Consider the following 115,343-nt stretch of genomic DNA (forward strand, 5'->3'; position numbering starts at 1 on the left):
CCATCATTTTAAATGAGTAAGATCCCTCAGAGACGATGAGGTTGATAGGTTCGAGGTGGAAGCGTGGTGACACGTGTAGCTGACGAATACTAATCGATCGAGGACTTAACTAAAATGATATGAGTTTTATGAATCAAAGAGAAAAGTCGTTCGTTGAATAACTTGATGTCCCCATTGCTTATCTAGTTTTGAAGGTATATATATCTTCATTTCTTTAGGTCTAGTGACAATAGCGGAGAGGTCACACCTGTTCCCATGCCGAACACAGTAGTTAAGCTCTCCAGCGCCCATGGTAGTTGGGGCTTTGCCCCTGCAAGAGTAGGACGTTGCTAGGCACTAAAAAAACCTTAATGAGTATAAACTCATTAAGGTTTTTTGTATTGTTTTTTTTTTCTATGCTAACTAACAAGCCTTTAATAGAAGTACAAAGATACACTCATTCCCCTCACTTTTGGTATCCTAAAGTTGTCGAGACAAAAGGCAAGGGAAAGAGTGCAAAACAGCTTATCATAGAAATGTTAGGGATTAAAGGCAAGCACATAGGTATTCCAGTAACGACAAGTTATATAAAAGTTTGAAAATAGTCTTTTTTTATTAGGACATCGATTCCCATGCAGCATTCATACCAGCAACTCTACCAGTAATCATGGCTGAGGTAATGTTATATCCGCCTGTATAACCATGAATATCTATTATTTCACCACTAAAGTACAATCCATGCATAAACTTGGACTGCATGGTATTCGGAATGATTTCTTTTGTTGCGACCCCACCACCGGTTACAAAAGCTTTTTCAATTGGCTGACTACCAAAAACTTCAAATTGAAAATGTTTAAAATCAGCAATCAAACCCCTAATCTTTTCCCGGGAAATATTTGCCGTCTTTTCTTCCTTATCTATCATGTTTTTTTCTAATAGGAAGTCCAAATATCTTTCAGGAACTATACCTTTAAAAATATTCTTTACATTTTTTTTGGGGTTATTATCCATAATCTCTATATACTCACTATATAAAGATTGTTCTTTTTTCTGAGGTAAAGCATCAATTGCCATTGTTACTTTTTTATTTCCTTTCATCATTTCCTTCACTACAAATTGGGAGCATCGTAATACAGCAGGCCCAGATACTCCAAAGTGAGTAAAAAGCATATCCATCTGATGAGTAATAATTGGTTTCTCCTTACTATTTAACACAGTTAAGCCAATGTCTCGTAATGCTAAACCTTGTAATTTCTTTTCCTTAATAAAAGATTCGTCAGATAGAAGAGGAACTTCTGTTGGGTAGAGTTCAGTTATGCTATGTCCTGCTTTTTTTGCCCATGCATATCCGTCTCCAGTACTGCCCGTGTAAGGTACTGCTTTACCACCAACAGCAAGTACCACTGCCTTCGTCTTAATTTTTTCATCCGATCGAAGAATAATTACATGTTCCTTGTCTTCAAAATTAATTGTTTTAACTGGACAATCTGTCCTAATTGTTACATTTAGTTCCTTAAGACGGTTAATAAGAGCGTTAACCACACTTTTGGCTGAATTACTAACTGGAAACATTCTACCGTGGTCTTCTTCTTTGAGCTGTACTCCTAGTGCTTCGAAAAAATCAATGATATCGTAATTATCAAATATAGAGAATGCACTATATAAAAAACGGCCATTTCCAGGTATATGTTTAATTACCTCTTCTTTTGGTAGCCTGTTAGTAACATTACAGCGGCCACCACCAGATATAGCTAATTTTGTTCCGAGTTTGTTTCCTTTATCTATAAGGATGGTTTTAGCGCCATTCTCAGCTGCGGCGATAGCAGCCATTAACCCAGAAGGACCTCCACCAATCACTGTGACTTGATAAGTCAAATAGTTCATTCCTTTCTTAAAATACATCTATAGACGATTAATTTATTTTTTCCTAATAAACAAGCTATATCCAATATCATCTTATCAAACAAGTCACCAATTTAATATAAAGAGCTTCTGATTATTTAAATATGATCTTGAAATAGTCAGATATAGGGTAGATGAACAACAAAATATGATAGAAGCTCTTAGTTTGTGATAAAATGAATTCATTCGACTAATAAATTAAATGCAGGTGAAAATATGGCAACATCAACAATACTTCGGGGAACACTGCTATTAACAGCAGCAACTTTTTTATCCAAATTTTTAGGTATGATCTATGTAATACCTTTTAATGCACTGGTGGGGGATGTAGGGGGAACACTATATGGATTCGCTTATGGGCCTTATAATATTCTAATTAGCCTGTCCACAATAGGAGTTCCATTAGCAGTTTCTAAATTTGTTTCTAAATACAATTCTCTTGGTGACTATGAAACCGGGAGAAGGATGTTTAAAGCTGGCACGACATTAATGGCCGTTACAGGTGTAATTGCATTTCTATTGCTTTTCTTTGGCGCTGAATTGTTAGCTAAGGTGTATTTGCCTAAGGATACAGATGGAATAGCTGTTTCAGATGTTGCTACTGTTATACGCATGGTAAGTTTTGCACTTATTCTTATTCCAGGAATGAGTATCGTGCGTGGTTTTTTTCAAGGGTATCAATCAATGGGACCTACTGCCGTATCTCAAGTTATCGAGCAGATAGTAAGGATCATCTTTTTACTCGTTTCAGCTCATGTTGTTGTGAATGTCTTAAATGGGACAATTACAACTGCTGTAGGGTTTGCTACATTTTCTGCATTTATTGGCGCCATTGCTTCTTGTATTGTTCTCTTTATGTACTGGAAACGAAGAAAGCCGTATCTAGACAAACAAGTTCGCTTACAAAATAAAAGTTATGAAATACCAACTAGTGATTTATTTAAAGAATTGTTTCGCTATGCTGGACCATTTGTCCTTGTTGGGATTGCAACTCCTCTCTATCAACAAATAGATGCGTTAACTTTTGCAAGGGCTATGACAGCAATTGGCCAAACTGAAATTATCTCGACTGCTTTTTCCAATATTAATCTTTATGGTCACAAGTTAGTTATCATTCCTGTTACATTAGCTACTGGATTATCATTAGCCATTATACCAGCGTTAACTAAATCATTTGTTCAAAAAGATAAAACACTGATGTTTAACCAGATTAATCAATCGCTTCAAATTGTTATGTTATTAATTGTCCCAGCTGTTGTGGGAATGGCGATTCTTTCTTTTGAATCATGGGGTACGTTCTATGGCGTTAAAGAACAAACTATTATACTTAATGGAACTCTCCTAAGATGGTATGCGCCTGTAGCATTGTTTTTTGGACTATTCACAGTGACTTCAGCTATATTGCAAGGAATCAATCAACAGAGGTTCGCAGTGATCAGCTTGACTGCTGGATTACTAGTGAAAGGAATTTTGAATATACCTTTTATTCATCTATTCGGAGCAAAAGGGGCTATTATAGCTACAATGCTATCGGTATTTACGGCAGTTATCCTTAATTTATTTAAGATTAAAAAATCCATAGAATTTGATTTCAATCAATTAATAAAACGAACGATGTTAATTACTATATTTACGATTATCATGGGAGTTTTAGTCTGGCTTACCAAAACAGTCCTAAGTTTTTATATCACTTACGAAGATGGGCGACTACTTGCCGCATTGATCCTAGTTGTTTGCGTCTTAGTTGGTGGAGGAACCTATTTATGGTTAAGCTACCAGTCTACTCTGTTAGAAAGAATACTTGGTAATCGTGTCAGGATCATTGATAAATTTTTAAATAAACTAACATTTAGGAGGAAATAAATGAGAATAGATAAGCTGCTCTCTAATATGGGATATGGTAGCCGGAAAGAAGTTAAAAGTTTACTTAAAAAAGGGTCTGTACTTAAGAATGATGAGGCCATTAAAAATAGTCAATCACACGTTGATCCTAATGAAGATATCATAAAAGTCTATGGAGAGATTGTTGAATATAAAGAATTTATTTATTTGATGATGAATAAGCCTCCTGGTTACATTTCAGCAACCGAGGATGCAAGAGAATCAACAGTCATAGACTTATTAGAACCAGAGGATATCATCTTTGAACCATTCCCGGTCGGAAGGTTAGATAAAGATACTGAGGGCTTATTGTTGCTAACAAATGATGGTAAACTGGCTCACCAGCTTTTATCACCTAAAAAAAAGGTTGGAAAAACTTATTATGCTAAAATAGATGGACGGGTTACTGAAGATGATATTATAACATTTAATCAAGGAGTAGCCCTCGATGATGGTTATGTAACGAAACCTGCTGATTTAAAGATATTAACTAGAGGTGAAATATCAGAAATTGAAGTGACAATTATCGAAGGTAAATTCCATCAAGTGAAAAGAATGTTTCAAGCAGTTGAAAAAGAAGTAATCTATTTAAAACGTTTATCAATGGGGAATTTAACTCTTGATCCAGAATTACAGTTAGGGGAGTATCGTGAACTCTCAGATCAGGAATATAGGTCACTTAAAGAAAAATAAATAAAATAGAACAAAAAAAGGCTGACAATTGGGGAGTCAGCCCTTTCTTTCTATCATTGCATTTATGAAATTTTGACTTTCTTTTTAGTGATTCTCCATCTCCCCCGATTTGGACTCACTACAAGACCATTATGTTCAAGGACATTTAAATCCCGTTGAACCGTGCGATCAGTAATACCAAATTCTTCAGCTAGTTCCGTCGTTGAGACTGTACCGTTTTCTCTAATATAAAGATATACAGCCTTTACTCGAGTAAGCATACGGGTTGTTGATTGATTCAAAAAACCACTCCTTAATGTTCAGTTCATTAGACATGTGGTGGATGTGAATCTAGAAGTTAACTCAATTTTACACCCTTTCACTTTAAAATGCCAGATTTTGATCTAATTTACCAGACAATTCTTTAAATTCTAACAAGGAGGAGAAATATGTTTTTAATTAAAAGACTAATGTTAAAGGTAACAAAGATACCAAACAGTTTACTTTTTTTTACTAGTGTTTTATTAATAATCATTTCGTCCATATTAGTCGTCGAAGTTGAAAAAGAAACATTCCCATCTTACTTCGATGGTTTTTGGTGGGTAATGACTACCGTTACTACAGTTGGTTATGGAGATTATTTCCCTATTTCTGTTGGCGGAAGGCTTATTGCATTATTCCTATACATATTCGGTATTGGTCTTATTGGTGTCGTTATTGGAAAAATAATAGATGGATTAGCTAGTTTTCGTAAAAAAAGACTGGAAGGTGATATTGTGTTTGAAGAAAATAATCATTATATTATAATTGGATGGTCGCAAAAGGCCAAATTCGCTATAAAAGAAATGGTAGATACAAATCCAAAGATAGACATCGTGATCATTGACGACCTTGAAAAAGCACCGATGTTAGATAATAACATTCATTATATTAAAGGAAATGCGTCTGAACAGGAGACTCTTTTAAAAGCTAACATAAAAGGAGCTAAGGCAGTTCTAGTTTTTTCAGATGATCAAATTAATAATGATCAGCTGTCGGATGGGAAAACTCTTTTAATTGCATCTGCTATAGAATCCATTGCTCCAAATGTCCATACGATAGTTGAAGTAATGGAGGAACATCACATTAAGAATTTTGAATATATGAAAGTGGATGAGTTCATTATTTCTAATGAAACAATTTCATCGTTATTCGTGAGATCCGCCTTCAGAAAAGGTATATCTAATGTTTATAACCAGTTACTAAGAAGGTCACATGGTGATGACTTGTATTACATCAAAAGATCTGCGAGTTGGTTAACGTATCGGGATGCATTTAATGAATTAATTGAAGAGGGAGCCACGTTGATTTCGGATAGAGATAATCTTAGTATAAACCGAATGCTTGATGAAAAATTACCCGAAAATGCTGAATTATATGCTATTTGTGATAAAGAGACATATCAAAGGTTAAATAACAAATGGTAATTCATAAACTGCGTTTTCAGGTGCAAGTTATCAGTATCTGATATCTAGGAGGTTAGTTTATGACGCAATCTGCTCATTACTTCGTTGCTGTTCCTGTAAACGATTTTATACAACAATGGTTGGAAGATTGGCAAATACAGTTAAATAAGGATAGCAATGTATCTTATAAGAATTGGACACACCCTAATGATTTACATATTACATTAAAGTTCTTAGGTCCGGTACCTGAGGATAAAGTGGAAAATCTAACTGTCAAGTTGGATCAAATTTCAATTAAATCTTTCAATCTTACCATTGGACAGTTAGAAACGTTTGGAAATCCAAATAAACCAAGAGTTTTGTTTGCAGGAGTAAAGAAAACTCAACCATTGCAACATTTGTTTGAAAAGGTTGAAGAGACGTGTGCACAGTTAGGATTCCAAAAAGAATCTAGAGGTTATCGGCCACATGTAACGCTTGCAAAGAAATGGAGCGGAGGCGTTTTGTCAGATACTACTCTAATGGATATCCAATCTACTTTTGTGGAAACAAAGGAATTTTATGTTAATCACTTTGTTGTTTATCGTATCAACCCTAATAAATCACCTAAGTATGAAGTGATAAAAGTTCTAGAGCTAACCTAAATGAGGTGGGAAAGTGGCACAACTAATCAAAATTCAAGACTACATTTCCCGTTATCAAAGGGAAATTTTTCATTACCCAGGACAATTTATTCGATTGAAAAAAGACAATTGGAATAAACTTCTGAATTCTTGGGAGTTGGAAATCGAAGAGCAAGATAGTTTGTCATCTTCAGAGGAGGAAGAAAGTAATTTTTCAATGTGGAAAAGTTTCTTTAAAAAAAGAGAGAAAATTGAAGAAGATGACAATGAATGGGATAACAACGAAATTCCTACGAACAAAACAGCCTTAATACAGTATTTTCTGGATTCGCTAATTCCATTCCAACTTAATTGGGCCTCGACAACCGTTAGTGAAATGTCTTTTCTGGATAAGGAATTTCATAGTGATTATACGTTAAAATATTTTTTACAACGGTTCCCAGATACCTATTTACTTCTTTATAACCCGATTTTCAATCTTAAAAACACAACCTTAGAAACTGATCTAATTTTAATTAGTCCACTTGGCATTGAGATTATTCGATTAGTAGAATATCAATCTAGTATTACTATTGTTGCTGGTGATGATCGTACATGGTTTCTAGAAGAAAATAATATCCGGAGCCGGATAATTAGTCCAATGATATCCTTAAAGCGCACGGAGAAGGTTGTTAAGAGTATTTTAAGCAAGTATGAGATAAACTTTCCGATAAAAAAGACAATTTTATCTAGAAACAATTTGATAGAGTACAATACGGAACCTTTCAATACTCAATATATAGGTAGCGATCAACATGAGAAATGGTTAACTGATAAGAGAAATTTTGTATCTCCATTAAAGCATCTACAATTAAAAGTATGTGACTGTTTATTAAAGCATTGCTATACAACATCGGTTAGACGCCCTGAATGGGATGAAGATAAAGATGTCTATCAGTTCTAAACTAAACTAGTAGAAAATAGGAGCAAAGATATGTATATTTTTATTGTGAATCCGATAGCGGGGAAGGGTCAGGGATTAAAGATACTTAACAAGTTGAAAAAGAATATTCTTTTCAAACAGATACCATCACGTTGCTTTATAACTGACTATCCAGGTCATGCTGAACTTTTGGCAAGACAAGCGGTCAAGATGTATCCAACACAAATTAAATCCCTTATTGTCATTGGTGGGGATGGCACGTTTTATGAGGTCTTAAATGGAACTAGTAGTCATAGATCGGTTCCTTTATCCTTTATTCCTGCTGGATCTGGTAATGACTTTGCTAGGGGATATAGGATTAAAGGTAATCCATCTAAAATACTAAAAAGAATTATTGAAGGTAATTCTACCTTGTGTTGGCCTGGTAGTTTTACTATAAACGAGAGACAGTCACAGCCACCAAAATTGTTCGCCAATAGTATTGGGTTTGGTTTTGATGCACAAATTGTAAAGACAGCTAACCAGTCAAAATATAAGGGCTGGCTAAACAAATGGAATTTAGGAACTTTAACATATGTGATTGCATTAATAGACGTATTAAGGAAGTTTAAACCAAAAACAATTGAGCTCGTAATAGATGGTCAGAAGAGAAAACTAGAAAATGTATGGATGGTTACCATATCTAATCACTCCTATTATGGTGGTGGAATGAAAATTATCCCAAATACAAAAATTCAGCCAAGAGTCTTTCCTATGCTTATCATAAAAAATATTTCCCATTGGAAGGTTTTGGCTTTGTTTGTGACAGTTTTTTGGGGAGGACATATTAGGTTTAAAGAGGTATCAATCGAATATATTTCTTCCCTGCAAATTTCTTCGGATTCCCTGATAGATTACCAGGTTGATGGACAATATGGAACTTGTTATTCATGTAAAATCATGAAACAAAGTACCACTAGGGAAATAAATGGAACTATGTCCGAAAATAATCTTCTTGAAATTACCTCCTAGTTTGGGTTAATCTTTTATAAGGGTAACTCCTAGAATTGCTTTTAAAGCGTAATTAAATAACAAATCTTGGTCGCAATAAATACAGAAGATCGATATCAACTTTAGTAGATTTGAGGAATTAAAGGTGAATAGCTTTAAACATATATTTGGAAAAGATTGGACAATAATACCTGCGGGCGGATCAACCGGAGAGGCGTACTTTGCTAAAAACAATGAAAAGAGCCTCTTTTTGAAACGAAACTCCTCCCCCTTTCTAGCAGTTTTATCTGCTGAGGGAATTGTTCCTAAATTAGTGTGGACAAAACGAATGGAAAATGGCGATGTTATTACGGCACAGGAGTGGTTAGAAGGCCGTGAACTTACACCTGAGGAAATGCAACATCCTAAAGTTGCCAAATTACTGAGTAAAATTCATCATTCGACAGAATTACTGGACATGTTGATGAGAATAGAAAAAACGCCGATGGAACCTAAAGACATCCTTTTAGATTTAAGAAAAGATATTAAACAAAACCTAGAACTTGATTCCCAAATAGACATCCATCGTGCTTTAAAGTATTTAGAAGAAATGTTACCTCATATCAAATCTAACACACAAGTTGTATGTCATTGTGATATGAATCATAACAACTGGCTTCTTTCAGGTGATGGACAATTATATTTAATTGATTGGGACAATGCAAGAGTTGGTGACCCAGCAATGGATATCGGAACAATTCTTCAATGGTATATCCCCGAAGCTGATTGGGACTATTGGTTAGAAAGCTATGGAATAGAAAAAGATCTTCATTTAATCGACCGTATGTATTGGTATTTAATGACAGAAGCGATATCCTACATTATTTGGCACAGCAAAAGGTCAGAAGACAAGGAGGCCGCTCAACGATTGAAAGAATTAAAGCGGCTAGTCCAAAAGGTTACTGTGTGCTAGTATTTTCAATGATACTTACCCAATTTTTAAGGTTTTCTTGATTAGTTGTAATATGTTCATCGAGGTTTTGGACTAATTCCCCTTGTCTACCATAATTATAAATTTCTGGTAATAACTGCAATAGTTCCTGATTATCAATTGTTTCCTTAACCATCATTGACTGTACGATTCGTTTAATTTGTTGACATTCTGCCACACTTCCGCAGCAATCTTCTGATTGTTCACCTAAAATATCCTGTAAAAGTACCATTTGATCATAAATATTTAATGACATAGAGCACCCACCTTTATTAGTATATTTCTCAAAAAATAATAAAACTATACAAAAAAGACTGCGTTAAAATTAACGCAGTCTTTTTTGTAATTATGTTTAGATTTCATGTTGAGATCTTATTTTTAGTCAATTTGTGGTGCATATTTTACTCTTTTTTGTTTTACTTCAGGATCAACTAATTGGTTTAATATTTCAACTGGGTATATAAACAATGCATATCCCACAAACATAAATGAGAATAAGGCCAGAACACCAAGATCTAGAATACTTTTTAATAAATTCAAATTATTCAACTCCGATATAGTAGTTAGTTTGTGCCACGAGATTAATCTTAAATCTGAAAGCGCAACCAATCAAAATGCCCTTAGGATTAATAATAAGTAATGTAACAGTCTGTTATATTGTAGTAGTCATATAACTTTGATATCTATACTAATAATTCAATATATTGCCTTATGCTCCTAATAACGTTGAAATTGCTCAAAGACTTTTAAAAAATGCTGTTAAATTAAGGATTTTGTTTAATAAGTTTGTAATTTTTTATGCAAAAACCATAGATTGCGTTGTAACTGTCGTGTTGATCTTTGTTTCGGGCAGTGGCTTTCCGTGGGCAACGCTTCAACTTCCCACGGAAGCAAACCAATACCTTGAAGGGACAACACTATTTCTGGGGGCGATGTATTACTGTCAGAGCCTTTCTCGTACTTATGGAAAGCAAAACAGTCTTAAGAGCCCATATGATGCGCCTGCGTCTTCTATAAATGCTTCGTAGTTCTTTTCTCGGTGCTGAACTGGTACTCATTTTTTTTTTTCATTTAATAGCACCAAGCTATATGAAAAGATCCTTAATTTAAAGATAGAGCTTGCACAGATGTTTATAATCATGATATCGTTTTAAACGATATATCATAGTGAAGGAGATTAAGTTTATGCGTGCAAGAAATAAGCCTTGGGCTGATGACTTTCTTAAGGAGAATAACCATATAGTTGAACTAACACCCTTTGACCATAAAGATAAATGGAAGACTGTTTTTAACGATAACAATCCAATACACCTAGAAATTGGAACTGGAAAAGGACAATTTATTACCGGAATGGCAAAACAACATAAAGATGTAAATTTTATCGGAATCGAAATTGCTAAAAGTATTATTGTCAGTGCTGTACAAAAGGTGTCAGATTCTGAACAAGGGAATATTCGACTAATAAACGAAGATGCCAAGGATCTACGAGAGTTTTTTGGAGAGAATGAAGTAGAAAAGATATATTTGAATTTTTCAGATCCATGGCCTAAAAGTCGTCACGAGAAGAGGCGTTTAAGTTACAATACTTTTCTTGAACAATATCGTGATATATTAACAGAGAATGGGGAAATTATTTTAAAAACAGATAACAAGAGTTTATTTGAATATTCTCTAGTAAGTTTTTCGAAATTTGGTATGGAATTAGATGAAGTACTATTAAATTTACATGAAGAAAATGATCCATTAAATGTAATGACTGAATATGAGGAAAAATTCTCGGAAAAGGGACAAGCGATTTATCGATGCAAAGCTTCATTTAAAAAACAGAAAAAAGACTAAAGTCACAGTAGTGGCTTTAGTCTTTTTTCATACCTGTGTTCTCAAGCAGACTGAGCTGCATCTAGTACAGTACCAGTTTCTGCATCTACAAAGAATTCATATTGCTGATTATCACCATCGATATTTCTTGTTACCCCACCACGATATACAGTATAAGTTAGACCATTTTTAACCATTTCTTCAGGTTTCATGTAGATCCATGAACCACTAATAGGTCCTTGTTTTTTAAAGGTTTCTTTTGCTGCCTTTAATGCTTTTTCGGGGGAAACTGCACGAGAATCAACTAGTGTTTCTTTAATTATTAAACCCGCAACAGCACCTAAACCAGCTGCAATGATTATTTTTTTCCAATTCATATTGTCACCTCTAGTTAATATTTTAGTATTAGTATACCTGAATTTAGGAAAAATAGAAAACCTAGTCCTTTACTAAAAAGTGGAAAGGATTATTTGAATCAGATACAATAAGTAAAGGTTACAAATGATGGAGGTAATACATATGAAAAAGGAAACATTAGAACTATTTCGTAATTTAACAGAATTACAAGGTGCTCCTGGAAATGAACATTTTGTTCGTAATTTTATGAAACAAGAACTTGAAAAATACTCGGATGAAATTATCCAGGATCGTCTTGGTGGCGTTTTTGGGGTTAAACATGGCCAAGGGCCTAAAGTAATGGTTGCCGGCCACATGGATGAAGTTGGTTTTATGGTGACTCAAATAACGAAGAACGGAATGATTCGATTTCAGCCATTAGGTGGCTGGTGGTCACAAGTGTTGTTAGCACAGCGAGTGCAAATTATGACTGATAATGGACCAATTGTTGGTGTGATTGGGTCTATCCCCCCCCATAATTTAACACCTGAGCAAAGAAAGAAACCAATGGAACAAAAAAATATGCTTATTGATATTGGTGCAGATGATGAAGGTGATGCTAAAAATATTGGCATTAAACCAGGACAACAGATTTTGCCAATAACTCCTTTTACACAAATGGCCAATGATAAGAAAATTCTTGCTAAGGCATGGGATAACAGATATGGGTGTGGATTGTCTATTGAGTTATTAAAAGAGTTGCAGGGTGAAAAGTTACCAAATCAATTGTTTTCTGGTGCAACAGTCCAAGAAGAAGTAGGATTAAGAGGAGCACAAGTTGCAGCAAATATGATCAACCCAGATATTTTTTATGCATTAGACGCTTCTCCAGCTAATGATATGTCAGGTGATGACAAGGAATTTGGCCAATTAGGAAAAGGTGCACTATTACGTATCTTTGACCGCTCTATGATTACTCATCGTGGTATTAGAGACTTTATTCTCGATACAGCAGAATCAAACAACATACCATACCAATATTTCATTTCACAGGGAGGTACAGACGCAGGAAGAGTTCATATAGCTAATGAAGGGGTTCCATCCGCAGTGGTTGGTATTTGTTCTCGATACATCCATACACATGCTTCTATTATTCATGTTGACGATTATGCTGCTGCTAAAGAATTATTAGTTAAATTAGTGAAAACAACAGATAATAATGCCGTTGAACAAATTAAGAAGAATGGCTAACAGTATTTAAAAAAATCCAATAGGACTGACTTATAAGGGTATTTAAACCTTGAAAGTTAGTCCTTATTGGCTTAATAATAAAAGGAACATCCCTTTAAATTTTTTGAGCAAAGGATGACAGAAATGAAAGTGTTTATTGGTTCAAAAAACCCAACAAAAATAAAGGCAGTTACCAATGTATTTCCTAACTTTGAAGTAAGTGAAGTTGATGTGTCTTCAAAAGTATCATTACAACCCTTTTCCGATGAAGAAACATTGGAAGGGGCGGTTAATCGTGCAAAAGAATGTGCTTCATTTGCTAAAGGGGCTATAGGTATTGGATTAGAAGGTGGAGTAATGGAACTAGAAACAGGGATGTTCCTCTGTAACTGGGGGGCCCTTGTCGATGAAAATGGAGAACTTTTTGTCGCAAGTGGTGCCAGAATTCCGTTGCCAACTGAAGTAACAGAACGGTTGGAAAAGGGAGTTGAACTGGGAGAAGTGATGGAAGAGTATACCATGATGAAGGACGTAAGAAAAAAAGAGGGAGCTGTTGGAATTTTCACCAATCAGCTAGTTAGTAGGGAAGAAATGTTTACTCATGTGTTAAAACTCTTAAAGGGTCAATATGAATTCAATATAAAAAATCCCAGGATTAGTGGGTCGGTACAAACAAATACAGAAGGTAGTTAAAAGAGGCGTTAAGTTTTATCCTTAACACCTCTTAAAGGGATGTGATTACAGGCCAGTTAAACGAAGCAATAGTCAATTACTTCTAGTGCCTGATCAATAGTTTCAACGGTAACATTTGCCTTATTTGATAATTCTTTTAATGGGTGAATTAGGGATTTGGGTCTTACTATAATAGTCGGTTTGCTGAGACTAATAGCAGTTGATGCGTCCATCGCTGTATTCCATTGTTTGTATTTTTCACCAAAAAGAGCAATGACAACATCTGATTTTTGCATTAACACCGAGGTTCTAAAATTATTAATGTCTGAAGCTGCATCATCCTTATATAAATTATCCGGTTGAGCGCCCATTATCTTTTCACCAATATTATCAGAAAGTTCATGGTTTTCTTGTGGACCGACGAAAAGTATAGGTAATTCTTTTTGATTTGCCTTATTTTTTAAGTGATCGCGCCAGTCGTCATGAATTTGTCCTGCTAAATATACAGTTAATTCCATATAGATTATTCCTCCTAAATAGGTTTTTAGAATAGCGGTAAATTTTGCTATGTATTTAAGTATATCTATTCCATATATTACTTTCAAAGAATTGAAATACAAATGAAACAAAAGTGAAACAAATCATTTCTTGTCAAATCCTCGATTAATAGTATTATAGAAGTAGGGGAAAAGAACTAGGTTTACAGGAGGATTTATTTATGAACAGATTTAAAGTTAGTCTTTTCGTAATCTCAGTAATACTACTATTTACTAGTTTAGCTGGATGTAGTCTGAAATCAGAAGAACAAGTTTTAGAGGAAACTCAAGAAGTGGCAATAAATACTTTTCAACAAGAAAGTGTTGATACAAATACTGAACTAGAAAATTTTTCTTTATACTTGCCCGGTGGTTTTGAAATTACTGAGGAAACTATGAGTAATTTAATTTTACAAAGGGACGATCAAACTTATATCTTGTTTTACAATGCGTTAGAAGATACAACAAGTGAACTGAATTATAAAGCAGCAGAAAGTATAGACGAGTCAACCTTGTTAGAATCATTTGAGGATGAAAATAGGTTTGGTTACATTAAGGTTTTATCAACAGAAGAGGACTCCTATGAACTTCAAATAGGCGTTGGTGGTGTTAAAATAACTACCCGTACATCGAAAGATCAATTGGTAGAAGACACCGAAGAAATGATGAAAATGGCAAACTCAATCGCTTATACTAAACAAGATTAATATAAAAACACGAATTCCAAACTAGGAATTCGTGTTTTTATAATGTATTTTTTTATTCCTTAAGAAATGTTTTTCCGATAGGTAGGATCTGATTTATTCAATTCAGCTTCATTATTAGTGAGCTCATCTTTAACCAATTCTCTATCTTGTGAATTTTCCGCATTAGTCAGTTCTTTTGTGTTGTTAGATGATTCACTAAGAATAAATTGACCTACCTCTGCGGAAAGCTCTTGAGAAATATCTTGTAATTTGATAGCCGCTTCACCCACATGCTCAATTGATTGGGCCTGTGCCTCACTTGATGCAGATACTTCTTCAGCTGTAGCGACAGCTTCTTCTGATATAATATTAATCTCATTTAACTTGTCTTTTAAATTGTTATTAGCTCCGCTAACGTCTTGAATTGATGCTACTACTTTCTTAATTTTGGAGTCCATATCATATATATGATTAGAAATTCGGTTGAAAGCATCTTTAGTTCTAGAAACATTATCTTTCTGGGTTTGTTGAAAATTATCAAACTGACTAGCATCTTCGGTCAACCGGTTCATTTGGTTTTTTATTTTATTTACTAACTGATAAATATCTTGTGCTTCATTCTTGGAACGCTCCGCTAATTTGCGTACTTCATCGGCAACAACTGCAAATCCTTTCCCGCTTTCCCCAGCTCTAGCAGATTCAATAGCAGCATTTAACGCAAGTAGATTAGTACTATCAGCGATTTCTTCAATAGCAGTAACAATGGTAGAAATCTGTTGTGATTGCTTTGCAGTTTCTTGTACCTGTTTTGTTAGATGACTAGCAAGTTCAATGAATGAAGAGGAAGTGCTCTCTAGTGTATTCATTGTATCTAAGCCGTAATTACCTTCCTCTTCCGCTTGTTTAAGTGATAAAGAGATGTCATCTACAGCTGAATTACTCTCTTGAATTGCAACTGATACTTCTTCAATTAAGTGTGTACTTTCTTCTATTTGAGCAGCCTGTTGTTGTGATCCTGCTGCTACATGGTTAATAGAGTCATTTACCTCTTCCGCCTGTGCAGTTGATTGCTCTGATACAGCAGCTAAATTGGAGGAAGAATCACTCAAAACCTTAGAAGCATTTTGAACCTTTAGCATAGAAATTTCCATTTTTGTAGCCATATTATTAAATGTTCTCGCTAGCTCAGCCATTTCATCCTTTGTCCTAATTGGAACACGATGAGATAGATCCCCATCACCAATTTGTTGGGCCCCATGCTTTAGTGTTAAAATTGAGTTTCCAATTGAGCGAATTAGAATAGAACCGGTGATTAACATAGTTAATAGAACTATTACTCCAGTAATAGTGAATACGAGTATCATCCTTTGTTTCGCTTGTTGTTGGGATAAACTAATTTGTTGGTTCATTGATGCGGCACTTTCTTGCACATTAATAACTTTTGTAGCTACTTCAGCAGCGACATTTTCAAATGAACTTTTAATTGAGTCTGCTTGAGTTAGCGTATTAGAAACGGAATGAACAGCTTGTTGATACCTTAATAAGCTACTACTCACAAGACTTCTATCTTGATCAGCAATGTTTGAATCATTCATAAGAGTAGAAAAATTTCTAACAGCCATATCAAATTCAGAATTCTCTTCCTCAGGATTAGCTAAATAATTTTTTTCTTCTAGTTTTATTTGAAGGACTGCATTAATTAATTCAAGGTTTTCAGTCGATTCAATCGTGTTGTACAAAACCTGATAAGATTCATTAATGTTCTTTTGTAGACCCTCTTCATCGGAAAAGCCAACTAAACGATACATATTCACCATTGGCTCTAACTGTTCTATGTAAGTATTGGCGCTTTCTGAGATATCGGAGAAATTACTCGCAATCTGTGGAAAATCGGAATATGTTGTTGTATATTCCTTAGCTAACTCTTGTAAGCTGGTGATAGATTTCCTCATTTCTTCTGAATGAGCCTCCGAAGGTTCATGAAAGAATTGTTGCTCCTTTTGATTTGTAACAGCTAATTCGTTGTTAATTAGTTCACTATGTAGCAAAGCACCTTGAAGTTTAGTAGTCTCAGCTGTCCATTCCGATTGCTGGTAAAAAAAATAAAACGTGAATGCACTTAATACAGAAATGCTTACAATTGATAGTATAAGTACGTACCGAAGTCGATTGCGAATTGAATGCACATAATCCCCCCAAAATATTTATCTATTTTATAAAATTATATTATAATTATAGAGATTATATAATTGGATTACAATTCCAATTCGAGACTTTGTCGAAAAAAGTCAGGTAGATACAATTGAGATAGACAATTTAATTGTGTATGATTAACTTTTAAGATATTAAAAAGGAGAATTATAATGAAACAATTCCTAAACAAAAAAGGGGTATCACTATCACCTAAAGAATACTTTATAACGGCCCTTAGTTATATGGCACTTGGACTTTTTTCTTCCCTTATCATTGGTCTAATCATCCAAACGTTGGGCCAACAATTACCTAAACTGTTCGGATCACTTGGACTATTTGATATGCTTAGAGAAATGGGCGCATTTGCTATGGACCCTAAAATTGTCGGAGGAGCTATTGGTGTAGCTATTGCTTATGGATTAAAGGCCCCGCCTTTAGTTATTTTTTCAGCTTTGTTTGCCGGAGCTTATGGATATGACTTAGGTGGACCTGCAGGAAGTTATGTTGCTGCATTATTTGCAACGGAGTTTGGAAAACTAATCTACAAAGAAACAAGGGTTGATATTCTTTTAACTCCATTTCTAACCATAGTTGTTGGCTTTACCGCGGGAAAGATCATCGGGGCACCAATTAATACTTTTATGACTGGATTCGGTAATGTGATTAATTGGTCAACCGAACAACAACCGTTCATAATGGGGATTATCGTAGCTGTTTTAATGGGTTGGGCGTTAACGGCCCCTATATCCAGTGCGGCTATTGCAATTATGCTATCATTAGATGGAATTGCAGCCGGAGCGGCTACCGTTGGTTGCGCAGCTCAGATGGTTGGTTTTGCCGTTTCGAGCTATCGAGACAATGGAATGGGTGGTGCACTTGCTCAAGGTATAGGAACATCTATGCTTCAAGTAGCAAATATTATAAAAAAGCCAATTATAATTCTGCCACCAACAATTGCTGGAATTATCATGGCACCATTTGCCAGTGTCTTATTTGAGATGACGAATAACTCCCTGGGTGCGGGAATGGGTACGGCTGGATTTGTTGGTCAGATAATGACATTAGAATCAATGGGCTTTAGTCTAAGTAACTTTTGGATTATCTTATTTTTACATATCGTGGGAACGGCAATAATTAGTTTAGCTGTATCAGAGTGGTTCCGTAAAAAAGGCTGGATTAAGTTAGGCGACATGAAAATTAATTATGAGTAATAAAAGAGGTGGAACTATGAAAGAGTTGCAATCAAAAGAAGAATTAGACGGTTATATGAAAGGTAAGACAATCTTAATGTTTTCAGCTGACTGGTGCCCAGATTGCCGAGTTATTGAGCCAGTACTCCCGGAGATTGAACAAAAATATAATCAATTCACCTTTGTATATGTAGACCGTGATCAATTTATCGATATTTGTCAGGCTAATGATGTATTCGGAATACCAAGTTTCTTAGCATTTGAAAATGGTGTGGAGATTGGCCGTTTTGTTAGTAAAGATCGTAAAACGAAGGAAGAGATTGAGTTGTTTATTGATGAATTATCCTAATTTGAATTGATTTATTTTTAATCCATCGGAATAGCTGAATGGCTCAAATAGTTAATTTCCAAAAGTATCTGGAGTAAATCCTTCAGTACCTAGAATAATAGTAATCTTCTGTATGAAATTGCAAATGAGTTGTTTCATTCAGGAGGCATTGCTAAAATAATAATTAGTTATTTTCTTCCCTTAAGGAGGAATGTTTTTATGAAAATGACAAGTATAAAAATGAAAAACATATTAGATGAGAGGTTGAAAAACCCAGACTGGCACACTTCGTTTAATCGGGATAAAGACATCTTTCGGGTCGAGTGGAAAGATACAAGACAAGGAATTTCAATTACAATTCCAAATGTTATTGCCAAATATGAGCAAAAGGGAGAAGAGGCTTTAGAGGATTTGGAATACCATATAAAAGAGGCCTTGAAAATAATGAACGAAACTCACGAGTTAACTGGCGAGGAGAAAAGTATTTACCCAGTCATCCGTTCTACTTCCTTTCCCACTAAAACAAAAAAAGGGTTAAAACTAGTATATTCTGAACACACGGCAGAAACCCGAATTTATTACGCATTGGATTTAGGGAAAACTTATAAATTAATTGACGAAGAAATGCTAAAAAAAGAATCATGGACAATGGAGAGAATCCGGGAAATTTCAATATTTAACGTTCGCTCTCTACCTTCAAACTTAAAGCAGGATAGAGTAGCAGACAATGACTTTTATTTTATGTCAAGCCAGGATGGCTATGATGCAAGTCGTATTCTAAATGAATCCTTACTTGAGGAAATGAAAGCAAACAGTAAAGGGGATCTAGCTGTTGCTGTGCCACACCAGGATGTATTAATTATTGCTGATATTCAAAATGATATGGGCTATGATATATTAGCGCAAATGATGATGAAATTCTTCGCAGAAGGTAGAGTACCTATCACTTCATTACCGTTTATATACGAGAATAAAAAATTAGAACCTATTTTTATATTAGCAAAAAATAAGCCGACAAATCAAAGTGAACCTCGAAGGGAAGAATAAAAAATGGATGTTTTTTATAATGCGAAAGGAATTGGCGATGTATTGATTTTTCCTTTGAAGCAGGGAGAAAGGTACCAAACCGATTATGAAAGATTTGGGGATATAGTTAAAATAATTGATTCCAATGACAAACAAGTACTTGGTTATAATGTTTTTAATGCTTCTAAATACTTTCAATTAGAAGAAACGGGAAAAATTTTACTTACAGAAAACTTATTAAATAAATTAAAAGAAGTTTTCACCGTAAATGATTTAAATGATACTCTAGATATAGATATCACACCAAAATTTGTAGTAGGTTATGTAACTGAGAAGAGCCAACACGAAAACGCAGATAAGCTTAGTGTTTGTAAGGTTGATATTGGTAATCAAACATTGCAAATTGTTTGTGGTGCACCAAACATAGATGCAAATCAAAAAGTAGTTGTTGCGAAAGTCGGGGCTATAATGCCTAGCGGAATGGAGATTAAGCCTACTGAGTTAAGAGGGGTAGAATCCATTGGAATGATATGTTCACAAAAGGAACTTGGAATGCCAAACGCTCCTAAAGAAAAAGGAATATATATACTAGATAATAGCTATCAAACTGGACAAGCATTTGATTTTTAAAAGTTAGTAAACCTTTGTCATGTAAATCATCGGCAAAGGTTCTTTTATTTTATTTACCTTTCCCAAGAATTCTTAAAACCTGTTAAACTAAAAGTAGGATTGAAATCGATAGAAAGTGTGGAAGATTATGTGGAAACTTTTTAAACACAAATTAAAACGAATGTTTGATTCAGAGACTTTAATGGATGAAGTACAGCCTAAAAATAAGATGAATAGTAGGAATACGAACAGTGTGCATACGAAAATGTCGTATCAGTATCCTAAAGAAAAACCTTTTAATTTTCCGGTAATTCCAGATAGTCCGAAGACTGAATCGGATTACTCTCATAATTCGTCTGATCAACTAGAAAAGAAAAGATATGTAGAAGATGTACAAGTGAATTATCGTGATTCTAAAGAGGAAAAATCTTGTAGGAAATTCGAGCCAAGTGATGTACCATCACCAATTTTTGGTTTTAACCAAAGAACTAAATCAATTAATGAGGTAGAAGAAATTCCCGCCTATCTCCGAAAAAAAGACACCCTAGTTAATGAACATGAAGATATGCTAATTCCTGTTAAAGAAAAAAGTACGGTTGATTCATATAATGCTCATCAAGATAATTTATATCCTAACAATGATGAGAAAATAGAAGTTGAAAAAGATTCTTCCAACCTAAAAGAAGTGTCAAGTGGTACTAGCCAAGTTGAGCAAAAGAATGAAACATACTTTAGTAAATCAGAAACCACAAGTTTGAATGAAGAAATAATCAATCGTGATAGTACACACAATAAAGAAATCAAAAAAAGGGAAATAGAACCTAAACAAGATGTTAATCGTGGTAAAAAAACAGCTCCTTTTAATGTGATAATGACTCCAAGAGATAAAAAATCACGTTTAGTTAAACAAGCCGACGCCCAAAAAACACAAATAAATAATTCTGAAAAACAACCTCCAATGTATTTATTGAATGATCAATTAAAGAGGACACATGAAGATCAAACATGGGTGAAACAACAAACGGAATTATTGGAGACAACACTAAAGCATTTTCATGTTCGAGCGAAGGTAGTTAATGCTATGAGTGGACCAGCGGTTACACGTTTTGAAATACAGCCTGATCCTGGTGTAAAAGTTAGCAAAATAAAAAACCTGAGCGATGATATTAAATTAAATATGTCTGCTAGAGATATAAGAATGGAGGCACCTATCCCCGGCAAAAATACAATTGGTATTGAAATTCCGAATCCTGTTTCTCAAGCTGTTGGATTACATGAAATATTTGAAACTAGAATATTCCAAGATGATTCTTCGCCATTATTAGTTGCTCTTGGATTAGATATAGCAGGCAAAGCAAAAGTTACTGATTTAAAAAAGATGCCCCATGGCTTAATAGCCGGTGCTACGGGTTCAGGGAAAAGTGTTTGTATTAATACAATATTGATTAGTTTACTGTATAAAGCTAGCCACGAAGATGTACGGTTCTTGCTTATCGACCCAAAAATGGTTGAATTGGCACCTTATAACGACCTCCCACATTTGGTGTCACCAGTTATTACTGACGTAAAGGCTGCAACCTCCGCATTAAAGTGGGCTGTTGCTGAAATGGAAGAACGTTATGAAAAATTTGTAAAAGAAGGTGCTCGTGACATTGAGCGCTACAATCAGAAAATGTTAACTCAAAATAGGAACAAAGAGAAGTTACCATATCTTGTCATTGTTATTGATGAGCTAGCAGACCTAATGATGGCTGCCCCGCAGGATGTGGAAGATGCCATATGCAGAATAGCTCAAAAGGCAAGAGCATGTGGAATCCATTTATTGTTAGCAACTCAGCGTCCTTCAGTGGATGTCATTACCGGATTAATTAAGGCAAATATTCCAACTAGGATTGCTTTTAGTGTTTCTTCTCAAGTAGATTCTAGAACAATACTCGATTCTAATGGAGCTGAAAAGTTACTAGGTAAAGGAGATATGTTGTTTCTAGAAAATGGGGTTGGTCAATCTGTTAGAATTCAAGGTGCATTTGTTTCTGATGAAGAGATAGAGAGAGTTACCAATTTTGTGAAGAAAACAGCACCCCCTCAATATCTATTTGAACAAGACCAATTGCTTCAAATACTAGCTACTGATGAAGATGAAGGTGATGAAATCTACTTAGAGGCGGTTGACTTCGTTGTCCAACAAAAGGGCGCTAGTGCTTCTTTGCTTCAGAGGAGGTTTAAGATAGGGTATAATAGGGCTGCGAGATTAATCGATCATATGGAAGCCAACGGAATTATATCCGAGCAAAAAGGTAGTAAACCCCGTGATATACTTATAACTACGGTGGAACTCGATCAGTTGCTTTATGGCACTAGTGATAATGTAGACAACAACGGTAAGAATACTTATTATAGTTGAATGCTAATTTATAATTATAAACCAAAACACATGATCTTTTACCATCTTTTACTGGTGTACTGGTGTAAAATTACTTGTCGAAATGAGCCTATTCTTATATGATAGACAATAGTTATTAGATGACGGAAATAGAATCTTACTACCAATGCTGAGTAAATTGTAATGGATAAAAAGATAGGAGTTATTGTAATGAAAGAAATCACACGTAAATTGAATGGGGAAATTGAACGATTAACCAATAAGACATTTAAATTTGACGAACGGATTAAAGAAGGTTGGTTTTCAGCCGTTTATTTTCTTAAAACAAAGGAGATAGCTGAAAGGCTTGTTCCTGACAACCAAATTACTATGCAGTTTTTTCAGAAAAATAGTGCAGTTTTATGTGGAACTGATGAAGCTATTGCTTTATTACATGCTTTTGCAAAACACCCAGAACAATTAGAGATACATTCTCTTACAGATGGTGATAAGATTAAACCGTATGAAACGGTGTTGACTGTTACAGGGCCTTACCAATACTTTGGCTATTTGGAGGGTATTATAGATGGTATTTTGGCTAGGAGAACTTCTGTAGCAACAAATGTATATAATGTGGTGAAAGCCGCAAGAACTTCTGGAAAACAGAAGCCGATTATATTTATGGGAGATAGAGATGACCATTATACCCAGCAAGCTGGAGATGGATATGCTGCATTTATCGGTGGTTCTACTGCCCAAGCCACACATGCAATGAACGAATGGTGGGGCAAGCAGGGAATGGGAACGATGCCGCATGCAATGATTCAAATGTTCGAGGGGGATGTTGTAGCTGCTGCAAATGCCTACAAAGAGGTGTACCCCAATGATGAATTAATGGTATTAGTCGATTATAATAATGATGTTATTGTAGACTCGTTGAGAGTTGCTCGTGAATTTGGTGATCAGTTAAGAGGTGTCCGGTTGGATACTTCTAAAAATATGGTAGATAAGTATTTCTTAAGGAATCAGGATATAATGGGAACTTTTGATCCTAGAGGAGTCAATCCTGAACTAGTATTTGCATTAAGAAGTGCACTAGATCAAGAGGGTTTTCATCATGTTAAGATTATTGCAAGCGGTGGATTTACTGAGAGTCGTATCCGTGAATTCGAAAAATTAAATGTCCCCGTTGATATGTATGGAGTTGGCAGGAACCTTTTGAACATTCATATTGGATTTACAGGTGATAATGTAATGTTAAACGGGGTTCATCAGGCGAAGGATGGAAGACAATTCCGCCCAAATCCCCGCTTGAAAAAAGTTGAGTATGTAACATAAGATAACATTACCCTAATTAATTCACTAGATAGCAAAAAAATAGCTTGGATTTATACACCTAGGGGATTTGATTTGCTATAATAATTAAATAGTTAACCGAGTGAAATATAAATTAGAGTAAATCACTCATTTTTTTGGAGGTTCTTGTTTATGACAACTTACCATTTTATTGGTATTAAGGGGACTGGGATGAGTGCATTAGCACAAATTCTTAATGATTCTGGAGAGAAAGTGCAAGGTTCTGATGTAGAAAAGATGTTTTTTACTCAAGATGCACTTGAGGAAAAAAAGATTCCAATCTTCCCTTTTTCAAAGAAAAACATCGAAGACGGTTTAACAATTATTGCTGGTAATGCTTTTAGTGATGATCATGAAGAAATTATCGAAGCTAAACGTCAGGGGTTGCCATTTTACCGCTACCATGAGTTTTTGGGTGAATGGTTAAAACAATATACTAGTATAGCAATAACTGGTGCACATGGAAAAACATCAACGACCGGATTACTCGCCCATGTTTTAAATCAAACGTACTCGATCTCCTATTTAATTGGTGACGGTACTGGAATGGGACACGTAGATAGTAAATATTTTGTATTCGAAGCGTGTGAATACAGGAGACATTTCCTTGAATACGAACCAGATTATGCGATTATGACGAATATTGATTTTGATCACCCAGATTATTTTTCAAATATTGATGATGTTTTTCAATCATTTCAAGAAATGTCAGAACGTGTAAAAAAAGGAATCGTTGCATGTGGGGATGATGAATACCTCCAACGGATCCAAGCAAAAGTTCCAGTTGTGTACTATGGATTCTCTGATAGCAATGACTTTCAGGCTCAAAATATGCACGAAGGTGAAACAGGAACCACCTTTGATGTATTCGTAAGAAACACCTATTATGCTACATTTACTATTCCAACTTATGGTAACCACAGTGTGCTAAATGCGTTAGCTGTAATCGCTATCTGTCATTATGAAGGAATGAAAACAGAGGATATTAAAAAAATTCATTCATTTAAAGGCGTTAAGCGAAGATTTACCGAAAAAGTGGTAGGAAATCAAATACTAATTGATGATTATGCCCATCATCCAAAAGAAATTGAAGCAACAATAGATTCTGCTCGGAAAAAGTATCCAGATAAATCAATAACAGCTATTTTCCAGCCTCACACTTATTCACGGACAAAAACATTTCTCCGAGAATTTGCAGAAAGTCTAAAATTAGCTGATCATGTCTATTTATGTGATATTTTTGGCTCTGCTCGAGAATCTGATGGCAAATTAACCATTCATGATTTAAAAGCATTAGTTGATAATTGTAAAATAATTGACATTAATCATACTGAAATTCTGAGTCAATATGATGATAGTATTCTTATTTTTATGGGTGCTGGTGATATTCAAAAATTTCAACAGGCTTATGAAGCAAAACTAAGCAAATTCTAAGAAATACTTAATTAAATTTTTTAAATAAAAGGATTATAACTATCGGATATAGAAATATACTAAAGAGGGAAGGTTAAATAAAACCTTTCCTCTTTTCATACAATTTAATGTAATGAAATGTGACATACTAAATTCACCACCTATTAGAACAAGTCGTAACACTTGCTTAAATTAAACTAACTGTATAAAGTTTATTGGTATAGATGTATTTAATTTAAAAAATATATATGTTTAAAAGAGTTATATTGTGGGTAACTACTTAGTAAGATAAAAATTTTACTTGGTTTACATAAGGAAGGGGCATTAATTGATAGCTGTCTGTTAATGTAGTAACAAATGCGGTATCTATAATAACTAATTATATCAAGCAAAGGAGTTGGTTTAGTAAATGGAGAATTTACTCTATGTATCAGCATTAATTGCAGCCCTTGCATTTGCCGTGCTTGTAATATATTTAGCACTAGTGTTGAAAGCCACACAACGAACTTTGACAAATGTGGCTGATACGTTAGAAGGACTAGAAAAGCAAATGGAAGGTATTACCTTAGAAACCACTGCACTGCTAAACAAAACAAATAAACTAGCAGAAGATATTAATGATAAGTCCCAAAGACTAAATACTGTAGTAGATGGTGTGAAGGGTATTGGGGACACAATTAGCGATTTCAATAATTCTATTCGTTCCCTATCTTCTAGTGTGTTAACAGTGTCTGAAGAGAGAGATGATCGAACTGCTCAAGCAATGAAGTGGGGAACTTTCTTTATAGATATCTGGAAAAAAAGAAAAGATTAGCATCGGATTTAAGAAATATATTTTATTGGGAGGAAAAAATTATGAGTAATCAAGAAGAGCAAAACCAGAACATTAACAGTAAGGATTTTTTAATTGGTTCATTAATTGGAGGAATTGTAGGAGCATCTGTTGCACTATTGTTCGCTCCCAAATCAGGTAAAGATTTAAGAAATGATATTAATCAGGGTGCAGGATATGTAAAAGAACGTGCATCTGATTGGAAAGATGTTGCTTATGAGAAAGGTACTGATTGGAAGGATTATGCAAAGGACACTTCTTCTCAAATTTCTCAAAATGTAAGTGATAAGTCTCAGGAGTTGAGTGAGAAAGTAAAACAGACATCTGACAACATTCAGCAAAAGGTAAAAAACATAACTAAGACAGAACAAGATCCTGAAAAAGCAGCTGAGGAAGTTGCACAAGCAATTGAAGATGCTGCAGATGAGTTAGAAAAGAAAGAGGACAACAAGTAATATAAAGTCATAAAGAAGAATCAAAAAGTTACTTGAGCAGAAATGTTCAAGTAACTTTTTTGTTCAGTTCTGATATTATCCATTGAAATAACTGGTAACATTAATCCCAGATGATTTCTAGGAAGTCATTGGCAGAAAGTTCTTCATTAAAATTAGCAGGCTTGTCATTTTTTAAAATTTTAACAGTACCTTTTACTTGAGATAAGTCAATGGAGACATGACGAAAAATATCCTGAAAAATAAAAGGAGTATTGTCTTGTTTTTTAATTTTTATGGCATCTCCACAAGATAAAATATCATTCGCCTGTAAATCGTAATCTTTTTTGGTCACCTTTACTTTTCTTTTTTTAAGTGTAACTGGTTGGCCATTGAAATGTACCTTCATGTACTCGTAGTAATCCACATTGATATGGGATAATACGGAGACAACCGTTGGATTTTCAGATTTAGTAAACATAATTTCGTCTTTTTCTTTAATTGTAGCATCTAAGCCTGTTTTTTTATCATTTAGTAAAATTATTGAATCGAATTCGGATATGATTCTTTTGGTACCATCAATTTCAAGAAAAAAAGGGTAAATTTGATTCTCAATGTCACTTTTTCCAATAAAAGTTAAAAACTCTTTTATTGTTCTAGTTTTGGTTAAATAAATACTATCATGATCCTGAACAATATAATTGTCGTTAACCATTTGATTGTTCACAATGATGTCCGGTTTGATATTGTAGATTTTTCCGTTAAAAGTTACAGAAAAGTGTGGTAACTCCCCGATTAATTCGTTAATGTTAACCACTGGCTCCGATCCATTTTCTCCCTTTATTACGGTCAATATATCTCCGTGCTCTATTGGTGCATCGACTAAAATAGATTCATTATTTAACCATAGATTAGGAGAGTCCCCGTAACTACCTGGCAGAGTGATTTCTCTTCCATTTAAGGTTATGATATAGGCTCCACCTGGACGACCATATAGCTTGTCTAAGTTAATGCCAGCTGCAAGTAAACAATCCCCCACAGTTAACTGTTTCATGTCAAATAACCGCACAGCACGGTCATTAACACTAACACTAATATAATTTACAGGATTTTCTTTAGATGCAATGGCAATCCCAATTGGAGTAACAAAATCAGGGCCTGTTGGAGTTGAATTTGTTTGTATTAGAGATTGGATGGCATCTATTCCTCTAATAGCTACTCGATTATTAGGTAAATTCAATTTCTTGGCTAACCGATTAGTAATGTCAGGTGTTAAGCTACCGCCCCCGACGAGCATCACTGCTTTAGGTGCTTGGCCGTTTAATTCAATAATTTCATCGGTTATGTTCTCTACTAAACCATCTATTTGAACTGAGATTGCTTCAACTAAGTCATTGTACTTTATAGTTTGTTCAAATCCTAAGATATCGGTAATTGTTGAGCTATGATTTGTGGTAATATCTCTCTTTAACAATTCTGCCTGAGGAAAATCTAGCAAATAATGGTCACTTATTGCTTCAGTTATCTCATCACCTGCAATGGGAACCATTCCATAAGCACTTATTGCTCCTTCATTGGTTAAAGCAATATCGCTAGTACCAGCACCTATATCTATTAAAGCAACATTTAATCGTCTCATTGAAGGTGGTATTAAAACATTAATTGCAGCAATAGGTTCTAATGTTAATGCTTCCATTTCTAATTCAGCTCGTACTAAAGCGGAAATCAATGATTCGACAACTACCTTTGGTAGAAATGTAGCTATAATTTCAATTTTGGCATTTTCACCTTGCTGATCTATTAATGACCCGATGATTTGATCATCAAGTTGATACTGAAGGACTGAATAACCGACACAGTAATAATGAGAACTAGAAGCCCCTACTTCTTCAATGGCTAAATCGTATTGTGCTTTCTGTACAGCACTTAATTCTAAATATAAAATATCTTCTTTATCAATAAGTGGTTGTTCACTGATATTTTTTGTTATACTGGTTCGTTTTGTTTTTAAAGCTCTACCTGCTGCAGCCACACATACCTTAGTGAGCTTACCTTGTCTTTTTTCCAATGTCTCCTTTACTTCTATTATTATGTTAGCGACCGATACGACATCGTGAATTTGACCATCCAACATTGAACGCTCATCATGTTCTTTGATGCAATAGTCAATTAACTCAAACTTTTGTTGTTTTTTTTCCATGATTAGTCCTACAACTGTTCTAGTCCCTATATCAAGTGCAAAAATACGTTCTGACATGATTTTATGTCCCTTCATATTGAAATAAAAATAATGAATATACTAAATATTATAAACATAATGGTGACAGGAGTTAAATTTTTAGCTATAATTACACCTAATTATTAAAAATATCATATTATCGAATATCATTAAATAGAAATAGGGGGATTAATAATGAGTAACGAACAATTAGATCAATTACGAGTTAAACTCGATGATGTAAATTTAGAAATTTTGGACTTGATTAACAATCGTGCAGAACTTGTACAGCAGATTGGGCAAGTTAAGGAAAAACAAGGTGCAAATAGATTTGATCCTGTCCGCGAACGTGATATGTTAAATTTAATTTCTAAACATAATAGCGGACCGTTTGAAAATTCAACAATTATTCACCTTTTTAAAGAAATATTTAAAGCAGGTTTAGAACTACAGGAAGATGATCATAGTAAAGCTTTGCTAGTTTCACGTAAAAAGAAACCTGAAGATACAGTTATTGAAATAAATGGTGAAAAGTTCGGCGATGGAAACCAACACTTTATAATGGGACCTTGTGCTGTTGAGAGTTATGAGCAAGTATCTCAAGTTGCGGCAGCAATAAAAAGACACGGATTAAAATTACTACGAGGTGGAGCGTTTAAACCAAGAACTTCTCCATACGACTTCCAAGGTTTAGGATTTGAAGGATTAAAGATACTAAAAAGGGTAGCAGATGAGTATGATTTAGCTGTTGTGAGTGAGATTGTAAACCCTGCGGATATTGAAAAAGCAGTTGAATATGTTGATGTGATCCAAATTGGTGCACGAAATATGCAAAACTTTGAACTATTAAAAGCTGCTGGTGAAGTAAATAAGCCAGTTTTACTTAAGAGAGGTATGTCAGCAACAATAGCAGAATTTATTAATGCAGCAGAGTATATTATTTCAAAAGGGAATGGCAATATCATTTTATGTGAACGTGGAATTAGAACTTATGAAAAAGCTACGCGAAATACATTAGATATTACTGCTGTTCCAATTTTAAAGCAGGAAACGCATTTACCGGTGATGGTCGATGTTACCCACTCTACAGGTAGAAGGGATCTTTTACTCCCTGCAGCAAAAGCAGCATTAGCTATCGGTGCTGATGGAGTAATGGCTGAAGTTCATCCAGACCCGGCAGTCGCGTTATCCGATTCTGCACAACAAATGGATATTGATACATTTGATACATTCATGAAGGAATTACTCAAGAAGTAAATAAGTATTACTTTTATTAGCCCTCGCCTACTAAATATAGGCGGGGGCTAAGCTATTAAGTATAGATAATACACCTTCAACTTTATATTAAAAATCTCCAAGTTCAGTATTTATTAACTGATTTACCTCAATTACTAATATTTCCCTCAGTATTTGGTATAATGAAAGGTAAAATGAATGTTGATATGGTTGAAATGGTATATAATGAAAATTGTCGAACCATTGCAGAAAAAAAATTTGTATCGTATGATAATTGAAAAGTAGATTAAAGAGAATAGAATTTAGGAGGTAGGATTGTTATGAATATAACAATATATGATGTAGCTAGAGAAGCAAATGTGTCTATGGCTACTGTTTCTCGGGTAGTCAACGGAAATCCAAATGTGAAACCAGCTACAAGAAAAAAAGTGTTAAATACAATTGAACGTTTGGGGTATCGACCAAATGCAGTAGCAAGAGGTTTAGCAAGTAAGAAGACCACTACTGTTGGGGTTATTATCCCTGATATATCAAGTATTTTCTTCTCTGAATTGGCAAGGGGAATTGATGATATAGCAACAATGTATAAGTACAATATTATATTAAGTAATTCAGATCAAAATAAAGATAAAGAGTTTCAACTCATTAATACAATGTTAGAAAAACAAGTTGATGGAATTGTCTTCATGGGTGGGAAAATCACCGATGAACATGTGCATCAATTAAAAAGTTCACCGGTACCAGTTGCCTTGGCGGCAACAGTTGATCCAACTAAATCAATCCCTTCCGTAAACATTGATTATGAAGCAGCAGCTTATGAGGCAACGAAACTACTTACAGACAATGGAACAAAACATCCTGCATTCATTTCAGGTCATGAAGATACAGAAATAAATAATCAAAAATATCGAGGTTATTTACGTGCTCTACAAGAAAATCAACAAGAATTACAGGATCAATTAATTGTAAAAGGTGATTATACTTACGACTCCGGGATTGAGGCTGTTGAACAATTGTTAGCACTTGATAACAGACCAACTGCTATTTTTGTTGCTTCAGATGAAATGGCCTTAGGGGTTATTCACGGAATCCAAGATAGTGGATTAAGCGTGCCTAACGATATAGAGGTATTCGGGTTCGATAACACAAGACTAGCAACTATGGTTCGTCCTACATTATCAACAATTGTGCAACCCATGTATGATATAGGCGCGGTTGCTATGAGGCTATTGACTAAATATATGAATAAGGAAGAGGTTGAAAATCAAAACGTTATTTTACCTCACCGAATTATTGAAAGAAACTCAACAAAATAAAGAATATGCCGATACTAAATATAGAGACAAACTTATTTTTTATAACAAATCATTGGTCCATCATTCTTTTTGACTAGGTTTGTTCATTGTTAGGGAGAGAGAGTATGAAAAAAAGAGACATATTGACTCCAATTGGTATTACACTAGGTTTTGTCATGCTTATGTTTGGTATTCTTTCGAGTGGTGGAAGCGGAGGTTTTCTTTCCTTTTTACAGATTTCCTCAATATTGATTGTTATTGGGGGACTTTTTGCAGCATTACTTATTAACTTTAATTTGGATCAAATTAAATTAACGCGTCACGTTATAATGGAAGCATTTAATAAGAATGAACAAAATCTATATGAGTTGATAGAATTATTTGTACGACTTTCTGAAAGGGCACGGAGAGAAGGTTTATTAGCACTAGAGAACGAACTAGATAGTGTGACGGATCCTTTTATTAATAAGGGAGTCTTACTAGCAATTGATGGAATTGAACCGGAAGTAATTAATGACATTATGAGTGCGGAAATTACGGCTATGGAGGAAAGACATCAAAAAGGTAGAGCAATACTAGAAAAAGCCGGAGAATACGCCCCAGCTTGGGGAATGATTGGTACTCTAATTGGTTTAGTTTTAATGTTAAACAATTTAACAGATCCGACGACATTAGGCCCCAATATGGCTGTTGCATTGCTGACTACTTTTTACGGAACAGTACTAGCAAATCTAGTATTTATTCCAATGGCAGGGAAACTTGAAATTAAGACAAATGAAGAAGTATTTTTAAAGCAGATTGTAATTGAAGGCGTTATTGGTGTTCAATCAGGGCAAAATCCAAGAATATTAAAAGAGAAATTGAGTGCCTTTTTATCAAAAGAGATGAAGCAACGAGATTTGGAAGAGCAAGATGGGGAGTACACGGAGGAGACAATCAATGAAGCTTAGAAGGAAGAAGCCGATTGATAAAGGTTCTCCGAAATGGATGGTTACATACGCTGATATGGTAACTTTAATTCTAGTATTTTTTATATTACTTTTTTCCATGTCGCAAATTGATTTAGTGAAATTTCAGGCAGTTTCTGAGTCATTTCGAAACCGTATGATTTTCGATTCTTATCCATCACCTCTCCCAATGGAAAACCCTACGGAGCATACTGAAGTTCAAAAGAAAAAAGAAGGTTCGATTGAACATAAAAATGCACCGGAGGAAGTTAGTCAAAAAGAAGATAACCAAACAGATAGTCAACAACAAGATTCCTTGGACAATTTGTTACAAGAGGTAGAGGCTTTTTTGGACGAAAACCAATTAAATAATGTTATAAGCGCCAACCGTACAGACGAGGGCGTGGTCTTAATTTTACAAGAAAAAGTGTTATTTGAGTCCGCCGAGGTCGAAATCCTTGATATTGGAAAACCTTTCTTAGATAAAATTGGAACTTTATTAACTAATGTTCCAAATCAGGTAAGAGTAGAGGGACACACGGATAATCGTCCAATTTCTAGTTACCGATTTCCTTCAAACTGGGAGTTATCGAGTGCCAGAGCAAGCAGTGTAATCCGACATGTGATTGAAAATAGTAATATTGATCCTACTCGTTTTATTGCTGCAGGATATGGGGACACACGTCCTTTAGTTGAAAACAATTCATCTGAAAACTGGAGTAAAAACAGAAGAGTAGAATTTGTGATTTTAGAATTAGATAATAACAATTAAAAAGCTCCCTTAAAATTCATGAGGGAGCTTTTTACTGTTTTTTATTTGCAGACATATTGTAACATGCATTAAGCTAACATTTTGATTAGCCTATTTACTGAATTTCATTTTATTCCTTGTAAACTGAAGAGCCTTTTCTAACATTTTACTATTCTTTTCGGAAATTTCGGCTTTTCTAGGTATAGATTTGTAAATTCCTTCATGATCATGCCAAGAATCAGGCAATTTAACTGGTGCTTCTGTTTGCCATTTTGAAATCCATTCCATTGGCAAATTACCAGTAAAGATACTATTCGTTGTCATTACGTTCCAAATTTGCGCCCATGCTCTTGGAACGACACGCCAAATGTCATAACCTCCACCACCTAGTGCAATCCATTTTCCATTGCAGTATTTGTGAGCTAATTCATGAGCTAATAGTGGTATATACTCAAAAGTCTTCATAGTTGAAGATAAATGTGTTAACGGATCGAGACAATGAGCATCTGCACCATTTTGTGTCACAATTACATCCGGTTTGAAATACTCCATAACTTCTCTAAAAGAAGATTCATAGACATCTATGAAAGATTCATCTTCTGTGAAGGCATCGATAGGTAAATTAAATGAATAGCCATATCCAGATTTTAAACCACGCTCATTTGTATTCCCCGTTCCAGGGAACAAATACCTCCCGGTTTCGTGTATAGACAGTGTGCACACCTCAGAATCATCGTAGAAGGCCCATTGCACTCCATCACCATGATGTGCATCGGTGTCTACATATAATACTCTTAAATTATATTTTTCCCGGATGTATTTAATGGCAATAGCTCCGTCATTGTAAATACAAAAACCAGAAGCTTTTCGTTCGAACCCATGATGGAGGCCACCTCCTAAATTAAGAGCGTGCTTTGATTTACCCTCTAGCACTGAGTCTACTGCAGTAAGGGTTGCTCCAACAAGCAGTGAGGCTGCATCATGCATATTAGGAAATATTGGTGTGTCTTCTGTTCCCAGGCCATATTTTAGTTCATCATCATCGGTTAATTCATCAACACTTGCTCTTTTAACAGCATCGATGTAACTTGGATCATGAAATAGCATTAGCTCCTCATCAGTTGCTTTACGTGGCATTAAGATTTGTGATTGATTTAGTGTATTCTCCATTTCTAATAAATCTTTAGTCATAGCTACTCGAATTTGATTAAAGGGGTGATCAGCACTAAACCTATATTTTTCGAAGTCTTTGGAATAAACAAATGCTGAATGACAATTGGTAGTCATAGTTCACTCTCCGAAGTATTAGGCCATAACACTTCAAAATTCTCTGCTTTTAAGTCATTAATTATTGGGAGCGGATTCATTGTTTGGACTCTGAAAACTAGTACCTTGAAGTGCGAATCAGTCTTATATGGGTATATTAGGACCGATGTAATTTGAACTTTTCTTTTTCCGAAAATAGCAGTGACCTCTGGTAAAATACCAATTTTGTTAGGAACCTTAATTTCAATTTGGGAACTTTGAACATGAGTTCCTGTCAATTGTATTAATGTGTAAAGCATATCTTTTTCGGTAACGATTCCTACTAATCTATCATTTTGTACGACTGGTACACAAGCAAATTCTTCTTCGTAAAAAATAGCTGCAATTTCTTCTACAAAATCCAGCGGATGAACCGTAACTACAGGATGGGTCATAATACTTTTAATGGGATTCTTTAACTCTTCTGAGTCTACTTGTTTAGAAAAGATGGAAGGACTTGCATCTCTAACATCGCGATCAGAGACAATCCCAATAACTCGATTATCCTCATCAACAATCGGTAAGTGTCTAATATGATTGTCAGTCAATAGCTTTAATGCTTCTGATATAGGAGCTTCAGGTGAGAGTGTAATTACGCTGGTTTTCATTATCTCTTTTACTAACATTCTAAAACCCCTTTCTGGAACGAAATTTTTCGCGATCTAAAAAGCGCAAACGGTCAAATGTATCAATTGATGACTTAGGTACATTCTCGCCAATTCTAACCATTAGGCAATTCGCAGGGTGCGAGATTATTTCTGGGTCATCCGTTGGGGCAGGGGTTAATCCACCTGCACTCATCATTTTCTCCATTATCTTTCGGTAGTTCCACACACTTAACTGTGTTTCCTTAAGGTCCCAATGCCAATAATACTCTGTTGATATAATGATGTAGTTCTCCATCATCTTATCCATCATTGATAATCTGATTAATTCAGAACCAAGTTTATACCCTCGGAATGTAGGTGCAATTTCTATAGCACCTAGCTCTAATAGATCTTCCATATTGAAATGAGACCATCTTTCCAGAGGATCTGGAAATAGATAAGTTACATAACCAATTATTGTATCATCTGTCCGGGCAATCAATATTCGTCCTTCTTCTAGATCCGCAATTTGTTTAACTGCTTCAAACTGTTTATTTGAAGGACGAAAACTCCCGAGCTTTTCATGAAACCCATACTTCTTTAGTTCCGTTGAAGATAGAGGTCCTTCAATGATAATTGAACTTGAATCAGTTTGAATCTCCATGGAATGATAGGTTTTTATATGTTGCATTTCCAACACCCCCAATTTAACCGACGTTTGTTGGTTCCATTATACAAGAATAGGAATGATGTTGTAAGCGATAATATAAGAAAATCCATATTAATTAAGCTTATATGAACGAAAATTTAATAACCTCTACCAGTTGATAGGTAGAGGTTATTTATTATTTAAGCTATAGACTTAAGACTACTCTTAATTATTACTTCCATTTCCGCCATTTCCACCATTATCTCCGGAATCATTATCACCAGGATTTTCTGACTCTTCAGGTTCTTCTGGCTCTTCTGGCTCATCAGGTTTTGGTTTCTTAGGTTCTTTAGGTTCTTCTGGCTCTTTAGGTTCTTCAGGTTCCTCAGGTTCAGGCTCGCTGAAATCACCGACTACTACCGTCTGAGAAGCTGCTGATTCTTGGCCAAAATAGTCTACTGCTACAATACGATACACTGCTTTACTCTCAGGTATATTAAAGTCTAATTCAGTAGTATTACCAATAAGGTTAAAGTTTGCATCAGGTTCGCTAGCTCTAAATATTCGATACCCCACAACATCTTTGCTAGCTGAACTGTTCCATCTAAGTGCATTACCCGATTTAGTTAATGAACTTGGTACTGCAGGATCTCGACCATCATTAGCGACTTCCTCCGTACTTGGTATCTCGATATCGGCCCACACCCCACTAGCATTCCAAGGTATAAGGTCTGTGACATCACGTAACTTATCGTACTCCATTTCTTTCAACCATTCAGGATTAAAGGCTACTCCGTCTCCTTCGGTGAATTCTTCTGGGGTGTTTTCACCCGCAACGACAGCTTCGCCATCCAACATTACGTAACGTCCTTTTATTAAACTATCATCACGTTTATTAGGAACGAATTTTGCGTTAAATAAATCTGACTGAACTAATCCAAGCTCTGAACACAAACTTGAAGGTAATAGACCAGACGTTACACAATAGGAACGTGATACAATCCCTCCTGGACGCTCAAAACGTTCACTAGGGGCCATCAATTCCGGATCAATTTCTGTAGCAGCATTAACTAGTTGCGCCCAGAATGAGACATTCCTAGTGCTGTATCCATCAATTAATTGCATATTATGGTCATATCCCATCCAACTTCCGACTGTCACATTTGGATTTGTTGCGACGAACCATGTGTCATAGAAATCATTGGATGTACCTGTTTTTCCTGCCCAATCAATATTTGGATTGGTAAGACTTCCTTTTACGCCAGCTGCTGTACCTCTACTTAAAACATCACGCATCATATCAATCATTAAATAGTTTGTTTGGGGAGAAAACACCTCAACAGGATCCTTGCTTTCATGCTGGTAAATAACTTCACCATCAACAGTTTCTATTTTTTCTATCATATAAGCGTCTGAAAACTTCCCATCATTACCAAAGGTTGAATAGGCATTGGTGTTTTCTTCAACTGTCACTCCATTGCGTACACTTCCAAGAGCAGTTGACAAATTAACATGGTCATTATGATTTGCGTTCTTTACTAACCTATCAAAGCCCATTTTTTCAAGGTATTGTGCTGCTGGATCACTTCCTATAATTTTCGCATAGGTCTTTACAGCCGTAACGTTATGTGATTTATACAGAGCTTCTCTTGCAGAAACTAGCCCATAGTAGCGTCCTGTATAATTACCAGGAGTGTATCCGCCTGCAAAGGTTGTTTCTACGTCAGCAACAATAGACCCCGGTTGAACAGCTCCACTTTCCATTGCTGGTGCATACACTAGTAATGGCTTCATTGTACTACCATTTGGCCTAGGTGCATTAGTGGCATGGTTTAATTGCTCAGTTTCAAAACCTCTTCCACCAACAAAACTTATAATTTTCCCAGAAGTGTTATCAATTAGCATGCTACCTACTTGAACAGGTTCAACTAACTGTTCCATTTCACCAGTTTCGGGATTCTCTACCATTACGACTTCATTTGTAGTTTTGTCCCTAACTACTTTATCTGGACCGTAATTATTATAGTTCGCAGTGATTTCTTTCCATTTATCAAAAATCTCTTTGTTTATGGTTGAATGTACTTTATATCCATTTCTACCTAGTTGCCTTTCTGCAAGGATAGAATATTCTTCTTGCAGTGCTTCGTTATTCTCAAGATCTTCGTCTGAGTATCCATCTTCTTTCGCTAATATATCGGCAAGTACTTCCGTAGCTCTTTTCTTAATTTCATTTGTTAGGTATGGATATTCATCTAATGATGAAGGTATAGGCTCCGCGAAGTCTGCCACGATGTCATAATTAATTGCTTGGTCATACTGTTCTTGTGTAATATGTTCAGCACTCAACATCCGGCTTAATACCGATTTCATTCGGCTGAGACCCGGTTCAAGACCTTCTTCATCTTTTGGAGTCCCCCCGTTTAGAAACGGTGTGTAGTACGAAGGACTTTGTGGAAGTCCAGCAATAAAAGCTGCTTGGGCTAAATTAATGTCTTTTGCATCAACTCCAAATATACCTTGAGCAGCTGTTTGAATACCTGCTATGTTTTGTCCATTTGCATTTCTACCAAAGGGAACAATATTTAAATAAGCTTCTAGTATTTCGTCTTTTTCGAAGAATCGTTCTACTCTCATTGCTAACAATATTTCTTTTGCCTTACGCTCAAAGGATACTTCATTTGTTAGTATTTGGTTTTTAATTAGTTGTTGGGTTAGAGTACTTCCCCCCGTTTTTATGTCTGAGTTGGATGCTTCCTGGTACACTGCACGTAATATTGCTTTTGGAACCACGCCATTATGTGTTTCAAAATATTCATCCTCTGTTGCAATAATTGCGTCTTTAACGAATTCGGAAACTTCATCAAGTTGAACTTCCTCGCGATATAAATCTGACCCAACATCACCCAAATAAATGTTATCGGCAAAATATAATTCTGAAGTTTCTTCATAGTTGTAAATATCTTCCTCCAGGCTTTCCTTGTCCCGGACTTGTTCGTCTTTTACAAGTGAGGCAAAATAACCTGCACCAACTCCACCACCGAAAAATAAACCGACTACTCCTATAATTATAAAAAATAGAATAATATTCCAAAGTACATCATACGTAATTCTATAGCTTTTTTGGAATATTCCTTTTTGCCACCATGTTTTAACTTTAGTGAAATATCTATGAATAAATTCTTTAAACTTCATAATCAGACCTCCTAAATATCAATCTATATTATAGCATAAACGTCAAATAAGTAGGGGATTGTTTAATACTTGTTGCAATAACTTAAAATATGTGATATTAATGTAACACAATAATAAACTAATAAGCGTTGAAAGATTGAAGTAATAAAGTAATTCCCTAATTCAGAGAGCTGGCGGTTGGTGCAAGTCAGAATACAATTACTTTATGAATTACGTTCTGGAGCTTCTTCTGTTAATTCAGAAGACGGTGGACCTCACCGTTATTTTCTTTAGTGGCAAAATTTTTATTTTTGCAACAAGGGTGGTACCGCGATTAACCTCGCCCCTTTTTTTAGGGGGGAGTTTTTTTGTTTTGAATTAAAGGTTAATGAAAAATTAGGAGTGAAGACAATGGATATTTTAGGAGATTTAAGACAACGTGGGTTAATTCAACAAATTACTGATGATGAAGGGCTTAATGAACATTTACAGAGTAAGGTCGTGACATTATATTGTGGGTTTGATCCTACAGCGGATAGTTTGCATATCGGGCATTTAGTACCAGCTCTTATGCTAAAAAGATTCCAAAAAGCTGGACATCGTCCGATTGCTTTAATAGGTGGTGGGACTGGTCTAATTGGGGATCCGAGTGGCCGTTCAACAGAACGTTCACTTAATGAACTGGAAGTTGTCCAGGGCTATAGTGAAAAGATAAAGGATCAGCTTGCGAATTTGTTGGATTTTGATAAGGGGGAAAATGCAGCTGTTGCTAGAAATAATTATGAGTGGTTATCAGCAACAACAATTATTGAATTCCTACGTGATACAGGGAAACACTTCAGCATCAATTATATGTTAGCCAAGGATTCTGTGGAATCTCGTTTAGAGAATGGAATCTCCTTTACAGAGTTTAGTTACATGATCCTTCAATCTTTAGATTTTCTGAAACTATATGAAAAAGAAAATTGTACATTACAAATTGGTGGTAGTGACCAGTGGGGTAATATCACTGCTGGAATGGAACTGATTCGACGTACAAAAAGCGGAAAAGAAGAAGAGGCAAAGGCATACGGACTTACAGTTCCATTAATAACAAAAGCTGATGGAACCAAATTTGGAAAAACGGCTGGTGGGGCAGTATGGTTAGATGGGAAAAAGACAACACCTTATGAGTTTTACCAGTTTTGGATCAACACAGATGATCGGGACGTCATTAAATTCATTAAGTATTTCACTTTTATAGACCATAGTGAAATTGCAGAACTTGCAGTTGAAATGGAAACAGCACCTGAACAACGAATTGCTCACAGACGACTAGCAGAAGAGATGACTGAGCTAGTACACAGTAAGGAAGCATTAGCTCAAGCTCAAAAAATTACAGAAGCTCTCTTTAGTGGGGAAATTCAAAATTTAAACGGGGAGGAAATTGAACAAGGCTTTAAAGATGTACCCTCTATTACATTTGCTAGAGAAGAAAAGGGCCTGATTGATATCCTTGTTGAAGCCAATATTTCTCCATCAAAGCGTCAAGCAAGAGAAGACGTTCAGAATGGCGCTGTCTATATTAATGGTAATCGACAACAAGATCTAACTTATAAGATAAGTAGCCAAGATCGAATTGATGATGCGTTCACAATTATTCGAAGGGGTAAGAAAAAGTACTTTCTTATTCGATTCAATTAAATTTACTTTGAAATATAGAAATTTTAATAATACAAAAAAAATCACCGATTCTTCTAATGAAGATTCGGTGATTTTTAGATATAATTTTGCTAATTAACGAGAGTAGAACTCAACGATAAGTGGTTCGTTAATCTCAGCAGGTAACTCAGAACGCTCTGGTAAGCGAGTATAAGTACCTTCTAATTTTTCTTCGTCGAAAGTTAGATACTCAGGTACAAAGTTGTTTGCTTCGATAGCTTCTTTAATGATGTCTAGGTTTTGAGATTTTTCACGTAAACCAATTACTTGACCTGGCTTAAGACGGTATGATGGAATGTCTACACGACCACCATCAACAGTAACGTGGCCATGACCAACAAGCTGACGAGCAGCTCTACGAGTACGTGCTAATCCAAGACGATAAACAAGGTTATCTAAACGAGACTCAAGAAGAATCATGAAGTTTTCACCATGAATACCTTTAATTTTTCCTGCTTGGTCAAACATGTTACGGAATTGACGTTCGTTAACTCCATACATGAAGCGAAGCTTTTGTTTTTCTTGTAATTGTAAACCATATTCTGAAAGTTTTCTACGTTGATTTGGACCATGTTGTCCGGGTGCGTAAGGACGTTTTTCTAACTCCTTACCAGTACCAGTTAATGAAATGCCAAGACGACGAGACTTTTTCCATACAGGACCTGTATAGCGAGCCATTGTACATCTTCTCCTTCTTATATTAGATTTGCATAAAAAAAGACAGAGTGTCCCTTGATCGCTAGACATTTTATTTTCATGTACCATCGCTCCAGCAGCAGAGAGTTACACGATACACCTCACCAGGAGGAATAAAATGAACTAGTCGGAGGTTTCCACATAGGCTACCTTTTATTTTACACAAAGAATATTATATGATTTTTAAGCGTATATGTCAACAGCATGTGCTTATTTTACTTTATGAGAAGAAAGTACTACTTTAGTTACAGGAATATAAAACAATTATAGGAATATAAAACTATTTCGTTTATAATAGTCTTATATAATATTTATTTATGATAGGTGAGATACTTATGGAAATAAAAGAGTCGTTGCAGGTGGACTTAAGAAACTTCTTCGCTGAAAAGTTTATGTATAGTACAGATGGATTCAGTGGGGATCTAATTACTGAAGTGTCCAAACATATAAAGAAATTGTTGCAGGCGAAGTGTGTAGCTTTGTATTTACATGATTACTGTAATGACAATTTTGAGTTGGCTACTAGTCTTACCTATGAACAAAAGGTATTAAAACAAAACTTATTAATAGATAGTAATAATAAAATTATTTATAAATCTACTACTAATTTCACTATACTTAAGGGTTGCAATGTGTTTAAACAACCTTCAAATTTTTCTTCATTTTTATTTCCACTAAATTTTGGTGATAGTCCGATAGGTTATTTATTTTTAGCCGTTGAACAAGACAAATTGTCAAATCAGTCGTATAAAAAGTTAGAAGGTATGATAGATGAAACATATAAGCTATTAAACGGATTAGGTAATTACTCGAAAACAATGGAAAAAGCAAATAAGTATGAACTTTTATATCGTGTAACAACCAAATTCCATTCTTCAATTAATACAAATGATGTTTTAACTGAAGTAATTCATACATTATCGGATGTATATCCACATTTTGAATACAGGTTGTATTTATCTCAAGATTATAAGAATGATACTGATTTACCTATAAAAGAACTAATTTATAATGATGAATTTGCCAATAAATCTAGTGTACAAGCCTTCCAAACTGGAAACGTAAAAATGGAAAAGGACGAAACAGGATTAAAAACAAGATTATTTGCACCATTGAAGGGAAAACAAGGGATTTATGGTGTATTACAAATTATATCTCCGGTCGATCGTTTGTTTCCGGATAGTGACGTTGAATTTATTACTTTGCTTGCTAACACAGCAGGAAATGCTTTAGAAAATGCCCATTTATATCAGCAATCGAGACAGTTAATTTCCGACTTGCAATTAATAAATGAAACCTCACATACACTGAATTCAAATTTAAGACTTTCAGAGACAACTGCCTTTATGAATAAGCAAATTACGACTTTTTTTGGTGCTAACGAAATTGGATTTATTCTATTTAAAGAAGATGATTATGATTTACTGGATGGAAGTACAAAGTTCTTTCTTTTAGATGAATCTAGTTTATTTTTAGAAACTATCATTCCTACATTAAGAAGTGAAAAGGAATCTTTGTTTATTGGTAACTTTTCAACCAAACATCCAGATGTGAAGATGCCTTATCATTCTGTTATGGCAATACCAATGATACAATCTGATCAAGTAAAGGGTGCAATTGTTGTATTACATACAGAGCCGTATTTTTATTCATTTGAAACGTTCAAATTAGTTCAATCTTTGGTACATCATTCTACTTTGGCTTTTGTTAATTCGTTGCTACGTGAACAACTAGAACAACTAGTAATAACAGATTATTTAACAAAACTATATTCTAGAAAATACTTAGATGAACGACTTCAGGAGCATTTGCTATTTGATAAGCAGGGTGCATTTTTGTTAATAGATATAGACGATTTCAAAACGATTAATGATACTTTTGGCCATGATACTGGGGATGAGTTGCTTATCAAAGTTGCTAATATTATTGAAAACAGACTTGGAGCAAATGACTTTGCTGCTAGATGGGGTGGAGAAGAACTAGCTGTTTATTTGCCAGAATCAATGTTGGACGAAGCAATGGAAGTAGCTCAGGAATTGGTTGATCGAGTTAGGCAGAATACAAATCCGATAATAACCATTTCCGTAGGTGTTTCTTACTGGAATAGTAATCAACCAAACGAAATGCACCGACTTTTTGATCGAGCTGATGAAGCTCTATATGAGGCAAAAGCAAAAGGGAAGAATTGTGTGGTTAGGGAAAAAGTGAAACCGTTGTACTAGTACATCGGTTTCACTTTTTTGGTGAGATTTTATTTTACTAACAAGTTTGTCTAGGCCAAATTTCCCCGAAGTCAAACTTTTATTATATATTTTGTTCAATAATTTTAGCGAATTTTTCTAAATACTCTTGATCTTGTTCGTCAAACCGGTTAGTAATTGGACTATCGATATCCAGCACTCCGAATATCTTTCCATCTTTATATAGAGGTACTACAATTTCTGATCGGCTAGCGGCATCGCAGGCAATATGACCTGGGAATTGGTGGACATCTGCAATTCGCTGTGTCTTTCCTTCTTCTACAGCTTTCCCGCAAACACCTTTACCACTGGCAATTCTAACACACGCAGGTAATCCCTGGAATGGACCGAGTACTAACTCGTTTTCCTTCCACAAATAAAAGCCAACCCAGTTAACCTCAGATAAAAACTGGTTTAATAATGCAGAAGCATTTGATAGATTAGCTAACTGATCTTTTTCATCTTCTAGTAGTGCCTGTAATTGCTTTAATAAAAGGCTATAGTCTTTTTCTTTAGAGCCTTCATAGTTTTGTACTTGAAACATATGTCCTTCCTCCTTTAAAATTAAAAAACTGAATATCGAGCTCTTTCGACAAAAGCGATGCGGTATTTGACGAGAGAAAAATGCAGGAATCCGTACATCAATGTCGTAAAAAATACTGTAAGGAGCTGAACCTGATGAAAAATAACGAAACAAAGCAAAAAGTAATGGATGCGTCATGTAAGCTGTTTTATGCAAAGGGATATCATGGTACATCCGTTCGAGATATTGCCAAGAAAGCATCGGTGAATGTTTCATTAATAAATTACTATTTCAAAAGCAAGCAAGGACTTTTAGAAACAGTTGTTGTCACTTATTATGAAGAATACCTTAAACAGCTCGATTTTGTCTTCGATGAAACTGAAAATGATGGCGCAATTGATAGATTGAAAAAGATGATTGAAACTATTATACATTATAAGCAAAACCAACATCAATTTACATGTTTTATTCAGAGGGAATTAACACTTGATTCTATTTTTGTCAGAGAAATGATGGTTACTTATTTAGCTAAGGAAAATTATATTGTGAGCAAACTGTTCAGTGATGCCCTAAAAGGCACTCCACATACTAATATGGATCAGGAGTTTTTATTACTACAATTAAAAGGATTGTTAATTACACCATATATGGCTCCAAAGGAATGGAGAAGTCATATTGTTTGGGACCAATCCCAAGACTTGTTTGTAAAAAAATATACTAATTCCATTCATAAATGGATTGACTACTTGACACAACAAAAGAGTAATTAATCGTATTCACCAGAGATTAGCTCCCTTGGTTTGTCATTTTCTACTGATGCTCCGCCCTTCCTCTATTCCTGCCCAAATCTTACTATATCTGTTAAAATTCAAGGTTATTACTATTAAAAATGTCGGATTATTAATTTATTTGAAAAAATTTAGCAAAAAATAGGCTGAACATGGTATCATAATAGTATTACTTAATTAGGATTAGATTAAGGTTGTACATACATAGCAGGCAACGGATAGGGGGATTATTTTGGCGTATGTCATTGGGAGTGTTCTCGTTGTAATAGCATTAATTATTTTAGGTTTAATTTTAAGAAAACGAGTCTACGATGAGGTTGATCGTCTTGAAGGCTGGAAAATGGATATAATGAACAGAAACGTTACTTCAGAACTGGCTCGCGTTAAAAAATTGAACCTATCTGGAGAAACACAAGAGAAGTTTGAATCATGGAAAGATCGTTGGGATGTTATTTTAACTAGAGAGTTACCAGATATTGAAGAGTATTTACTAGATGCAGAAGAAGCTTCAGATAGGTTTCGCATATCAGGTGCGAAGAAGAACCTACATACAGTTAATCAAACCCTATTGTCTATTGAAGAAAATATCGAAAAAATGTTTCAGGAACTTGATGAGTTAATCGAATCAGAACAAAGCAGCCGAGAAGAAGTTGACAATCTTCAACCAAAAATTTCGGGATTAAGAAAAAAACTAATACAAAATCGTCACCAATATGGTAAGGCTGAAATCCGCTTTGAAGTTGAACTGGATGAATTGGAACAAGAAGTTACTAATTTTTTTGCATTAACAGATTCTGGTAACTATTTAGAAGCAGAGCAACTTGTCGAAGATATGAAAAAAAACCTTGTTTTTTTAGAAGAGCAAGTAGAAGAATTTCCGACTGTATATAAAAAATGCAAGCAGGAATTACCAGCCCAAATTGACGATCTTCTGTTTGGTATAAAAGATATGAAAGAAGAAGGTTATCGAATAGAGCACCTAGGTTTTGAAAAGGAAATTCATAAATTCCAAGAAAGTTTAGTTAAGAGTGTCGTGCAATTAGAGAAGGGTAGTATCGGTGATGCTTACGAAATTATTTTACCGATTGAAGAAAGAATAGCTGAGATGTATCAATTGTTAGAAAAAGAAGCTGTCTCAAAATCGTTTGTAGATAAACAATTACCTAGTTTTCATAAGTTATTGACAGAAGTTGATAAAGATTTGACTGATACTAATGAAGAAGTTATACAATTACAAGAAGCATATTACTTTGAAGATAGTGACATGAAAACACATATGAGTCTTCAAAAGCATATCAATCAACTCAAAAAAGAACACGAGGAAATCGAAGTACATGTGGTAGAGGAAAAGCTATCTCATGACAAGCTTCGTGATTTGTTGGAAAATAGTTACAAGCAGTTAGTAGAATTAGAAGAATCTCATAATAAATTCAAGGAACGAATTCATACACTTAGGAAAGACGAGATTGAAGCTAAAGAAGAGGTACTGAAAATTCGTCGTGACCTTTTTGAAACAAATCGTAAACTACAAAAAAGCAATATTCCTGGTGTACCAAGTTATATATGGAATCTTATGGAAGAGGCTACATTAAAAAGTGATTTAGTTATAAAAAACCTTGAAAAACATCCGCTTGATATGGGAGAAGTACAGCATTTGTTATCTGAGGCAAAAAAATCAATCCAATCAATGGTAGATCAAACAGAATTATTATTAGATCACGCTAGATTAGTGGAAGTAGTAATCCAGTATGCTAACAGATATAGAAGCCAATACGCTATATTGGCCGCCAGACTATATGAGGCGGAAGAATTATTTAGGAAATTCGAATATGAAAGTGCTTTAGAAGAAGCAGCCAGAGCATTGGAAGAAGTGGAACCAGGCGCACTTAAAAGACTAGAAGAATTAAGTAAGGTACCTAGTTAGTGTTTAAAATGTCTAAATGGTTGCTAGTTTTGTTAAGTGTCGTTGCTATTGTGACTTGGATATCTGTTATTTGGATCTTTATAGGAATCCAAAATACTTCAACTGTCGAAAAACATTTTGTGGCGGAGAGGTCAATGACAGATAAAGTATCAGTTGAGTTCCCCAAAGAGATTAATCATGAGCAATTCCAAGAGGAAATTATATCTGATATTGACGCAGATTTCACTTTAGATCTAAAAAGTGGTACAAATGGTGAAATATCAATCGATGAAATTTTAGCAGCATTAGGTATAGAACCTTAGTAATATGTTAAGTCCCTTGTTATCACTAACAAGGGACTTACTTATTTATTTTCAATACAATAAATTTATGGTAAGATATTTGAACGCTAAATAATAGTAAGGAGATTATCAATGATTTATTTAGACAACAGTGCTACGACTAAACCACTCCCGGAAGTTTTGGAAAGTTTTAGGCAAGTATCTGAAAAATACTATGGTAATCCTTCTTCGATTCATCGTTTTGGTGCAGATGCTGAACGCCTATTATTAAAGGCAAAGCAGCAAGCCGCTCAGTTAATGGATGTTAAGGCAGAGGAGCTTGTTTTTACTTCTGGTGGTACTGAGGGTAATAACCTTGCCGTTAAAGGTATAGCGTTCGCTCACCAGAACCGCGGAAGGCACATTATTACATCACAAATTGAACATCCTTCCGTTATTGAAGCTTGTAAGTCATTGGAAAAACTAGGGTTTCAGGTGACATATCTACCCGTTAATTCTGATGGGGTTGTAGAAATTAATGATGTTAAAGAAGCTATTAATGATCAAACAATTTTGATTAGCATTATGCATGTAAACAATGAAATAGGTTCAGTTCAGCCTATATTGGAAATTGGAGCCATTGCAAAACTATATCCTAAATTGTTTTTTCATGTTGACGATGTACAAGGGTTTGGAAAAGTTAAGCTTCCGTTAATTAACAGTGGTATCGATCTCTGTACCATTTCAGGTCATAAAATTCACGGTTTAAAAGGCACCGGATTGTTGTATATTAAAAGAAACACAACAATCTTCCCTTTATTTCATGGCGGAGCACAGGAAGGTGATTTTCGATCTGGCACAGAAAATGTGGCAGGTGCAGTATCACTTGTCAAAGCTATGCGTCTTATTATTGAAAAGCAAAGAACTCAACTAGATGACATGAAAACAACGACCCAGTTATTACGGAATTGTTTAGAACAAATAGAAGGAGTCGTAGTCAATACACCTAGACAACACTCTCCAAATATAATTAATATTTCAGTTCCGGGTTACAAACCTGAGGTCGTCATTCACGCTCTAAGTGAAAAGGACATATATATTTCAACGAAATCAGCTTGCTCATCCAAAAAGCCAGATGAAAGTGCAGTACTATCTGCATGTGGATTTAACAAAAAAATTAGTGAATCTGCACTACGAATTAGTTTAGACTATGACAATACAGAGGATGAAGTTTTTACTTTTTGTCATTCATTAAGTGAAGTGTTACAACAATTGAGTGAAGTAATGGGGTAGGTATTATGCAGTACGATCATATTTTAGTTCGCTATGGCGAGATAGGTTTAAAAGGAAAGAATAGAAAAATATTTCTTAACAGGTTACACGAGAATGTTCTTGATAAACTAAAAGAATTTTCTACAATAAGTATCAAGACAACAAGAGATCGAATGTATATTTTGTTGAATGGCGAAAATCCAGATCCAATCATAGCTATCTGTCAGACAATTTTTGGTATTCATAGTTTAAGTTTGGCAATTAAGGTTGATAATGATGAAACCAAAATCAAGGAAGCCACTTTATATGCATTAAAGGAAGCAACAGATGCAAAAACATTTAAGATAACTGCAAAAAGAATTAATAAAGAATTTCCAATTCATTCGCAAGATATGAATCAAATTCTCGGTGGGTATTTACTTTCGAACACTGATGGGTTTACTGTTGATGTTCATAATCCTGATATAGAAATAAATGTGGAAACACGTAAGGAAGCTACTTATATCACTTCATTGAAAATCCCGTGTGCTGGCGGATTACCGGTAGGAACAGCAGGAAAAACTCTTTTGCTATTATCTGGTGGAATTGACAGTCCTGTAGCTGGATATTTAACAATGAAACGTGGAGTTCAATTAGAAGTAATTCACTTTCATTCTCCACCATATACGAGTGATAGGGCTAAACAAAAAGTTATTGATTTAGCACACCAGTTAACGAGCTACGGTGGGAAAATTAAGGTTCATGTAGTCCCATTCACGAAATTGCAACAAAAAATATATCAGGACATTCCCCATGGTTATTCCATGACAGTAATGCGGAGAATGATGATGAAGATAAGTGAAGCTGTCGCATTTAAAGAAGGGATTTTGTCATTAACTACTGGAGAGAGCCTTGGACAAGTAGCTAGTCAAACGATGGAAAGCATGAATGCCATCAATCAGGTAACGAACTATCCAATATTGCGTCCATTGATAACAATGGATAAAGAAGAAATTATCCAGATTTCGAAAAAAATAAATACGTATGACATTTCAATAAGACCCTTTGAGGATTGTTGTACCATTTTTGTGCCAAGTTCACCTAAAACAAAACCAAAAAAGGATAAAGTTATTTATTTTGAAAGTTCCCTTAATTTTAATGAAGATTTAGAAGAAACAATTAATGGAATTGAAGTAATTGAAATTTCACATTCAACTAGCCATGAAGATGAATTTTCTGACCTCCTGTAAGTGGTTTTTTTTGAAACAACTTCCATTGTTTCTCATGCATGTTTACCTTCCACTGTGAGCAAAATAGAAATGTAGCAAACAGGAGGTGAAGATATCATGGCGAATAACAATAGCAATAACAGTAACCAACTTTTAGTACCTGGTGTAGACCAAGCGATTAACCAAATGAAAGTTGAAATTGCTCAAGAGTTTGGTGTTAACCTTGGAGCTGATACTACTTCTCGCGCTAACGGTTCTGTTGGTGGAGAAATCACTAAGCGTTTAGTTTCAATGGCTCAACAACAAATGAGTGGTGGCCAACAACAATAAATATAATGGCATATATAAAGGGTAGTGTTATTGCACTACCCTTTTCTTTTCGTCTTGAATTTGGTATCTTATTGTAAATATAGTAGGAAATTGTATTTTTAAAAGAAAGGAACTTAGTGATGGGAATTTTATGGTATGGAGGAAAGATTTACACAATGAAATCAGAGGAAGACCAAGTAGAAGCAGTTTTTACAAATAAAGGATTTATTGTCGATACTGGGACCTTTGATGAATTAAATAATAAGTATCGAAATGACATAAATCAAATTACAGATTTACAAGGAAATGTTATGTATCCAGGTTTTGTTGATAGTCATTTACATATTATCGGACATGGGGAAAAACTTATCCGTTTAGATTTATCAATGATGACCTCTCCAGAGCAGGTTCTTGAATCTTTAAAAGAACGTGCGAAGCATTTAAGTGGGGATGAATGGTTGATTGGTGAAGGTTGGAATGAAAATCAATGGGAAGACCCTCGAATTATACATAAAAGTGAGCTAGATGAAATATGCCCTAATAATCCAATGATGCTTACACGGGTTTGTAGACATGCTGTATTAGCTAATTCTAAAGCAATTAATAGTGCGAATATTGATCGACATACTGAGGATCCACAAGGTGGGAAAATAGTCCGTGATGACAACGGGGTAGCAATAGGTTATTTTCTTGACACTGCTCAAGAACTTATAAAAGAGGGAATTCCTGATGTTTCCGAACAATACTTAACGAGTGTAGTTAAAGCCTCAGTGGACGACTTACTTAGTAAGGGCTTAGTAGGAGGTCATAGTGAGGATTTAAATTATTATGGCGGTTTCAAAAAAACACTAAATGCATTTACAAATGCGATAGATGGTGAGGATAGAAAATTTAGAACCAACTTATTAGTACATCATGAGGTACTTGATGATATGGAGAATGAGGGACTGAGCTATAATGAAGGGACAGACTTTATCCAACTAGGGGCTGTGAAAATCTTTTCTGATGGTGCGTTAGGAGGAAGAACTGCCTGGTTATCAGAGCCATATGAAGATGACCAAGACAACTATGGAATCGCGATTCATAATATAGAAAACCTAGAAGAATTAGTTAAGAAAGTTCGAGAAAAAGGCATGCCGATTGCTGTGCATGCAATTGGTGACCAAGCGGCATTGACTGTTGCTAAGTTGATTCAAAGATATCCACTACAAAATGGACGTCGGGACCGAATCATCCATGCACAAATCGTTAATGAAGAACTTATCGAATTGTTAAAAACGATTGATGTCGTGTTGGATATACAGCCAACCTTTGTAGCTTCGGATTTTCCTTGGATTATTGAACGAATTGGGAGCAGAAGAGTTCGTTATGCGTATGCATGGAAGACATTGATAGAAAACGGAATACCGTGTGCTGGTGGTTCAGATGCACCGATTGAAGAAGTAAATCCTCTCCTTGGTATCGAGGCTGCGGTATTACGGAGATCTAATATTGATGGTGGTTACTATAATGAGACAGAACAACTAACTGTGTATGAAGCGGTATCTTTATATACAAAAGGAAGTGCTTACGTGATTTCTCATGAAAATGATCGAGGACAAATAGCTCCTGGTTTTACTGCGGATTTTACAGTATTCAATCAAGATTTATTTACTATTGCTCCTGAAAAAATTACAACTTCAAAGGTTGAAATGACAATAATTAATGAACAGATTGTTTATCAAAAACAATAAAAAGTCAACATCGTGGCAGGTTTGCTGTGATGTTGACTTTTTGGTTTGTTACTTCGTATAGAGATCTAAAATCGATTTATATCTAAGGTTGATTTTTATAAAAATGTACGTTTTACTCGGTCCCAATAGGAATTGTTTTTAAGTTTGACGGTCTTAACAATCTTATCACTCAAAGTTATAGTAAGATCTTTTATGTTTCTAATGGAATACGCCTCGTTATCTAGTCCGACAATTGGATAGTCGTTTCCATCTTGAAGAACTTCGAGTTTAAGCTTGCGTTCTTTGTCTAAAACAAAAGAAGAACCTAATGTTCTGTATCTATTGTTATTTATAGATGCGATTTCAGATATCTGAAAACAAGGGATTTTAGGATCAATGACCGCTCCATGTGTAGATTTATTATACCCGGTACTGCCTGTTGGTGTTGCTACAATTAACCCATCTCCACGGAACCTCTCAAAGTGATTATCATCTATAAATACATCAATCACTATAGTTTTGATTATAGTTGACCTAATACTCGCTTCATTTAAGCATTGAAAGGTTGCTTCTCCATTTATATTTACATCGATTATAGGGAAGCGCCTAACTTCCAACTCTTCACTCATGATTGCATTTACCATTTCATCATAATTATCTAAGCTAAAGTCACAGTATAGTCCAGCCTCATTTGATCTGGAAATTCCCATATACAAGCAATCTTGTCGAAACCCGGTTTTACGAACGACTTGAAGGAAATTTCCATCTCCACCAACACTTATAATGATATTAGCTTCTTTTGGGTCTTCTACAAGGTTAAACCTATTTTTTTTGGCCAGCTCAAACAATGGTTTTAGTTGGCTTTCTAGTTCATCTTCTTGTGGATAGTAAAAAAATAAATTTCTGCGATTATCCATTCTATACTCCTCCTAATCAGTTAACTCATTACACTTTTATGTTACCATCATTTAACTAAGAATCCTAATAAGATTACATTTGAATTGGAAAGGTTTATTTTACTAATTTTTTGAAAATAATGAATGTATTGGAGGTGTAATCATGGTATGGGTTTATTTATTATTGGGATTGTTCCTATTAGTTATATTAAGTCTTTTTATCCGTATCTATACAACCATTTCGTATATTCATAAAGGTGAGATTGATGTTATAAAACTTGAAATGAAAATGTTAGGTGTAAAATTCCTTAATAGGGAATTTTCAGTGTTTGAAGATGAAACGAATTTTACCGAAAAGCAGGAAAGCCTTTCGACTAGAAAAGAAAAAGACTCACATACTAATGAAAAGATTACTCCAAATGAATTGCTGAATAAGTTGAGAATTATAAAGTCAGCTATCCAACATATTTTGGATTTTAAACCAAAAGCGTTAAAATTTATAGCTAAAATATCAGTCCATCAACTTGACTGGGATACAAAGGTTGGAACAGGTGACGCAAGTAATACTGGATTACTAACTGGAGGTATTTGGGCAGTAAAAGGTGGAATCGTAGGATTGATGGTTAATCATATGCGTTTTATAACAAAACCTAACGTACTAGTGACGCCGTATTTTCAGCATAGGCTAGTACATACCGAGGTAGAATGTATCTTATCGGTTAGATTAGGACAAACTATTTACGCAATCATTCAAATGATAAAGCATTTTCAGGGAGATTTACATAGCTGGACGAGTAAGGCAGCTCAATCTTAGAAGGAGGATATAAAAATGAGTGAACAACAACATCCTATAGAAGGTTTAATGACTTCTGCAATGGAAAATTTAAAAGCAATGGTCGATGTTAATACAATAATTGGGGATCCAATAGAGTCTCCGGATGGTAGTGTTATTATAACTGTTTCTAAAGTTGGCTTTGGATTTGCTGCAGGTGGAAGTGATTTTTACAATAAACAATCAGGAAGTAAGGACGGTCAATCAGAGACTTTACCCTTTGGAGGCGGAAGTGGTGGAGGAGTCTCCATCACCCCAATTGCATTTCTTATAGTTAACAGTAAGGGTGTGCAAATGATTCATTTGGATGAAAACACTCACTTATATGAAAAGATGATTGATTTGGCACCACAGGCTATTGAAAAGATACAATCAATACTTAAAAATAGTAAGCAAGAAGGTAAGAATCAAGAAACTAAAGATAAAGATAAGGACGACAAGTCTTAAGAAGTATCATTAGACATTAGATTAGACTGCCTTCATAATAAAGGAAGGCAGTCTTTCTGATTCTGATCGGATGTACAGATCCATTTTTAAATTTAATAGGAGGATGATAAAATGGCAGAGGTAACATTTAAGGGTACTCCAATGACATTAGTAGGTAAAGAAGTAAAAATTGGTGATACAGCACCGGATTTTACTGTGCTAGATAATAGCCTGCAACAAGTAAAACTTAATGACTTCAAAGGAAAAGTGAAAATTATTAGTATTGTTCCGTCCGTTGACACTGGTGTTTGCTCTGAGCAAACCAAACGTTTTAGTGAAGAGGCTGAAAAACTGCCAGATGTAAAAGTGTTTACTATAAGTATGGATCTACCATTTGCACAAAAAAGATGGAAAAGCGAAAATGGGATTGACCAAATTGATATATTCTCAGATCACCGAGATGCAAATTTTGGAACGAATTATGGCGTGTTAATGCAAGAATTACGGTTACTTGCTAGGTCAGTATTCATAATAGATGAGGAAGGAACTGTGAGGTACACAGAATATGTTAGTGAAGGTACCAATCACCCTAACTATGAAAAGGCGATAGAAGCGGTTCAAAAAATTACTAGTTAAATCAGTCTTAATTAAGTTGATTTTTTCAATTAACAATCAGTGAATGATGAGATAATTTATTATCTAATTTCTAGAAGAAAACCCGGCAATGGAATGCTATGGCCGGGTTTTGATTTGATTAAATTAAAGTATTAGAATGTATGTATTTTTTTTATAGGCTGTTTTCTAAAGAATCTTCATCTTCTTGAACACACGCTATCGAAGCCACGAAACTATACTAGATTTCGGTTTTTATCCATCTTCCTTTCATTATTGTTACATATAGAATGGTGATTGGAGCGGAGGGCAGTCGACTCCAGCGGGAAAAGCGACGGCTGAAAATCCCGCAGGACTTGAATTAACTTCCTGAATCAACACCGCACGCAGAAAAAGTGCTTTCCTTTTTCAAGGAAGTGGTTTTCTTCCGAGGAAGTTGAAGCGTTGCCCGCGGAAAGCGACTGCCCGGAGCGCAAATCAATAAGTAGTTACGCTGCATTTTATATCAACTGCGAATAGTAAGAACAACAAAACTTACAAAAAAAGCCTTTTTATAATACATATAAAACTTAAGTTGCGAAGGCGTGAATGGAGGAACAATCTTGGAACAAACTAAAGTAGAAAATACGTTTCAATGGATAGATAATATTTCTGAATTAATTCAAAAACAGATGAACCTTACGTACATCGACAGTCTTGTAATGGCTTTGGATTTTTTATTTACCAAAGAAACTAATGATGAAATGAACGATCTTTTGAAACAAAAGTTAGAAAAAGAAATAAAAAAGATAGATCTCAACACTATTGAAAAAGAAGAGTTAAGAAAGTCACTTCAACTTGCAATTTTAAAAGGAATGAAAGGGTTCACTCAACAACAGCATTTGATTACTCCTGATACAGTCGCTATTTTTATTGGCTATTTAGTTCGGAAACTGATTGGTATGAAGGAACAGATAAGAATATTTGATCCAGCTTCTGGGGCGGGTAATCTATTAACAGCTGTTACAAATCAATTAGAACAAGAGGTAAAGAGCTACGGTAGTGAGGTAGATTCAACATTAATCCAATTAGCGTTGTTAAGTGCTAATCTTCAAAAAACTGAGATAGAATATTTTCATCAAGATAGCTTACGTCCATTTTTATTGGAGCCGGTTGATTTAGTGATTTCAGATTTACCTGTTGGCTATTATCCAGATGATGTACAAGCTGGTAGCTTCGAATTGAGGGCGGATGAAGGACATTCTTTTTCGCACCATCTTTTCATAGAACAAAGCCTTAATTATGTGAAAAAAGGTGGATATCTTATATTTGTAATTCCAAACTTCCTATTTGATAGTGATCAAGCAGATAAACTAAACACTTTTATTCATAAACATGCACATATTGTGGGAATGTTACAATTGCCATTTAGTATTTTTAAATCCGAAACCAATGCGAAGAGTATCTTAATTCTGCAAAAGAAAGGTCCAGAAACTAAGGCACCAAAACAAACCTTATTAGCTGAATTACCTTCGTTCAAAAATGCAAAAGCAATGAACAACATGGTTGAGCAAGTGAATCAATGGTTTAGAAATGAAGGTTTTGAATAGTTAAAAAATTACAATTTTGTGTCGCAAACGCTGTCATTTAAGGCTTTGTATTGCAAACATATTGAACCGATTGTTAAAATGGAGTGGGAACAAATCAAACCTATATACGAAAGGGTTGAATAATTTTGAGCAATATTTTGGCAATTAATGCTGGTAGTTCTTCATTAAAGTTTCAATTGATAGAAATGCCGGAAGAGATAGTTTTAGCAAAAGGAATAGTTGAACGTATAGGATTAAACGATTCTATTTTTACTTTTGAGGTTAACGATGATAAAGATAAAATTGTAAAAGATATCGATGACCACGAAGAAGCAGTAAAAATGTTACTCAATAAACTTACATCATCAGGAGTAATAAAGTCCTTAAATGAAATTGATGGTGTCGGTCATCGAGTTGTTCATGGTGGAGAACGTTTTAGCGACTCTGTACGTATCACTGAAGAAGTAATAAAAGAAATTGAAGATGTATCTGAGTTGGCCCCTCTTCATAACCCTGCTAATTTAACAGGTATTCGGGCTTTCAAAGAAATTTTACCTGAGGTACCTTCAGTAGCAGTATTCGATACAGCATTTCACCAAACCATGCCAGAACAATCATACTTATACAGTCTACCCTACGAGTACTATGAGAAATATGGAATAAGAAAATATGGCTTCCATGGCACATCACACAAGTATGTTTCAGAGAGAGCATCAGAACTTTTAGGAATTCCAGGAGATCAATTAAGACTGTTGTCATGCCATTTAGGTAATGGTGCAAGTATAGCAGCAATCGAGAATGGTAAATCAATTGATACCTCTATGGGGTTTACACCACTTGCTGGTGTTACAATGGGAACAAGATCAGGTAATATTGATCCAGCCCTAATTCCTTATATTATGGATAAGACCGGTAAAACAGCCGGTGAAGTGATGAATGTTTTGAATAAGGAAAGTGGAATGTTAGCTCTTTCGGGTTTTTCAAGTGATTTAAGAGATATTGAAGAGAAAGCTAGTAGCGGAGATCACCGTGCCGAACTTGCTTTAGAAGTTTTTGCTGAAAAAATCCATAAATACATCGGTTCTTATGCAGCAAAGATGCACGGAGTAGATGCTATTATTTTTACAGCTGGTGTTGGCGAAAACAGTGTTACAATACGTGAAAGAATTTTAGAAGGGCTTGAATTTATGGGGGTTTATTGGGATAAGGCACTCAATCAAATTCGTGGAAAAGAGACGTTTATAAATTTTCCACATTCACCTGTCAAGGTTATTGTTATCCCAACAAATGAAGAAGTAATGATTGCTAGGGATACAGTAAGATTAAGCCAAACTGAATATAGTAAATAATAAGAGTAGTTTGGCTTATCCTATTAAGTCAGGCTACTTTTTACTTTATCTTTAATAACCGAAAGAACAAAAAAGTGGGCCGTATTCTTACGCCCCACTATATAAATTTAATTTTTCATTTAGGGTTTATTACTTCGACTCTCCGCCACGAACTACTAAAACGTCACAACTAGCATGGCGAGTAATGTTTTCAGAGACACTACCTATTAGAAATCTTTCAACAGCATTTAAGCCAGTAGCACCACAAATGATTAAATCTGCATCATAGTTTTTCGCTACCTCTTTTGGTATTTTGATTTTAGGAGAACCATATTCAATATTAATTTCTACATCATTTATCCCTGCATTTTTTGCTTTACTTTTGTAGTCTTCTAACAATGCATTTGCATAGACTTCTGATCGGTCTGCTAATGTACGATCATAAGCATCAACAGTAGCAAAGGATTTTGTATCTAATACGTGGGACAAGATCATTTTTGCATCGTTTCTTTTTGCGATATCTACGGCTTTTTCAAAGGCGCGTTCTGAGGACTTTGAACCATCAACGGCAACGACAATCCGTTTATATTCAAACGTCATATAAAACATCTCCCTTCTTACTAATACTTCAATTATATCATGTATTAAATCATCTCGACAAAATTTGGTAATAATTTTTAGATGAATTTTTAGTGAAGTAAAACATACTAAAAGTGTGGAGGTGAAGATTTGGAACAGATAAACTATTTAGATCCAAGTACCAAAACCAAAGGTGAAGAACTTGTTAGTCAGCAATTGTTGGAAAGCTATCAAAGTGGAGTAATTGACCATGACCAAAAGGTAATCAGTCAAAGGGACAAAGAAATGGACTAGAGCATGCTAAAGACTAGGAATTCTTTGTGGATTCCTAGTCCTTCAATATATTCACAGATACCGCTCAGGTTATTTTTTTGATACAATAATGGTGTGTTGATAGAGATAAGGGAGGTCAAAATAGTGAATATTGGAGTTCCAAGAGAGATAAAAAACAATGAAAATCGTGTTGCAATGACACCTTCAGGGGTAACTACACTGACAAATGCTGGTCATCAGGTATACGTGGAAACGATGGCAGGAATTGGTTCTAGTTTTACCGACGATCAATATAGGGAAGCAGGAGCAATTATTGTTCCTGGAGCCAATGAAGCATGGGAACAAGAAATGGTTATGAAGGTAAAAGAGCCATTACAACAAGAGTATGAGTATTTTTATGAGGGATTAATATTATTTACATATTTACACCTAGCACCAGAACCAGAATTAACAAAAGCTTTAATAGATAAAAAGGTTATTGGTATTGCTTACGAAACGGTTCAACTTGAAAATGGATCCTTACCATTACTAACGCCAATGAGTGAAGTAGCGGGGAGGATGGCATCACAAATGGGAGCACAGTTTTTGGAGAAACCTAAGGGTGGAAAAGGAATTTTGCTTGCAGGAATCCCAGGCGTTAAAAGAGGTAAGGTAACAATTATTGGTGGCGGAGTAGTAGGTACTAATGCAGCAAAAATAGCAATCGGTCTTGGTGCGGATGTCACAATAATTGATTTAAATCCAGAGAGACTAAGGCAGTTGGACGACATATTTGGTTCATCAATAAATACACTGATCTCAAATCCTTTAAATATCTCTGAATCATTACAAGAGTCAGATTTAGTTATAGGAGCAGTTCTTATACCTGGAGCTAAAGCGCCAAAATTGGTAACCGATGAGATGGTCAAAACAATGCCAGAAGGTTCTGTAATTGTTGATGTAGCAATTGATCAGGGTGGAATTTTTGAAACTATTGATCGAATAACTACCCATGATAATCCTACATATGAAAAGTATGGGGTACTTCATTATGCAGTTGCTAATATGCCAGGGGCTGTGCCGAGAACATCAACTATCGGACTGACTAATGTCACTGTCCCTTATGCATTAAGTATAGCTAACAAAGGGTATAAAAACGCTTGTTTAGTGAATGGAGCTTTGAGAAAAGGAATAAATACTCTTAATGGATATGTAACTTATCAAGCCGTTGCAGATGCTCATAAACTGGACTATGCAGATGTAAATACACTATTATAGTTTGAGATTAAGTGAGGGTGAGATTATAATCACCTTCTTTTTTTGTTTTTCCTCCTTTCTAAGATAAACACAAGTATGTAAAATTTAGTAAATTGATATGATTAGAGACATTAAAAAGATGCGAAAGATAATGTTCACAATTTCACAAAATATACACACATTATATATTTAAATGTATAATTCTTGTGGTATTATAGTTTGTGAAGAGGGTAACAAAATAATTTAATGTGAATAAAATCACAAAAATTAGGGGGAAATATTATGAAATTTAAAGTTTTGTTAACAGCGGGTTTATCTATTGGTTTATTAGTAGCTTGTGGATCTGAAGAAACTGATACCACAACAACAAATGATCCAGACGTAGTGACCACAGCATCAATAGTGAATGAAGCAGATGCATTTGTAGATGCAGTAAGTGAAGATGGAACATGGATAATCGCAACGCTTGGGGACATTACTGTTGAGGAGGATGTTGTTGTAGCAGGCCAATTCCACGACAAAGATGACCCAGAAGCAGACATCTATCGCAAGATTGCCCCTTATACACAAGATGACGATCATAATATTACAGAATCATTTACGATAACTGTTCCTAAGCTAACAGTACAAAGTGAAAATTTACGAATTCAAGGTGGTACATTGGCAGGAGATGTTTACGTAGAAGCTAATGGATTTAATCTTCATGAATCAGCAACAATTGAAGGTAATATCTACTATGCAAGTGCAGATGTAGAGGCAACAGCTGTAATTGATGGTGAAGTAACTGGTTCTGTGGAAGTTGCTGGAGCTGATGTCGTTACAGGCGCAACACAAGTTGTAGTGGAAGACGAGCAAACTTTATTAGATGGAATAGGTGAAGCAGGAGCTTGGATTATCATTTTCCATGAAGATATGGCAGTTGATCAGGAATTAGTTTTAGAAGGCGAATTTACTAGTAAAGATGAACCGGCTCGCAAACTTGCGTTATATGCACAAGATGAAGACCGTAATATCACGGATTCATATACTTTAACGGCACCTTCATTAACAATTAAAAGTGAAAATGCAAGAATTCAAGGTGGTACATTTGTAGGAGATGTGTATGTAGAAGCAAATGGCTTTACCCTTCCTGATGGGACAGTAGAAGGTAATGTTTACTTTGCAAACGCAGACTATGAATCATCTGCTGATTTATCTGGAGGAACAGTAACTGGAACTGTTGAAGTACAATAAGAGATAGAAGTATTTAAAAAAGTTAATCGGCCTACCGGTTAACTTTTTTTTATAGGGATGAAAGTTTACTATAATTAATAACTAAGCAATTGTTGAACAAATTAAACTAAATTAGGGTTTTAATTGTTCGGTTGAGGCTGGTATGCCAAAGTTATTTCAGAAAAATTGAGTGATTGCTTAAAACCTCACTTATATTGGGTATTGGGGAAACAAAAACAAACTTTACTGTTTTATTTTTTTTTGTGATAAAATTAAAAAAGTGAAACATTTTATATATTGATTCGTATTGATAATATAAGGATTTTTAGAGGAAGGGGTACAAGTGTTGGACTATTCTCCAAATTTTTTTCCAAGAGTGATGAGAAACCAAAAGTTAAGGAAAGAACCCCATTATCAATTGAAGTTGGTGATATTGTTGTTTACGATTTAACTGATTATGAAGTTGTAGGGAAAATCACTTATCGACAGGACTCTTATGTATGGTATGGCTATCAGATGCTAGAAGGCAACAACACAATTTGGTTATCGGCTGAAATGGATGATGAATTAGAATTAGGTATATACAAAACAATAAACCTTCCAGTAACATACCCACTTCCAAAAGAGTTGACCTATCAGGGTGAAACGTATTATCTTGATGAAGAGGGTGAAGCAAGAGTAGTAGGCGAGGGAAGAAGCACGAATATAGACGGAAGACTAATGAAATATGCTGAGTACTGTGACGATGATGAAAAACAATTCATAAGTTTAGAAGACTGGGGCAGTGAATTGGAAGTAAGTCTAGGCTTTCCAATTGAAAAATATGAATTAAAGGTAATTGCAGGATCTATATAAATAAGGAGGAAATAAAATGTTTAAATTTTTTAGTCGTGTAAAAACAGTAGTAAGTTCAGAGATGAATTCTATGTTAGATAAAGCTGAAGATCCAGTAAAAATGTTAGATCAATTTATGAGAGAAATGGAGTCAGATATACGAGAAGTTGAAAGTGCCGTTGCTAAACAAATTGCTAATGAAAAAATGCTACATCGGAAATATAGTGATTCACAGGCCTTAGTAGAAAAACGACAAGGTCAAGCAGAAAAAGCGATTGAAGCTGGAAATGACGACTTAGCTCGTCGTGCTCTAGAAGACAAAAGTGATTTGCAGCAACAAGCAGATTCTTTAAATCAATCGTGGGAAAGAGCGAAAAAAGATGCTGATACATTAAGAGAAAAACTGGATGAGATGAAGAAAGAATACCAAGATATGAAGTTGAAAAAAGATTCAATGAAAGCACGGGCTGAATCTGCCAAAACAAGAACAAAAATGAACCGTACCATGTCTTCTATCGGTAGCGATGATTCTAAACGTGGATTTGAAAGAATGGAAGAAAAGGTAATGCAGTTTGAAGCAGAAGCTGACACTAGTGAAGACCTTTCGGCTGGAAATCGTTCACTAGATGATGAGTTTGAAGATTTAGAAAAAAATGGTGTTGACGATCAACTAGCAGAATTAAAAAAGAAAATGGGCAAAGAATAGTCCAATTAGGCTAGAGAATTTAAATAGAATATATTTTAATAAATAAGACGGTAGCTTAGGTTATATTTATTGGTAAACCCTTGTATCCTATTGGTTACAAGGGTTTACCTGGTTTAATAAAAAAGAAAGGGGGATATCTACGTTCATGAATAGAATTATATATGGGTTGTCTTTAGTAATGTTGATGATTGTATTGGCTGCTTGTGGCTTGTCAGGATTACAAGGGTTTTCAGATTCGCAAGCACCTAGTGTCTCGGTGGACGATGTACCAGAAGAACCACCAAAAGAAGAGATAGAAAACAGTATAGAAGCTACTGATGCTGGAGATATAGAAACTATTATTTCAAATAATTTTCATCTACTTGATGTCGTTTCTACTGACGATGGTAATGCTAATGTCTATGCGACTAACCGATTTGCAGTTAGTGAGTTAGCTGATTTAGTTTCCAACACGCTTGAACCTGAAGAAAAAAGCGAGTTAAAGGATAATCAACAAATATTAATTTACCCCGATCACTTTGCAACATTTAAGCTAAGTGAAGAAAATGATGAAACAGTTCTAATAGAGATTGCAAGTGACCAATTTGTTCGTAATCATTATTCACCTAATTATTTAAATACTTTTTTTGGATTTATGCTGTTAAATAGTATGTTAGATAGGAACGACTGGAGTGATAGGCGTCTGGGCCAGTGTAGAAATAACAACTGCTATGGTGGTTATACAACTACTAGGTCAACACAAAGAGGAATGTCTACTGTCCGCGGTGGAGGTCCAAGTTCTGGAAAATAACAAAGGAGGTTTTTGACATGGAACCATTTATTTTTACTTTCATTTACTTTATAATTGCGATCTTTATAGTATTCATTGGATTAATAGTCTTTGAAAACATGACAAAAAAATACAAGGATTGGGAAGAAATTGGTAATGGAAATCAAGCTGTTGCATTATCAATTGCGGGTAAAATTATAGGGATATGTATCATTTTATCTTTTGCAGTTTACAATAGTATTACTGTTTGGGAGACGTTGATTTGGGGAGGATATGGTGTAATTCTTCAATTGATTGCCTACTTAATTTTTGAAGGATTAACTAGAAAATATTCTATTGAAACTAAACTTAAAGAAAATAATATAGCTGTAGGTACTGTAACAATGGCCGTATCAATAGGGTTAGCATTTGTAATTGGAGCATCGATTACATAAATAATAATGATTAGGGGTCTGACTTTCTTTTTTCTAGGTCAGACCTTCTTTTTTTCATATCGGAGTGATTACCTTGGATCAATCATCTGTAAGACAAAGTCATTTTATTTACTGGGCATCTGGTATTGTTTCAATTTGTGGAATTATTTTTGAGGTTTTGTTTGGGGCTCTTGGTTCCTACATATTAGGAGATGGAGTAAAACAGTACACTCTTACCATATCCCTATTTTTAACGGGTATGGGGGTTGGGGCAAGTCTTAGTGAAAGAGTATTAAAAAAATTAGTAATCGCTTTTATATATATTGAGTTTTTAGTTGCATTAATTGGTGGTTTCTCTAGCTTTACTATGTTTGGGATTACTGCTTTTGCGCCTCAGGGAACCGAAGCAATCTTTTTGTATTTGATTACGTTTATTGTTGGTGCTTTAACGGGTGTCGAACTACCTATTCTTATTCGTAAGGCTAATGAAATAGGGGTATCACTCAACCGAAGTACAGCGAGAGTTCTATTTTCTGATTATGCCGGAGGGTTAATTGGTGGTTTATTGTTTATTTTTCTTCTTAGGCCACAGTTAGGAATGGTTAAAACAGCATTCTTTGTCGGTCTAATTAACTTAAGTGTTGCGCTTATTGTCCTTTGGCTATTTAGAAAGGAAATAAAAAGAGTAACGCTACATTTTATTGTTGGATCAGTGATAGCTATCCTACTGTTTTTAGGACTATTATTTGGACAAGCAATGGCTTTTACATTTGAACAAAAGTTATATCAGGATCCAATTATTCATATGGAGGAAAGTGAGTACCAAAAAATAATTTTAACAAATAGTCAAGATGACATAAGGTTATACCTTAATGGGGCACTTCAATTGAGTTCTATTGATGAATACCGTTATCACGAAATACTTGTGCACCCAGCTATGTCATTCACAGAAAACCATAGAAACATATTAATACTTGGTGGTGGGGATGGGATCGCAGCTAAAGAGATACTAAAATACCCAGGTGTTAAAAATATTACCTTAGTTGACCTTGATCCGGCAGTAGTAGAGCTAGCAAGTCAAAATAAATTTCTGTTAGAGTTAAACGAGGGAGCTTTAGATAATGAGGCTCTTGAAGTAATTAATGAAGATGCATTTGAGTTTTTAGAAACCACTGAGGAGTGGTTCGATGTAATTATTGTTGATTTACCAGATCCAAACGACGAAAGTCTTAACAAACTATATACTAGAGAATTTTATTCTTTAGCTAGAAACCATTTGTTGCCTGGTGGTGCGATGATGGTACAAGCAACAAGCCCTGTATTTGCTAGAGAAGTTTATTGGACTATTTCTACTACGATTGAATCAACAGGATTAAATGTAGAAAACTTCCACGTAGACATACCTAGTTTTGGTAACTGGGGATTCGTAATGGCAAGTAGAGATGCTATAAATGTTGACGATATCACTATTAATGTACCCACCCGTTTTCTTGCTAATGACATGCTGCAATCATTATCAGTGTTCGGTAAAGACGAGGATAACACAATATTAAAAGCAAACGGAGAAATAATGGAATTAAAACCAAATACTTTGATTGATCCTCACCTTATTCAAATTTATGAACGCGCGTGGGAAAATTATTAAAGGTTTCTCTTTTAAAAAATTAGTTAATGGGGTATAGAGTAATTATAGTTATCCAAATACTTATTATAAAATAAAGAAAGGAGAAAGATTTAATGAAAGTATCTTTTCACGGTCAGTCTGTTGTTCAAATTCAAACAGAAACACATACTATTTTCATTGATCCCTTCATAACCGGAAACGGAACTTGTGATCTTGATGCTAGTAAGGTGAAAGCAGATGTTATTTTACTTACTCATGGTCATAACGACCACGTGGGGGACACTATTGATATAGCGAAAAGGAACAATTCTTTAGTTGTAGCTCCAAATGAACTTGCTAATTATTTGGAGTCTAGAGGGCTAAATACTCACCCAATGCATATTGGTGGGGCACATCAATTTGATTTTGGTAGAGTGAAATTAACACAGGCATTTCATGGTTCTGCTTTTGTTGATGAGAACGGACAAAGTATCTATACAGGGATGCCAGCAGGGATTTTACTTACTACAGAGAATAAAACAATCTATCATGCAGGCGATACTGCCTTATTCTCCGATCTCAAACTTATTGGAGAAATGAATGATATCGACTTAGCTTTCCTCCCAATAGGAGACAACTTTACTATGGGTCCTGAAGACGCACTAATCGCAGCGGAATGGATTAATGCAAAACAAGTTGTTCCAATGCATTATAATACGTTTCCGTTAATAGAACAGGATGGCGATGCATTTGCAAGCAAAGTTAAACCAGGGAAGGGAATAGCTCTGAAACCCGGAGAAGCAATAGAATTATAGTATTATCAGAGATCAATAAGGTGAATACCTTTATTGATCTCTTTTTTTTCCTATTCGATAGTTTGAAGCTATTGATGAAAAATACGACATAACTGTTTCTTTTCCACCTTTATAAGATTAGTGCTTAATCACCGTTGTTGAAAAACACTCGCTTTCCATGGGGAACGCCTCAGCTTCCTCGCGAGCAAATGTTTTCGATGGGGCGAGTAATCGCAGGCCCAAAATGCGCTCACTGTGGGATCTTCGGGCTGTTCCTTTCCCGTAGGAGTCTCGCATTTTTCCACAGCTAAAGTAGCTTTCTGTTCACGTGAGATACAACACCATGAAACGTTTATTACATGAAATATAACTACTCTCTCGAAGAAAAGATTGTATTTTTGAGGAGTCTTTGATTATCTGCACTAGTATAATGTTGTGTTTAATAACTTCAATATCACAACAGCTGTTTACTCTTATATTATGGTTGATTGGAGCGCTGGGCAGTCGACTCCTCGAAAATGCAACCCAATTTTCTTCGTGAGATGCAATGCTGCCGAAGCCTTCCTTGTCCTGCGGGAAAAGCGACGGCTGAAAATCCCGCAGGAAGTGGTATTCTTCCGAGAAAGTTGAAGCGTTGCCCGCGGAAAGCGACTGCCCGGAGTGCAAATCAACATAGTAGCCGATTAAGCAAAAGTGAAAAAAATTTAACAAAAAGTTACGTGGGGTCTATAGATTTTGTGTCAAAAACAACAATCTCATATAATTTTTTTGTTATAGACTGCAAGTTGGTACTAGTCGTATTTCTTTTTTAGTTATAGATCTTTAAATGAACATGTTAAAAATAATGCTGCATAAAATAGAATATATATAAAACAGGAGGGGAATTGATTATGAAACAGTATGCTTTATTAAGATTATTAATAGCTTGTTTTTTTCTTTATATCGCTTGGCCATCTATTCATGGAGAAGTGGTACAAATGGCCTCTGTTTTTTGGGCTGGATGGCTTGCGTTTTTCTTACTAGTAGTTGGCTCTAACTTAGCAACTTTGTTCAAAATGACTAAGCCACCTGTGATGGAACAAGAACGAGGAAGGCAACATCTATATGAGAAAAATTGATAGATACTCTTTTCATCTGTATAATAACAATAAGAAATAATTTACTAGTACAGATGGAAAGATTGGTGAAATTGATTGGCTACTAAACATGAACAAATCTTAAAATTTATCGAATCATTAAAAGTTGGAAATAAAATATCTGTAAGACAAATTGCCAAAGAATTGAATGTTAGTGAAGGAACAGCTTATCGGGCTATAAAAGAGGCAGAGAACCAGGGACTGGTTAGTACAATAGAACGTGTGGGGACGATTCGCATTGAACGTAAAAAGAAGGAAAACTTTGAACATCTCACCTTTGCTGAAATTGTCAGCATTGTTGATGGACAAGTACTTGGCGGTCGGGATGGTCTTTACAAAACTCTTAATAAATTTGTGATTGGTGCAATGAAACTTGATGCAATGATGAGATATACAGAAAAAGATTCTTTGCTTATCATCGGAAATCGCGTGAAAGCACATGAACTTGCTTTACAAGAAGGTGCTGCAGTTTTAATAACTGGTGGTTTTGATACAGATGAACATGTAAAAAAACTTGCCGATGAGAAGCAGCTACCTATTATGTCAACAAGTTACGATACGTTCACTGTTGCTGCCATGATTAACAGAGCGATATATGATCAGCTAATAAAAAAAGAAATCGTGCTTGTAGGGGATATTTATACGCCTTTTACAGATACCCATTGTTTAACTACTAAAGACAAGCTAGAGAGATGGTATGATCTTAATGAACACACAACACATAGTAGATATCCAGTTGTGGATGAAAATAATCGTGTAACTGGAATGGTTACCTCTAAAGATGTTATTGGTCGAGACAAAATGCTAACAATTGATAAAGTTATGACTAAAAACCCGATGACAGTACTCAAAGAAACTTCGCTAGCTTATGCGGCACATATTATGGTTTGGGAAGGTATTGAAATAATGCCTGTAGTAAATTCCAATCACAAATTGGAAGGGTTAATTTCTAGACAAGATGTCTTAAAAGCACTTCAACATATTCAACGACAACCACAAGTAGGAGAAACGATTGACGATATTGTCACTAGTCGTTTAGAAGCTGTTTCTAACGATACAAATGATACAGTCTATCGCTCGGATATAACCCCTCAAATGACCAACCAGTTGGGGACTTTATCGTATGGTGTGCTAGTTTCTTTTGTTACAGAAGCAAGTAGCCGCTTATTAAGGAAAATTAAAAAAGGCGATTTAGTTGTAGAGAATCTGTCCGTATATTTTATTAAACCGGTTCAATTGGAAAGCACCTTAGAGGTAAGGCCACGATTATTAGAGGTGGGAAGAAAATCAGCTAAAGTTGATGTTGAGGTATTTCATGAAAAAGCAATTGTAGCAAAGGCTGTTATGATGGCGCAGTTGATAGATCGTTAATTTTAAAAAAGAAACCCCTGTCAATTAATAGACAGAGGAATTGTAGAAGTACGCAGGGGTTTTATTCTTTGTTAGAACTTTTGTTTAATTCTTTTTTATAATGGCTATATCTTTTCATACCACTATAGAACTGAATAGTACCTAAAATTAAGAAAACAATAGTAACATAAAGTGCTATACTTGTTTCATAGTATAAATATTGATTTATTCCGAAGATAGCAATAAAAATCCCAAGTGAAATCCGAGCTTTTGAATTGATAAACAATTGAACAAGTGGATCACTTGTCCTTAAGATAGCCACTTTAAAGTACACGTATAAAACTAAAGAGATAAGAATAATAATTGGAAAAATGATCATACAAATCTACTCCTTACTGTTATGACACTTTCTCTATTGTAGCTTGTTTTACATATTTTTTCTATAAAAAAAGAAGTTCGTTTTATCAAATCATTTTACATATATAATATAATGATTTAATTTACTAGTATATTGTTTCGGTCTTCATGTTAGACCTCTAGTTATACTAGGATAATAAAAGGGGGATTTGGATGAATTATCAACTGGAAATCATTTCAAAAATAAAAGATTATGACAAAATCATTATTCATCGTCATGTAAGACCGGATCCAGATGCATATGGTTCTCAAGTTGGTTTAGCAATGATAATTAAACAATCTTTTCCATCTAAACAAGTTTTCGTAGTTGGTGATGAAGATCCTTCATTGTCTTACTTGGCTGAAATGGATCAAATAGATGATAATCAATATGATAATGCGTTAGTTATCGTCTGTGATACAGCAAACCAGGAACGTATATCAGATAAAAGATATGAAAAAGGTAGTGAAATAATCAAAATCGACCACCATCCCAATGTGGATGTCTATGGTGACCTGTCTTGGGTTGATATAACGTCAAGCTCCACTAGTGAAATGATTTATGATTTATTTTTACAGGGAAAAGAAAATGGACTTCAATGTAATAAAGCAGCTGCAAGTTTACTGTATGGTGGGATTGTGGGAGATACTGGAAGATTCTTATTTCCAAGTACTACTGAAAAAACCTTCCGAATCGTTTCTGATTTGGTTACATATGGGTTCGATCGAACAAAATTATATGATAATATGTACGAAATAAAACAGAATGTTGCAAGGTTTAAAGGGTATATATTAAATAATTTTGAGGTATCAGAGTCAGGTGTTAGTTCCATAAAAATAACAAAAAATATATTAGATGAATATAACATGACTTCCGTTGAGACAAGCCAACTAGTAGGAGTATTAGGTGATGTCGAAGGTGTTCGCTCATGGGTGTTTTTTGTTGAAGAAGATGATTTAATTCGTATCAGACTTCGGTCGAAGGGTCCAGTAATTAATGATATCGCAGCCAAATATAACGGAGGTGGACATCCATTGGCTGCCGGGGCGACAATATACAATTGGAACGATATGAATGCTGTTATCAATGATCTAGAAAATGCATGTTCAAAGTGGAAGTAGATACACATAAAAAAGGACTATACCAAGATTAAATTTTTCATGGTAAGTCCTTTTATCTGCTAACCTGATATATTTGTCTGTTCATCCGGAATAAACCAACAACCACTTTCAGTTTGATCACATATAACAGGGATGTTTTTTTTGGATATCTCTTCTTTCATAAGACGGATTACTTCATCACTTTCTGCAAAAGCGGTATGACCTTCTGAAAGTCTATTCATCTTTTCTTCTACGATAAGTCGCCGACTCATAATATACATCAAATCACTCCTTTTAAAGAGTTTCCCTTACATTTATAGTATATGTCATATTAGAGCTTTTAGCCTTATATTCCTATAAGTTTCATAAAAAGTTCATAATATTTAGTTAACTCGAGAAAACTAACTCGACTGATATTGTAAGTGTAGAGGTGACAAACAATTGCTTAACTTTTGCATTGTAAATGAAACCATCTACCTTGTATCTCTTATTTTCAATCGTAGAAGTCAATAGTTGATAGTTTTCGGCTAAACTATTAATATCTTTACCAACAACATCTTTAATTTCATTTCTCATTAATTCCTGCAATTGATGAACGATAAGACTATCTAATTTTAGTTCTCTTTCATTGTCTATGTTAATTTCAATTGTATTTACAGTAACCTTTTGTTTTGATTGCTCATCTAATTCTTGCTTACTTTCTTCTAAAATATTATAGCTATCTTCAAGCTTACTTAATTGAGACCGCAAATTTAAGTTTTCCTCAACCCATCGTTCGTAGAGTTGACCATACATATAAATAAAAACTATGAATGCTACAATCGCTCCTATAAATGTACCGGCAAAAAAACGTTGCCAGCTTTCTTTTTTATAGTAGGGTGGAATATGCATTATTCAATATCCTCCTGAGTCAACCACTCTATTATCATAAGGGAAGTCTGAACTCCTCCCATAGCAGTGATTATTAAAAGTACTTGCTTCACGATATCAATTGTTGAGCCCTCAAATATACCTTTTTCAAAATTAGTAATAGCATCAAACGTCCCACCTATAGCTGCTACAACTGCCCAAATCCTCAAGCTTCTTGCCAGTCTACTCATTAATGTTAAAGGAGGTTCCCCAGTTGCAAAGGCACCAATACTACCTATTAGAGAACCACCCATAATTACACCAAGTGCGATAAAGTAACACTGTATCATTGAGGAGAAAAATCTTTCTTCCATTGCTGTCCATCTCCCTTTTTCATTTACACAGTTATTGTTGAACCTTTTTCTTTTATAAAACTTTTCTTCCTTTTAAAAATTTTATGAAAAAGATGGACGAGATATGTTATTCATTTCATACAGGGGTTTATTCGGCTATAATAGAAGGGAATAAAAAGGCGGGAATTTCAATGGAATTTACACACTTACAAATTAGAAGCGGATATAGCTTAATGAAAAGCTCAGTTATGATTAATAAATTAGTAAAGCGAGCAAAAGAGTTAAACTTTAAATCTCTAGCATTGACTGATGAACATGTCATGCACGGTGCTATATCGTTTTATCAAACATGCCAGAAGTTTGGTATAAAGCCGATACTAGGAATGACGGTTCTCTTAAATGATGATAATAATCAAGAAGAAAGCTGTGTTCTACTTGCAGAAAATGGTGTGGGATATCAGAATTTATTAAAATTAAGTACTCATATCCAACTTCAAGAGCAAGAATTAGTTAGTAAGGTTGATTTAAAGGAATATCTATCAGGTCTAGTCATGATCTTACCATTATCTCAATCTCCTTTATTAAAGCTGCTTAATGATGATCGAGAAAAAGCATTTGACCATATTTCAAGCTGGAAAAGCCTAGTATCAGATAATAATTTTTATTTAGGTGTTGAGAGCAGCCAGCAATTTGAAGCTGATTTTCTTGGATTTCTTAAGGACGTTTGTAAGGAGCGGAATATAAGAGCTGCTGTAGTTGGAGATGTAAGGTATATAAATAAGAATGGTCAAGTAGCCTATGAATGTCTGCAAGCAATGCGTGAAGGAAATAAGTGGGCTGATAACAAAAAAATGGTAATTAAAAATCAGCATCTTAGTTCCCAACAGGAAATTGAAGATTTATTCAATGGCACTTGGCCGGAGTTATTAATTGAAACGGAAAAAATATCTAAACGATGCAATGTGGAATTGGATTTAAATAGGCGAATGATACCTTCTTATCCGGTCCCTACGAATGAGTCCACTTTTAGCTATCTTGAAAGTTTATGTTTTAAAAGACTTGACTCTAAATTCGCTCAAGGAAGACAAGAAGCGGAAACACGATTAACGTATGAATTAGAAATTATTAAAAAAATGGATTTTAGCGATTATTTTTTAATTGTTTGGGACTTTATTCAGTACTCTAAGGAACAAGGTATAATGGTTGGTCCTGGACGAGGATCTGCAGCAGGCTCGGTTGTTGCTTATTTATTAGGAATAACCAATGTTGATCCCATTGAATATGGATTACTATTTGAGCGTTTCTTGAATCCAGAACGGGTAACCATGCCTGATATTGACATCGATTTTTCAGATCACCGCAGAGATGAAGTTATTCAGTATGTGAAAAATAAATATGGTGCAGAGCATGTTGCCCAAATAGTTACATTTGGTACGTTTGCGGCAAGGTCTTTGCTCAGAGAATTAATTAAAACGCTAGAAATCGATCAGCAAGATGCAGAATTCATCTTAAAAGAGATACCAACACAAACTTCTAAATCTATTTCGGATAGTGTGAAGGCTTCGACGGAATTGACAGACTATGTCCGCCAATCATCAGAATTACAAACATTGTTCAGAATTGCTATTCATTTAGAAGGGTTACCTAGACATGTCTCTACACATGCAGCTGGAGTAATTATTAGCCAAAAACCTTTAGTTGAACACGTGCCATTAATTTCTTCTGGAAATGATATTTATCTTACACAGTTTGCCATGAAAGAGTTAGAAGCTGTTGGTCTGTTAAAAATGGATTTCCTAGGATTACGTAATCTAACGTTACTAGAAAGAATCGTACAATCAATAAAACTAAATAAAAATAAAACGATTGTTTTAGAAAAGATTCCATTAGATGATTACAAAACATTCTCTTTGTTACAAAAAGGTATGACGAATGGCGTTTTTCAACTAGAATCACAAGGGATGCAACAGGTTCTGACAAATTTAAAACCAACCCATTTTGAAGATGTTGTGGCAGTTAATGCCCTATATAGACCAGGTCCAATGGAATATATTCCAGTTTACATTAATCGAAAACATGGTCACGAACCTGTTTCCTATCCACATCAAGACTTAATACCAATTCTTGAACAAACGTACGGGGTGCTCGTTTATCAGGAACAAATCATGCAAATAGCTAATAAAGTGGCTGGTTACACGTTAGGGCAAGCTGATATCTTGCGTCGTGCTGTTAGTAAGAAACAATCAGAATTAATGCTACAGCAACAGGATGAGTTTATTAAAGGGTGCACCAAAAATGGTTATAGTAAAGAAGTAGCAGATGAAATTTTTAATTGGATTGTTCGATTTTCAAATTATGGATTTAACCGTAGCCACGCGGTTGCGTACAGTATGATTTCTTACCAATTAGCCTATTTGAAAACACACTATCCACCTCATTTTTTAGCTGAAGTGCTGACATCTGTTGCTGGCCAACATGAGAAAATAAGATTATACATAAGAGAAGCTAAAGAATTTAAAATAGAAGTACTGCAGCCATCCATAAATAAAAGCTTCAGTAATTATATCGTTGATAGTGGCAATATTCGGATTGGGCTAATGACAATTAAAGGAGTAGGACATCAGGTTGTAAGAGAAATCATTCGTGTTCGCAAGGATGGGTATTTTAAACATCTTTTTGATTTTTGTTTACGTGTACCTTTAAATATTGTAAATCGTCAAGTAATTGAGTCATTAGTATTAGCAGGGGCATTTGACGAGACAAATACTAATAGAGCAAGTTTGCTTGCAACAATTGATCAAGCGATTGAGCAGGGAGAATTGTTTCGAGAGTTTGAGGATCAACCATCCTTTTTTCAAGGTGATATTGAACTAGATGCTTCATTTGTTGACACCGAGCCTTTTTCTAAAATGAAACAATTATCATATGAGAAAGAACTGTTGGGTATCTATGTATCAAGTCATCCCCTAGCTGAATTCAGAGATAAATTAAGATCAAATGGTATCTTGAACTTAACAGAGTTAAAAGCCAATCCAGGTAAAAATAACATGAAATCTAGTGCAGTTATTCAGGAAATTAAGTCAATTCGAACAAAGCGTGGCGATCCAATGGCGTTTATTACTTTGGGTGATGAGCGCGATGATATGGAGGCTGTTTTATTTCCGGAAGTATATAGAAATGTTCATCGATGGCTTGAAGAAGAGGTGCTTGTTTCTGTCAAAGGAAAAGTTGAAAATAGGAATGGCCGTACCCAACTATTGATCTCCGATATTGAGCAATTTAAAGAAGAAAAGTTAGAAAGGATTGTTTCACAACAGTTGTTTGTAAAAGTTATGGATGATAACCACCAATTGGTCTTAGATAAAATAAAGGCAATAGCAAATAAATTTCCTGGGGATATGCCAGTAATTATTTACCAAGAGCACAAAAAAACCACCTACCAATTGTCAAGCTCCTATTACATTAAATATAATCAAGCAAGCTTAAAAGAATTTTATAAAGAGTTTGGTCAAAAAAATGTAGCACTGAAAAACATTCGCTAAAAATTAGTTTAATTACAACGTTTGGCCTGTATAGATACAAATAGATATCGTTTTGACGGTTTTTGTTAACTTTGTATTAGGAGGCAATAGAATTAATATTTCGCGTAGTCAATTGTGAAAAACGACTAATATTCTCACTTTACACTTAACTTTCATTTGTTATAATGTAATAGTTGAGTGGTCAGACCAATTTTTAGCGGAATATTTTTCATTTCTTCATGAAAAGGGCCGAGTACAACGTGACCTATTTGCGAGATGGAGCATTACACATGCATCGAATTAACCAAGGGGAAATTGACTACTCAGTCAAAAGTATCTGTTCGCAATGCACGAGACCTAAGAAAACTAGCCTTATAGCTAAGGTCTAGTTGACTGCTACGCATAAAGGGAGGTCTTTAGACCGTCAAATGAACACTAAGTCAAAAGCGTACGAAGAAGTACTAGGCGAAATCAGGAAATTTATTAGCAAAAATGAATTGTCATCAGGAGATAAGCTTCCTTCTGAACGGGAGCTTGCTGACCAATTGAATGCTAGTAGATCTTCAGTTCGGGAAGCATTAAGGGCACTAGAACTGTTAGGATTAATAGAAACTAGGAGAGGTGAGGGTACTTTTTTAAAAGTGTATCGTCCCTATCACACAGTAGGGTTACTCTCAGCATTTATTTTACAAGATCCCAATGTAAAAAAAGACATTATACTCACAAAGAATATAATAGAAAAAGAAGCGACGAAAATTGCTTCCTCTCAATTGAAGCAGGAAGACATGCAAAAATTACTTTCAATTTTAGAAAATAATGAACTTGACGAGAAACAAAGGCATTACAATTTTTTTATGGTTATATTTCAACATACTGAAAATAACCTAATGCAGAGAATATGGCAACTGATGGAAGACTTTTCATACACCATGGAAGAAATAGGTTATAATAAACAATTTTATATAGATTTAATAGAAATTCTTAATACCAACCAACAAGAATCCATTGAGTATTTATTCGAAAAGTTATCCAGGTAGAATCCGAAATCCTTAGAATTAGGTTTGAAGTTGGAATTATCAGTATGTACGCATTTGTTATAAAGGAGGAAACACCCCTTGCTTAAAGACTTATTTAATAAAAAAATAAAAATAAAGTATGCACCAATTCCGAGGGAACAAGCAAAACAGGATGTTCCCGAAGGATTAATGCAAAAGTGTACTGGCTGTCGAAAAATTTTTTATCGTAAAGAAATGCGGAAAAACTTAGACGTTTGTCCAAATTGCAATTATCACCATCCCATGACCGCATTCAATCGAATCGATAGCTTAATTGATGAAGGAAGTTTCGAGGAATGGGATAAAAATATCATTTCCAATAACCCATTGCAATTTCCAGATTATGAGGAAAAGTTAGAGATAGACCGTAAAAAAACAGGTTTAAATGAGGCTATTGTTACAGGTAAGGGAACAATAGAAGGGTTTGAAGTAGTGATTGCAGTAATGGATTCACATTTCCGAATGGGGAGTATGGGCTCCGTTGTTGGAGAAAAAGTTGCTAGGGCATTAGAAAAGGCCAAAGAACAATCACTACCTTTTATTATTTTTACTGCCTCAGGCGGAGCTAGGATGCAAGAAGGTGTCCTAAGTCTAATGCAGATGAGCAAAACTTCCGTAGCTATTCAGCGTTTCCATAAATCAGGCGGACTTTTTATTTCGGTCATGACAAACCCCACAACTGGTGGTGTATCTGCTAGTTTTGCTTCTTTAGGTGATTATAACTTTGCAGAACCAGGGGCCCTAATTGGGTTTGCGGGCAGAAGAATAATTGAACAAACAATTAGAGAAAAATTACCAGACGATTTTCAAACTGCTGAATTCCAATTAGAGCACGGGCAACTGGATAAAGTTATACCTAGGAATGAGATGAAAAAAACAATGGTTACATTGCTTGATATCCATCAATCAGGGGGTATAAAAGGATGAAACAAGTATTAGAGTTTGAAAAGCCCGTGATTGAATTAAGAGAGAAGATAACGGAGTTAAAAGAATTAACAAAAGATAGTGAAATTGATTTATCGAAAGAGATATCGACCTTAGAGAATAGATTAGAAAAACTAGAAATTGATATATATGGTAATTTGAAACCCTGGGATCGGGTACAAGTAGCTAGGCATTCTGGACGGCCAACTACACTAGATTATATAGAATATTTGTTCACTGACTTTTTAGAGTTTCATGGAGATCGTTTTTTCGGTGATGATGAGGCAATTGTTGCAGGTGTGGGTAAATATAAAGGTTCTCCTGTAACAGTTATTGGACATCAACGAGGTAAGAACACAAAAGAAAATATTCGAAGGAATTTTGGTAGTCCACATCCAGAAGGATATAGGAAAGCGCTACGTCACATGAAACAAGCTGAGAAATTTAACAGACCAATTATTTGTTTTATTGATACAAAAGGTGCTTACCCGGGTAAAGCTGCTGAGGAAAGAGGACAAAGTGAAGCAATTGCAAGAAATCTAATGGAAATGGCAGGCTTGACAGTTCCTATTATTTGCATAGTAATTGGTGAAGGTGGTAGTGGAGGTGCACTTGCTTTAAGTGTTGGAGATCATATCCATATGCTTGAAAATTCTACCTATTCGGTTATATCTCCTGAAGGAGCTGCCGCTCTATTATGGAAAGATTCTGGCCAAGCTCAAAAAGCAGCAGAATCTCTTAAAATTACCTCCTTTGACTTAAAAGAGTTAGGAGTAATTGATGAAATTATACCTGAGCCAAGAGGTGGAGCGCACAGAGATGTCCATTCCCAAGCGGAATCTATCGATATAGTAATAAAAAAATCTCTTGATAAACTAATACCATTTAATACAGAGGAATTACTTGATAAAAGATGGGAAAAGTATAAACAAATTGGTGATATTAATGAGCTAACGGAATTTTAATTTTTTTCAAGTGATTTGATTTAGTCTACCCTTGCCAATTTTATAATGGGCAAGGGTAGACTGTGTGAAAAGCAATTGAACCAAAATTGTAATATTTAGGGATGAGATTCTTATTTCTTTCATGTATAATCTTATTTGTGCTAATCCTGTTTATTTTTGTCTTAAACTGGGGAAAAAATAATAAGTAAAGTAAACTATTGAGATAGAGGTGAATTATTAAATGAAAAAAATCGGAGTATTAACGAGTGGTGGCGATTCTCCTGGGATGAACGCGGCCGTTAGAGCCGTCGTAAGAAAAGCGATTTTTCACGAAATGGAAGTCTACGGCGTTTATAATGGTTATCAAGGACTTATGGAGGGCAATATAAAAAGAATGGAACTTGGATCAGTAGGTGACATCATCCAACGTGGTGGAACCATTCTTTATTCAGCCCGTTCTGAGGAATTTAAGACCGAAGAGGGACAACAAAAAGCTATTGAGCAATTAAATAAATTTGGGATTGAAGGACTAATAGTAATCGGTGGGGATGGATCTTTCCGTGGTGCAGAAAAATTAACCCAAAAAGGTTACCCTTGTATAGGAGTTCCGGGAACGATTGATAATGACATTCCAGGTACAGACTTTACAATTGGATTTGATACAGCACTAAATACTGTAATTGATGCAATTGATAAAATAAGAGATACTGCCACATCACATGAACGTACATATGTTGTAGAAGTTATGGGCCGAAATGCTGGTGATCTAGCTTTATGGGCAGGTCTCGCAGACGGTGCTGAAACAATATTAATCCCGGAACAGCCGGATGATTTTGATTCTGTGGTAAGGAAATTAAAAAGAGGTCATGATCGGGGTAAGAAACATAGTATTATTATTCTTGCTGAAGGTGTAGGAAATGGATTTGCTTACGGAAAACGTATCGAAGAAGCAACCGACATGGAAACTAGGGTAACTATTCTTGGACATATTCAACGAGGTGGTTCGCCAACTGGGTTTGACCGGGTCTTAGCTAGCAGACTAGGTGCTAAAGCAGTAGATCTTTTATTAGATGGTAAGGCAGGTAGAGTAGTTGGAATTCAAAATAATAAGTTAGTTGATCACGATATTGTACAAATATTAACTCAACCACATAAAATTGATTTGGATATGTATAAGCTATCCAATGAGTTATCTATTTAATTTTAAAGATTTTTAGTTGTTGTTTTAGATTTTAAGGAGGAAACTGAAATGAGAAGGACAAAAATTGTATGTACTATAGGACCAGCATCAGAATCAGTCGAAAAACTTGTTCAATTAATTGAGGCTGGCATGAACGTAGCTAGGTTAAATTTCTCCCATGGAGATTTTGAGGAGCATGGCAATAGAATCATAAACATTAGGGAAGCAGCAAAGCGAACAGGAAAAACTGTTGCAATTTTGTTAGATACTAAAGGACCAGAAATTAGAACTGGTATTTTAAAAGGCGGGCAGGCTCAGCTTACCAAGGGTGATACTCTTTATGTTTCTATGGATGAGATTGAAGGTTCAGCTGAACGTATCTCTGTTACGTATCCACAATTAATAGATGATGTCCATGTAGGTTCTAAGCTATTGTTAGATGATGGTTTAATTGAGTTAGAAGTATTAGAAATACTTAAAGATAAAAATGAATTAAAAACAAAGGCATTAAATTCTGGCCTTCTTAAAAATAAAAAAGGTGTAAATGTTCCTAATGTTAGTGTGAATTTACCTGGAATTACAGATAAAGATGCTCAAGACATTAAGTTCGGTATTGAACAAGGAGTAGATTTTATTGCTGCTTCATTTGTTCGTCGTTCATCTGATGTTTTAGATATTAGAGGATTACTTGAAGAACATAATGCAACACATATTCATGTCATTCCAAAAATAGAAAACCGTGAAGGTGTCGACAACTTAGATAGTATTTTACAAGTAAGTGACGGTTTAATGGTTGCAAGGGGGGACCTTGGTGTAGAAATTCCTCCTGAGGACGTACCTCTTGTACAGAAAGATATGATTCGCAAATGTAATACAGCAGGTAAGCCAGTTATAACCGCTACCCAGATGTTGGATTCAATGCAACGCAATCCTCGTCCTACGCGTGCTGAGGCTTCTGACGTAGCAAATGCTATCTTCGATGGTTCAGATGCTATAATGCTTTCTGGGGAAACGGCTGCAGGTGATTATCCAGTAGAAGCTGTTCAAACAATGAGTAATATTGCAACTAAAGCTGAAACAGCACTTGATCATAAAGCGATCCTAGATTTACGTTCAAAATCGAGTGATGTAACAATTACTGATGTGATTAGCCAATCTGTTAATCATTCAGCTATGAACCTTGATGTTAATGCTATATTGACACCAACTGTAAGTGGATTTACAGCTAGAATGATATCTAAATATCGTCCAAAAGCACCAATTGTTGCAGTAACGTTTGACGAAAGAGTAAGTCGTAAGTTATCTCTTGTTTGGGGTGTTGAAACAATTATCGGACAATTGGCACACACTACAGATGATGTGTTAGATGTTGCTATCGAAAGAGGATTATCTACTAACTATTTTAAACGTGGTGATCGGGTTATAATTACCGCTGGTGTACCAGTTGGTGAAAGCGGAACGACTAATCTGATGAAGGTTCATGTCATTGGTGATGTTTTAGCTAAAGGCCAAGGTGTAGGCAAAGGTAGTGCATATGGAAAAACTGTGATTGCTAGAAATGCTGAAGAAGCATTAAGTAAGATGCAGCAAGATGACATTCTGATTACTTATGGAACTGACAAGGATATGATGCCGGCAATTGAAAAGGCTAGCGGTATAATTACCGAAGAAGCTGGACTTACTTCACATGCAGCAGTAGTTGGGCTAAGCCTTGGTATTCCTGTTATTATTGGGGTTGAAAATGCAGTAGATTTTATTGAAGATGGTAAAGATATAACAATGGATGCAAGTAAAGGCGACATCTATGCTGGCCATGCTAGTGTATTGTAAATTAAATATAGTTCGGATATAACTATTAATGAGAAGGGTTATTCCCTTCTCATTTTATTCTTAAGAGTGTGTTTATAGTGGTAAAGGGAGTGAGAGAAGATGTTTCGTTGGATTTTTTTGTTTGTGTTAATTGTACCTGCTTTAGAGATTGGTGTTTTGGTGTGGGCAGGCGGGCAAATTGGGCCATGGTGGGTCGTCTTTTTAATTATATTAACCGGGGCTTTAGGTGCTTGGCTTGCTAAATTCCAAGGACTGGAGACAATTAATAAGGCGAGAGAATCTATTTCTTATGGTCTTCCACCACATGAAGAAATTTTTGATGGTATCTGTATTCTAATAGGTGCTGCAGTATTACTGACTCCGGGTTTTATTACTGATGCAATAGGTTTCTTACTTCTATTACCACAAACAAGAAAACCAATTAAAATCTGGATGCAAAAAATGTTAAGACGAATGATGGACAACGGATCGGTTACAATTTTCAGAAGATAAAAAAGAACTGACTAATCAGTTCTTTTTTTTATATTAAGGCTTTTTTCTAAAAAATTGTTTTGACACAATTTCTAAAGATTGCGTCGTAACTAATATGTTGATTTGCCCTCCGCTTCAATCACCATCATATAAGTGGGTTATTAACAGTACTAGCGCTGTAAATACGCTAAGACTCATAAAAAAGTACAGACCTCCACGAATGAAATTTTCAAATAAGTAAGTAGTGAAATTTATGAAATTAACGTTTCTTGGGTAACATCTTACTTGAACAGAAAACTACTTTAAGCTTCGGAAAAATGCGACACTCCTATGGGAAAGGAACAGTCTGAAGACCCCGCAACGAGCGGTTTTTCTCGTGAGGAGGCTGAAGCGTTCCCCATGGAAAGGGAGTGTTTTACCGAAGCGATGGGTGATCAATCTTCCTATAAAGGATGGGGTACATTCATGACAAAGTTACGTCGCATTTATCATCAAGTGCGAAGATTAAAATACTATAGAAGCTACGAAAATAGTCTATTTTAATGTGTTATCACCTTTAATATAATTCCATACCTGATTAACAATCCCAGTTTGATACAGTGTATTAATCACAACTAAGCTAACGGGACCAGCAATAAGTCCGATGAATCCCCACAATTGAAATCCCGCAAAGAGTGCAATAAGTGTCGCAAGAGGGTTTAGTCCTATATTAGATGATAAAATTTTCGGTTCCATTATTTGTCTTTGAACAACAATAGTTACATATAAAAGTGATAAGCCTATTGTTAGAAAATAGTTGCCACTGAAGAACACATAAAGTATCCATGGAATAAAAACAAGTCCCGTTCCGAGATAGGGAAGTAAATCAATTAACCCAGTAATAATGGCAATTGTAATTGCGTAGTCGACCCTTAAAATAATAAGACCAACTAAAACAATAAGAGCAGTAATCATAATTAATGTTAATTGAGCTTTAACAAAACCAAATAAAGCCTGCTTAAGACCTGTTACGACATTACCACCCGACTCTGTTAGGTGATTTGGTAAGGAATTATTAATTAATGTTTTTAGCTTGTACCAATCCTTCGTAATAAAAAAAGTTCCTAACAGCGAGAATATTAATACCGAAATGTAATTTGGTAGTTTTCCTAATGTAGATGGTATTTGCTGGAGAACTTGTTGAATTATGTTAGCTCCGGTTGTTGCTATTTCTTCACCAATTCTCTGTATATTATTTAAAATGGTAGTCTGTTGAGAAGGATCTAAAGTACTTATCAAAGAAGCAAACCTTTGATAAATAGGGATAATCTCATTTGTAATAAAGCTTTGAAAAAATATAACTAAGATTTTAAAATGTGTTGGAATATGTTCTGCCAAGTATGTAGTTCCTTTAATTAATTCTATAACCAAAAAAGTAATCGTACCGGTTATTACCACTAAAAGAAACATGATGGCTGCGAAGACAGCTAGCTGTCGTGGAACGTTGGCTCTTGTCTCTAATATATCCACAAGAGGGCGTATCATAAAAGCTAGAATAAGTGCAATAATAAATGGATAAGTGTACTTAGCTACAAAAAATGCTATGAAAAGAAAACTAATTATCACGATGATAACAATTAAAAATCGTATTAAACGATATACATTTGTTAAAGACATGGAACACATCCTTTCTTAGGTTTAGATTTTTATTTACACGCTTATTTGTGGTACTATTAAATTGGTTTCAAGACTTGATTGTAGTTCTTGGAGGATTAAGTATGATTAACCAGTCAACGATATTTTTACTTATCTTATTTATATTGGGTTATATTGGAAAAAATCAGTCAATTATGATAGCGGTTTATGTTTTATTTGGTATGCAACTGTTCAAATTGGATGAAAGATTTTTCCCTGTATTTCAAGATAGAGGAATAAGTTGGGGTGTAACAATCATTACTATTGCAGTACTAGTTCCAATAGCCACAGGTGAAATAGGCTTTAAAGAGTTATTGGATAGTGTGAAATCTTACTATGCATGGATAGCATTAGGCGCAGGTGCTTTTGTCGCTATTATCGCAAAAAACGGCTTGGATTTGCTTGCAAATGATCCACATTTAACCGCTGCGTTAGTCATGGGAACTATACTTGCTGTAGTGTTTTTTCAAGGAGTTGCCGTTGGCCCCTTAATTGGTGCAGGAATTGCTTATATGGTGATGAAAGCAGTAGATTTTTTTGTTTTATGAATAAGTGCTATACATAATTTATATGAGAAACTATTAACTTTTATTAAAACTCTCTGAAATTTAATCGGTTTCATTTCACAAATAATTCTTAATTGTTTATAATTATCAGTGGGGATGATCAGAAGTATAGAAATTCGAATTTTATCTCACCTATGCTTTTGACCTTTATAAATAAAATCGTTTGCTCATAGTTGTTTAAATTGTTCCCTAGCAGACGACAATACTAACTATTTAAACATGAAGCAAAACGGGTATAAGAGAAAAGGAGAAGGATATAATGTCAACTACCAAAGGACTAGAAGGGGTAATTGCAACAGAATCATCAATTAGCTCAATTGTCGATGACCAATTAACTTATGTTGGGTATAGAATTGACGATCTTGCAGAAAATTCTAGCTTTGAGGAAGTAGTATTTCTTTTATTAAATAAAAGACTCCCAAAGCAAGATGAATTGAAGCAATTTGAAAATGAGTTAACTTCTAATATGGAAATCCCTGATGCATTAATTGAACATTTTAAATCCTATGATCTTAGTTCTGTACATCCAATGGCAGCACTTAGAACAGCAGTTTCATTATTAGGGTTGTATGACTCAGAGGCAGATGTTATGGAACCAAATGCAAATTTCCAAAAGGCTATTCGTTTACAAGCAAAAATTTCTACGATAGTAACAGCGTTTGCCCGTATCCGTGATGGGAAGGATCCCGTGTCTCCTAAAAAGGATCTTAGCTATGCAGCTAACTTTTTATATATGCTTAATGGAGAAGAACCAAAGGACTTAGAGGTAGAGGCTATTAATAAAGCTTTAATTCTACATGCTGATCATGAATTAAATGCGTCCACATTCACTGCAAGGGTTTGTGTTGCAACCCTATCAGATGTGTATTCAGGTATTACAGCCGCTATCGGTGCCTTAAAGGGCCCATTACATGGTGGTGCAAATGAGCGAGTAATGAAGATGTTGACTGAGATAGACGAGGTTGACAATGCAATTCCTTATATCAAGGAAAAAATGGCTAATAAGGAAAAAATTATGGGGATGGGCCACCGTGTTTATCGTACAGGTGATCCTCGTGCAAAACATTTGAAGAAAATGTCTAAAGAGTTGACTGAGTTAACTGGGCAAGCGAAATGGTACGAAATGTCAGTTAAAATAGAAGAATACATTAAAGAAGAAAAAGGATTACCAGCGAATGTGGATTTTTATTCTGCATCTGTTTACCACAGCCTGGGTATTAAACATGACTTATTTACACCTATTTTTGCAATAAGCCGATTCTCGGGTTGGTTAGCTCATATTTTAGAGCAATATGATAATAATCGATTGATACGCCCACGCGCTGAATATGTAGGTCCGAAGATTCAATCATATACACCAATTGAAAAAAGATAATATAGATTTTACTTATCAGTACCAGAGCCGGTGAAAAAACCGGCTTATGATTTGATAAGCAATCTAATGAACAATAATTTTTGAACTGTAAAAGTTCAATTACTATAATGATACTAACTAATAGGAACATAGAATGAATAGGAGGATTTATAAATATGGTACAAGCTGAAAAAATTACTGTTAATAAAGGGGTAATTAATGTCCCCAATCGTCCAATAATACCGTTCATCGAAGGTGATGGTACGGGACCAGATATCTGGGCATCTGCTAAACGTGTAATCGAGGCTGCTGTCGACAAAGCATACAACGGAGAAAAGTCAATTGAATGGAAAGAAGTTTATGCTGGTCAAAAAGCTTTTGATCGTTCAGGAGAGTGGCTCCCTGCAGAAACTTTGGATGCAATTCGTGAATACAAAGTGGCAATTAAAGGTCCTTTAACTACTCCAATAGGTGGGGGAATAAGATCATTAAACGTAGCGTTACGTCAAGAATTAGATCTATTTACTTGTTTACGTCCAGTACGTTACTTTGCAGGGGTTCCATCACCTGTGAAACGTCCAGAGGATACTGATATGGTAATCTTCCGTGAGAATACTGAAGATATTTATGCGGGAATAGAATGGCAACAAGGATCACCAGAGGTTAAGAAAGTAATAGACTTTCTTCAAAATGAGATGGGAGTAAAAAACATTCGTTTTCCTGAAACGTCTGGTATTGGTGTAAAACCCGTTTCTGAAGAGGGTACAAAACGTCTTGTTCGATCAGCTATTGAATATGCGATCAACGAAGGACGCAAAAGTGTAACACTCGTGCATAAAGGCAACATAATGAAATTTACAGAAGGTTCTTTTAAAGCTTGGGGTTATGAGTTAGCTGAAGAAGAGTATGGGGATAAGGTCTTTACTTGGGCAGAGTACGATAAAATCGTAGATGAAAAAGGTAGAGATGCTGCGGATAAAGCACAAGAGGCTGCTGAAAAAGCTGGAAAAATTATAGTGAAAGATTCTATTGCAGATATCTTCTTGCAACAAATTCTTACACGTCCTCGTGAGTTTGATGTTGTAGCTACAATGAATTTAAATGGAGACTACATTTCTGATGCACTAGCTGCACAGGTTGGTGGAATTGGAATTGCGCCAGGAGCTAACATCAATTATGAAACGGGACACGCTATTTTTGAAGCTACACATGGAACAGCACCAAAATATGCTGGACTTGATAAAGTAAATCCTTCATCAGTTATCTTATCTGGTGTCTTAATGTTAGAACACTTAGAGTGGAGAGAAGCTGCTGATTTAATTACTAAATCAATGGATAAAACAATTGGATCAAAAGTTGTAACTTACGACTTTGCTCGTATGATGGATGGGGCTACAGAAGTAAAAACATCAGAATTTGGAGACGAACTTATTAAAAATATGAATTAAGGGGTTGAAGAATTTTTATGGCTATAAACCGAAAAAAGGTTTCAGTTATTGGAGGGGGATTTACTGGTGCTACAACAGCGCTAATGGTTGCTCAAAAAGAACTTGCTGATATAGTATTAGTAGATATTCCTGATATGGAAGGTCCGACAAAGGGTAAGACATTAGATATGCTTGAAGCGAGCCCTGTTCAAGGATTTGATGCCAACATAGTAGGCACTTCAAATTATGAAGATACTAAAGGTTCTGATCTTGTGATTATTACCGCTGGTATTGCTCGTAAACCTGGCATGAGTCGTGATGATTTAGTTAACACTAATGCTAAAATTATGAAAAGTGTTACAAAGGAAATAGTGAAATATTCACCAGAGACTATTATCCTCGTGTTAACAAACCCTGTTGATGCAATGACTTATACAGTTTTTAAAGAATCAGGCTTCCCTAAAAATCGGGTTATTGGGCAATCGGGTGTGTTAGATTCAGCAAGATTCCGTACTTTTGTTGCTCAAGAACTCAACCTTTCAGTAAAGGATATAACTGGCTTTGTTCTCGGTGGTCATGGAGATGACATGGTTCCATTAATTCGTTATTCATTCGCAGGTGGTATTCCGCTAGAGAAACTAATTTCTAAGGATCGTTTAGATGCAATTGTAGAACGTACAAGAAAGGGTGGAGGAGAAATTGTTGGTCTACTAGGGAATGGTAGTGCCTACTATGCTCCAGCAGCATCTTTAACTGTTATGGCAGAAGCAATTCTAAAAGATCAACGTAGAGTTCTTCCAAGCATAACTTACCTTGAGGGTGAATATGGCTATTCTGATATTTACTTAGGAGTTCCAACTGTAATTGGTGGAAACGGGTTGGAAGAAATCATTGAGTTAGACTTAACAGAAGATGAAAAAGCAGCTCTTGATCAATCAGCTGAATCGGTTAAAAAAGTGTTAGAAGTGTTGCAATAGTGAGTAGAAATTAATTCTTGAATGAATGTAACTAAACCCTTGTCATGGCCAATATTGACAAGGGTTTTTTTACTAAATAATTATATAGTTAGGGGTGTAGAAGATGTTTGCAAAAAAACGTAAACTTGGTAAGCAAATAAATCAATTAAAGGTTGGGGATTATTATGAATCCTCTCAAACAATAGAGGATAAAGACCTGTTATTATATTTAGGTTTAACCAATGACTCTAATCCGCTATATATTCAGCATGATTATGCATCTCAGACTCCATACAAGCGTCCCCTAGTCCCTTCAGTCATGTTATTCGGTATGGTGTCAGCAATAGTTTCTATGCATCTTCCAGGCCCTGGAAGCCATATAGTTCAACATGAAATGAAATTTCCACGTCCAGTTTATCACTATACTGAAGTAAATTTTTCTATTGAAGTAAGTTCAATCGATCATGAAAATCATCATGTCTATATATCTATAATTGGCCTGAATGGTGATAAAGAGGAAGTGATTAGTGGGTCTTTAGTTGTATCTCCCCCTTATGAACCTGAATCGATAACTGCAAATACATTAAACAACTTTTAAGTCCCCAGTAGGAAAAGTTAAATACAATGTTAAGGAAATTTTACAATTGATAGTCTCCACTAGTATTCACATAAACTATTTTTCACTGTATGATTAAAAGAGAACACATTACGAGGTGGGGTTGTATGAAGCAAAAAGTTTTGATTGTTGACGACGAAGAATCGATTGTTACTTTATTAAAATATAATGTAGAACGAGCTGGTTATGATACAGATGTTGCCTACAATGGCTTAGATGCGCTAATCAAGGCCACTGAGGAGTCTTTTGATTTAATAATTCTTGATCTTATGTTGCCTGAATTGGATGGAACGGAGGTTTGCAAAAGATTAAGACAAAAACAAATAGAGACTCCGATTTTAATGTTGTCGGCAAAAGATGATGAGTTTGACAAGGTGCTAGGATTAGAACTAGGAGCCGATGATTATTTAACGAAGCCTTTTAGCCCAAAGGAAGTTCTGGCAAGAATTAAAGCTATTTTGCGGCGTTCAACAGTAAAAGTGCAAAACGATGATAAACCTTATATTAAAATAGCTGAACTACTAATTTATCCAGAGCAATATGAAGCTAGTATAAAGGGTGAAGTCTTAACTTTTACTAGAAAAGAATTTGAACTATTAATGTATTTAGCTAAACATAAAGGAAAGGTTCTTTCCAGAGACCAACTACTTAGTGCTGTATGGAACTACGACTTTGTGGGTGATACACGGATTGTTGATGTACATGTTAGTCACCTAAGAGAAAAAATCGAACCTGATACAAAGAACCCTATTTACATTAAAACTATACGAGGACTTGGTTATAAGATGGAGGAACCGTCTTAATGGATTCTTCAAATTCAAGGTTATTTATAACATATAGTATTGTTGTTATTATTGTTATGATTTTGATGGGAACTGTTATCATACCACTTTTATCCGGTAATGAAAGAATAATTGCGATTCTTACACTTGTTGGAGGCTTAATTATCTTTTTCGTGTTAATTTACAATATATTCGAGAAATATATTAAGCCTGTTCGCTCGGCTGCACGAGTAGCTGAACAGTTAGTAAAAGGAAACTATAAAGCTAGAACATATGTAAGTCACTATGGAGAAGCAGGCAAATTAAGTAACACAGTAAATGCGTTAGCTAGAAGTTTGCAAGAAATGACGATTCAAGAAAGAATGCAAGGAAATCAATTAAGAACTGTCATCGATAATATGGAAAGTGGTCTCATGTTAATTGACGAAAGAGGTTATGTACACCTAGTTAATAGAAAGTTCGAAGCAATGTTTGGGAAAAATGCGAATCAATATATTGGCTATCTGTACTATGATGTTCTAGACCAAGAAAACATACATAAAGCAGTTCAAGAAGCTTTTTTATATGAAGAAAAAATTAAAAATTCATTCACTATCTCTTTGGAAGTCGAAAAGCGCTATGTGGAAATTGTAGGGGCTCCGATTTTTAATGACACAAAGAATTTGAAAGGTGCTGTTCTAGTTTTTCATGATATAACCGAGTTAAAGCGATCAGAACAAACAAGAAAAGACTTCGTAGCCAATGTATCTCACGAGTTGAAAACGCCTATGACCTCAATAAGAGGATTTGCTGAAACATTACTAGATGGTGCGATGGAAGAAGAGGAATTAAGGGAACAATTTTTAACAATTATTTTAAATGAGAGTCAGCGATTACAAACACTTGTTCATGATTTACTTGAGCTATCTAAACTTGAACATGACGAATTAAAATTAAATCGTAAATTGATAAACATTTCTTCATTGTTAGATGATATCCTTCCTATAGTAAGCCATCAAGCACAACAAAAAAATATAACTTTTAATACAACTGTTAAGAATACCATTGAAATTGTTGCTGATCCGGAGCGATTAAAGCAAGTATTTATAAATTTAATCAATAACGCCATTAACTATACCCCTAATAATGGAAATATCTCCTTGAGTATTGAAACAATTGACATGTTTGTTAGAATTATAGTTAGTGATAATGGAATCGGAATCTCTGAAGAATCAAGAGACAGGATTTTTGAGCGTTTTTATCGCGTTGATAAAGCAAGAAGTAGGAATACTGGGGGAACTGGGTTAGGTCTAGCCATTGTAAAACATATTGTTGAGGCCCATCAAGGTAGTATAAAAGTCGAGAGTAAGATAGATAAGGGCACAACATTTTGTATTTTGTTACCTAAACAATGAGATTAGGAAATGAAACGAAAACCACCTTTATTGTTTTCGTTTTTTTTTGTTTTTAAAATGTGAAACAAAAACTTATTCAGTTCGTATGTATTATTATGTAGTAGAAAAGGGGAAAGAATATGACGTTAAAACAAATATACAGTTGGATAGCAATTGTATTCGGAGTAGCTGTTTTAGGTGTTGTTGGATTCACAAGCTGGTTTACTGTTGATGAATCGGAGCAAGCTGTAATTGTAACATTTGGTCATCCGGAAGAAGGAATAACTGAACCAGGCTTACATTTTAAATTACCTTGGCCAATTCAAGAGGTTGAGACATTATCAAAAGAAACATTTAGTTTAGATTTTGGTTTTGGTCAAGATGGTAGTGATACCAATGAAACAGTTAGAATGATTACTGGAGATGAAAATATTGTCCAGGCAGATTTAGTTGTGCAATGGAAGATAACACAGCCTGCTAAATATTTATATAATTCAGAAGATCCTGAGCAAATATTATTTAATGCAACATCTGCTTCCCTTAGAGGGATTATTGGGTCAACAGTAATAGACGAAGCTTTAACATCAGGGAAAGCTGAAATTGAAAACGAAGTAAGAGAGTTATTAGTCACTTTAATGGATGATTATGATATAGGAATTTCAATTTCTGACGTTAAGCTACAAGAAGTAGACTTGCCAAATGAGGAAGTTCGTCAAGCATTTACTAAAGTTACAGATGCAAGAGAAACTATGAATACAAAAATAAATGAAGCTAGAAAATATGAAAACCAAGCGGTAGAAGAAGCTCTCGGTGAGAAAGATGCAATAATTTCAAGAGCAGAAGGAGCTAAAATTGCACTAATAGAGCGAGCAAGAGGTGACATTGCCGAATTTAACGCCCTCTATAATGCATACACTAATAATCCTAACATTACTAGACAACGACTTATCATTGAAACACTAGAGCAAGTGTTGCCAGATGCAAAAGTCTTTGTAATGAATGATGATGGAAATACATTAAAGTATTTACCGTTAACATCAAGTGGAAATCAAGAAACACCTAAACCTTCGGCTGCACCTGGTAGCAATAGCGAAACAACTGATGAGGAGGCCGAAACAAATGACAGATGATAATGTATTTGAGATGAAAAAGAAAACTCCTGATGATATAAAAAAGTATATAAAAATCGGGATTTCAATTCTTGTTTTAATAGTAATAATAGGCTTATTTATAAGCAGCATGTTTGTTGTCAAAGAAGGAGAATATAAAGTTGTTCGTCAGTTTGGAGAAGTTATTCGGTATGAAAGTGATCCTGGTTTAAAATTTAGAGTGCCAATTTTGCATACGATAACTACACTTCCAAACAAAAAAATGGTATATGATGTAACTGAGAAAGAAATTAATACATTAGACAAAAAGCGAATGATTATTGATAATTATGCTGTTTGGGAAATTAATAACCCAGAGCTTATGATTGCGAACGCAAGAACTGTACTAAATGCAGAAGCTCGTATGGGAGAGTTTATTTTCTCTGTTATAAGATCAGAGCTAGGAACAATGAATTACGATGAAATTATTAATGATGAAGGTTCAACTCGAGGTGGCTTGAATCAACGTGTTGCGGACAGGGTGAACACTTTGCTAGCAAGAGATGAGTATGGAATTGAAGTAGATGATGTTCGAATCAAGCGAACAGATCTACCTGCTGAAAATGAGGCGTCTGTTTTTAATCGTATGATTTCAGAGCGTGAGTCAAAAGCGCAAGAATATCTATCCCAAGGGGAAGCGGAGAAAAACAGAATAATCGCACAAACCGATCGTGATGTAACAGAAATGTTATCCATTGCTGATGCCGAAGCTGCAGAAATACGTGCCCAAGGTCAAGAAGAAGCGGCAGGAATGTACAATGAATCTTTCCAAAGAGACGAAGAGTTTTATCAATTGTATCGTACTTTGGAATCATATAAGGTGACTATTGACGGGGAGACAACTATTATACTCCCACAAGATTCACCATATACTGAATTACTTTTGGGTAATATAGAGTAAAAAGCGGATAAAAAAGGCTCCATTTCAGGAATAGTTGAAATGGAGCCTTTTTATCTTTTTTCTTCTACTTCATAATCATGGTAAAATAGATTATGTATAGAAACCAGGATTTTGTAAAGGAGAGCGAAAATGAAAAACAAATTGATACTAATTGATGGTAATAGTATAGCTTATCGTGCTTTCTTTGCTTTACCGTTATTAAGCAATGATAAAGGAGTATACACGAATGCGATATATGGTTTTACAACCATGCTTTTACGAATAATAGAAGACGAAAAACCTACGCACTTGTTAGTAGCTTTTGATGCAGGTAAAACTACATTTCGACATAAGACTTATAAGGAATATAAGGGTGGAAGACAAAAAACACCTTCTGAATTGTCTGAGCAGTTTCCACTTCTAAGGGAAATGCTAGATGCATTTCAAATTAGTCATTATCAGCTCGATCAATTTGAAGCGGATGACATTATTGGTACTCTTGCAAGAAAAGGTGAGAATGAGGATTTAGAAGTAAATGTGATTTCAGGAGATAAAGATTTATTACAATTAATTTCGGATAAAGTAACAGTTAGCATGACCAAAAAAGGACTTAGTGAGGTTGATAAATACACACCTTCCTTTTTAGATGAAAAATTGGAGATTAGACCTGATCAAATTATCGACATGAAAGCACTAATGGGAGACAGTTCGGATAATATCCCAGGTGTTCCTGGTGTTGGAGAAAAAACAGCAATAAAATTATTAAAGCAATATGAGAATTTAGAAAATCTTTACGATAATGTGGAAGAAATTAGCGCAAAAAAGTTAAAGGAAAAATTAGTGAATCATAAAGAAGACGCATTTATGAGTAAAGAATTAGTTACAATTAATTGTGATTCTCCAATAGAAATTAGTTTAAGTGACCTCACTTATCAAGGATATCAGGCTCAAAAGGTTAGTGAAATTTTTAAAGAATTGGGATTTCAATCATTATTAAATAGAATAGATGGGGAATATACAGATGATTCGTCTGTGCCTATTGATTTACCAGAAATTGATGTCACAATTGTTAACGATATAACTAAGGAATTATTTACGGGTGTAGAGGCTTTTGAAGTGGAGATGTTAGATGAAAATTATCATTTATCGTCTATAGAAGGGTTTGGACTGGTTAACAAACAAGGAAAATACTTTATCCCAGTGAATGTTGCAATTGAGTCTGATGCTTTCAAAGAATGGGCTGAAAATACTAATAATAAGAAGTGGGTATTTGATGCTAAAAAAGTTATAGTTTCTTTATTACACAAGGGTATACATATTAAGGGAATCGAATTCGACTTATTATTAGCTTCTCATTTAATTGATCCTTCAGAAAATAATCATGATATCCCAGCAATAAGTCACAGGTTAGGACAGAAGGGGGTCTTTTTTGATGAGGAGGTTTATGGTAAGGGAGCTAAGAGGAAGGTTCCGGAACTAGATAAGCTTGTTGAACATGTTGGAAGAAAAACCAACATGATTTACCAACTGAAAGAGACTGCAGAAGAAAAATTGAAGGAAAATGAACAATCAGAACTGTTAAAAGAATTAGAGTTGCCGTTAGCCTTAATATTAGGCGAAATGGAATTCACGGGAGTTTATGTAGACCAAAAAAGGTTAGAAAAAATGGGTGAAGATTTACAAGAACGCTTAAAAACAATTGAGAAAGAAGTACATGAATTAGCAGGAGAAACGTTTAACTTAAATTCTCCAAAACAATTAGGACCCATACTTTTCGAAAAATTAAGTTTACCAGTGATAAAGAAAACTAAGACTGGTTATTCAACATCAGCAGATATATTGGAACAACTTCAAGGAAAACATGAAATAATACCCAAGCTGTTAATGTATAGACAACTAGGAAAACTTCAATCAACATACATTGAAGGATTGTTAAGAGTAGTACATGAAGATACTAATAAAATTCATACTCGGTTCAACCAAGCCCTAACCCAAACTGGTCGATTGAGCTCAACCGAACCAAATCTACAAAATATCCCGATTCGTTTAGAAGAGGGTAAAAAGATAAGACAAGCTTTTACGCCTTCAAAAGAAGGATGGTTTATATTTGCTGCAGATTACTCACAAATTGAACTAAGAGTTCTTGCTCATATTGCAGGCGATGAGAAGTTAATAGAAGCCTTTAATGACGATATGGATATTCATACACGAACTGCTATGGAAGTTTTTCACGTTGAAGCAGGTGAGATAACTGACAACATGAGAAGACAGGCAAAAGCAGTTAACTTTGGTATTGTGTATGGAATAAGCGATTATGGCTTATCACAAAGCTTAGGCATTACTAGAAAAGAAGCTCAAAAGTTTATTGATCGCTATTTAGACTCCTATCCTGGGGTAAGAACCTATATGGAGGAAATTGTTCAGGATGCAAAGCAAAAGGGATACGTAACGACAATTATGAAACGTCGAAGATATTTGCCTGAAATCACAAGTAGGAATTTTAACCGAAGAAGTTTTGCAGAACGTACAGCCATGAACACACCGATTCAAGGTAGTGCAGCCGATATTATAAAATTAGCAATGATTAATTTAAGTATTAAGTTGAAAGAGGAAAATTTACAAGCACGTATGTTAATGCAGGTTCATGATGAACTTATCTTGGAAGCGCCTGAAGAAGAAATTGACTTGCTAAAAGATATTGTTTCTTCTGTGATGGAGAATGCTATTGAATTGAATGTACCATTAAAAGTTGATTATGCTTTTGGAAAGACATGGTACGACGCTAAGTAATATAAGGAGTAGAAAACTATGCCAGAATTACCTGAAGTAGAGACAGTAAGGAAAACATTAAAACAATTAGTACTAAATAAAACAATTAATGATATTTCAATATTTTGGCCTAAAATTATTAAGCAACCCGATGACGTTGAAGAATTTAAGCATCTAGTAATTGGACAGACAATTATGGATATTGAAAGAAAAGGTAAGTTTTTGTTATTTCAACTGAATGAGTATGTTCTAGTATCCCATTTACGGATGGAAGGTAAATATGGTGTTTTTAATCATCAAGAGCCTGTTTCAAAACATACTCATGTAATTTTCCATTTTAGAGAGGGAGATGAGTTAAGATACAATGATGTGCGTAAATTTGGCACGATGCATTTGTTTCGTAAAGGAGAAGAGCTTGTCTCAAAACCCTTAAATCAACTCGGACCGGATCCTTTTGAAGAAAAGTTCATACTTAATGATTTTTTTGATAAAATTCACAAAAGTGAACGGGCGATAAAAAATATTTTGTTAGATCAGAGTGTTGTCGCTGGTTTAGGGAACATATATGTTGATGAGACATTGTACAGGGCTCGTATTCATCCATTAAGAAAAGGAAGTCAGCTATCTAAGACGGAGGTTGAATCGCTTCAACACTTTTCCATTGAAACTTTAGCAGAAGCTGTTAAGCAAGGTGGGACAACCATTCGGTCTTATGTTAATAGTCAGGGTCAAATAGGAATGTTTCAACAGCAACTTTTTGCATATGGGCAAGAGAATAAGCCATGTAAGAATTGTGGTACCATGATATCAAAAATTAAAGTTGGAGGAAGAGGCACGCATTTTTGTGCTTCTTGCCAAAAAGAATAAAAGCACAAGGGAATAGCCCCATCCATATACTACAATACAGTAAAAAGTAATGGAAAAGGGGCTATTTAACATGGCTGAGATTACAACTTTTATGCTTCTAGCCTTTGCTGTTAGTCTAGATAGCTTTATGGTTGCTTTTACCTATGGACTTAGAAAGATGGTCTTACCACTTCGTTCGATATTAGTGATAACCATAATAACCGGTATTATTTTTTATCTATCCATGTTAATAGGCGAAATGATTGCCTCCTTTTTATCAGTATCAATTGCTGAATCAATTGGTGGTTGGGTGCTTATATTTATAGGGATTTGGGTTATCTATCAATTTTTCAGAACAGATAAATCGAGCAATGAGGGTGATCCAACACTTTTTAAGTTCGAAATAAAATCTCTAGGGATTGTTATTCAGATTCTAAAAAAACCAATGGTTGCTGATATAGATAACTCTGGTAAAATAACAGGTATTGAAGCATTTTTACTTGGGTTAGCACTCTCGTTAGATTCATTCGGAGCGGGTATAGGTGCAGCTATGTTGGGTTTTTCACCCCTAGTTGCAGCAGTAGGTATTGGAGCAACCACTGGACTTTTCTTAGCTATAGGATTGAAAAGTGGCTATTTATTTTCTTATTGGCATTGGCTACAACGATTAACTTTTGTTCCAGGTATTATACTAATTCTAATAGGTATCTTTAAAATGACATAAGGATGTTTGCTGAACATGACTATAACAATCGGATTGACAGGTAGTATTGCTAGCGGTAAAAGTACAATAGCTAAAATGATTATTGAAGAGGGAATACCTGTAATTGATGCAGATATTATTGCAAGGCAAGTAGTTGAACCGGGCGCGAAGGCTTATCATGAGATAATTGAAGCCTTTGGTCAGGAAATTTTGAATGCAGAAAAAGAAATAGATCGAAAAAAACTTGGCAACATTGTTTTTTCCGACAAATCGAAATTGAAGGAATTAAATTCTATTGTCCATCCTGCTGTTCGAGAAAAAATGTTAAAGCAAAGGGATGAATGGATAAATAAAGATGAAAAGGCTGTAATATTGGATATTCCTTTGCTTTTTGAAAGCAAATTAACTAATTTAGTTAACAAGGTACTAGTTGTCTATGTTGATGAACTGACACAATTGCAACGATTAAAAGCAAGGGATAAATTTTCTGAACAAGAAGCTTTAGATAGAATCCATTCCCAAATATCAATGAAAGAAAAAGCTAGCATGGCGGATGCTGTTATTGATAATAACGGAACGAAGGAAGAGTCAAAGAAGCAACTAAAGGCTGTGTTAACTAAATGGGGAATTCCAATATGACTAACAAAATGGCATTAATATTTTGATTAGTGCTATTTTTTATATTCATATCATTGGATAAAGACCCTAGGTATATCCTATAATAAGGAATAGGCACTTTAAACAAGTATTTGGTGTTCCTATTCAATAATCCTGTATCAGGAATGAAAAGAAAGAATTTCCTTTTTCAAAAGAAAAAAAAGAAATCTTTCTTGCCAAAACGGGGTAAACCATATATACTTTTTTTTGCACGTAAAACTTGTTAAAATTTGTACAAGTTTTATGTGTAATAAAAACCTTTACTTTCTGAAAATTGTTGAGGTTAAGTAATCTTCTGAATAGATGCGTTAATAATGGGTGCTTAAAGGGTTAGAACCTCTTAGGACTAACTTTCCCCCGTGGTGCCACATGCATTTTATTTAGAGGTCAATATGTTAGGGGGAGATAATACAATGGATACTATGGGAAGACACGTAATTGCTGAAATGTGGGACTGTAATATAGATAAGTTAAATGATGTGGGATTAATTGAACAAATATTTGTGAATGCAGCGTTAAAAGCAGGTGCTGAAATTCGAGAAGTAGCTTTTCACAAATTTGCTCCTTATGGAGTTAGTGGTGTGGTTATTATTTCTGAGTCTCATTTAACAATCCACAGTTTTCCGGAACATGGATATGCTAGCATCGATGTTTACACTTGTGGAGATATTATAGACCCAAACGTAGCAACAGACTTCATTGCTGAATCCTTAGAATCGCAGAAGTGTGAGAAGGTAGAAGTACCTCGTGGTATGGGACCAGTTGACGTTAAACAATTTAATGCACTCTAATTAAATTGTGACAAAAAACTTTAAAAGTTTTAACCCTTGTTATTTATAACAAGGGTTTTTTTATGTTTATGTTCAACTTTAAGTTTTTAATTAAACCTCAGCAATTGTCAACTACCCATCATAAAGGTTGATATCGTGTTCTATAGCAAAACATGTTAAAATAAATTATGATCAAAAATAAATTCTGATATAATAATTGATAATGAGGTGTAGGGGATGAGTTTTCGACAAATTATTTCAAAGTATTTTAATAATCATTCAGAAACAAAAGAGGATCATTGGGATCCAAAATTAAAAACACATTATTTTAAGACAACCAAGGATAGAGGTTTCAAGTCCGTTGAGGATTTTTTCAAACAATCATCAAAATTTGAATTTGTTGCAGGTTCTGAGGAGCATGGAGAAATTAGTGCTAATTATAAAAGTGGTGGTAGAAAGGCCTTTGTCATTGCTACTGTTATTATGGTCAAGCCTTTTCGTACTGCAATCGATTTTTCAGTTACTACAGAATCCATGATTCCATTTGACTTAGGACATAGCCATAATCTTATTCCTACTTTATATAATGACCTAAAGAAAGACTTAACATATTTAGAAACTTCAAGATAATAAGGTAACTTTTTAATGGGGCTGATGAAATGAAATGTCCGAATTGTCAACACAAAAGTACAAAAGTATTAGACTCTAGACCGATTGAAGAGGGAAGATCCATAAGACGAAGAAGGGAATGTGAATCTTGTTCTTTTCGTTTTACAACCTTTGAGCGCTTAGAAGAGGTCCCGTTAATTGTGGTCAAAAAAGAAGGTACAAGAGAAGAATATAGTAGGGACAAGCTAATGCGAGGTCTTATAAAGGCGTGCGAAAAAAGACCTGTTGCCTTAGAGCAAATTGAAGCAATCGCAATTGAGGTTGAAGTAGATTTACGTAATCGTGGAACATCGGAAACACCAAGTAAAGAGATTGGTGAAATGGTAATGGATCGCTTATCATCGGTTGATGAGGTCGCTTATGTTCGATTTGCATCTGTCTATAGGCAATTTAAGGATATAAGCGTATTTTTGGATGAATTAAAGGATTTAATTCGAACTGACAAAAAGTAACAACTGAGCCAGACCGGCTCTTTTTCTTTTTAAAATTTTAGACATAGATTTAGAAGGGGTTAGAAAAATGATGCAACAAAATATTGGTAAATTACTACCGATTGAAGGCTACTATGTGATATTTCGTGGTGAAATATCAACTACTTATTTTCAGTCATTGACCCATTTATATCAACCACTAATTGGTATCCACGCCATCTCACTTTATCAAACACTTTTAAGTGAAAATGTACTAAGAAATAATCCGAAAAACCCACAAACTCATCATACTTTAATGAATTACTTATCATTACCGCTAGATGAAATATATCAAGCCCGATTAAAACTAGAAGCTATTGGATTACTAACGACATTTAAGGAAGATGTCGACCAGGGAAAAACTTATATTTATCAGCTAAATCCACCATTTTCTTTTAAAGAATTCTTTTCTGACGGTATGTTATCTCAACTTTTACAACATCAATTGGGTGAAAATAAATATACTGACTTAATAGAGACATTTAACAATTCACATACTTCTTTTTCAAAATTAGGTCAAAATGTTACAGCAAGTTTTAATGATGTTTTTCAAACAAACGAAGGTATATTTAAAAAAAATAATTCAAAAGATACTAATTTTAGTATAGATAAGATTAACAATGGACCATCTATCGCTTATGACATTCTTGACTTCGAATGGATTGAACAAATTTTGAGTCAAAGAATGTTACCAGTCGCGAAGATCATGAGTCCAAAAAACAAAAAACTAATGACCCAAATGGTTGTTCTATATGACCTAACAAATCAAGATTTAGAAAAAGCTTTATTATGGGCAGTAAGTGATGAAAATTTATTGGATATTCAAGAATTTAAAACTGCATGTCAAGATTTGATGCAGACAAGGCAAAAAAATACTGATGTAAAGCAAGTAAATAGCAAAGACGGATTTAAATTTACAGATTCTAGTAATTCTGAAAAAACATTAAGTAAAGAAGATCAATTTATTAACATGTTAGAGACCATTTCCCCTAAACAATTACTAGAAGATTTGTCAGGGGGAAATGAAGCATCATCACAAGATTTAAAAGTGATTGGAGATGTCATGTCTCAACAAGGTTTAGCCCCTGGTGTCATGAATGTATTGATTCATTATGTTCTTCTAAAAACAGATATGAAGCTAACAAAAGCTTATTTAGAAAAAATTGCAAGTCATTGGGCTAGAAAAAATGTTACTACTGTTAGACAAGCAATGACTCTTGCTAAATCAGAAAGTAATAAGTATCAGCAATGGGGAACTAATAAGCAACAGTATTATAAAAAACCAAGTAAAAAGGAAATTGTCCCTGATTGGTTTACGGAAAGAAAAACAGGCGAACAAAATGAAAATAAGAAAAAATCTACTTCTGATGATCAGAATAAAGAGGACATTGAAAAGCTTTTACAGAACTATACAAAAAATAAGAAATCTAATCATTTATAAGGGTGATTTAAAATGGAACCGATCCAAGCCTCACTTAAAAAGTGGATGAGAGATAATAAGAATTTCCAAACTAATTACAACCAGATGCGAATTGAGATCTTAAATGATCCCGAAGTTAGTCGAATTATTGATAGTCACCCTGAATTTACAGAAAAAGATATAGATAGAAATTTAATGAAACTATACGAGTTTAGGTCACAGTCCAAACATCATTGTGCCGACTGTCCTTCACTTGAACAATGTATAAATATACTGCCTGGTTATTCTCCTCACCTTGAAGTAGAGAATCACGATATCCGTCTATCATATGATAGATGCCATAGGAAAATCCAAAGAGATGAACAACAAAAAAAGCAAGCTTTAGTAAAAAGCCTTTACATGCCTAAGGACATCTTAGAAGCTTCTATTAATGGATTGGATCATAAGGATAATGAAAGGCATGAAGCAATACGTGAAGCGGTTTCTTATATCCAATCAATCGGCACGAAACAGGCTGACAAAGGAATATATTTTCATGGGCCATTTGGTGTAGGGAAAACATATTTTCTCGGAGCTATTGCCAATGAACTTGCCGAAAAACGCATTTCTTCCATGCTAATCTATATGCCAGAATTCGTAAGAGAAATTAAAGCATCACTGAAAGATGATTCTATTAATGAAAAAATTGAGCATTTCAAAAAAGTACAAGTGTTAATGTTAGATGATATTGGAGCAGAGTCCTTGTCTGCTTGGTTTAGAGATGAAATATTAGGTTCGATTCTGCAATACCGAATGATGGAAAGATTACCTGTGTTTTTCAGTTCGAATTACAGTTTGAAGCAACTAGAACATCATTTAGCTACATCGAATCGTGGAGACACAGAAACGGTTAAAGCAGGAAGAATAATTGAAAGAATTAAGCAAGTAAGTAAAGAAGTTTCTCTATATGGGTATAACCGGAGAGGCTAAACTCACAATAGAAAAAAACTATGTCTAAGATGTAAAAAGACATAGTTTTTTTCTATTAAATACTTTTCCTGAATTCTATCATCTTTAAATTTTAACTAGATAATACATTTTTTAATTCAATCTCCCATATAATGTAACAGTTTGAGCGTGGTGAGGGTGATAAGTATTGTTTGAGGTATATTTTGAATCTAATAAAGAGGCAGTAACATTTTGTCAACGTCTGTTCCAGTACGATAAATATTTTATTATTCATTGGAAAACTAATGATGAATGGGGGAATCAGATAAAGATTGAGGTGACTAATTCAGTTGCGAATCAACCACAAGTTATTGCAAGGGCAATGACTGACGTATTTATTAATCACAGAGAAATTAACTGGGTCAAACAGATGGTGACAAACAACTACTATTATAAGAATAAGGAGGAGATATATAGAATTATTGAGCTTGCCCAATCGATAATCTCAGGTAGTGATTTTGAGCTAAACAAAGTTGTTAAAAGTAAGCCGAGGAACACACTGTTTAACTTGTTTCAAACTTATACTAGTGAAAATATTGTCCATTATGATTCAATAGTGAATTTTCGTTTTCAATCATACCGAAATGAACTAATGGATGTGATCGGACTAGCCATTGATGAATACAAACGTGAAGAAGAATACCAATCTTTTATTGAATCATTAAGAGAATATGTATCAAGAAAAGGTACGTATTATTCAACGGTTCATGTAATCCAAGGTCACAATTTCAGGTATTACCAATCTGATGGTAATCCATTTTCAAATTCAGAGTTGATAGAAATGATAAAAAAAGAACCATTATACATAGTTGGATTAGATGAAGAGGAATTAAACTTAACCCCATTATTAACAATGGCGCCAAAGGAAATTATTATCTATGGAAATAATCCATCAGAAGCTAAAACATTAACCATCATTAATATATTTCAAGAAAAAGTAAAGTTTAAACCTTTAAAGAAATTCCCGTATCCAATTTTTTTAAAAACTAAGTCGTAAATGTGCTTGATTTTTTATGATTCTATCGCTATAATACGTTCATATATTAATTTAAGCACATTGGTTTTGATGAGGACAATATTTTATGAAAGAATACAAAGAGAGGGAAGTCATAGGCTGCAAGCTTCCTGTATATCTGCATAAAATTACCACCTCTGAACTCTGTTTTCGAAAACTATTAAGTGAGTAGTTAGCAGCGATTTGTCTACGTTACAGATTCTTAACGAGCCGTATATTGATACGGGAATTAGGGTGGAACCACGAGCAATGCTCGTCCCTTTGCATAATTGCAAAGGGACGGGCTTTTTTGTTTTTCTTTTTAATGAAAAAATAAGGAGTGAAAGTAATGTCAAAACAAATCATCATAGCATTTCCTGATGGAACTAAGAAAGAGTTCCCTCAAGGTACAACTGGGGAAGATATCGCAGCATCTATTTCACCAGGTCTTAAAAAGCAAGCACTTGCCATTAAATTAGATGGTATTCTGTATGATTTACGTAGAGAATTAACTCATAATGGTGAAATTGAGATTGTCACAAATAAAAGCGAAGATGGCATTGAGATTATGCGCCATTCTACTGCTCATCTATTAGCACAAGCTGTTAAAAGACTATATGGGAATGTCAAGCTAGGTGTTGGCCCAACAATCGAGAATGGCTTTTACTATGATATTGATATGGAAGAGTCGATTACACCAGAAGACTTACCACGTATTGAAAAGGAAATGCAACGAATTGTTGATGAAAATTTAGAGATTACCCGTAAAGAGGTTTCCCGAAACGACGCGATAGAAATGTTTAAAGAGATTGGAGATCATCTAAAATTAGAACTAATTGATGCTATTCCGGAAAATGATACAGTAACAATTTATCAACAAGGTGAGTTTTTTGATCTTTGTCGCGGAGTTCACGTACCATCAACTAGTAAAATAAAAGTATTTAAATTATTAAGTATATCTGGTGCATATTGGCGTGGAGACAGTAAAAATCAAATGCTACAGAGAATTTATGGTACTGCCTTTGAAAAGAAGAGCCAACTAGAGGAATATTTAAAGTTTCGAGAAGAGGCAAAAGAACGCGACCATCGTAAATTAGGAAAAGAGTTGCAGCTGTTTACAGTCTCACAACAAGTAGGTCAAGGATTACCCTTATGGCTTCCAAAGGGTGCAACAATTCGTCGCACTATTGAACGCTACATTGTAGATTTAGAAGAGCGCCTTGGTTATGATCATGTATATACACCGGTTTTGGGAAATGTTGAACTGTATAAGACTAGTGGTCATTGGGATCACTACAAAGACGATATGTTTCCAACTATGGAAATGGACAATGAGGATCTAGTGTTAAGACCGATGAATTGTCCACATCATATGATGGTATATAAAAATGAATTGTACAGCTACCGGAACCTTCCTGTTAGAATAGCAGAACTTGGAACAATGCACCGTCATGAAATGTCAGGAGCTCTAGCAGGATTACAACGTGTTCGAGCGATGACTTTAAACGATGCGCACATTTTTGCAAGACCAGATCAATTAAAAGATGAATTTATTCGTGTGGTACAGTTAGTGCAAAATGTCTATAAGGACTTTGGCATCGATGATTATTATTTCCGTTTATCATACCGTGATCCAGAAGATAATGAAAAATATGTAGACAATGATGAAATGTGGGAAAAAGCACAAGCCATGTTAAAGGAAACAATGGAGGACATGGAGTTAGATTACGTAGAAGCTGAAGGTGAAGCAGCATTTTACGGTCCTAAACTAGATGTAATGGTTAAAACTGCCCTTGGTAAAGATGAAACACTTTCCACTGTGCAACTTGATTTCCACTTACCTGAACGTTTTGATTTAACTTATATTGGTGTAGACGGGAAAGAACATCGTCCAGTAGTAATCCACCGTGGCGTTGTTTCAACAATGGAAAGGTTTGTTGCCTTTCTTATCGAGGAGTATAAGGGAGCGTTTCCAACATGGCTTTCACCAGTACAAGCTAAAATCCTTCCTGTTTCGGCTGATGTACATTTAGACTATGCTAAAAAAGTTGAAGACGAGTTACGTTTACAAGGTGTCCGTGTAGAAGTTGACCAAAGAGACGAGAAAATTGGTTACAAGATTAGAGAGGTCCAAATGCAAAAAGTTCCTTTTGCTTTGGTAGTTGGTGATAAAGAGATTGAAAGCAATTCTGTCAATGTCCGTCGATATGGTGAGAAAGATTCAGAGACTAAACCGTTGAGTGAATTTATCTCAGAAATCAAAGATGAAATTCAAAATAGAGTGTTACGCAACAAATAATAACAAAAGCAATCTATTTATAGTATAAGTCTCTTTCATAGGTTTTCTTGCTATTTAATTTATGGAGTTGATATAAAATGCGTCTTAACTTTGTCGTGACTTACCCCCATCCTTTATAGGATGAGTGATCATCCAGCGCTTCGGAAAAACGCTCCCTTTCCATGGGGAACGCTTCAGCCTCCTCACGAGGAAAACGCTCGTTGCGGGGTCTTCAGACTGTTCCTTTCCCATAGGAGTGTCGCATTTTTCCGAAGCTTTGAATAGCTTTCTGTTCAGGTGATAAGAACTCCAAGATATGCACAAAATAGAATTTTTATGTATTTAATACACTAGTAGAGTGTTTATAACTTCAATAAACCAACCAACAGCTATTTAATCTTATCTGTTGGTTAATTGGAGCGGAGGGCAGTCGACTCCAGCGGGAAAAGCGACGTCTGAAAATCCCGCAGGAAGCGGTTTTCTTCCGAGGAAGTTGAAGCGTTGCCCGCGGAAAGCGACTGCCCGGAGCGCAAATCACCATGTTAGTTTTGGCACAGTCTGTAGATTTTGTGTCAAAACAACTAATATATTAAAAAGAATTACGTAATTTAGAAACAGTACACCAATTTGATTCTGGTGTGCTGTTTTTTTATATATTTACTACATGTAACTTTCCATTTAATCCATTCGTCTTATTTTATAGCATTAAAAAAAGATGAGGAGTACAAAAAATGAGTAAAAATATATACTTATTTTCACTACTATTTTTATTTATAACCCTATCCGTTGATGCTGCACCTGACCCAGATGAGGTTGAAAGAATAAAAGGAAATTCTTCTCTACAAGTCGAAGGGGAGGTTATAACCGACAAATTACATTCTGATGTAGAAGGAAGTTATCCTAGTCAGGTTCGTAAAATGCAGTTAAAAATAAAAGAGGTAACAAAACAACCAACAGGTCTTACAATAGGTCCAGAAGATACGCTGTCCATTTTTTATTCTTATGTTCCATCATGGGTCCAATTGGCAGGTGGAGAAAAAATGGATATCATAGTTGGAGATGAGATTGAAATATGGTTGGAAAAATACGGAAATAGTTGGAAGCCGGCTCTTAGTGGTGAGACAGTTAATCATCTTGTGAAAGTCGAGCCAAGAAAGGAACCAATTCCAGAACCCTTTTCAAATAAGCTAAAACAAACAGTTCAGAATAATACAGGATACATAGTTTTAGGTGGAATTATAGTACTAGTATTTTACATGGGACTATTGATAAGAAAGTTTATGAAGTTTCGTTTATCATGAGATTGCTATCAATATTATCTAAATCAAACAGCAAATGCTTTAAAAAATATTAAAAACCATTAATTTTTTTATTGTAATCTATAGAAAAGTTAGTTATGATAGATAGGTTGTTGCAAAACTTATACACCACTTATTGACATTATATTTCACTTGTGATATTATTTTATAGGTATGGAATTGAATATGATCTTGAGACAAGTAGAAGCACCCGCTTCTCACCTGATTGACGCAATGTGCAGTTGACAGGTAATTATTCTGATTAAAAACAGGAGATGTGTGGGTGCAATGTGTACCGACACTTTTTTAATTTGAAAAAATTTATAAAAGTTCGTGGGATAGTTTAACACCGACTTGTCGTTGAAAGGTTACATTTTTTGAAAATCTATGGAGGTGGCTGATTATTAGCAAAGATATGAATGTCAATGAGAAAATTCGTGCACGTGAGGTTCGTCTCATTGATTCAAATGGGGATCAACTTGGCGTGAAAACTCGTCAAGAAGCGTTAGAAATTGCTCAAACTAGAAATCTAGATCTTGTACTTGTTGCACCGAATGCAAAACCACCGGTGTGCCGTATTATGGATTTTGGTAAATATCGTTTTGAACAACAAAAGAAAGAAAAAGAAGCTCGTAAAAACCAAAAGATTATTAACGTTAAAGAAGTTCGTCTTAGCCCAGGAATTGAAGAACATGACTTTAACACAAAATTACGCAATGCTTTAAAGTTCCTTGAAAAAGGTGACAAAGTTAAAGTATCTATTCGTTTTCGCGGACGTGCTATTACTCATAAAGAATTAGGACAAAAAGTTCTTGAGCGCATGGCTGAAGCATGTAAGGAGCTTTCCACGGTAGAACAAAGACCCAAAATGGAAGGTCGTAGCATGTTCTTAATGCTTGCACCCGTAAACGAAAAACAATAAGGCACTTATAAAGAATTAATAAGTTTTAGCTTACAAGGAGGAACTACTCATGCCAAAAATGAAAACACATAAAGGTAGTGCAAAACGTTTTAAAAGAACAGGTTCTGGGAAAGTAAAACGCTCCCATGCATATACTAGTCACTTATTTGCTAACAAATCAACAAAGCAAAAACGTAAACTACGTAAGGGTACACTTGTTTCAGCAGGAGATTATAAGCGCATTAAGCAAATGTTACCAAAAAAATAAACTCAAGCTTCCATCAGTTACTTTCTGATGTTAGTTGAACCAATCATGGTCCTAAAACTGTTAGCTACTTTCTTCCTGAAAGTGAGTTAAGAATTGTTATTCACCATGGAAATGCAAACTTACAAATAGATTCGTTGATATATAATAGGAGGGAATTACTATGCCACGTGTTAAAGGTGGAACAGTTACGCGTAGACGTCGCAAACGCGTATTAAAACTAGCAAAAGGTTATTATGGTGCAAAACATGCACTATTTAAAACAGCAAAACAACAGGTAACAAAATCAGGTCAATATGCTTATCGTGACCGTAGAAATAAGAAACGTGATTTCCGCAAACTTTGGATTGCACGTATTAACGCTGCAGCACGTATGAATGGACTAACTTATAGCCGTTTAATGTTTGGTTTAAAGCAAGCAGGTATCGAAGTTAATCGTAAAATGCTTTCTGATCTTGCAGTAAATGACCAACAAGCATTCACTCAACTAGCTGAACAAGCAAAATCAGCACTTAAATAATTGATCAAATAAAGGACCATTTCTTCTAATGAAATGGTCCTTTATTTTAATTGGATAATACTGAATCAACAAATTTTAAAAGAGTAGGTGCCCAAAATATGGAGACGATATATATTTTAATAGGCTATGCCTTAATTATTAATGTTGTTGCGTTTTTTACAATGGGGATAGATAAAAAGCGTTCCAAAGCTGGAGCATGGAGAATATCTGAAAAGACAATTTGGAGCCTTGCATTTATTGGAGGAGCGATTGGTAGTTCTTTCGGAATGAGATTGTTCAGCCACAAGACAAAACATCGTTCCTTTCAATATGGATTACCGATTCTTGGGATTTTAGAAGCTTTCATCTTTTTTTATCTTATTTACCGTATTTCTAATTAATACAATCATTAATATTTTTTATGTCATAATAGCTCGTCTCTTGTCATACATATTAATAGACACATAGAGAAGGGGGCTATCTATGGAATACATAAGTACTTACTTGATGGCCATCATTGAAACGGGTGGATTGTTCGCTCCATTGTTATTCATCGGATTTCATTTACTTAGGCCTATGTTTTTTCTCCCAGTAGTATTTATTTGTATTTCAGGAGGTATCTTGTTCGGGGCAGTAGCAGGTGCTCTTTATTCCGTTATAGGTATAACACTTTCAAGTTTAATATTCTATAAAATGGTCAAGTGGATGCCCAACACCTTTGAAAGATTGGTGAAAATGAAACACAAACTAATTGGAGAAAATTCTAGGTTTACAACGCCACAAATTGCTCTTCTAAGATTAGTACCTTTTATCCATTTTCATTTGTTGTCACTATGTATTTTGGAAATATCAAGCAGCTTTAAAGATTATATGAGATCATCCCTTTATTCTAATATACCTCTTGCGGTTGTTTATACATCTGTAGGTAAATGGATATCAACTTTTTCGCCAATAATAATGGGAAGTTTGCTACTTGGACTGTTACCTTTCTTATATTTGTTAAGAAGGAAGGAAATAAGTATTAAATGGGAAGACTTTTTTGGAGTTCAGTCCACAAAAACCGGTGGCATATAAATCCATCTGATGGCTCGTAATTCTTAAGATGAGTAAAGTACCCTCTACCAGAAATTCTCTTGGTAGGGGGTACTTTATACTTTAGTCAGAACAAGTTTGTTAATCGGATACTTCCATTCTATCTCAGCGTGTGGATATCTTATTAATATTTCTTGCTCTAAGAAATATAAATCATCTCTCTCTAACCCTTTTAACTCTCCTGGATTACGGGCATGAACATTAATATTGATAACATCAAATGATTTTTCAGTTGTACCTAAATATTTTTCACCCTCAAATAAAAATCCTTTATAAGTCATAAGTAAATTCTTTTTTATATTATCAGAGTCATCAAGAAAATAAAAAGACTTTTTTTCTTTAGCAACCTCCAATTTTCTTTTTGGATTCATAATATATTTATAAGCAGTGTATAAGAGCATTATCATAGCTATTATTATTAATAATCTAAATATTAAAATTATCATTTTCATCGACTCCTAAATTAGTCTTCAATACTTAATACGGTTGATAGCTAGTTATGGTTTCACTTTAATTAGTATTTACATGTTATAATCGAAAAAAGTTTAAAAAGGAGTAGTTGCAATGGAATGGAGTCATTTATTTAACATGCAAAAACAATTAGATTCATACATAGAATCAAATCATCAACTAGATTCGATTGATCTGTTTGATAAGAAAGTACTAGCCTTGCTAGTAGAAGTTGGAGAGCTTGCTAACGAAACTAGATGCTTCAAATTTTGGAGCAAAAAGGCCCCGAGTGAAAACAAAGTTATCTTAGAAGAGTATGTTGACGGACTTCATTTTATTTTGTCTCTTGGGTTAGATAAAAATCTCACTTTTAATTCTGCAAAAATGGAAGGTTCTTTTAACATTACTGATCATTTTAATAATGTGTTTAAGGAAATCATAGCATTTAAAAGTGAACCAAGTAAAGAAAAGTACAACAAACTCTTTAATACATATATTGCTTTAGGAAGTAAACTTGGCTTTGATGAAAAAAGTGTACAAGCTGCTTATTTTGAGAAGAATAAGGTTAATCATGAAAGACAAGATAAAGGATATTAATTGTATTTTTTGTTTATTGAACCGAAAAAGGCTATACTTTTAGTTGAATTATCATAAAGGAGGATGTATTACATATGGCAAATACCAAAGAAACATTAACCATGCTAAAAGAATTAACTGATGCTAGAGCGATATCTGGTAATGAAAAAGAAGCACGAGATGTAATGAATAAATATATCTCTCCATATGCAGATGAGGTTTTTACGGATAATTTAGGTAGCTTAATTGCAAAAAAAATAGGCAAAGATAATGGACCTAAGATTATGGTAGCAGGACACTTAGATGAAGTCGGATTTATGGTAACACGTATTGATGAAAAAGGATTTGTTTATTTTCAGACGGTTGGTGGGTGGTGGAGCCAGGTAATGCTTGCCCAACGTGTTACGCTCCTTACAAATAAGGGTGATGTGACAGGTGTAATTGGTTCTAAACCACCTCATATTTTACCTCCAGAAGCACGAAAAAAGCCTGTAGAGATTAAAGATATGTTTATTGACATAGGTGCAACTAGTAAAGAAGAAGCGACAGAGTTTGGCGTACGTCCTGGTGATTCAATTGTTCCTTATTTTGAATTCACACAGATGAAAAATGAAAAACTATTGTTAGCAAAGGCCTGGGATAACCGTATTGGTTGTGCAATTGCAATCGAAGTAATGAAGCAATTGAAGGGTGAAAGCCACCCTAACATTGTGTACGGTGTTGGAACAATACAAGAAGAAGTAGGTCTTCGTGGAGCAAAGACATCTACAAATGCAATAGAGCCAGATATTGGTTTCGCAGTTGACGTTGGTATTGCTGGTGACACGCCTGGAATTTCTGATAAGGATGCAGATAGCAAAATTGGAGAAGGGCCACAAATAATCCTTTATGATGCATCAATGATTTCACACAAAGGTCTTCGTGACTTTGTGCTAGATACTGCTGATGAAAAGAAGATTCCATATCAATATGCTACTATGCCAGGTGGTGGAACAGACTCAGGATCTATTCATCTAACCGCAAACGGTGTACCGGCACTGTCAATCACAATTGCTACCCGTTATATTCATACACATGCCGCTATTCTTCATCAAGACGATTTTGAAAATGCTGTAAAGCTAATTGTTGAAGTTATAAAGAGATTAGATGCAGATAAGGTGAAGGAAATTACTTTTAGTTAAGAAAAGAATTTAAAAGGGTGTCACCAAGTTTTTGGGACACCCTTTTAAAAAATTATGCGTTATAACTATTCATTACTTTTAGTACATAGTTTTGTGTTTCTTTAAATGGAGGGATTCCTTGATGTTTATCGACATTGCCTGGACCAGCATTATAAGCAGCTAACGCCAAATTGACATCGCCGTTATATCGATCCAGCATTTGTTTTAGATAACGCGTTCCTCCAAAGATATTTTCTTTGGGGTCAAAAGAATTTTCTACACCTAGGCCTCTGGCAGTTGATGGCATCAATTGCATTAAACCTTGTGCTCCAGCCCCACTTACTGCATGTGCATTAAAGTTAGATTCTGTTTGAATTACTGATCTTATTAATTTTTCCTCGACGCCATATGTGTTTGATGCTTGGTGAATCAAATCATTAATTTCATTAGTTGAGTTCATAGGTGTTGAGATTTTTATGTTAGGTATGTAATTATTTAATGGGAAATCTTTAGATGTAGCCAAAGTATGAGCATTACTATCTGAACTTGCTGTTGTAAGTAGGTTATTTAGAATTTGTTGAAAAGCTTGATCCATTGCTGAGGATTGGGAAGAATATGAATTATTGTTCGTCAGTAAAGACATTGCTTGTATTTGCATTAGATTTTGCATATATTTAATATCCATCATATTCCCTCGCTTATCGACATTTTTTTACAATCTCGTTAAGTGTAGTTTACAGGATTTGCGAATGATAGGCAATTTAATTTTATATTTCGATATAACTAAAGAATTAAGGTAAATAAAAAAGGCTGTTCATTACAATTGAACAACCCCCTTTTTAACAAAGACTTTATTGACCTTGTCTTACCCCTTGTTCAAGTGTTTTAAGCATTTCTTGCTTATCATTGTTATCGGAATGCTGCCACAGAACTTCAAAAAACACTCCTAATCCAGGTAACATTTTTTCTTCTCCATTTTGAATTGCATCAACAATGGTAGCTTCCAATTCTTCCGAGTTATTATCGGATACATTAGATAATATTGCATTTCTTAAATTTAAATCCATTTCTTTCACCTCTAATTAAGTATTTGGTATTCAACTGACTATCTAGGAAAACTATACATTTAACAGGAGTTTTCGCAGATAATATATAATTAGTTTGACCCTATAAGGTTGAAATATGTATGATGAAATTAAAATAGCTAAGGATGATTTGATGATAACATCAGTACAAAATAGTAAGGTAAAAGAATGGAATAAACTCAAAAAAAAGAAAGATAGAGAAAGAACTAATTCATTTCTAGTTGAAGGAAATCATCTAGTTCAAGAGGCGTACGACAGTAATTGGAATATAAAAGAGATAATAATCGAAGAGGGAACTGTCTTACCGAGTTGGCTAGGCAATAAGGATGTTACGTATGTCTCTGACCATGTTTTCAAATCCATAACTGATACAAAAACACCACAAGGAATAGCGGCAGTCGTAGAAATGAAAGAGCCAAGTCAGCAAGAGTTAAATCGGATTGTGATTTTGGATACTGTTCAAGATCCTGGAAATTTAGGTACTATTATCCGTACCGCAGATGCTGCAGGTTTTGATGCGATTATACTTGGTGACGGAACGGTTGATTTGTATAACGAAAAGGTAATTAGGTCAACTCAAGGTTCGGTGTTCCACTTACCTATATTTCAAAAAAATCTACATAATGAAATTCCCTCTTTAAAAGAAAGAGCTTTTCAAGTGTGGGCATCGACTTTAGAAGGTGCAAAGGCTTATACAAATCTGCCCATCCCTGATAAAGTAGCTTTAATCGTAGGGAATGAAGGCTCTGGAATCCAGCCTTCTATTATTGATTTAGCGGATGAAAAAGTACATATTCCTATATACGGACAAGCTGAATCATTAAATGTTAGTGTAGCCACCGGCATATTGCTTTATCATATAGCAAACCAAAAAAAATAAAAATTCCTATTCCTGATGGGAAATCAGCCTTTTTTGTTAGAAAGTTAGTACTTAAGGTTGCATCTTTGCTTTGCTTTTTCTATAATAAGAAAATAATAAGAATATCGACAGGCAAAGAAAGAGTCAGTAAACAGTTGCAGAATCGTTATAAGGGAGAAAATGCCGTAGACTGAAAGCATTTTTACCGAGGTAACTGTTGAATATTCACTCTTGAGCCGACACTGGGACCTTGTCGCTTGAGCGCAAGTAAAGGTGTTCCGGATTTATTCCGTTATCAAGCTCAAGTGGACATATTTTTACATGTGTCAACAAGGGTGGTACCGCGATCTTACAAGTCTCGTCCCTTTATTTTAGGGGCGAGGCTTTTTTATGCTTTTTCGAGATCTGAGAAAACGGGTAAATGCAGGTCGTCAGTACATAAATTAGAGGAGGTTATTTTTTATGAAGGAACGGTTAAAAGAACTGCAGTTAGAAGCGTTAGAACGAGTAGAGAAAGCATCTACTCTATCGGATCTTCAAGATATTCGTGTCGCTTATCTTGGTAAGAAAGGTCCAATTACAGAAGTATTACGAGGTATGGGTAAATTATCACAAGAAGAACGACCAATTATCGGCGAACTTGCTAATAAGGTTCGAGAGGGTATTGCAAATGAACTTGATGTCAAGAAAGCGAAGTTAGAGGCTAAAGAATTGGATAAGAAATTAGAACAGGAAACGATTGATATAACCCTTCCTGGAAGGCCAGTTCAAGTTGGAGGACCGCATTTGTTGACTAGTATTGTTCAAGAAATCGAAGACTTGTTTATTGGAATGGGCTTTGAGATAAGAGAAGGCCCAGAGGTTGAAACAGATTATTATAACTTTGAAGCTTTAAATTTACCAAAGGGACACCCTGCTAGGGATATGCAGGACTCCTTTTACATTACGGAAGATCTATTATTACGTACACATACATCACCAGTACAGGCACGTACTATGGGTGAATACAAGGGAAGTCAACCAGTTAAAATGATTTGTCCTGGCAAAGTGTATCGTCGTGATACGGATGATGCGACACACTCCCATCAATTTACTCAGGTTGAAGGGTTATATGTTGATAAAGACGTTAGAATGAGTGATTTGAAAGGTGTCTTAAACAGTTTTGCTAAACAGTTATTTGGTGAAGATAGGGAAATTCGATTACGACCTAGTTTCTTTCCATTTACCGAACCATCTGTTGAAATGGATATCTCTTGTAAAGTTTGTAATGGAAAAGGTTGTTCCGTCTGTAAAAGAACTGGTTGGATTGAAATACTTGGTGGAGGTATGGTACACCCAAGAGTTTTGGAATTAGCCGGATACGATCCGAAGGTGTACAACGGATTTGCATTTGGTATGGGACCTGAACGAATCGCTATGCTTAAATATGGAGTAGATGATATACGCCATTTCTATGCAAATGATGTAAGGTTTTTAAAGCAATATCATAAAGCAGAATAGGGAGGTTATCTGATGTTTGTATCTTTAAATTGGTTAAGAAATTATGTTGATATAGAAAATATCACACCAGAAGAACTAGCAGAAAAAATTACTAAGACTGGTATCGAAGTTGAGGGGATCGAGTACATTGCTGACCAGAGCTCAAATGTAGTAGTTGGTTTTGTTAACGAATGTGAAAAACATCCGAATGCAGACAAACTGAATTTATGTCAAGTTGACGTTGGTGATGAAGTATTACAAATCATTTGCGGTGCACCAAACATTGCTCAAGGTCAAAAAGTAGCAGTTGCAAAACCGGGTGCAGTGCTACCAGGTAATTTCAAAATTAAAAAGGCAAAGCTTCGCGGTGTAGAATCAAATGGTATGATTTGTTCTTTACAGGAACTTGGAATTGAAGAAAAATATGTACCAAAAGATGTGGCAGAGGGTATTTTTGTATTCCCAGAAGAATCAGAAGTAGGAGTAAATGCATTACAATTATTAAACTTGGATGATGCGATTTTAGAGCTAGGTTTAACGCCAAACCGCTCCGATGCGTTAAGTATGTTAGGTGTTGCCTACGAAGTGTCAGCAATCCTAGATGTCCCAATTCGCTTACCCGAAGAAGGAGTAGAAACTGGCACAGAGAAAGCTAGCGATTATGTATCTATAAAAGTAGAGGATCCGGATTTAAATCCATACTACGGGGCTTTTGTCGTAAAGGACATTCAAATTGGACCTTCACCTTTATGGATTCGTAATTATTTAATGGCGGCTGGTATTCGACCAATTAACAATGTTGTAGATATTACGAATTATGTACTCCTTGAATATGGTCAACCGCTTCATGCATTCGATTTTGATCAATTTGGATCGAAGGAAATTGTAGTGAGAAGAGCGCATGATGGGGAAAAAATGATCACTCTAGACGACGAGGAAAGAACGTTAAAATCAGATCATTTAGTTATTACAAATGGACAACAACCAACAGCACTAGCTGGTGTAATGGGTGGAGCAAATTCTGAAGTATCTGACCAAACCACTACAGTTTTGTTGGAAGCAGCATATTTTGCACCATCTGCAGTTAGAACATCGTCAAAAGACCATGGACTTCGAAGTGAATCGAGTACACGATTTGAAAAAGGTGTCGATCCTAACCGTGTAAAAAGAGCAGGGTTAAGAGCTGCACAGCTATTAACTAAGTATGCTAATGGAACATTATTAAGTGGTATAGTGGAATTTGATCAACTTGACAAATCAGAAGTAGAAGTTAACATTCAAACCAACAAAATTAATAACCGACTTGGCACAGAAATTAGTAAGGAAACAATTGCTGATATTCTACGGAAACTAAATTTCAATTATGACCAAGACGGAGATGATTTTACAATACATGTACCTACTCGACGCCAAGACATTACAATATTTGAAGATATGATTGAAGAAGTCGCTAGAATATATGGCTATGATAATTTGCCATATACGTTACCACAAGGCGCTTCACAAGCTGGTGGTCTTACAAATCAACAACAGTTGAAACGAAATGTGAAGAATTATTTCGAGAGTGCAGGATTGATGGAAGCAATCACGTATTCATTAACAACCAAACAACGTGCTAATCTACTTATTAGTCCAGAGATAAAATCAAAAGCAGAGGTCCCTGTGGCACTTGCCATGCCTATGAGTGAAGAACATAGCACATTGCGTTTAAGCATCCTACCTGAAATGCTTGATTCCCTAGCTTATAACATCGCGAGGAAGCAACCGAATTTGGGCTATTATGAAGTAGGTACAGTATTTGTTTCAGAACAAAAAATAGTTACAGAGCAACCAGAAGAAAAATTAAGAGCAACTGGAGCGGTTACAGGGGAGTGGATATCACACCCGTGGCAACAAGAAAAAAGAGTAGTAGATTTCTTTTTAGTCAAAGGTATTGTTGAAGGACTATTCCGGAA

Annotated in this window: 115 protein-coding genes, 2 rRNA genes and 4 other annotated features (1 of these 121 running past the window's edge); of the genes, 93 read left to right on the forward strand and 24 right to left on the reverse strand. The window is 35.0% G+C overall.

Features of this window, described 5'->3' with window-relative positions:
• Together GH741_RS08885 and rrf are read left to right on the forward strand one after the other, a co-directional pair.
• A 23S ribosomal RNA gene (locus tag GH741_RS08885) occupies positions 1–113 on the forward strand; the annotation flags it as partial.
• 106 nt (positions 114–219) lie between these two features.
• Positions 220–335: ribosomal RNA gene (gene rrf, locus GH741_RS08890) — 5S ribosomal RNA — on the forward strand.
• A gap of 259 nt (positions 336–594) precedes the next feature.
• Here the strand turns inward: rrf and GH741_RS08895 are convergent.
• Positions 595–1,854 (reverse strand): BaiN/RdsA family NAD(P)/FAD-dependent oxidoreductase, encoded by a 1,260-nt coding sequence (locus GH741_RS08895; RefSeq protein WP_153736449.1) that lies wholly within the window; start codon positions 1,852–1,854, stop codon positions 595–597.
• Between the two features lie 243 nt (positions 1,855–2,097).
• Between GH741_RS08895 and GH741_RS08900 the strand changes: the two genes are divergently transcribed.
• Positions 2,098–3,744, forward strand: a complete 1,647-nt coding sequence (locus tag GH741_RS08900) for a putative polysaccharide biosynthesis protein (RefSeq protein ID WP_153736450.1) — start codon at positions 2,098–2,100, stop codon at positions 3,742–3,744.
• Positions 3,745–4,455: a pseudouridine synthase gene (locus GH741_RS08905; protein ID WP_153736451.1), complete on the forward strand. Its 711-nt coding sequence runs from the start codon at positions 3,745–3,747 to the stop codon at positions 4,453–4,455.
• A 62-nt stretch (positions 4,456–4,517) separates the two neighbouring features.
• On the opposite strand, the gene GH741_RS08910 is transcribed toward GH741_RS08905, so the two are convergent.
• Positions 4,518–4,736 (reverse strand): DeoR family transcriptional regulator, encoded by a 219-nt coding sequence (locus GH741_RS08910; protein ID WP_153736452.1) that lies wholly within the window; start codon positions 4,734–4,736, stop codon positions 4,518–4,520.
• 147 nt (positions 4,737–4,883) lie between these two features.
• Here GH741_RS08910 and GH741_RS08915 point away from each other — a divergent pair, with 147 nt between their 5' ends.
• The 5 genes from GH741_RS08915 to GH741_RS08935 all read left to right on the forward strand — a co-directional run bounded on the left by GH741_RS08915 (position 4,884) and on the right by GH741_RS08935 (position 9,366).
• A complete protein-coding gene (locus tag GH741_RS08915; RefSeq protein WP_153736453.1) occupies positions 4,884–5,900 on the forward strand; it encodes a potassium channel family protein in 1,017 nt (338 codons plus the stop codon).
• A 59-nt stretch (positions 5,901–5,959) separates the two neighbouring features.
• Positions 5,960–6,523 (forward strand): RNA 2',3'-cyclic phosphodiesterase, encoded by a 564-nt coding sequence (gene thpR / locus GH741_RS08920; RefSeq protein ID WP_153736454.1) that lies wholly within the window; start codon positions 5,960–5,962, stop codon positions 6,521–6,523.
• A gap of 13 nt (positions 6,524–6,536) precedes the next feature.
• Positions 6,537–7,445 (forward strand): nuclease-related domain-containing protein, encoded by a 909-nt coding sequence (locus tag GH741_RS22285; RefSeq protein WP_338079323.1) that lies wholly within the window; start codon positions 6,537–6,539, stop codon positions 7,443–7,445.
• A 30-nt stretch (positions 7,446–7,475) separates the two neighbouring features.
• Positions 7,476–8,435 carry a diacylglycerol/lipid kinase family protein gene (locus GH741_RS08930; RefSeq protein ID WP_153736455.1) on the forward strand — a complete coding sequence of 320 codons (960 nt, stop codon included), beginning with the start codon at positions 7,476–7,478 and terminating at the stop codon, positions 8,433–8,435.
• A gap of 124 nt (positions 8,436–8,559) precedes the next feature.
• Positions 8,560–9,366: a phosphotransferase gene (locus GH741_RS08935; RefSeq protein ID WP_338079324.1), complete on the forward strand. Its 807-nt coding sequence runs from the start codon at positions 8,560–8,562 to the stop codon at positions 9,364–9,366.
• On the opposite strand, the gene GH741_RS08940 is transcribed toward GH741_RS08935, so the two are convergent.
• Both GH741_RS08940 and GH741_RS08945 read right to left on the reverse strand, forming a co-directional pair.
• Positions 9,353–9,640 (reverse strand): YtzH-like family protein, encoded by a 288-nt coding sequence (locus tag GH741_RS08940; protein ID WP_153736456.1) that lies wholly within the window; start codon positions 9,638–9,640, stop codon positions 9,353–9,355. The genes GH741_RS08935 and GH741_RS08940 overlap by 14 nt on opposite strands.
• 122 nt (positions 9,641–9,762) lie before the next feature.
• Positions 9,763–9,933 carry a hypothetical protein gene (locus tag GH741_RS08945; RefSeq protein WP_153736457.1) on the reverse strand — a complete coding sequence of 57 codons (171 nt, stop codon included), beginning with the start codon at positions 9,931–9,933 and terminating at the stop codon, positions 9,763–9,765.
• Positions 9,934–10,569: 636 nt separating this feature from the next.
• Here GH741_RS08945 and trmB point away from each other — a divergent pair.
• Positions 10,570–11,223: a tRNA (guanosine(46)-N7)-methyltransferase TrmB gene (trmB, locus tag GH741_RS08950; protein ID WP_153736458.1), complete on the forward strand. Its 654-nt coding sequence runs from the start codon at positions 10,570–10,572 to the stop codon at positions 11,221–11,223.
• Positions 11,224–11,264: 41 nt separating this feature from the next.
• Here trmB and GH741_RS08955 read toward each other — a convergent pair whose 3' ends face one another.
• Positions 11,265–11,579: a PepSY domain-containing protein gene (locus GH741_RS08955; RefSeq protein WP_153736459.1), complete on the reverse strand. Its 315-nt coding sequence runs from the start codon at positions 11,577–11,579 to the stop codon at positions 11,265–11,267.
• Positions 11,580–11,721: 142 nt separating this feature from the next.
• On the opposite strand from GH741_RS08955, the gene GH741_RS08960 reads away from it, so the two are divergent.
• Complete coding sequence (locus GH741_RS08960; protein WP_153736460.1) at positions 11,722–12,789, forward strand: M42 family metallopeptidase; 1,068 nt, start codon at positions 11,722–11,724, stop codon at positions 12,787–12,789.
• A 114-nt stretch (positions 12,790–12,903) separates the two neighbouring features.
• Entirely contained in the window at positions 12,904–13,461 is a 558-nt protein-coding gene (locus GH741_RS08965) for a DUF84 family protein (RefSeq protein WP_153736461.1), read from the forward strand.
• Positions 13,462–13,517: 56 nt separating this feature from the next.
• Here the strand turns inward: GH741_RS08965 and GH741_RS08970 are convergent, their stop codons facing one another.
• Positions 13,518–13,958 (reverse strand): YtoQ family protein, encoded by a 441-nt coding sequence (locus tag GH741_RS08970; protein ID WP_153736462.1) that lies wholly within the window; start codon positions 13,956–13,958, stop codon positions 13,518–13,520.
• A 200-nt stretch (positions 13,959–14,158) separates the two neighbouring features.
• Here GH741_RS08970 and GH741_RS08975 point away from each other — a divergent pair, with 200 nt between their 5' ends.
• A complete protein-coding gene (locus GH741_RS08975) occupies positions 14,159–14,683 on the forward strand; it encodes a hypothetical protein (RefSeq protein WP_153736463.1) in 525 nt (174 codons plus the stop codon).
• Between the two features lie 59 nt (positions 14,684–14,742).
• Here GH741_RS08975 and GH741_RS22290 read toward each other — a convergent pair whose 3' ends face one another.
• The gene (locus GH741_RS22290; RefSeq protein WP_153736464.1) at positions 14,743–16,848 is read right to left on the reverse strand and encodes a methyl-accepting chemotaxis protein; all 2,106 of its coding nucleotides are present in this window, start codon (positions 16,846–16,848) and stop codon (positions 14,743–14,745) included.
• Positions 16,849–17,025: 177 nt separating this feature from the next.
• On the opposite strand from GH741_RS22290, the gene GH741_RS08985 reads away from it, so the two are divergent.
• From GH741_RS08985 to GH741_RS09025, 9 genes are all read left to right on the forward strand, one after another.
• Positions 17,026–18,066: a PTS sugar transporter subunit IIC gene (locus GH741_RS08985; protein WP_153736465.1), complete on the forward strand. Its 1,041-nt coding sequence runs from the start codon at positions 17,026–17,028 to the stop codon at positions 18,064–18,066.
• Between the two features lie 16 nt (positions 18,067–18,082).
• The gene (locus GH741_RS08990) at positions 18,083–18,394 is read left to right on the forward strand and encodes a thioredoxin family protein (RefSeq protein WP_153736833.1); all 312 of its coding nucleotides are present in this window, start codon (positions 18,083–18,085) and stop codon (positions 18,392–18,394) included.
• Between the two features lie 198 nt (positions 18,395–18,592).
• Positions 18,593–19,420, forward strand: coding sequence for a DUF1444 domain-containing protein (locus GH741_RS08995; RefSeq protein ID WP_153736466.1), 828 nt, complete (start codon positions 18,593–18,595; stop codon positions 19,418–19,420).
• 3 nt (positions 19,421–19,423) lie between these two features.
• Entirely contained in the window at positions 19,424–20,029 is a 606-nt protein-coding gene (gene ytpR, locus GH741_RS09000; RefSeq protein WP_153736467.1) for a YtpR family tRNA-binding protein, read from the forward strand.
• A 127-nt stretch (positions 20,030–20,156) separates the two neighbouring features.
• Positions 20,157–22,412 carry a DNA translocase FtsK gene (locus GH741_RS09005; RefSeq protein WP_153736468.1) on the forward strand — a complete coding sequence of 752 codons (2,256 nt, stop codon included), beginning with the start codon at positions 20,157–20,159 and terminating at the stop codon, positions 22,410–22,412.
• Positions 22,413–22,601: 189 nt separating this feature from the next.
• Positions 22,602–23,708, forward strand: a complete 1,107-nt coding sequence (locus tag GH741_RS09010) for a nicotinate phosphoribosyltransferase (protein ID WP_153736469.1) — start codon at positions 22,602–22,604, stop codon at positions 23,706–23,708.
• Positions 23,709–23,858: 150 nt separating this feature from the next.
• On the forward strand, positions 23,859–25,160 hold the full coding sequence (murC, locus tag GH741_RS09015) for a UDP-N-acetylmuramate--L-alanine ligase (RefSeq protein ID WP_153736470.1): 1,302 nt from the start codon (positions 23,859–23,861) through the stop codon (positions 25,158–25,160).
• Positions 25,161–25,548: 388 nt separating this feature from the next.
• Positions 25,549–25,953: a DUF948 domain-containing protein gene (locus GH741_RS09020; protein WP_153736471.1), complete on the forward strand. Its 405-nt coding sequence runs from the start codon at positions 25,549–25,551 to the stop codon at positions 25,951–25,953.
• 41 nt (positions 25,954–25,994) lie between these two features.
• On the forward strand, positions 25,995–26,426 hold the full coding sequence (locus GH741_RS09025; protein WP_153736472.1) for a YtxH domain-containing protein: 432 nt from the start codon (positions 25,995–25,997) through the stop codon (positions 26,424–26,426).
• Positions 26,427–26,526: 100 nt separating this feature from the next.
• Here GH741_RS09025 and GH741_RS09030 read toward each other — a convergent pair whose 3' ends face one another.
• Complete coding sequence (locus GH741_RS09030) at positions 26,527–28,659, reverse strand: cell division protein FtsA (protein WP_153736473.1); 2,133 nt, start codon at positions 28,657–28,659, stop codon at positions 26,527–26,529.
• A 156-nt stretch (positions 28,660–28,815) separates the two neighbouring features.
• Here GH741_RS09030 and GH741_RS09035 point away from each other — a divergent pair, with 156 nt between their 5' ends.
• The 4 genes from GH741_RS09035 (at position 28,816) to motS (ending at position 32,870) form a co-directional block, all read left to right on the forward strand.
• Entirely contained in the window at positions 28,816–29,877 is a 1,062-nt protein-coding gene (locus tag GH741_RS09035) for a bifunctional 3-deoxy-7-phosphoheptulonate synthase/chorismate mutase (protein WP_153736474.1), read from the forward strand.
• A 299-nt stretch (positions 29,878–30,176) separates the two neighbouring features.
• Positions 30,177–31,172, forward strand: coding sequence for a catabolite control protein A (gene ccpA, locus GH741_RS09040; protein WP_153736475.1), 996 nt, complete (start codon positions 30,177–30,179; stop codon positions 31,170–31,172).
• 104 nt (positions 31,173–31,276) lie between these two features.
• A complete protein-coding gene (gene motP / locus GH741_RS09045; RefSeq protein ID WP_153736476.1) occupies positions 31,277–32,101 on the forward strand; it encodes a flagellar motor protein MotP in 825 nt (274 codons plus the stop codon).
• The gene (gene motS / locus GH741_RS09050) at positions 32,091–32,870 is read left to right on the forward strand and encodes a flagellar motor protein MotS (RefSeq protein ID WP_153736477.1); all 780 of its coding nucleotides are present in this window, start codon (positions 32,091–32,093) and stop codon (positions 32,868–32,870) included. Before motP ends, motS begins: the two co-directional genes overlap by 11 nt.
• Before the next feature lie 90 nt (positions 32,871–32,960).
• On the opposite strand, the gene GH741_RS09055 is transcribed toward motS, so the two are convergent.
• The 4 genes from GH741_RS09055 to GH741_RS09070 all read right to left on the reverse strand — a co-directional run bounded on the left by GH741_RS09055 (position 32,961) and on the right by GH741_RS09070 (position 38,582).
• On the reverse strand, positions 32,961–34,136 hold the full coding sequence (locus GH741_RS09055; protein WP_153736478.1) for an acetoin utilization protein AcuC: 1,176 nt from the start codon (positions 34,134–34,136) through the stop codon (positions 32,961–32,963).
• Positions 34,133–34,780, reverse strand: a complete 648-nt coding sequence (locus tag GH741_RS09060; RefSeq protein WP_153736479.1) for an acetoin utilization AcuB family protein — start codon at positions 34,778–34,780, stop codon at positions 34,133–34,135. Before GH741_RS09060 ends, GH741_RS09055 begins: the two co-directional genes overlap by 4 nt.
• Position 34,781: 1 nt before the next feature.
• Complete coding sequence (locus tag GH741_RS09065) at positions 34,782–35,432, reverse strand: GNAT family N-acetyltransferase (RefSeq protein ID WP_153736480.1); 651 nt, start codon at positions 35,430–35,432, stop codon at positions 34,782–34,784.
• A 183-nt stretch (positions 35,433–35,615) separates the two neighbouring features.
• On the reverse strand, positions 35,616–38,582 hold the full coding sequence (locus tag GH741_RS09070; protein WP_153736481.1) for a transglycosylase domain-containing protein: 2,967 nt from the start codon (positions 38,580–38,582) through the stop codon (positions 35,616–35,618).
• A 119-nt stretch (positions 38,583–38,701) separates the two neighbouring features.
• Positions 38,702–38,912 (forward strand) — a binding site (T-box leader).
• Between the two features lie 60 nt (positions 38,913–38,972).
• On the opposite strand from GH741_RS09070, the gene tyrS reads away from it, so the two are divergent.
• Positions 38,973–40,244 (forward strand): tyrosine--tRNA ligase, encoded by a 1,272-nt coding sequence (gene tyrS / locus GH741_RS09075; RefSeq protein ID WP_153736482.1) that lies wholly within the window; start codon positions 38,973–38,975, stop codon positions 40,242–40,244.
• A 93-nt stretch (positions 40,245–40,337) separates the two neighbouring features.
• Here the strand turns inward: tyrS and rpsD are convergent, their stop codons facing one another.
• The gene (rpsD, locus tag GH741_RS09080) at positions 40,338–40,940 is read right to left on the reverse strand and encodes a 30S ribosomal protein S4 (RefSeq protein WP_153736483.1); all 603 of its coding nucleotides are present in this window, start codon (positions 40,938–40,940) and stop codon (positions 40,338–40,340) included.
• 353 nt (positions 40,941–41,293) lie between these two features.
• Here rpsD and GH741_RS09085 point away from each other — a divergent pair, with 353 nt between their 5' ends.
• Positions 41,294–43,180, forward strand: coding sequence for a sensor domain-containing diguanylate cyclase (locus GH741_RS09085; protein WP_170287598.1), 1,887 nt, complete (start codon positions 41,294–41,296; stop codon positions 43,178–43,180).
• 82 nt (positions 43,181–43,262) lie between these two features.
• Here the strand turns inward: GH741_RS09085 and GH741_RS09090 are convergent, their stop codons facing one another.
• Positions 43,263–43,742 (reverse strand): GAF domain-containing protein, encoded by a 480-nt coding sequence (locus tag GH741_RS09090; RefSeq protein ID WP_153736485.1) that lies wholly within the window; start codon positions 43,740–43,742, stop codon positions 43,263–43,265.
• Positions 43,743–43,876: 134 nt separating this feature from the next.
• Between GH741_RS09090 and refZ the strand changes: the two genes are divergently transcribed.
• The 7 genes from refZ (at position 43,877) to GH741_RS09125 (ending at position 51,215) form a co-directional block, all read left to right on the forward strand.
• A complete protein-coding gene (gene refZ, locus GH741_RS09095) occupies positions 43,877–44,491 on the forward strand; it encodes a forespore capture DNA-binding protein RefZ (RefSeq protein WP_153736486.1) in 615 nt (204 codons plus the stop codon).
• A 250-nt stretch (positions 44,492–44,741) separates the two neighbouring features.
• Positions 44,742–46,433, forward strand: coding sequence for a septation ring formation regulator EzrA (gene ezrA / locus GH741_RS09100; RefSeq protein WP_153736487.1), 1,692 nt, complete (start codon positions 44,742–44,744; stop codon positions 46,431–46,433).
• A gap of 8 nt (positions 46,434–46,441) precedes the next feature.
• A complete protein-coding gene (locus GH741_RS09105) occupies positions 46,442–46,735 on the forward strand; it encodes a hypothetical protein (RefSeq protein WP_153736488.1) in 294 nt (97 codons plus the stop codon).
• A 111-nt stretch (positions 46,736–46,846) separates the two neighbouring features.
• Positions 46,847–47,986 carry a cysteine desulfurase family protein gene (locus GH741_RS09110; RefSeq protein WP_153736489.1) on the forward strand — a complete coding sequence of 380 codons (1,140 nt, stop codon included), beginning with the start codon at positions 46,847–46,849 and terminating at the stop codon, positions 47,984–47,986.
• Between the two features lie 5 nt (positions 47,987–47,991).
• Positions 47,992–49,194, forward strand: a complete 1,203-nt coding sequence (gene thiI, locus GH741_RS09115; RefSeq protein WP_153736490.1) for a tRNA uracil 4-sulfurtransferase ThiI — start codon at positions 47,992–47,994, stop codon at positions 49,192–49,194.
• 96 nt (positions 49,195–49,290) lie between these two features.
• Positions 49,291–49,503 carry an alpha/beta-type small acid-soluble spore protein gene (locus GH741_RS09120; RefSeq protein WP_153736491.1) on the forward strand — a complete coding sequence of 71 codons (213 nt, stop codon included), beginning with the start codon at positions 49,291–49,293 and terminating at the stop codon, positions 49,501–49,503.
• A gap of 119 nt (positions 49,504–49,622) precedes the next feature.
• Positions 49,623–51,215, forward strand: a complete 1,593-nt coding sequence (locus GH741_RS09125; protein WP_153736492.1) for an amidohydrolase — start codon at positions 49,623–49,625, stop codon at positions 51,213–51,215.
• A 95-nt stretch (positions 51,216–51,310) separates the two neighbouring features.
• Here the strand turns inward: GH741_RS09125 and GH741_RS09130 are convergent, their stop codons facing one another.
• Positions 51,311–52,111, reverse strand: a complete 801-nt coding sequence (locus GH741_RS09130; protein ID WP_153736493.1) for an NAD kinase — start codon at positions 52,109–52,111, stop codon at positions 51,311–51,313.
• Between the two features lie 142 nt (positions 52,112–52,253).
• Here GH741_RS09130 and GH741_RS09135 point away from each other — a divergent pair, with 142 nt between their 5' ends.
• From GH741_RS09135 to GH741_RS09155, 5 genes are all read left to right on the forward strand, one after another.
• A complete protein-coding gene (locus GH741_RS09135) occupies positions 52,254–52,904 on the forward strand; it encodes a DUF2953 domain-containing protein (RefSeq protein WP_153736494.1) in 651 nt (216 codons plus the stop codon).
• 15 nt (positions 52,905–52,919) lie between these two features.
• Positions 52,920–53,369 carry a GerW family sporulation protein gene (gene ytfJ, locus GH741_RS09140; RefSeq protein ID WP_153736495.1) on the forward strand — a complete coding sequence of 150 codons (450 nt, stop codon included), beginning with the start codon at positions 52,920–52,922 and terminating at the stop codon, positions 53,367–53,369.
• A 111-nt stretch (positions 53,370–53,480) separates the two neighbouring features.
• Positions 53,481–53,984 carry a thiol peroxidase gene (gene tpx / locus GH741_RS09145; protein ID WP_153736496.1) on the forward strand — a complete coding sequence of 168 codons (504 nt, stop codon included), beginning with the start codon at positions 53,481–53,483 and terminating at the stop codon, positions 53,982–53,984.
• A gap of 578 nt (positions 53,985–54,562) precedes the next feature.
• Complete coding sequence (locus tag GH741_RS09150; RefSeq protein WP_153736497.1) at positions 54,563–55,549, forward strand: class I SAM-dependent methyltransferase; 987 nt, start codon at positions 54,563–54,565, stop codon at positions 55,547–55,549.
• Positions 55,550–55,674: 125 nt separating this feature from the next.
• Positions 55,675–56,877, forward strand: coding sequence for an acetate kinase (locus GH741_RS09155; protein ID WP_153736498.1), 1,203 nt, complete (start codon positions 55,675–55,677; stop codon positions 56,875–56,877).
• A gap of 129 nt (positions 56,878–57,006) precedes the next feature.
• On the opposite strand, the gene GH741_RS09160 is transcribed toward GH741_RS09155, so the two are convergent.
• Positions 57,007–57,456, reverse strand: a complete 450-nt coding sequence (locus GH741_RS09160) for a universal stress protein (RefSeq protein ID WP_153736499.1) — start codon at positions 57,454–57,456, stop codon at positions 57,007–57,009.
• 129 nt (positions 57,457–57,585) lie between these two features.
• Here GH741_RS09160 and GH741_RS09165 point away from each other — a divergent pair, with 129 nt between their 5' ends.
• The 12 genes from GH741_RS09165 to GH741_RS09220 all read left to right on the forward strand — a co-directional run bounded on the left by GH741_RS09165 (position 57,586) and on the right by GH741_RS09220 (position 67,782).
• Positions 57,586–57,729 carry a hypothetical protein gene (locus GH741_RS09165; protein WP_153736500.1) on the forward strand — a complete coding sequence of 48 codons (144 nt, stop codon included), beginning with the start codon at positions 57,586–57,588 and terminating at the stop codon, positions 57,727–57,729.
• A gap of 123 nt (positions 57,730–57,852) precedes the next feature.
• Positions 57,853–58,965, forward strand: a complete 1,113-nt coding sequence (gene ald / locus GH741_RS09170; RefSeq protein ID WP_338079330.1) for an alanine dehydrogenase — start codon at positions 57,853–57,855, stop codon at positions 58,963–58,965.
• A gap of 261 nt (positions 58,966–59,226) precedes the next feature.
• Positions 59,227–60,177 carry a polymer-forming cytoskeletal protein gene (locus GH741_RS09175; protein WP_153736502.1) on the forward strand — a complete coding sequence of 317 codons (951 nt, stop codon included), beginning with the start codon at positions 59,227–59,229 and terminating at the stop codon, positions 60,175–60,177.
• 276 nt (positions 60,178–60,453) lie between these two features.
• Positions 60,454–61,011, forward strand: a complete 558-nt coding sequence (locus GH741_RS09180; RefSeq protein ID WP_153736503.1) for a DUF4178 domain-containing protein — start codon at positions 60,454–60,456, stop codon at positions 61,009–61,011.
• Positions 61,012–61,027: 16 nt separating this feature from the next.
• Positions 61,028–61,696 (forward strand): PspA/IM30 family protein, encoded by a 669-nt coding sequence (locus GH741_RS09185; RefSeq protein WP_153736504.1) that lies wholly within the window; start codon positions 61,028–61,030, stop codon positions 61,694–61,696.
• A 145-nt stretch (positions 61,697–61,841) separates the two neighbouring features.
• On the forward strand, positions 61,842–62,486 hold the full coding sequence (locus GH741_RS09190; RefSeq protein ID WP_153736505.1) for a DUF4247 domain-containing protein: 645 nt from the start codon (positions 61,842–61,844) through the stop codon (positions 62,484–62,486).
• 17 nt (positions 62,487–62,503) lie between these two features.
• The gene (locus GH741_RS09195; protein ID WP_153736506.1) at positions 62,504–62,899 is read left to right on the forward strand and encodes a DUF350 domain-containing protein; all 396 of its coding nucleotides are present in this window, start codon (positions 62,504–62,506) and stop codon (positions 62,897–62,899) included.
• A 73-nt stretch (positions 62,900–62,972) separates the two neighbouring features.
• Positions 62,973–64,523: a polyamine aminopropyltransferase gene (locus GH741_RS09200; protein WP_153736507.1), complete on the forward strand. Its 1,551-nt coding sequence runs from the start codon at positions 62,973–62,975 to the stop codon at positions 64,521–64,523.
• Positions 64,524–64,615: 92 nt separating this feature from the next.
• Positions 64,616–65,296, forward strand: a complete 681-nt coding sequence (locus tag GH741_RS09205; protein ID WP_153736508.1) for a metal-dependent hydrolase — start codon at positions 64,616–64,618, stop codon at positions 65,294–65,296.
• Between the two features lie 497 nt (positions 65,297–65,793).
• Complete coding sequence (locus GH741_RS09210; protein WP_153736509.1) at positions 65,794–66,087, forward strand: hypothetical protein; 294 nt, start codon at positions 65,794–65,796, stop codon at positions 66,085–66,087.
• A 78-nt stretch (positions 66,088–66,165) separates the two neighbouring features.
• Positions 66,166–66,393 (forward strand): hypothetical protein, encoded by a 228-nt coding sequence (locus GH741_RS09215; RefSeq protein ID WP_153736510.1) that lies wholly within the window; start codon positions 66,166–66,168, stop codon positions 66,391–66,393.
• A gap of 75 nt (positions 66,394–66,468) precedes the next feature.
• Positions 66,469–67,782, forward strand: a complete 1,314-nt coding sequence (locus tag GH741_RS09220; RefSeq protein WP_153736511.1) for a DRTGG domain-containing protein — start codon at positions 66,469–66,471, stop codon at positions 67,780–67,782.
• 61 nt (positions 67,783–67,843) lie between these two features.
• Here GH741_RS09220 and GH741_RS09225 read toward each other — a convergent pair whose 3' ends face one another.
• Positions 67,844–68,140: a YtpI family protein gene (locus tag GH741_RS09225; protein WP_153736512.1), complete on the reverse strand. Its 297-nt coding sequence runs from the start codon at positions 68,138–68,140 to the stop codon at positions 67,844–67,846.
• Positions 68,141–68,331: 191 nt separating this feature from the next.
• Between GH741_RS09225 and GH741_RS09230 the strand changes: the two genes are divergently transcribed.
• Entirely contained in the window at positions 68,332–69,279 is a 948-nt protein-coding gene (locus GH741_RS09230; RefSeq protein ID WP_153736513.1) for a DHH family phosphoesterase, read from the forward strand.
• Between the two features lie 59 nt (positions 69,280–69,338).
• On the opposite strand, the gene GH741_RS09235 is transcribed toward GH741_RS09230, so the two are convergent.
• The 3 genes from GH741_RS09235 to ytrH form a co-directional block, all read right to left on the reverse strand.
• On the reverse strand, positions 69,339–69,530 hold the full coding sequence (locus GH741_RS09235) for a YtzJ family protein (protein WP_240795453.1): 192 nt from the start codon (positions 69,528–69,530) through the stop codon (positions 69,339–69,341).
• A gap of 115 nt (positions 69,531–69,645) precedes the next feature.
• Positions 69,646–70,149: a sporulation membrane protein YtrI gene (gene ytrI / locus GH741_RS09240; RefSeq protein ID WP_153736515.1), complete on the reverse strand. Its 504-nt coding sequence runs from the start codon at positions 70,147–70,149 to the stop codon at positions 69,646–69,648.
• Positions 70,149–70,481 carry a sporulation membrane protein YtrH gene (ytrH, locus tag GH741_RS09245; RefSeq protein WP_153736516.1) on the reverse strand — a complete coding sequence of 111 codons (333 nt, stop codon included), beginning with the start codon at positions 70,479–70,481 and terminating at the stop codon, positions 70,149–70,151. The genes ytrI and ytrH overlap by 1 nt, the downstream gene beginning before the upstream one ends.
• Positions 70,482–70,651: 170 nt before the next feature.
• Here ytrH and dnaE point away from each other — a divergent pair, with 170 nt between their 5' ends.
• From dnaE to GH741_RS09285, 8 genes are all read left to right on the forward strand, one after another.
• A complete protein-coding gene (gene dnaE / locus GH741_RS09250) occupies positions 70,652–74,002 on the forward strand; it encodes a DNA polymerase III subunit alpha (protein WP_153736517.1) in 3,351 nt (1,116 codons plus the stop codon).
• Between the two features lie 407 nt (positions 74,003–74,409).
• Complete coding sequence (locus GH741_RS09255) at positions 74,410–75,018, forward strand: FadR/GntR family transcriptional regulator (protein ID WP_153736518.1); 609 nt, start codon at positions 74,410–74,412, stop codon at positions 75,016–75,018.
• Between the two features lie 78 nt (positions 75,019–75,096).
• A complete protein-coding gene (accD, locus tag GH741_RS09260) occupies positions 75,097–75,963 on the forward strand; it encodes an acetyl-CoA carboxylase, carboxyltransferase subunit beta (protein WP_153736519.1) in 867 nt (288 codons plus the stop codon).
• The gene (gene accA, locus GH741_RS09265; RefSeq protein WP_153736520.1) at positions 75,960–76,925 is read left to right on the forward strand and encodes an acetyl-CoA carboxylase carboxyl transferase subunit alpha; all 966 of its coding nucleotides are present in this window, start codon (positions 75,960–75,962) and stop codon (positions 76,923–76,925) included. The genes accD and accA overlap by 4 nt, the downstream gene beginning before the upstream one ends.
• Positions 76,926–77,145: 220 nt before the next feature.
• Positions 77,146–78,105 carry a 6-phosphofructokinase gene (gene pfkA, locus GH741_RS09270; RefSeq protein ID WP_153736521.1) on the forward strand — a complete coding sequence of 320 codons (960 nt, stop codon included), beginning with the start codon at positions 77,146–77,148 and terminating at the stop codon, positions 78,103–78,105.
• 48 nt (positions 78,106–78,153) lie between these two features.
• Positions 78,154–79,914: a pyruvate kinase gene (gene pyk / locus GH741_RS09275; protein ID WP_153736522.1), complete on the forward strand. Its 1,761-nt coding sequence runs from the start codon at positions 78,154–78,156 to the stop codon at positions 79,912–79,914.
• 99 nt (positions 79,915–80,013) lie between these two features.
• On the forward strand, positions 80,014–80,406 hold the full coding sequence (locus GH741_RS09280; RefSeq protein WP_153736523.1) for an FxsA family protein: 393 nt from the start codon (positions 80,014–80,016) through the stop codon (positions 80,404–80,406).
• A 309-nt stretch (positions 80,407–80,715) separates the two neighbouring features.
• A complete protein-coding gene (locus tag GH741_RS09285) occupies positions 80,716–80,928 on the forward strand; it encodes a hypothetical protein (RefSeq protein ID WP_153736524.1) in 213 nt (70 codons plus the stop codon).
• Here the strand turns inward: GH741_RS09285 and ytvI are convergent.
• Positions 80,920–82,041 (reverse strand): sporulation integral membrane protein YtvI, encoded by a 1,122-nt coding sequence (ytvI, locus tag GH741_RS09290; RefSeq protein WP_153736525.1) that lies wholly within the window; start codon positions 82,039–82,041, stop codon positions 80,920–80,922. The genes GH741_RS09285 and ytvI overlap by 9 nt on opposite strands.
• Positions 82,042–82,142: 101 nt before the next feature.
• Between ytvI and GH741_RS09295 the strand changes: the two genes are divergently transcribed.
• The 27 genes from GH741_RS09295 (at position 82,143) to GH741_RS09425 (ending at position 107,761) form a co-directional block, all read left to right on the forward strand.
• Entirely contained in the window at positions 82,143–82,607 is a 465-nt protein-coding gene (locus tag GH741_RS09295; protein WP_153736526.1) for a DUF441 domain-containing protein, read from the forward strand.
• A gap of 277 nt (positions 82,608–82,884) precedes the next feature.
• Positions 82,885–84,000 (forward strand): citrate synthase, encoded by a 1,116-nt coding sequence (citZ, locus tag GH741_RS09300; RefSeq protein ID WP_153736527.1) that lies wholly within the window; start codon positions 82,885–82,887, stop codon positions 83,998–84,000.
• Between the two features lie 155 nt (positions 84,001–84,155).
• Complete coding sequence (gene icd / locus GH741_RS09305; protein ID WP_153736528.1) at positions 84,156–85,427, forward strand: NADP-dependent isocitrate dehydrogenase; 1,272 nt, start codon at positions 84,156–84,158, stop codon at positions 85,425–85,427.
• Positions 85,428–85,444: 17 nt separating this feature from the next.
• Complete coding sequence (gene mdh, locus GH741_RS09310; RefSeq protein WP_153736529.1) at positions 85,445–86,383, forward strand: malate dehydrogenase; 939 nt, start codon at positions 85,445–85,447, stop codon at positions 86,381–86,383.
• A gap of 103 nt (positions 86,384–86,486) precedes the next feature.
• Entirely contained in the window at positions 86,487–86,960 is a 474-nt protein-coding gene (locus GH741_RS09315) for a MaoC/PaaZ C-terminal domain-containing protein (protein ID WP_153736530.1), read from the forward strand.
• A 125-nt stretch (positions 86,961–87,085) separates the two neighbouring features.
• Positions 87,086–87,781 (forward strand): response regulator transcription factor, encoded by a 696-nt coding sequence (locus GH741_RS09320; protein ID WP_153736531.1) that lies wholly within the window; start codon positions 87,086–87,088, stop codon positions 87,779–87,781.
• Entirely contained in the window at positions 87,781–89,154 is a 1,374-nt protein-coding gene (gene pnpS, locus GH741_RS09325; protein ID WP_153736532.1) for a two-component system histidine kinase PnpS, read from the forward strand. The genes GH741_RS09320 and pnpS overlap by 1 nt, the downstream gene beginning before the upstream one ends.
• A gap of 119 nt (positions 89,155–89,273) precedes the next feature.
• Positions 89,274–90,263 carry an FtsH protease activity modulator HflK gene (hflK, locus tag GH741_RS09330; RefSeq protein WP_153736533.1) on the forward strand — a complete coding sequence of 330 codons (990 nt, stop codon included), beginning with the start codon at positions 89,274–89,276 and terminating at the stop codon, positions 90,261–90,263.
• Positions 90,253–91,182 (forward strand): protease modulator HflC, encoded by a 930-nt coding sequence (gene hflC / locus GH741_RS09335; protein ID WP_153736534.1) that lies wholly within the window; start codon positions 90,253–90,255, stop codon positions 91,180–91,182. Before hflK ends, hflC begins: the two co-directional genes overlap by 11 nt.
• A 129-nt stretch (positions 91,183–91,311) precedes the next feature.
• On the forward strand, positions 91,312–93,951 hold the full coding sequence (polA, locus tag GH741_RS09340) for a DNA polymerase I (RefSeq protein ID WP_153736535.1): 2,640 nt from the start codon (positions 91,312–91,314) through the stop codon (positions 93,949–93,951).
• A gap of 18 nt (positions 93,952–93,969) precedes the next feature.
• Positions 93,970–94,797, forward strand: a complete 828-nt coding sequence (mutM, locus tag GH741_RS09345) for a DNA-formamidopyrimidine glycosylase (RefSeq protein ID WP_153736536.1) — start codon at positions 93,970–93,972, stop codon at positions 94,795–94,797.
• A gap of 70 nt (positions 94,798–94,867) precedes the next feature.
• Positions 94,868–95,500, forward strand: coding sequence for a sporulation membrane protein YtaF (gene ytaF, locus GH741_RS09350; RefSeq protein WP_153736537.1), 633 nt, complete (start codon positions 94,868–94,870; stop codon positions 95,498–95,500).
• A 15-nt stretch (positions 95,501–95,515) separates the two neighbouring features.
• Entirely contained in the window at positions 95,516–96,118 is a 603-nt protein-coding gene (gene coaE / locus GH741_RS09355; protein WP_153736538.1) for a dephospho-CoA kinase, read from the forward strand.
• Between the two features lie 431 nt (positions 96,119–96,549).
• On the forward strand, positions 96,550–96,927 hold the full coding sequence (gene speD / locus GH741_RS09360; RefSeq protein WP_153736539.1) for an adenosylmethionine decarboxylase: 378 nt from the start codon (positions 96,550–96,552) through the stop codon (positions 96,925–96,927).
• A 216-nt stretch (positions 96,928–97,143) separates the two neighbouring features.
• Entirely contained in the window at positions 97,144–97,536 is a 393-nt protein-coding gene (locus GH741_RS09365; protein WP_153736540.1) for a cytosolic protein, read from the forward strand.
• 29 nt (positions 97,537–97,565) lie between these two features.
• Entirely contained in the window at positions 97,566–98,027 is a 462-nt protein-coding gene (gene nrdR / locus GH741_RS09370; protein ID WP_153736541.1) for a transcriptional regulator NrdR, read from the forward strand.
• A gap of 67 nt (positions 98,028–98,094) precedes the next feature.
• Positions 98,095–99,486, forward strand: coding sequence for a replication initiation and membrane attachment family protein (locus GH741_RS09375; protein ID WP_153736542.1), 1,392 nt, complete (start codon positions 98,095–98,097; stop codon positions 99,484–99,486).
• A gap of 12 nt (positions 99,487–99,498) precedes the next feature.
• Positions 99,499–100,434 carry a primosomal protein DnaI gene (gene dnaI / locus GH741_RS09380; RefSeq protein WP_153736543.1) on the forward strand — a complete coding sequence of 312 codons (936 nt, stop codon included), beginning with the start codon at positions 99,499–99,501 and terminating at the stop codon, positions 100,432–100,434.
• 166 nt (positions 100,435–100,600) lie between these two features.
• Entirely contained in the window at positions 100,601–101,449 is an 849-nt protein-coding gene (gene ytxC, locus GH741_RS09385; RefSeq protein ID WP_153736544.1) for a sporulation protein YtxC, read from the forward strand.
• Between the two features lie 57 nt (positions 101,450–101,506).
• Positions 101,507–101,731, forward strand: a binding site (T-box leader).
• Between the two features lie 64 nt (positions 101,732–101,795).
• Entirely contained in the window at positions 101,796–103,745 is a 1,950-nt protein-coding gene (gene thrS, locus GH741_RS09390; protein ID WP_153736545.1) for a threonine--tRNA ligase, read from the forward strand.
• Positions 103,746–104,130: 385 nt separating this feature from the next.
• On the forward strand, positions 104,131–104,331 hold the full coding sequence (locus GH741_RS09395) for a hypothetical protein (protein WP_153736546.1): 201 nt from the start codon (positions 104,131–104,133) through the stop codon (positions 104,329–104,331).
• 124 nt (positions 104,332–104,455) lie between these two features.
• Positions 104,456–105,025, forward strand: a complete 570-nt coding sequence (locus GH741_RS09400) for a hypothetical protein (RefSeq protein WP_153736547.1) — start codon at positions 104,456–104,458, stop codon at positions 105,023–105,025.
• Positions 105,026–105,215: 190 nt separating this feature from the next.
• Positions 105,216–105,336, forward strand: a sequence feature (ribosomal protein L20 leader region).
• A 101-nt stretch (positions 105,337–105,437) separates the two neighbouring features.
• Positions 105,438–105,944, forward strand: coding sequence for a translation initiation factor IF-3 (infC, locus tag GH741_RS09405; RefSeq protein ID WP_153736548.1), 507 nt, complete (start codon positions 105,438–105,440; stop codon positions 105,942–105,944).
• A gap of 49 nt (positions 105,945–105,993) precedes the next feature.
• Positions 105,994–106,191 (forward strand): 50S ribosomal protein L35, encoded by a 198-nt coding sequence (gene rpmI / locus GH741_RS09410; protein WP_153736549.1) that lies wholly within the window; start codon positions 105,994–105,996, stop codon positions 106,189–106,191.
• A 160-nt stretch (positions 106,192–106,351) separates the two neighbouring features.
• On the forward strand, positions 106,352–106,708 hold the full coding sequence (gene rplT, locus GH741_RS09415) for a 50S ribosomal protein L20 (RefSeq protein ID WP_153736550.1): 357 nt from the start codon (positions 106,352–106,354) through the stop codon (positions 106,706–106,708).
• A 98-nt stretch (positions 106,709–106,806) separates the two neighbouring features.
• A complete protein-coding gene (locus GH741_RS09420; protein ID WP_153736551.1) occupies positions 106,807–107,088 on the forward strand; it encodes a DUF1294 domain-containing protein in 282 nt (93 codons plus the stop codon).
• Positions 107,089–107,170: 82 nt separating this feature from the next.
• Positions 107,171–107,761 (forward strand): TVP38/TMEM64 family protein, encoded by a 591-nt coding sequence (locus tag GH741_RS09425; protein WP_153736552.1) that lies wholly within the window; start codon positions 107,171–107,173, stop codon positions 107,759–107,761.
• Between the two features lie 74 nt (positions 107,762–107,835).
• Here GH741_RS09425 and GH741_RS09430 read toward each other — a convergent pair whose 3' ends face one another.
• On the reverse strand, positions 107,836–108,225 hold the full coding sequence (locus tag GH741_RS09430) for a sigma-w pathway protein ysdB (protein WP_153736553.1): 390 nt from the start codon (positions 108,223–108,225) through the stop codon (positions 107,836–107,838).
• 118 nt (positions 108,226–108,343) lie between these two features.
• Here GH741_RS09430 and GH741_RS09435 point away from each other — a divergent pair, with 118 nt between their 5' ends.
• Together GH741_RS09435 and GH741_RS09440 are read left to right on the forward strand one after the other, a co-directional pair.
• Entirely contained in the window at positions 108,344–108,826 is a 483-nt protein-coding gene (locus GH741_RS09435) for a dUTP diphosphatase (protein WP_153736554.1), read from the forward strand.
• Positions 108,827–108,900: 74 nt separating this feature from the next.
• Positions 108,901–109,986, forward strand: coding sequence for a M42 family metallopeptidase (locus GH741_RS09440; RefSeq protein ID WP_153736555.1), 1,086 nt, complete (start codon positions 108,901–108,903; stop codon positions 109,984–109,986).
• A 52-nt stretch (positions 109,987–110,038) separates the two neighbouring features.
• Here GH741_RS09440 and GH741_RS09445 read toward each other — a convergent pair whose 3' ends face one another.
• Positions 110,039–110,650 (reverse strand): lytic transglycosylase domain-containing protein, encoded by a 612-nt coding sequence (locus GH741_RS09445; protein ID WP_153736556.1) that lies wholly within the window; start codon positions 110,648–110,650, stop codon positions 110,039–110,041.
• A 166-nt stretch (positions 110,651–110,816) separates the two neighbouring features.
• On the reverse strand, positions 110,817–111,032 hold the full coding sequence (gene sspI / locus GH741_RS09450; RefSeq protein WP_153736557.1) for a small acid-soluble spore protein SspI: 216 nt from the start codon (positions 111,030–111,032) through the stop codon (positions 110,817–110,819).
• 115 nt (positions 111,033–111,147) lie between these two features.
• Here sspI and GH741_RS09455 point away from each other — a divergent pair, with 115 nt between their 5' ends.
• From GH741_RS09455 to pheT, 3 genes are all read left to right on the forward strand, one after another.
• Positions 111,148–111,930 carry a TrmH family RNA methyltransferase gene (locus GH741_RS09455; RefSeq protein WP_338079331.1) on the forward strand — a complete coding sequence of 261 codons (783 nt, stop codon included), beginning with the start codon at positions 111,148–111,150 and terminating at the stop codon, positions 111,928–111,930.
• A gap of 105 nt (positions 111,931–112,035) precedes the next feature.
• Positions 112,036–112,278 (forward strand) — a binding site (T-box leader).
• 93 nt (positions 112,279–112,371) lie between these two features.
• Complete coding sequence (gene pheS, locus GH741_RS09460) at positions 112,372–113,409, forward strand: phenylalanine--tRNA ligase subunit alpha (protein ID WP_153736558.1); 1,038 nt, start codon at positions 112,372–112,374, stop codon at positions 113,407–113,409.
• Positions 113,410–113,421: 12 nt separating this feature from the next.
• Positions 113,422–115,343 carry the 5' portion of a phenylalanine--tRNA ligase subunit beta gene (gene pheT / locus GH741_RS09465; RefSeq protein ID WP_153736559.1) on the forward strand. 505 nt of this gene lie beyond the right edge of the window, so the window shows 1,922 of its 2,427 coding nt (coding positions 1–1,922); the start codon lies at positions 113,422–113,424; the stop codon falls past the right edge of the window.

The organism is Aquibacillus halophilus, from assembly GCF_009649745.1.
GTDB classification, from domain to species: Bacteria; Bacillota; Bacilli; order Bacillales; family Amphibacillaceae; genus Aquibacillus; species Aquibacillus halophilus.

Coding starts and splice junctions, on each gene's coding strand:
- hflK (WP_153736533.1), top strand. CDS start 89,274: ATGACGTTAAAACAAATATACAGTTGGATAGCAATTGTATTCGGAGTA.
- GH741_RS09130 (WP_153736493.1), bottom strand. CDS start 52,111: ATGGATAATCGCAGAAATTTATTTTTTTACTATCCACAAGAAGATGAA.
- GH741_RS09070 (WP_153736481.1), bottom strand. CDS start 38,582: ATGAAGTTTAAAGAATTTATTCATAGATATTTCACTAAAGTTAAAACA.
- sspI (WP_153736557.1), bottom strand. CDS start 111,032: ATGGATTTAAATTTAAGAAATGCAATATTATCTAATGTATCCGATAAT.
- trmB (WP_153736458.1), top strand. CDS start 10,570: ATGCGTGCAAGAAATAAGCCTTGGGCTGATGACTTTCTTAAGGAGAAT.
- nrdR (WP_153736541.1), top strand. CDS start 97,566: ATGAAATGTCCGAATTGTCAACACAAAAGTACAAAAGTATTAGACTCT.
- GH741_RS09090 (WP_153736485.1), bottom strand. CDS start 43,742: ATGTTTCAAGTACAAAACTATGAAGGCTCTAAAGAAAAAGACTATAGC.
- GH741_RS09055 (WP_153736478.1), bottom strand. CDS start 34,136: ATGACTACCAATTGTCATTCAGCATTTGTTTATTCCAAAGACTTCGAA.
- hflC (WP_153736534.1), top strand. CDS start 90,253: ATGACAGATGATAATGTATTTGAGATGAAAAAGAAAACTCCTGATGAT.
- tpx (WP_153736496.1), top strand. CDS start 53,481: ATGGCAGAGGTAACATTTAAGGGTACTCCAATGACATTAGTAGGTAAA.
- GH741_RS09185 (WP_153736504.1), top strand. CDS start 61,028: ATGTTTAAATTTTTTAGTCGTGTAAAAACAGTAGTAAGTTCAGAGATG.
- motP (WP_153736476.1), top strand. CDS start 31,277: ATGAAAAAAAGAGACATATTGACTCCAATTGGTATTACACTAGGTTTT.
- GH741_RS08900 (WP_153736450.1), top strand. CDS start 2,098: ATGGCAACATCAACAATACTTCGGGGAACACTGCTATTAACAGCAGCA.
- ytaF (WP_153736537.1), top strand. CDS start 94,868: ATGGCTGAGATTACAACTTTTATGCTTCTAGCCTTTGCTGTTAGTCTA.
- pnpS (WP_153736532.1), top strand. CDS start 87,781: ATGGATTCTTCAAATTCAAGGTTATTTATAACATATAGTATTGTTGTT.
- ytrH (WP_153736516.1), bottom strand. CDS start 70,481: ATGGAAGAAAGATTTTTCTCCTCAATGATACAGTGTTACTTTATCGCA.
- GH741_RS09435 (WP_153736554.1), top strand. CDS start 108,344: ATGGAATGGAGTCATTTATTTAACATGCAAAAACAATTAGATTCATAC.
- GH741_RS08985 (WP_153736465.1), top strand. CDS start 17,026: ATGAAACAATTCCTAAACAAAAAAGGGGTATCACTATCACCTAAAGAA.
- dnaI (WP_153736543.1), top strand. CDS start 99,499: ATGGAACCGATCCAAGCCTCACTTAAAAAGTGGATGAGAGATAATAAG.
- GH741_RS09195 (WP_153736506.1), top strand. CDS start 62,504: ATGGAACCATTTATTTTTACTTTCATTTACTTTATAATTGCGATCTTT.
- GH741_RS09005 (WP_153736468.1), top strand. CDS start 20,157: ATGTGGAAACTTTTTAAACACAAATTAAAACGAATGTTTGATTCAGAG.
- GH741_RS09085 (WP_170287598.1), top strand. CDS start 41,294: ATGGAAATAAAAGAGTCGTTGCAGGTGGACTTAAGAAACTTCTTCGCT.
- GH741_RS09235 (WP_240795453.1), bottom strand. CDS start 69,530: ATGAGTCGGCGACTTATCGTAGAAGAAAAGATGAATAGACTTTCAGAA.
- pyk (WP_153736522.1), top strand. CDS start 78,154: ATGAGAAGGACAAAAATTGTATGTACTATAGGACCAGCATCAGAATCA.
- GH741_RS09320 (WP_153736531.1), top strand. CDS start 87,086: ATGAAGCAAAAAGTTTTGATTGTTGACGACGAAGAATCGATTGTTACT.
- GH741_RS09365 (WP_153736540.1), top strand. CDS start 97,144: ATGAGTTTTCGACAAATTATTTCAAAGTATTTTAATAATCATTCAGAA.
- rpmI (WP_153736549.1), top strand. CDS start 105,994: ATGCCAAAAATGAAAACACATAAAGGTAGTGCAAAACGTTTTAAAAGA.
- ytvI (WP_153736525.1), bottom strand. CDS start 82,041: ATGTCTTTAACAAATGTATATCGTTTAATACGATTTTTAATTGTTATC.
- mdh (WP_153736529.1), top strand. CDS start 85,445: ATGGCTATAAACCGAAAAAAGGTTTCAGTTATTGGAGGGGGATTTACT.
- GH741_RS08990 (WP_153736833.1), top strand. CDS start 18,083: ATGAAAGAGTTGCAATCAAAAGAAGAATTAGACGGTTATATGAAAGGT.
- GH741_RS09105 (WP_153736488.1), top strand. CDS start 46,442: ATGTCTAAATGGTTGCTAGTTTTGTTAAGTGTCGTTGCTATTGTGACT.
- accA (WP_153736520.1), top strand. CDS start 75,960: ATGAAACAAGTATTAGAGTTTGAAAAGCCCGTGATTGAATTAAGAGAG.
- ytpR (WP_153736467.1), top strand. CDS start 19,424: ATGGATGTTTTTTATAATGCGAAAGGAATTGGCGATGTATTGATTTTT.
- pfkA (WP_153736521.1), top strand. CDS start 77,146: ATGAAAAAAATCGGAGTATTAACGAGTGGTGGCGATTCTCCTGGGATG.
- GH741_RS09060 (WP_153736479.1), bottom strand. CDS start 34,780: ATGTTAGTAAAAGAGATAATGAAAACCAGCGTAATTACACTCTCACCT.
- GH741_RS09375 (WP_153736542.1), top strand. CDS start 98,095: ATGATGCAACAAAATATTGGTAAATTACTACCGATTGAAGGCTACTAT.
- GH741_RS09295 (WP_153736526.1), top strand. CDS start 82,143: ATGATTAACCAGTCAACGATATTTTTACTTATCTTATTTATATTGGGT.
- polA (WP_153736535.1), top strand. CDS start 91,312: ATGAAAAACAAATTGATACTAATTGATGGTAATAGTATAGCTTATCGT.
- GH741_RS09135 (WP_153736494.1), top strand. CDS start 52,254: ATGGTATGGGTTTATTTATTATTGGGATTGTTCCTATTAGTTATATTA.
- GH741_RS09315 (WP_153736530.1), top strand. CDS start 86,487: ATGTTTGCAAAAAAACGTAAACTTGGTAAGCAAATAAATCAATTAAAG.
- GH741_RS09425 (WP_153736552.1), top strand. CDS start 107,171: ATGGAATACATAAGTACTTACTTGATGGCCATCATTGAAACGGGTGGA.
- GH741_RS08940 (WP_153736456.1), bottom strand. CDS start 9,640: ATGTCATTAAATATTTATGATCAAATGGTACTTTTACAGGATATTTTA.
- mutM (WP_153736536.1), top strand. CDS start 93,970: ATGCCAGAATTACCTGAAGTAGAGACAGTAAGGAAAACATTAAAACAA.
- GH741_RS09255 (WP_153736518.1), top strand. CDS start 74,410: ATGAACACTAAGTCAAAAGCGTACGAAGAAGTACTAGGCGAAATCAGG.
- ccpA (WP_153736475.1), top strand. CDS start 30,177: ATGAATATAACAATATATGATGTAGCTAGAGAAGCAAATGTGTCTATG.
- GH741_RS09160 (WP_153736499.1), bottom strand. CDS start 57,456: ATGACGTTTGAATATAAACGGATTGTCGTTGCCGTTGATGGTTCAAAG.
- GH741_RS09210 (WP_153736509.1), top strand. CDS start 65,794: ATGCAACCCAATTTTCTTCGTGAGATGCAATGCTGCCGAAGCCTTCCT.
- ytfJ (WP_153736495.1), top strand. CDS start 52,920: ATGAGTGAACAACAACATCCTATAGAAGGTTTAATGACTTCTGCAATG.
- GH741_RS09225 (WP_153736512.1), bottom strand. CDS start 68,140: ATGATCATTTTTCCAATTATTATTCTTATCTCTTTAGTTTTATACGTG.
- GH741_RS08995 (WP_153736466.1), top strand. CDS start 18,593: ATGAAAATGACAAGTATAAAAATGAAAAACATATTAGATGAGAGGTTG.
- GH741_RS09020 (WP_153736471.1), top strand. CDS start 25,549: ATGGAGAATTTACTCTATGTATCAGCATTAATTGCAGCCCTTGCATTT.
- GH741_RS09030 (WP_153736473.1), bottom strand. CDS start 28,659: ATGTCAGAACGTATTTTTGCACTTGATATAGGGACTAGAACAGTTGTA.
- GH741_RS09120 (WP_153736491.1), top strand. CDS start 49,291: ATGGCGAATAACAATAGCAATAACAGTAACCAACTTTTAGTACCTGGT.
- tyrS (WP_153736482.1), top strand. CDS start 38,973: ATGGATATTTTAGGAGATTTAAGACAACGTGGGTTAATTCAACAAATT.
- GH741_RS09440 (WP_153736555.1), top strand. CDS start 108,901: ATGGCAAATACCAAAGAAACATTAACCATGCTAAAAGAATTAACTGAT.
- GH741_RS09110 (WP_153736489.1), top strand. CDS start 46,847: ATGATTTATTTAGACAACAGTGCTACGACTAAACCACTCCCGGAAGTT.
- rpsD (WP_153736483.1), bottom strand. CDS start 40,940: ATGGCTCGCTATACAGGTCCTGTATGGAAAAAGTCTCGTCGTCTTGGC.
- infC (WP_153736548.1), top strand. CDS start 105,438: ATGAATGTCAATGAGAAAATTCGTGCACGTGAGGTTCGTCTCATTGAT.
- GH741_RS08930 (WP_153736455.1), top strand. CDS start 7,476: ATGTATATTTTTATTGTGAATCCGATAGCGGGGAAGGGTCAGGGATTA.
- speD (WP_153736539.1), top strand. CDS start 96,550: ATGGATACTATGGGAAGACACGTAATTGCTGAAATGTGGGACTGTAAT.
- thrS (WP_153736545.1), top strand. CDS start 101,796: ATGTCAAAACAAATCATCATAGCATTTCCTGATGGAACTAAGAAAGAG.
- GH741_RS09125 (WP_153736492.1), top strand. CDS start 49,623: ATGGGAATTTTATGGTATGGAGGAAAGATTTACACAATGAAATCAGAG.
- GH741_RS09285 (WP_153736524.1), top strand. CDS start 80,716: ATGGGAAAGGAACAGTCTGAAGACCCCGCAACGAGCGGTTTTTCTCGT.
- rplT (WP_153736550.1), top strand. CDS start 106,352: ATGCCACGTGTTAAAGGTGGAACAGTTACGCGTAGACGTCGCAAACGC.
- GH741_RS09190 (WP_153736505.1), top strand. CDS start 61,842: ATGAATAGAATTATATATGGGTTGTCTTTAGTAATGTTGATGATTGTA.
- GH741_RS09420 (WP_153736551.1), top strand. CDS start 106,807: ATGGAGACGATATATATTTTAATAGGCTATGCCTTAATTATTAATGTT.
- GH741_RS08955 (WP_153736459.1), bottom strand. CDS start 11,579: ATGAATTGGAAAAAAATAATCATTGCAGCTGGTTTAGGTGCTGTTGCG.
- GH741_RS08915 (WP_153736453.1), top strand. CDS start 4,884: ATGTTTTTAATTAAAAGACTAATGTTAAAGGTAACAAAGATACCAAAC.
- GH741_RS09065 (WP_153736480.1), bottom strand. CDS start 35,432: ATGCAACATATAAAAACCTATCATTCCATGGAGATTCAAACTGATTCA.
- GH741_RS09205 (WP_153736508.1), top strand. CDS start 64,616: ATGAAAGTATCTTTTCACGGTCAGTCTGTTGTTCAAATTCAAACAGAA.
- thiI (WP_153736490.1), top strand. CDS start 47,992: ATGCAGTACGATCATATTTTAGTTCGCTATGGCGAGATAGGTTTAAAA.
- GH741_RS09455 (WP_338079331.1), top strand. CDS start 111,148: ATGTATGATGAAATTAAAATAGCTAAGGATGATTTGATGATAACATCA.
- GH741_RS09400 (WP_153736547.1), top strand. CDS start 104,456: ATGAGTAAAAATATATACTTATTTTCACTACTATTTTTATTTATAACC.
- GH741_RS09025 (WP_153736472.1), top strand. CDS start 25,995: ATGAGTAATCAAGAAGAGCAAAACCAGAACATTAACAGTAAGGATTTT.
- icd (WP_153736528.1), top strand. CDS start 84,156: ATGGTACAAGCTGAAAAAATTACTGTTAATAAAGGGGTAATTAATGTC.
- refZ (WP_153736486.1), top strand. CDS start 43,877: ATGAAAAATAACGAAACAAAGCAAAAAGTAATGGATGCGTCATGTAAG.
- dnaE (WP_153736517.1), top strand. CDS start 70,652: ATGGAATTTACACACTTACAAATTAGAAGCGGATATAGCTTAATGAAA.
- GH741_RS08905 (WP_153736451.1), top strand. CDS start 3,745: ATGAGAATAGATAAGCTGCTCTCTAATATGGGATATGGTAGCCGGAAA.
- GH741_RS08965 (WP_153736461.1), top strand. CDS start 12,904: ATGACAGAAATGAAAGTGTTTATTGGTTCAAAAAACCCAACAAAAATA.
- GH741_RS08975 (WP_153736463.1), top strand. CDS start 14,159: ATGAACAGATTTAAAGTTAGTCTTTTCGTAATCTCAGTAATACTACTA.
- GH741_RS09230 (WP_153736513.1), top strand. CDS start 68,332: ATGAATTATCAACTGGAAATCATTTCAAAAATAAAAGATTATGACAAA.
- motS (WP_153736477.1), top strand. CDS start 32,091: ATGAAGCTTAGAAGGAAGAAGCCGATTGATAAAGGTTCTCCGAAATGG.
- coaE (WP_153736538.1), top strand. CDS start 95,516: ATGACTATAACAATCGGATTGACAGGTAGTATTGCTAGCGGTAAAAGT.
- GH741_RS09215 (WP_153736510.1), top strand. CDS start 66,166: ATGAAACAGTATGCTTTATTAAGATTATTAATAGCTTGTTTTTTTCTT.
- GH741_RS09430 (WP_153736553.1), bottom strand. CDS start 108,225: ATGATAATTTTAATATTTAGATTATTAATAATAATAGCTATGATAATG.
- murC (WP_153736470.1), top strand. CDS start 23,859: ATGACAACTTACCATTTTATTGGTATTAAGGGGACTGGGATGAGTGCA.
- thpR (WP_153736454.1), top strand. CDS start 5,960: ATGACGCAATCTGCTCATTACTTCGTTGCTGTTCCTGTAAACGATTTT.
- GH741_RS08970 (WP_153736462.1), bottom strand. CDS start 13,958: ATGGAATTAACTGTATATTTAGCAGGACAAATTCATGACGACTGGCGC.
- GH741_RS09445 (WP_153736556.1), bottom strand. CDS start 110,650: ATGGATATTAAATATATGCAAAATCTAATGCAAATACAAGCAATGTCT.
- ytrI (WP_153736515.1), bottom strand. CDS start 70,149: ATGCATATTCCACCCTACTATAAAAAAGAAAGCTGGCAACGTTTTTTT.
- GH741_RS09010 (WP_153736469.1), top strand. CDS start 22,602: ATGAAAGAAATCACACGTAAATTGAATGGGGAAATTGAACGATTAACC.
- GH741_RS08960 (WP_153736460.1), top strand. CDS start 11,722: ATGAAAAAGGAAACATTAGAACTATTTCGTAATTTAACAGAATTACAA.
- GH741_RS09175 (WP_153736502.1), top strand. CDS start 59,227: ATGAAATTTAAAGTTTTGTTAACAGCGGGTTTATCTATTGGTTTATTA.
- citZ (WP_153736527.1), top strand. CDS start 82,885: ATGTCAACTACCAAAGGACTAGAAGGGGTAATTGCAACAGAATCATCA.
- GH741_RS09280 (WP_153736523.1), top strand. CDS start 80,014: ATGTTTCGTTGGATTTTTTTGTTTGTGTTAATTGTACCTGCTTTAGAG.
- GH741_RS09035 (WP_153736474.1), top strand. CDS start 28,816: ATGAGTAACGAACAATTAGATCAATTACGAGTTAAACTCGATGATGTA.
- pheS (WP_153736558.1), top strand. CDS start 112,372: ATGAAGGAACGGTTAAAAGAACTGCAGTTAGAAGCGTTAGAACGAGTA.